Source organism: Echinicola salinicaeni, from assembly GCF_014280965.1.
Taxonomy (GTDB): domain Bacteria; phylum Bacteroidota; class Bacteroidia; order Cytophagales; family Cyclobacteriaceae; genus Echinicola; species Echinicola salinicaeni.
In genome coordinates, this window is record NZ_JACODZ010000001.1 from 403,701 (window position 1) to 519,043 (window position 115,343).

91 protein-coding genes (1 of these 91 only partly in view) are annotated in these 115,343 nt (G+C 40.2%); 42 read left to right on the forward strand and 49 right to left on the reverse strand.

What is annotated here, in order from left to right:
* Positions 1-1,448, forward strand: partial view of a ribulokinase gene (locus tag H7U17_RS01625; RefSeq protein ID WP_186754102.1) — the 3' portion only. Its footprint begins 238 nt before the window's first position; only the last 1,448 of its 1,686 coding nucleotides appear in the window; its start codon lies beyond the left edge, outside the window; the stop codon is at positions 1,446-1,448.
* 32 nt (positions 1,449-1,480) lie between these two features.
* Here the strand turns inward: H7U17_RS01625 and H7U17_RS01630 are convergent, their stop codons facing one another.
* The 4 genes from H7U17_RS01630 to H7U17_RS01645 all read right to left on the reverse strand — a co-directional run bounded on the left by H7U17_RS01630 (position 1,481) and on the right by H7U17_RS01645 (position 5,960).
* On the reverse strand, positions 1,481-2,389 hold the full coding sequence (locus H7U17_RS01630; RefSeq protein ID WP_186754104.1) for a mechanosensitive ion channel family protein: 909 nt from the start codon (positions 2,387-2,389) through the stop codon (positions 1,481-1,483).
* A 185-nt stretch (positions 2,390-2,574) separates the two neighbouring features.
* Positions 2,575-3,822, reverse strand: a complete 1,248-nt coding sequence (locus tag H7U17_RS01635; RefSeq protein WP_186754105.1) for a DEAD/DEAH box helicase — start codon at positions 3,820-3,822, stop codon at positions 2,575-2,577.
* Positions 3,823-4,117: 295 nt separating this feature from the next.
* Complete coding sequence (locus H7U17_RS01640; RefSeq protein WP_186754107.1) at positions 4,118-4,864, reverse strand: VIT1/CCC1 transporter family protein; 747 nt, start codon at positions 4,862-4,864, stop codon at positions 4,118-4,120.
* A gap of 73 nt (positions 4,865-4,937) precedes the next feature.
* A complete protein-coding gene (locus tag H7U17_RS01645) occupies positions 4,938-5,960 on the reverse strand; it encodes a LacI family DNA-binding transcriptional regulator (RefSeq protein WP_186754109.1) in 1,023 nt (340 codons plus the stop codon).
* Between the two features lie 151 nt (positions 5,961-6,111).
* Between H7U17_RS01645 and H7U17_RS01650 the strand changes: the two genes are divergently transcribed.
* The 4 genes from H7U17_RS01650 (at position 6,112) to H7U17_RS01665 (ending at position 10,688) form a co-directional block, all read left to right on the forward strand.
* Complete coding sequence (locus H7U17_RS01650; RefSeq protein WP_186754111.1) at positions 6,112-7,146, forward strand: aldo/keto reductase; 1,035 nt, start codon at positions 6,112-6,114, stop codon at positions 7,144-7,146.
* Positions 7,147-7,182: 36 nt separating this feature from the next.
* Positions 7,183-8,478: an L-fucose:H+ symporter permease gene (fucP, locus tag H7U17_RS01655; protein ID WP_186754113.1), complete on the forward strand. Its 1,296-nt coding sequence runs from the start codon at positions 7,183-7,185 to the stop codon at positions 8,476-8,478.
* A gap of 71 nt (positions 8,479-8,549) precedes the next feature.
* Complete coding sequence (locus H7U17_RS01660) at positions 8,550-9,560, forward strand: zinc-binding alcohol dehydrogenase family protein (RefSeq protein ID WP_186754115.1); 1,011 nt, start codon at positions 8,550-8,552, stop codon at positions 9,558-9,560.
* A gap of 96 nt (positions 9,561-9,656) precedes the next feature.
* Entirely contained in the window at positions 9,657-10,688 is a 1,032-nt protein-coding gene (locus H7U17_RS01665; RefSeq protein WP_230981228.1) for a sialidase family protein, read from the forward strand.
* 110 nt (positions 10,689-10,798) lie between these two features.
* Here H7U17_RS01665 and H7U17_RS01670 read toward each other — a convergent pair whose 3' ends face one another.
* From H7U17_RS01670 to H7U17_RS01680, 3 genes are all read right to left on the reverse strand, one after another.
* Positions 10,799-11,200 carry a lipocalin-like domain-containing protein gene (locus H7U17_RS01670; RefSeq protein ID WP_186754117.1) on the reverse strand — a complete coding sequence of 134 codons (402 nt, stop codon included), beginning with the start codon at positions 11,198-11,200 and terminating at the stop codon, positions 10,799-10,801.
* An 87-nt stretch (positions 11,201-11,287) separates the two neighbouring features.
* Positions 11,288-11,881, reverse strand: a complete 594-nt coding sequence (locus H7U17_RS01675; protein WP_186754119.1) for a response regulator transcription factor — start codon at positions 11,879-11,881, stop codon at positions 11,288-11,290.
* Between the two features lie 12 nt (positions 11,882-11,893).
* Entirely contained in the window at positions 11,894-15,049 is a 3,156-nt protein-coding gene (locus H7U17_RS01680; protein WP_186754120.1) for a ligand-binding sensor domain-containing protein, read from the reverse strand.
* Between the two features lie 237 nt (positions 15,050-15,286).
* Here H7U17_RS01680 and H7U17_RS01685 point away from each other — a divergent pair, with 237 nt between their 5' ends.
* The 3 genes from H7U17_RS01685 to H7U17_RS01695 all read left to right on the forward strand — a co-directional run bounded on the left by H7U17_RS01685 (position 15,287) and on the right by H7U17_RS01695 (position 17,932).
* Positions 15,287-15,991: an L-ribulose-5-phosphate 4-epimerase gene (locus H7U17_RS01685; protein WP_186754122.1), complete on the forward strand. Its 705-nt coding sequence runs from the start codon at positions 15,287-15,289 to the stop codon at positions 15,989-15,991.
* Between the two features lie 22 nt (positions 15,992-16,013).
* Positions 16,014-17,174: an aldose epimerase family protein gene (locus H7U17_RS01690; RefSeq protein ID WP_186754124.1), complete on the forward strand. Its 1,161-nt coding sequence runs from the start codon at positions 16,014-16,016 to the stop codon at positions 17,172-17,174.
* A 299-nt stretch (positions 17,175-17,473) separates the two neighbouring features.
* Positions 17,474-17,932 (forward strand): NUDIX domain-containing protein, encoded by a 459-nt coding sequence (locus tag H7U17_RS01695; protein WP_230981229.1) that lies wholly within the window; start codon positions 17,474-17,476, stop codon positions 17,930-17,932.
* Positions 17,933-18,010: 78 nt separating this feature from the next.
* Here H7U17_RS01695 and H7U17_RS01700 read toward each other — a convergent pair whose 3' ends face one another.
* A complete protein-coding gene (locus H7U17_RS01700) occupies positions 18,011-18,991 on the reverse strand; it encodes a glycoside hydrolase family 43 protein (protein WP_186754131.1) in 981 nt (326 codons plus the stop codon).
* A 378-nt stretch (positions 18,992-19,369) separates the two neighbouring features.
* Between H7U17_RS01700 and H7U17_RS01705 the strand changes: the two genes are divergently transcribed.
* Positions 19,370-20,404, forward strand: coding sequence for an adenylate/guanylate cyclase domain-containing protein (locus H7U17_RS01705; RefSeq protein ID WP_186754133.1), 1,035 nt, complete (start codon positions 19,370-19,372; stop codon positions 20,402-20,404).
* A 404-nt stretch (positions 20,405-20,808) separates the two neighbouring features.
* Here H7U17_RS01705 and H7U17_RS01710 read toward each other — a convergent pair whose 3' ends face one another.
* From H7U17_RS01710 to H7U17_RS01765, 12 genes are all read right to left on the reverse strand, one after another.
* Positions 20,809-21,864, reverse strand: coding sequence for an NHL repeat-containing protein (locus H7U17_RS01710; protein ID WP_186754135.1), 1,056 nt, complete (start codon positions 21,862-21,864; stop codon positions 20,809-20,811).
* A gap of 178 nt (positions 21,865-22,042) precedes the next feature.
* Positions 22,043-23,557: a c-type cytochrome domain-containing protein gene (locus H7U17_RS01715; protein WP_186754137.1), complete on the reverse strand. Its 1,515-nt coding sequence runs from the start codon at positions 23,555-23,557 to the stop codon at positions 22,043-22,045.
* A gap of 69 nt (positions 23,558-23,626) precedes the next feature.
* A complete protein-coding gene (locus tag H7U17_RS01720; protein WP_186754139.1) occupies positions 23,627-25,120 on the reverse strand; it encodes a DUF1501 domain-containing protein in 1,494 nt (497 codons plus the stop codon).
* A 28-nt stretch (positions 25,121-25,148) separates the two neighbouring features.
* On the reverse strand, positions 25,149-27,449 hold the full coding sequence (locus H7U17_RS01725) for a PSD1 and planctomycete cytochrome C domain-containing protein (protein WP_186754141.1): 2,301 nt from the start codon (positions 27,447-27,449) through the stop codon (positions 25,149-25,151).
* Positions 27,450-27,484: 35 nt separating this feature from the next.
* Positions 27,485-28,519 (reverse strand): NHL repeat-containing protein, encoded by a 1,035-nt coding sequence (locus H7U17_RS01730; protein WP_186754143.1) that lies wholly within the window; start codon positions 28,517-28,519, stop codon positions 27,485-27,487.
* 112 nt (positions 28,520-28,631) lie between these two features.
* Positions 28,632-31,577, reverse strand: a complete 2,946-nt coding sequence (locus H7U17_RS01735) for a two-component regulator propeller domain-containing protein (protein ID WP_186754145.1) — start codon at positions 31,575-31,577, stop codon at positions 28,632-28,634.
* Positions 31,578-31,811: 234 nt separating this feature from the next.
* Positions 31,812-33,299 carry a DUF1501 domain-containing protein gene (locus tag H7U17_RS01740; protein WP_186754147.1) on the reverse strand — a complete coding sequence of 496 codons (1,488 nt, stop codon included), beginning with the start codon at positions 33,297-33,299 and terminating at the stop codon, positions 31,812-31,814.
* Between the two features lie 25 nt (positions 33,300-33,324).
* Positions 33,325-35,658: a PSD1 and planctomycete cytochrome C domain-containing protein gene (locus H7U17_RS01745; protein ID WP_230981230.1), complete on the reverse strand. Its 2,334-nt coding sequence runs from the start codon at positions 35,656-35,658 to the stop codon at positions 33,325-33,327.
* A gap of 19 nt (positions 35,659-35,677) precedes the next feature.
* Positions 35,678-36,733 carry an NHL repeat-containing protein gene (locus H7U17_RS01750; protein ID WP_186754148.1) on the reverse strand — a complete coding sequence of 352 codons (1,056 nt, stop codon included), beginning with the start codon at positions 36,731-36,733 and terminating at the stop codon, positions 35,678-35,680.
* Positions 36,734-36,926: 193 nt separating this feature from the next.
* Positions 36,927-38,768 (reverse strand): RagB/SusD family nutrient uptake outer membrane protein, encoded by a 1,842-nt coding sequence (locus H7U17_RS01755; RefSeq protein ID WP_186754151.1) that lies wholly within the window; start codon positions 38,766-38,768, stop codon positions 36,927-36,929.
* 28 nt (positions 38,769-38,796) lie between these two features.
* Positions 38,797-41,862, reverse strand: coding sequence for a SusC/RagA family TonB-linked outer membrane protein (locus H7U17_RS01760; protein WP_230981231.1), 3,066 nt, complete (start codon positions 41,860-41,862; stop codon positions 38,797-38,799).
* A gap of 388 nt (positions 41,863-42,250) precedes the next feature.
* Entirely contained in the window at positions 42,251-43,186 is a 936-nt protein-coding gene (locus H7U17_RS01765; RefSeq protein ID WP_186754153.1) for a glycoside hydrolase family 43 protein, read from the reverse strand.
* Positions 43,187-43,395: 209 nt separating this feature from the next.
* Here H7U17_RS01765 and H7U17_RS01770 point away from each other — a divergent pair, with 209 nt between their 5' ends.
* From H7U17_RS01770 to H7U17_RS01785, 4 genes are all read left to right on the forward strand, one after another.
* Positions 43,396-44,493, forward strand: a complete 1,098-nt coding sequence (locus H7U17_RS01770; RefSeq protein ID WP_186754155.1) for a glycoside hydrolase family 43 protein — start codon at positions 43,396-43,398, stop codon at positions 44,491-44,493.
* Between the two features lie 7 nt (positions 44,494-44,500).
* The gene (locus H7U17_RS01775) at positions 44,501-45,541 is read left to right on the forward strand and encodes a glycoside hydrolase family 43 protein (protein WP_186754157.1); all 1,041 of its coding nucleotides are present in this window, start codon (positions 44,501-44,503) and stop codon (positions 45,539-45,541) included.
* 530 nt (positions 45,542-46,071) lie between these two features.
* On the forward strand, positions 46,072-47,052 hold the full coding sequence (locus H7U17_RS01780; protein WP_186754159.1) for a glycoside hydrolase family 43 protein: 981 nt from the start codon (positions 46,072-46,074) through the stop codon (positions 47,050-47,052).
* A gap of 55 nt (positions 47,053-47,107) precedes the next feature.
* On the forward strand, positions 47,108-48,115 hold the full coding sequence (locus tag H7U17_RS01785; RefSeq protein ID WP_222439106.1) for a glycoside hydrolase family 43 protein: 1,008 nt from the start codon (positions 47,108-47,110) through the stop codon (positions 48,113-48,115).
* Positions 48,116-48,129: 14 nt separating this feature from the next.
* Here H7U17_RS01785 and H7U17_RS01790 read toward each other — a convergent pair whose 3' ends face one another.
* On the reverse strand, positions 48,130-49,281 hold the full coding sequence (locus tag H7U17_RS01790; RefSeq protein WP_186754161.1) for a helix-turn-helix domain-containing protein: 1,152 nt from the start codon (positions 49,279-49,281) through the stop codon (positions 48,130-48,132).
* Between the two features lie 254 nt (positions 49,282-49,535).
* Between H7U17_RS01790 and H7U17_RS01795 the strand changes: the two genes are divergently transcribed.
* The 9 genes from H7U17_RS01795 (at position 49,536) to H7U17_RS01835 (ending at position 65,698) form a co-directional block, all read left to right on the forward strand.
* Positions 49,536-52,505, forward strand: coding sequence for a SusC/RagA family TonB-linked outer membrane protein (locus H7U17_RS01795; protein ID WP_186754163.1), 2,970 nt, complete (start codon positions 49,536-49,538; stop codon positions 52,503-52,505).
* A gap of 23 nt (positions 52,506-52,528) precedes the next feature.
* Positions 52,529-54,202, forward strand: coding sequence for a RagB/SusD family nutrient uptake outer membrane protein (locus H7U17_RS01800; RefSeq protein WP_186754165.1), 1,674 nt, complete (start codon positions 52,529-52,531; stop codon positions 54,200-54,202).
* 167 nt (positions 54,203-54,369) lie between these two features.
* Complete coding sequence (locus tag H7U17_RS01805) at positions 54,370-55,188, forward strand: 3-keto-disaccharide hydrolase (protein WP_186754167.1); 819 nt, start codon at positions 54,370-54,372, stop codon at positions 55,186-55,188.
* A gap of 4 nt (positions 55,189-55,192) precedes the next feature.
* A complete protein-coding gene (locus tag H7U17_RS01810) occupies positions 55,193-56,089 on the forward strand; it encodes a glycoside hydrolase family 16 protein (protein WP_186754169.1) in 897 nt (298 codons plus the stop codon).
* 72 nt (positions 56,090-56,161) lie between these two features.
* Positions 56,162-57,400 (forward strand): DUF2264 domain-containing protein, encoded by a 1,239-nt coding sequence (locus H7U17_RS01815; RefSeq protein WP_222439108.1) that lies wholly within the window; start codon positions 56,162-56,164, stop codon positions 57,398-57,400.
* 80 nt (positions 57,401-57,480) lie between these two features.
* Entirely contained in the window at positions 57,481-58,794 is a 1,314-nt protein-coding gene (locus H7U17_RS01820) for a BNR repeat-containing protein (protein ID WP_186754171.1), read from the forward strand.
* 29 nt (positions 58,795-58,823) lie between these two features.
* Entirely contained in the window at positions 58,824-60,041 is a 1,218-nt protein-coding gene (locus H7U17_RS01825; protein ID WP_186754173.1) for a glycoside hydrolase family 88 protein, read from the forward strand.
* Between the two features lie 142 nt (positions 60,042-60,183).
* Entirely contained in the window at positions 60,184-62,331 is a 2,148-nt protein-coding gene (locus tag H7U17_RS01830; protein WP_186754175.1) for a family 43 glycosylhydrolase, read from the forward strand.
* Between the two features lie 247 nt (positions 62,332-62,578).
* The gene (locus H7U17_RS01835; protein WP_186754177.1) at positions 62,579-65,698 is read left to right on the forward strand and encodes a glycoside hydrolase family 2 TIM barrel-domain containing protein; all 3,120 of its coding nucleotides are present in this window, start codon (positions 62,579-62,581) and stop codon (positions 65,696-65,698) included.
* Positions 65,699-65,830: 132 nt separating this feature from the next.
* Here the strand turns inward: H7U17_RS01835 and H7U17_RS01840 are convergent, their stop codons facing one another.
* On the reverse strand, positions 65,831-65,998 hold the full coding sequence (locus H7U17_RS01840; RefSeq protein ID WP_394353712.1) for a DUF779 domain-containing protein: 168 nt from the start codon (positions 65,996-65,998) through the stop codon (positions 65,831-65,833).
* Positions 65,999-66,387: 389 nt separating this feature from the next.
* Between H7U17_RS01840 and H7U17_RS01845 the strand changes: the two genes are divergently transcribed.
* The 8 genes from H7U17_RS01845 to H7U17_RS01880 all read left to right on the forward strand — a co-directional run bounded on the left by H7U17_RS01845 (position 66,388) and on the right by H7U17_RS01880 (position 75,001).
* Complete coding sequence (locus H7U17_RS01845) at positions 66,388-66,714, forward strand: LytTR family DNA-binding domain-containing protein (protein ID WP_186754179.1); 327 nt, start codon at positions 66,388-66,390, stop codon at positions 66,712-66,714.
* A gap of 128 nt (positions 66,715-66,842) precedes the next feature.
* Positions 66,843-69,668: an RICIN domain-containing protein gene (locus H7U17_RS20755; protein ID WP_186754181.1), complete on the forward strand. Its 2,826-nt coding sequence runs from the start codon at positions 66,843-66,845 to the stop codon at positions 69,666-69,668.
* Positions 69,669-69,772: 104 nt separating this feature from the next.
* Positions 69,773-70,768: a hypothetical protein gene (locus tag H7U17_RS01855; protein ID WP_186754183.1), complete on the forward strand. Its 996-nt coding sequence runs from the start codon at positions 69,773-69,775 to the stop codon at positions 70,766-70,768.
* A 3-nt stretch (positions 70,769-70,771) separates the two neighbouring features.
* Positions 70,772-71,374: a hypothetical protein gene (locus H7U17_RS01860; RefSeq protein ID WP_186754185.1), complete on the forward strand. Its 603-nt coding sequence runs from the start codon at positions 70,772-70,774 to the stop codon at positions 71,372-71,374.
* A 166-nt stretch (positions 71,375-71,540) separates the two neighbouring features.
* Positions 71,541-72,098, forward strand: a complete 558-nt coding sequence (locus H7U17_RS01865) for a hypothetical protein (RefSeq protein WP_186754187.1) — start codon at positions 71,541-71,543, stop codon at positions 72,096-72,098.
* A gap of 51 nt (positions 72,099-72,149) precedes the next feature.
* Positions 72,150-73,739 carry an O-antigen ligase family protein gene (locus H7U17_RS01870; protein WP_186754189.1) on the forward strand — a complete coding sequence of 530 codons (1,590 nt, stop codon included), beginning with the start codon at positions 72,150-72,152 and terminating at the stop codon, positions 73,737-73,739.
* A gap of 43 nt (positions 73,740-73,782) precedes the next feature.
* Complete coding sequence (locus H7U17_RS01875) at positions 73,783-73,962, forward strand: hypothetical protein (RefSeq protein WP_186754191.1); 180 nt, start codon at positions 73,783-73,785, stop codon at positions 73,960-73,962.
* 421 nt (positions 73,963-74,383) lie between these two features.
* On the forward strand, positions 74,384-75,001 hold the full coding sequence (locus H7U17_RS01880) for a hypothetical protein (protein ID WP_186754193.1): 618 nt from the start codon (positions 74,384-74,386) through the stop codon (positions 74,999-75,001).
* A gap of 502 nt (positions 75,002-75,503) precedes the next feature.
* Here the strand turns inward: H7U17_RS01880 and H7U17_RS01885 are convergent.
* Positions 75,504-75,881 carry a DUF779 domain-containing protein gene (locus H7U17_RS01885; protein WP_186754195.1) on the reverse strand — a complete coding sequence of 126 codons (378 nt, stop codon included), beginning with the start codon at positions 75,879-75,881 and terminating at the stop codon, positions 75,504-75,506.
* Positions 75,882-75,951: 70 nt separating this feature from the next.
* Complete coding sequence (locus H7U17_RS01890) at positions 75,952-77,481, reverse strand: aldehyde dehydrogenase family protein (RefSeq protein WP_186754197.1); 1,530 nt, start codon at positions 77,479-77,481, stop codon at positions 75,952-75,954.
* Between the two features lie 160 nt (positions 77,482-77,641).
* Here H7U17_RS01890 and H7U17_RS01895 point away from each other — a divergent pair, with 160 nt between their 5' ends.
* Positions 77,642-78,580, forward strand: a complete 939-nt coding sequence (locus tag H7U17_RS01895; RefSeq protein ID WP_186754199.1) for a helix-turn-helix domain-containing protein — start codon at positions 77,642-77,644, stop codon at positions 78,578-78,580.
* Positions 78,581-78,725: 145 nt separating this feature from the next.
* On the opposite strand, the gene H7U17_RS01900 is transcribed toward H7U17_RS01895, so the two are convergent.
* Both H7U17_RS01900 and H7U17_RS01905 read right to left on the reverse strand, forming a co-directional pair.
* Positions 78,726-79,322, reverse strand: a complete 597-nt coding sequence (locus tag H7U17_RS01900) for a mobile mystery protein B (RefSeq protein ID WP_186754201.1) — start codon at positions 79,320-79,322, stop codon at positions 78,726-78,728.
* Entirely contained in the window at positions 79,313-79,774 is a 462-nt protein-coding gene (locus tag H7U17_RS01905) for a mobile mystery protein A (protein ID WP_186754203.1), read from the reverse strand. Before H7U17_RS01905 ends, H7U17_RS01900 begins: the two co-directional genes overlap by 10 nt.
* A gap of 338 nt (positions 79,775-80,112) precedes the next feature.
* Between H7U17_RS01905 and H7U17_RS01910 the strand changes: the two genes are divergently transcribed.
* Positions 80,113-81,984, forward strand: coding sequence for a hypothetical protein (locus H7U17_RS01910; RefSeq protein WP_186754205.1), 1,872 nt, complete (start codon positions 80,113-80,115; stop codon positions 81,982-81,984).
* 54 nt (positions 81,985-82,038) lie between these two features.
* Here H7U17_RS01910 and H7U17_RS01915 read toward each other — a convergent pair whose 3' ends face one another.
* The 10 genes from H7U17_RS01915 to H7U17_RS01960 form a co-directional block, all read right to left on the reverse strand.
* Complete coding sequence (locus H7U17_RS01915; RefSeq protein ID WP_186754207.1) at positions 82,039-82,467, reverse strand: MBOAT family O-acyltransferase; 429 nt, start codon at positions 82,465-82,467, stop codon at positions 82,039-82,041.
* Positions 82,468-82,551: 84 nt separating this feature from the next.
* Positions 82,552-82,719, reverse strand: coding sequence for a hypothetical protein (locus H7U17_RS01920; RefSeq protein WP_186754939.1), 168 nt, complete (start codon positions 82,717-82,719; stop codon positions 82,552-82,554).
* A gap of 21 nt (positions 82,720-82,740) precedes the next feature.
* Entirely contained in the window at positions 82,741-83,718 is a 978-nt protein-coding gene (locus H7U17_RS01925; RefSeq protein ID WP_186754209.1) for an NAD(P)-dependent alcohol dehydrogenase, read from the reverse strand.
* Between the two features lie 189 nt (positions 83,719-83,907).
* Positions 83,908-84,558 carry a hypothetical protein gene (locus tag H7U17_RS01930; protein WP_186754211.1) on the reverse strand — a complete coding sequence of 217 codons (651 nt, stop codon included), beginning with the start codon at positions 84,556-84,558 and terminating at the stop codon, positions 83,908-83,910.
* Positions 84,559-84,679: 121 nt separating this feature from the next.
* Positions 84,680-86,518: a helix-turn-helix domain-containing protein gene (locus H7U17_RS01935; RefSeq protein WP_230981232.1), complete on the reverse strand. Its 1,839-nt coding sequence runs from the start codon at positions 86,516-86,518 to the stop codon at positions 84,680-84,682.
* A gap of 153 nt (positions 86,519-86,671) precedes the next feature.
* Positions 86,672-87,304, reverse strand: coding sequence for an energy transducer TonB (locus H7U17_RS01940; RefSeq protein WP_186754214.1), 633 nt, complete (start codon positions 87,302-87,304; stop codon positions 86,672-86,674).
* Between the two features lie 397 nt (positions 87,305-87,701).
* Entirely contained in the window at positions 87,702-88,142 is a 441-nt protein-coding gene (locus tag H7U17_RS01945; protein WP_186754216.1) for a hypothetical protein, read from the reverse strand.
* A 147-nt stretch (positions 88,143-88,289) separates the two neighbouring features.
* A complete protein-coding gene (locus H7U17_RS01950; protein ID WP_186754218.1) occupies positions 88,290-89,192 on the reverse strand; it encodes a hypothetical protein in 903 nt (300 codons plus the stop codon).
* 178 nt (positions 89,193-89,370) lie between these two features.
* Positions 89,371-91,239, reverse strand: coding sequence for an MGH1-like glycoside hydrolase domain-containing protein (locus tag H7U17_RS01955; RefSeq protein WP_186754220.1), 1,869 nt, complete (start codon positions 91,237-91,239; stop codon positions 89,371-89,373).
* A 104-nt stretch (positions 91,240-91,343) separates the two neighbouring features.
* Positions 91,344-92,417 (reverse strand): Gfo/Idh/MocA family protein, encoded by a 1,074-nt coding sequence (locus H7U17_RS01960; protein ID WP_186754905.1) that lies wholly within the window; start codon positions 92,415-92,417, stop codon positions 91,344-91,346.
* Between the two features lie 982 nt (positions 92,418-93,399).
* Here H7U17_RS01960 and gndA point away from each other — a divergent pair.
* Both gndA and H7U17_RS01970 read left to right on the forward strand, forming a co-directional pair.
* Complete coding sequence (gene gndA / locus H7U17_RS01965) at positions 93,400-95,292, forward strand: NADP-dependent phosphogluconate dehydrogenase (RefSeq protein WP_186754222.1); 1,893 nt, start codon at positions 93,400-93,402, stop codon at positions 95,290-95,292.
* 72 nt (positions 95,293-95,364) lie between these two features.
* On the forward strand, positions 95,365-96,915 hold the full coding sequence (locus tag H7U17_RS01970) for a Ppx/GppA phosphatase family protein (RefSeq protein WP_186754224.1): 1,551 nt from the start codon (positions 95,365-95,367) through the stop codon (positions 96,913-96,915).
* Here H7U17_RS01970 and H7U17_RS01975 read toward each other — a convergent pair.
* On the reverse strand, positions 96,887-97,543 hold the full coding sequence (locus H7U17_RS01975; RefSeq protein ID WP_186754225.1) for a metallophosphoesterase family protein: 657 nt from the start codon (positions 97,541-97,543) through the stop codon (positions 96,887-96,889). The genes H7U17_RS01970 and H7U17_RS01975 overlap by 29 nt on opposite strands.
* Before the next feature lie 100 nt (positions 97,544-97,643).
* Complete coding sequence (locus H7U17_RS01980) at positions 97,644-97,985, reverse strand: YciI family protein (RefSeq protein WP_186754227.1); 342 nt, start codon at positions 97,983-97,985, stop codon at positions 97,644-97,646.
* Positions 97,986-98,437: 452 nt separating this feature from the next.
* Between H7U17_RS01980 and H7U17_RS01985 the strand changes: the two genes are divergently transcribed.
* A complete protein-coding gene (locus tag H7U17_RS01985; RefSeq protein WP_186754229.1) occupies positions 98,438-99,268 on the forward strand; it encodes a universal stress protein in 831 nt (276 codons plus the stop codon).
* 6 nt (positions 99,269-99,274) lie between these two features.
* Positions 99,275-99,490, forward strand: a complete 216-nt coding sequence (locus H7U17_RS01990) for a hypothetical protein (protein ID WP_186754231.1) — start codon at positions 99,275-99,277, stop codon at positions 99,488-99,490.
* Positions 99,491-99,908: 418 nt separating this feature from the next.
* Here H7U17_RS01990 and trxA read toward each other — a convergent pair whose 3' ends face one another.
* The gene (gene trxA, locus H7U17_RS01995; protein WP_186754233.1) at positions 99,909-100,214 is read right to left on the reverse strand and encodes a thioredoxin; all 306 of its coding nucleotides are present in this window, start codon (positions 100,212-100,214) and stop codon (positions 99,909-99,911) included.
* Between the two features lie 70 nt (positions 100,215-100,284).
* Positions 100,285-100,623: a rhodanese-like domain-containing protein gene (locus H7U17_RS02000; RefSeq protein ID WP_186754235.1), complete on the reverse strand. Its 339-nt coding sequence runs from the start codon at positions 100,621-100,623 to the stop codon at positions 100,285-100,287.
* Positions 100,624-100,910: 287 nt separating this feature from the next.
* Here H7U17_RS02000 and H7U17_RS02005 point away from each other — a divergent pair, with 287 nt between their 5' ends.
* From H7U17_RS02005 to H7U17_RS02020, 4 genes are all read left to right on the forward strand, one after another.
* Entirely contained in the window at positions 100,911-101,468 is a 558-nt protein-coding gene (locus H7U17_RS02005) for a TetR/AcrR family transcriptional regulator (RefSeq protein ID WP_186754237.1), read from the forward strand.
* The gene (gene fabF / locus H7U17_RS02010; RefSeq protein WP_222439109.1) at positions 101,465-102,712 is read left to right on the forward strand and encodes a beta-ketoacyl-ACP synthase II; all 1,248 of its coding nucleotides are present in this window, start codon (positions 101,465-101,467) and stop codon (positions 102,710-102,712) included. Before H7U17_RS02005 ends, fabF begins: the two co-directional genes overlap by 4 nt.
* A 165-nt stretch (positions 102,713-102,877) precedes the next feature.
* A complete protein-coding gene (locus H7U17_RS02015; protein WP_186754239.1) occupies positions 102,878-104,215 on the forward strand; it encodes an insecticidal delta-endotoxin Cry8Ea1 family protein in 1,338 nt (445 codons plus the stop codon).
* A gap of 328 nt (positions 104,216-104,543) precedes the next feature.
* The gene (locus tag H7U17_RS02020) at positions 104,544-105,368 is read left to right on the forward strand and encodes an alpha/beta hydrolase (protein WP_186754241.1); all 825 of its coding nucleotides are present in this window, start codon (positions 104,544-104,546) and stop codon (positions 105,366-105,368) included.
* Positions 105,369-105,383: 15 nt separating this feature from the next.
* Here the strand turns inward: H7U17_RS02020 and H7U17_RS02025 are convergent, their stop codons facing one another.
* The 9 genes from H7U17_RS02025 to H7U17_RS02065 all read right to left on the reverse strand — a co-directional run bounded on the left by H7U17_RS02025 (position 105,384) and on the right by H7U17_RS02065 (position 113,829).
* On the reverse strand, positions 105,384-106,469 hold the full coding sequence (locus tag H7U17_RS02025) for a serine hydrolase domain-containing protein (RefSeq protein ID WP_186754243.1): 1,086 nt from the start codon (positions 106,467-106,469) through the stop codon (positions 105,384-105,386).
* A 1,318-nt stretch (positions 106,470-107,787) separates the two neighbouring features.
* Entirely contained in the window at positions 107,788-108,333 is a 546-nt protein-coding gene (locus tag H7U17_RS02030) for a YfiT family bacillithiol transferase (RefSeq protein ID WP_186754245.1), read from the reverse strand.
* 156 nt (positions 108,334-108,489) lie between these two features.
* Positions 108,490-109,509, reverse strand: coding sequence for a type II toxin-antitoxin system HipA family toxin (locus H7U17_RS02035; RefSeq protein ID WP_186754247.1), 1,020 nt, complete (start codon positions 109,507-109,509; stop codon positions 108,490-108,492).
* On the reverse strand, positions 109,506-109,835 hold the full coding sequence (locus tag H7U17_RS02040; RefSeq protein ID WP_186754249.1) for a HipA N-terminal domain-containing protein: 330 nt from the start codon (positions 109,833-109,835) through the stop codon (positions 109,506-109,508). The genes H7U17_RS02035 and H7U17_RS02040 overlap by 4 nt, the downstream gene beginning before the upstream one ends.
* On the reverse strand, positions 109,832-110,047 hold the full coding sequence (locus H7U17_RS02045; protein WP_222439110.1) for a helix-turn-helix domain-containing protein: 216 nt from the start codon (positions 110,045-110,047) through the stop codon (positions 109,832-109,834). Before H7U17_RS02045 ends, H7U17_RS02040 begins: the two co-directional genes overlap by 4 nt.
* 193 nt (positions 110,048-110,240) lie before the next feature.
* Positions 110,241-110,891 carry a hypothetical protein gene (locus tag H7U17_RS02050; RefSeq protein ID WP_186754251.1) on the reverse strand — a complete coding sequence of 217 codons (651 nt, stop codon included), beginning with the start codon at positions 110,889-110,891 and terminating at the stop codon, positions 110,241-110,243.
* Between the two features lie 742 nt (positions 110,892-111,633).
* Positions 111,634-112,101 (reverse strand): hypothetical protein, encoded by a 468-nt coding sequence (locus tag H7U17_RS02055; protein WP_186754253.1) that lies wholly within the window; start codon positions 112,099-112,101, stop codon positions 111,634-111,636.
* A gap of 279 nt (positions 112,102-112,380) precedes the next feature.
* Positions 112,381-112,722 (reverse strand): hypothetical protein, encoded by a 342-nt coding sequence (locus H7U17_RS02060; RefSeq protein ID WP_186754255.1) that lies wholly within the window; start codon positions 112,720-112,722, stop codon positions 112,381-112,383.
* A 690-nt stretch (positions 112,723-113,412) separates the two neighbouring features.
* Entirely contained in the window at positions 113,413-113,829 is a 417-nt protein-coding gene (locus H7U17_RS02065; RefSeq protein ID WP_186754257.1) for a helix-turn-helix transcriptional regulator, read from the reverse strand.
* Positions 113,830-114,370: 541 nt separating this feature from the next.
* Here H7U17_RS02065 and H7U17_RS02070 point away from each other — a divergent pair.
* On the forward strand, positions 114,371-114,757 hold the full coding sequence (locus H7U17_RS02070) for a helix-turn-helix domain-containing protein (protein WP_186754259.1): 387 nt from the start codon (positions 114,371-114,373) through the stop codon (positions 114,755-114,757).
* Between the two features lie 16 nt (positions 114,758-114,773).
* On the forward strand, positions 114,774-115,079 hold the full coding sequence (locus H7U17_RS02075) for a hypothetical protein (RefSeq protein ID WP_186754261.1): 306 nt from the start codon (positions 114,774-114,776) through the stop codon (positions 115,077-115,079).
* Positions 115,080-115,343 lie beyond the last annotated feature (264 nt).

Genomic DNA, 115,343 nt, shown 5'->3' on the forward strand with positions numbered 1-115,343 from the left:
AGATTAAGGGGATTTGTGTCGATACCACCGGTTCATCGCCGATGGCAGTTGACCAGAAAGGAAAGCCATTGGCTTTGTCAGCAGAATTTGCAGAAAACCCCAATGCAATGATGGTACTTTGGAAGGACCATACCGCTATCAAAGAAGCAGATGAGATCAATGAATTGGCCAGGACTTGGGGCGGTGAGGACTATACTAAGTATGAAGGTGGAATTTACTCATCAGAATGGTTTTGGGCGAAAATATTGCATGTGATCCGTGAAGATGAAGCTGTTTCAGAGGCAGCTTATTCCTGGATGGAACATTGTGATGTAATTACCGCCGAATTGATAGGGGCGGAAGATCCTCTTTCTTTCAAAAGAAGCAGATGTGCCGCTGGTCATAAAGCCCTTTGGCATGAAAGCTGGGATGGCTTACCCCCCAAAGAATTTTTGGGCAAATTAGATCCGCGTTTGGCAGATTTAAGGGATCGCTTATATACAGCCACCTTTACCTCGGACTTGCCTGCAGGTAATTTAAGTGCAGCATGGGCAGAGAAATTAGGGCTGAACCCTGAAACAGTAGTGGCAGTAGGTACCTTTGATGCACATGCAGGTGCCGTAGGCGGTGAGGTTACTGAGAATACATTGGTAAAAGTGATGGGGACCTCTACCTGTGATATTATGGTGGCTTCTTATGATGCCATTGGCGATAATTTAGTGAAAGGAATCTGTGGACAGGTAGATGGTTCAGTTGTTCCGGGAACTGTTGGTTTGGAGGCAGGACAGTCAGGTTTTGGAGATGTATTGGCATGGTTCAAGAACTTAATTACCAAACCTACCATAGAATTGATCCAAGCCAGTAAAACCATCAAGGAAGAGGAGAAAGAAGCCTTGATCGATGAGATTGAAAGTCAATTATTGATAAAACTTTCTGAGGAGGCTTTACAAATTCCATTGTCAGCAACTGCTCCCGTCGCCCTTGACTGGGTGAATGGCCGGAGGACACCTGATGCTAACCAAGGGCTCAAAGGAGCTTTGATGGGGCTTAGCATGGGCACAGATGCAGCGAGAGTATTTAAGGCTTTGGTAGAATCCATTTGTTTTGGTTCTAAAAAGATAGTGGATCGCTTCAGAGAAGAAGGTGTTCAAATCGATACGGTAATCGGTATGGGTGGAGTGGCCAAAAAGTCCCAATTGGTCATGCAGACCATGGCGGATGTCTTGAATATGCCTATCAAAATTGCTACTTCTGACCAAGCGCCTGCACTGGGTGCAGCCATGTATGCATCAGTAGCTGCTGGAATACATCCAAATACAGAAGCAGCTATTGCCTCGATGTCAAATGGTTTTGATGCTGTTTATGAGCCGATACCTGAAAATGTAAAAGTGTACGAAAAATTATATAGGGAATATACTGAGTTTGGTTCCTTTGTTGAAGGTGAAAAATCAATTGCTTTTGCCGATTAATAAACATAAAAGTCCATCAATTTGATGGACTTTTATGTTTTTCCATTTTTCTCTTTTAGTATTTTGACCGGCAACTCTTTTTGGCTGCCATATAATTTGACTTCAATAATGTCGCTAGGTAAAGCAAAACCTTTGCCTTCTAATGCCTGCTTGACCTGTTTGATGATTTCTCCTTTTACCATTACGGCCTCTTTTCTAAATTCAAAGGTGTTTACCCAAAAAAAGACTTTGAGGTTTACTGTGCTGGTGGCCAATGTGTCTTCAGCAACATAGTTTTCATGGATCCCATCTTGGACTATGGAGGGATGCTTATTAACGGTTTCCATGATGATTTTCTTGGCCTGATCCAGATCATCTTCATAAGCTAGCCCTACCACAAAATCCCATCTGAAGAAACCATCTTCAGTATAGTTGATGACTGGCTTTTTCAATACATCACTATTCGGGATATATACATCTCTCCCGTCAAAGGTCTTAAGTTTGGTATACCTGAACTCCAGGGATTTGATCTTACCAAAATGCTCTCCAATTTCCACAGTATCATTTACATTGAATGGACGGTTAAAGGCTAAAATTATTCCGCTGATAAAATTTTCACCTATATCCTTAAAAGCAAATCCGATAATGATAGCAGAGGCGCCCAATGAGGTCAATAAAAAGGTGGTGACAGTCCCCAGACCTGCAATATTCATCGCCCAAATGATCGCGAGTACGAATAAGCCTATCTTTACGGCATTCCCCAGAAATTTACTCATAAGGGGATCACTGGATCTTCTGGAAATTTTTTGCTGGGTTAATGAACCAAGTTTCTTTGCGATTAGATAACCAAGGATGATAATGACCAGCCCCAGGATGATCCCTGGTATATTTTCCAGAAAGTTGTTCCAGGAATCCTGTAGGGATTGTAAGATGGTTGAAATATCTCCTTCTCCTTGTTTCATAGGTTATTGCTAGCTCAACCTAATGTAATGTTTTTTTTAGAAAAATGAGATTGGATTTGGGTGGAATTGATTGATAACCTATGTTTAATGTACTCCACACAAATTAAAAGAGCCCGCCCAATTGAGTTTTGTATCATTGGTCAGGCTCTTTTATGTTTTCAAAGAAGAAAAAGAATCATACAGGCTTATCTTCTTCCCCCACCTCCATTCTTTTTGCGGTTAGCGAAGAATTCTTGTTTGCGCCTTTGCTTTTCTTTGTTGAATTCTTTCTTCTGCTGAGCAGTCATGGGCTTTTCTGTTTGTGGGAATGGGTGGTTGTTTACCACATTGATCTTCTTGTTGGCCAGTTTCTCTATATCCTTTACGTAAGCATTTTCCTCTGGCTCACAAAGCGAAAGTGCAATTCCTGCTTCTCCGGCTCTTCCAGATCTGCCAATACGGTGTATATAAGTTTCAGCTGCTTCTGGAATATCAAAGTTGATTACATATTTTAATTTGTCTATATCAATACCTCTTGCTGCGATATCGGTAGCTACTAGGACCCTTATCTTACCGCCTTTGAAGTCCTTAAGAACCTTTTGTCTTTGGTTTTGTGCCTTGTCCCCATGAATGGCAGCAGCATGGATATGCTTCTTTTTGAGATCCCTTACAATTCTATCTGCTCCATGTTTGGTCCTGGAGAACAATAGTACTTGATCAATCTTTTCATCCTCCAAAATACTAAGCAGCAAGGCTTTTTTGCTGCTTTTATTGGTGTAATAGACATACTGTTGGATGGTCTCTGCAGTGGAAGAAACTGGCGTAACTTCTACCTTTTGAGGGTGGTGCAGTATTTGCTTAGAAAGGTTAAGGATATTTTCCGGCATGGTTGCCGAGAAAAAGAGGGACTGTCTTTTGGTAGGTAGGATCTTCAGTAATTTCTTGATATCATTGATAAAGCCCATGTCTAGCATCCTGTCTGCCTCATCCAGCACAAAGAGGTCGACTGATTTCAGGCTGATATGTCCCTGGTCAATTAAATCCAGCAGTCTTCCAGGAGTGGCCACCAGTATATGTACACCTTTTTTAAGTTTTTCAACTTGTTGTCCCTGTTTGACACCACCGAAAATTACCGAATGCTTGATCTTAGTGTGTTTGGCATATTGATCGATATTCTCGCCGATTTGAATGGCCAGCTCCCTAGTAGGGGTAACGATCAATGACCTGATCTTTGGCCAAGGATCATTGGCGTAAGGAGCTTGATGGATGTGCTGAATGATAGGGATGGCAAAAGCTGCTGTTTTACCTGTGCCTGTTTGTGCGCAGCCTAGCACATCATTACCCTGAAGTATTAGTGGAATTGCCTGCTCCTGTATGGAGGTAGGCTCAATATATTTTTTTTCCTTTAAGGCTTTAAGTATAGGAGGAATGATCCTCAAATCGTCAAATTTCATATTTCGTGTCATAAGGAACACCTTATGGATGATCCAATTGATAATTAATTATTTGTGGAGCTTACTTGCATAGATGCTTTTCAAATCAGCAAAATCCCCAGAATTCGGGAGGTGAATGTTTCTGCAGGAAAAAAGAATAATTTGATATTGGAAGTTCTCAACAGGCAAAGGTATCAAAAAAAGAGCAGATTAAATGATACCTCATTCTAATAAACAGTGGATTAAGTATTTTGAGCTTTATTGATTGGTTAAACAATACACCCAATTATAGCCCAATGGATTACAGGGTAATGATTTACCTGGAAAGTAATTGTTCCAAAATATCTCCTACATAATATGCGACGATGGCGGCCACTGCACCTAGGAAGAGGGTTTCTAAGGCTCCTTTCCACATTTTGGTTTCATTGACATAGGTTTTAAGAATGCCTATGAGGATAAAACCAGCGCCTGTGAGAATGGAGGTGATAAGGAAAATATCTTGGTTTATGGGGTCGAAATAATCCCATACATATACCATCAGAGGAATTAAACCGACTGAAATAAATGATATATAGGTAAAGAAGCCTATAAAAAAGGGAGACTTTTTATCTTTGATCATTTCCAACTCCTCTTTCATCATGACATCCACCCAGCGGTCTCGGTCGCTGGTAATGGTGTCGACCACTCGTTCCAGAAGTTCCCCTTCAAAACCTTTGTCTTTGTAAATGGTCCGAATCTCTTCCCTTTCATCTTCTGGCATATATTTTATTTCCCAGTATTCCCTATTCCTATGTTTATGATAATTGGCTCGTTCGGACTTTGAAGATAAATAGGCTCCTATGGACATTGAGAAACCATCTGCCAATAGGTTGGCAAAGCCTAAAATGATGATGATGGCACTATCTAGTCCAGCTCCGACAGAACCGGCCACCACAGCAAATGTGGTCACGCATCCATCAATGCCTCCATATACAAATTCTGCTAAATATTTTTCAAAGTGGGAAGGGGCTGCATTTTCCTGTTTTAGGTGTCCTTTTGAGAAATTGCCTTCTTCTATAGCCATAATTTAAAATTGGAAGAATAAAACGTTTCTTCTCAATATAATAAAATTGTGGAGAAGGTTTAGTCAGAAATCCTCAAGAAACTGCTCGTTGAGAAGATTCCCGGATATGTAATTCAGTATTGAGAATGATTTTTTTCTGAATGGAGCGACCTTCCTCTATTTGTTCCAATATTAATTTTGCAGCATTTCTACCAATCTCGTGGGTCGGATGGGCTACAGAGGTTAGATTGGGTTCTACTACAGTGGCATGAAATTCATCAGAAAAACCTGCCAACATAATATCTTCTGGAATGGATAAACCCCTGCTTTTGATTTCTTTCATGGTAGCAAATATGACAGTATCATTTACCCCTAGGATGGCATCTGGTGGAGAAGGTAGATTGAGCAGTTTTTGCGTGGCCTTTGTGGCGTTGACAGGGGAAAGATCCGTTCGAATCAAATATTTTGGATCATATTCCAAACCTACTTGGTTCAGGCCTTTTAAATAGCCTTCTGTTCTTTCCTGCACTATATTCAAGTGTTTGGGGCCAGTAATATGAGCAATTCTTTGCGCTCCGTTTTTATAAAAATGGGTAGTAATATCCTCGGCCATGGATACATTGTCCACGACTACCGTCGAGACCTTTTTCTCCAGACATACCCTGTCAAAAAAGACGAGAGGAACATCATGTTCAAGCACCTTTTCAAAATGTTTGGTGCTTTTGCTGTTCTGCGCCAAACAAACAATAAGCCCATCAATTCTTAGATTGAGTAGGTTGTTGACTGACTCAATTTCCTTTTCCATGGATTCTTTGGAGGAGGAAATAACAATATAATACCCCGCTTGCTGTAGTTCTTCTTCAATACCTGAGATAATAGAAGAGAAAAAGTAAGTCACCAGATCTGGAACAATAACTCCGATTACACGAGTTTGTTGTCGCAGTAATCCCATTGCCAGGGGGTTGGGGATATAATTCCACTTTTGGGCCAGGGTCTTGATTCTTTTTGTCAAAGTTTTGTCTATATCAGGATGGTCCTTCAAAGCCCTCGAAACGGTGGAAATTGAGACATTGAGTTCTTTGGCTATGTCTTTAAGGGTGATCCTCTTTTTCTTCATAATTCAAATAAATTGAAAAAATATTTTACCTGCAAAGCTTTGCACAAACCTTTGCAGGTAAAAGCGATGGATTGATGGGACTATGAAGGCTTTTTTTGAACAAATAATTATTTATATTTCGCGTCAGTTTTCCCAGGATAACATATTAAAGATGACATTAAAACCCTTAGGTAATACCGGTATTCAAGTACCATCCATCGTTTTTGGAACCAGCGCATTGGGCAATTTATTTACAGCCCTTGATCCAAAAGTGAAAGAAGAATTAGTTAAAGAAAGTATAAAATACACCCAACCCCAGACATTTTTTGATTCGGCTGGAAAATACGGTGCTGGACTTGCTCTGGAATCATTAGGCAATGCCTTAAATGCCCTTAATATTCCAAAAGATGAGGTTGTAGTCAGCAATAAATTGGGCTGGGTAAGGAGTCCGCTTCTAGGTCCAGAACCTACTTTTGAAAAAGGGGTTTGGAGAGATCTCAAACACGATGCAGTCCAAAAAATCAGTTATGATGGTATCCTCGAATGTTTCGAGGAAGGAAACGAATTGCTTCAGGGATACTCGACTCAGTTAGCTTCTGTCCATGACCCTGACGAATATTTAGCGAATGCCAAAAATGAAGCTGAAGAAGCAGCTTTATTCGAAGATATTCTAGAAGCGTATAGAGCGCTGGAGGATTTGAAGAAAAAAGGCCTTGTTAAAGGAATAGGCGTTGGAGCGAAAGACTGGAAAGTGATCCCTCGGATTTATGAACATATCAAATTAGATTGGGTCATGTTTGCCAACAGTATGACCATCATTTCCCATCCAAAGGATCTGATGGCATTTATGCAGCAATTGGCAGATGATGGTGTTGGAATCTTGAATTCAGCAGTTTTTCAATCAGGATTTTTGGTAGGTGGAGACTATTATGATTATAAGTTGATCAGGCCTGACACTCCTGAAAACAAGCAAAAGTTTGAATGGAGGGACAAGTTCTTTGCTGCATGCAAAGACTTTGGTGTTACACCTGCTCATGCATGTGTCCAATTTGGGCTTTCAGCACCAGGTGTGACGAGTGTGGCACTTAGTACTACTGAACCTGATAAAGTTAAAAGAAATGTAGATTCCACTGTCAATAAGTTGCCGGATGAGTTTTGGGCAGAACTAAAAAATAGAGGATTATTGCATGAATATAGTCCAGTTTAAGTATTATTATAAATTATCAATTTACCCTCATATAAGATGAATAACCAAACTAAATCAAGGCTGGTGTCCAAAGAGACATTATTGCCTTTTATTTTACTGACCAGTCTTTTTCTACTTTGGGGCTTGGCCAACAATATGACAGATACTTTGTTGGCGGCTTTTAAGAAAATCCTCAGCATGACTGATACCCAGACTTCCTGGATTCAGATGGCCTTTTACGGGGCGTATTTCTGTTTGGCCTTACCAGCAGCTATTTATATAAAGAAATACACTTATAAATCAGGTGTATTATTGGGTTTGGGACTTTTTGCTGTTGGGGGGTTATTGTTTTACCCAGCAAGTATTTTGATGTCCTATGGTTTTTTCCTTTTTGCCCTTTATGTGTTGGCTGGTGGACTTTCTATCTTGGAAACTTCGGCCAACCCTTATATCATGGTCATGGGGCCAGAAGAATCAGCTACTAGAAGGTTGAATTTAGCACAGTCATTTAATCCCGTTGGATCTATTATTGGGGTAGTGCTAAGTAAGGTGTTCATTTTGTCACAGCTCAATGTAGCAGAGGCAGAAGACCGAGGGAAAATGACTGCTGCAGAGCTTCAGCAAGTTCAGCAGGCTGAATTGGATGCTGTCATGGGAACTTATGTAGGGGTTGCTTTATTCTTGGTTGTGGTGTGGATGTTGATAAAATTCACCAAAATGCCTAAAGCATCAGAGGATGTTCAGCATGATTCTTTATCCAATGGTTTTAAGCGGCTTTTCGCCAACAAGAACTATACTTTTGGGGTACTGACCATGTTCTTTTATATCGGTGCACAAATAGGTGTTTGGTCATTTACCATTCGCTATATCATGATTGAGCTTCAGCTAAATGAGAGCGATGCTTCTGATTATTATTTAGCAGGCTTGGTGCTATTTACAGCCAGTAGATTCTTGTTTACAGCCTTGATGAAGTTTATCCGTCCGAGTATGTTGATAGCCATTTCGGCAGCAATAGCTATAGGGCTAACATTCGTGGTGATCTTTGGTGGTGGAATGGTAGGAGCCATCGCATTGGTGGGTATTTCAGGATGTATGTCCTTGATGTTCCCTACTATTTATGGATTGGCAGCAGAAGGGCTTGGAGAGGATACCAAACTTGGTGGATCTGGATTGATCATGGCAATCTTGGGTGGAGCAGTTTTCCCAGTGATTCAAGGTTTTGTTTCAGATAGCTTTGAGAGCATACATATTTCATTCTTTGTACCTGCGTTCTGCTATCTTTTGGTGGTGATTTATGGTATTTATCATTACAGACATAAGAAGGAAATTCCGGCTATGGCCCAACATGCCTAATATGGACTTTAATTTTTGAACTTAGCTCAGTTGGCTTTTAATAAGTTACCTGAGAAAAATCAAGGTGGAAAATGAAAACATTGACTTGTAATAAACCAGGGGAATTTGAGTATGGGGAAACTCAAGAACCCCAGCTTGAATCTGGCAAGGCCATCATCAAGGTCAAGAGGATCGGGATCTGTGGTACTGACCTGCATGCTTATGAAGGTACCCAGCCCTATTTTAATTATCCTAGGGTACTTGGTCATGAACTTTCTGGTGAATTGGTGGCAGTAGATGGGGCTGAAGGTTTTTCCGAGGGAGATTTGGTAAGTATTATACCTTATTTCAGTTGTGGTGAATGTGTGGCTTGCAAGGCGGGGAAGCCAAATTGCTGTGCGACCATCAGTGTCTTTGGTGTCCATGAAGATGGAGGGATGAAGGAATTTATCATGGTCCCTAGTTCTTCTTTGATCAAAAAAGAGGGGTTGAGTCTGGAGGAACTGGCTTTGGCCGAACCACTGGCCATTGGTGCCCATGGGGTGCGAAGGGCAGGGGTTATTCCCGGAGAGTTTGTCATTGTGATGGGGGCAGGTCCCATTGGACTTGGCGTGATGGAGTTTGCCAGGATTGCTGGTGGTAAAGTCATCGCAATGGATATCAATGAGGATCGACTGGCATTTTGCCGTGAAGTCTTGGGAATTGAATATACCGTGAATGCGAAAGGAAACTATCAAGCTGAAATAGAGCAAATCACCTCCGGTGGATTTGCCGAATCAGTCATCGATGCGACAGGAAGTGCCGTGGCTATCCATAATGGATTTGAACTGATGGCCCATGGAGGAAGGTATGTTTTGGTGGGCTTGCAAAAAGGTGAAATAGCCTTTAGCCATCCTGATTTTCATAAGCGAGAGTCCACACTGATGAGCAGTAGAAATGCTACGCGTGAGGATTTTGATAATGTGCTGGAAGCACTAAAGGATAAAAAAGTCAAAGCAGCCTCTTATATTACTCATGAGGTAGGGTTTGACCATGTCAAGGAAAATTTTGCTTCTTGGCTTGATCCTGCCAATAAGGTAATCAAAGCAATGGTGAAATTATAAAAGAAAGTGGGCTTAATAGTCCACTTTTTTGTTTTGTGGGTATTTAGATACAGACTGTTTGATTAAATTGTCAATTAAAGAATTATGCTGAAGAGGATGAAAAAAAGAATGACGCTGGTGCTTTTGGTTTTATTGACCTATGGCTTCAGCTTTGGGCAAGTAGATGTAAAAATAATCGAAGAAGGTTTTATATATGATGAGGCGCCTTTTGAAGAGTGCCATGCTACTACCTTGGTGGAGTTGGAGAATGGAAATATCATGGCAGCATGGTTTGGTGGAGAATATGAGCGCCATCCCAATGTAGCTATCTGGACTGCTGAAAAATCCGGTAAGACCTGGTCTGATCCGAAAAAGGTCGCTGATGGATATGTGGATGAAAACCTCAGTTATCCTACTTGGAATCCAGTGCTGTTTGAAATGCCCAATGATGAGCTGGTGCTTTTTTATAAAGAAGGTCCTTCTCCGCAAGAATGGTGGGGAATGTATAAAGTCAGTATTGATGATGGTAATACTTGGTCAAAGGCCATTAAATTACCAGATGGTATTTTAGGTCCCATAAAGAACAAACCCATTGCATTAAGTGATGGGACTGTTTTGGCTCCATCTAGTGTGGAGGATGATAAGGGGTGGAGGGCGCATATAGAGATTTCCAAAGACCAAGGAAAGACTTGGCAAAAAGTGAATATAGACCATGAGGGAGATTTTGATGTTATCCAGCCTAGTATTTTAGAATATGAAGACGGCAGGCTTCAGGTACTTTGTCGTAGTAAGCAAAATACGGTTGCCACAGCTTGGTCTGAAGACAATGGTCAAAGTTGGTCTAAGCTGGAGAGGACTGAACTGCTCAATCCAAACAGTGGTACTGACGCGGTGACTTTGGCGAACGGAAAACAATTACTTGTTTATAACCCCACGACAAAAGGAAAAGATTGGTCTGACGGAAGGAATAAACTGAATCTAGCCATTTCCGATGATGGACTCAATTGGAAGGATATACTGGTTTTGGAAGATGAAAATGAAGGGGAATTCAGTTACCCAGCCATTATTCAATCCGAGGATGGCAAGATCCATATTTCCTATACCTGGAAGAGAAAAAAGGTTAAATATTTAGAGCTAGAATTGAATTAAGGAAGTTGTTAACCACAGATAAATTAATATTGAATGGCTTGCTTTTTAAGCCTATTTTTATTTTATCTGTGGTTATTATTTGTTTCAGTTATATACTTTTAAGCTTTAATTTACTGTTTTGAGTAACGAGAACCACATCCCTCTATGCAGGGGTAGTAAATGGATAGGGTTTTTCCAGAAATTTCAAACTTGTATTTATTTGTTGGTTCATCGCAAGCAGAAGTCATAAAAGTAGAGTCAGCCATTGAATAGGTGCCTGAGCTTGGTGTTTCAGTGGTGACATAATTTGAGCACATAATACCATTGGAGGTGAATGTGCCATCAGCATGAAATGTAACCATTTTTTCTCCGTCAATTTCTTCAAATGTACCACTTCCATCTCCAGGGTCATTATAAATTTCGGAGAGCTTCCATGTACCTACAATAGAGGTTTCAGCATTCATATCCCTATCATCGTCGTTGCAGGAAGATATTAAGCCAATAAAAACAAATGCTACAAATAATTTTTTCATAATTTAAATTGTTTTAAAAGTTGTAATTTAAAAAGTCTTTATTGCCTTTACGTCCGTAGGGAGAGAAATGCTACAGTTTTAACTGTTTTATTTGCTGTAAAGTAATTTAATCACTTCAGATGTGTTGTTACAGCCTGTTTTGGCTAAAATATTATTCCTGTGTTTCGCAGCGGTAGTAGGACTAATAAAAAGTTGATCGGCGATTTCTGCACTTGTTTTCCCTTCTGCAATCAATAAAATGATTTCTCTTTCGCGTTGAGTCAACTGTTGAAATACTTCATTTTCCTCTAGGTTTCTATTGGTTTTGTTAAAATTGGCAAAGGCCAAATCGATGGCGATCTGCACACTTCTTTCATTATAAGGCTTGGTCAAAAATGAGCTCGGAGAAGTTGCTATAGCTCTGTTTACGGTTATGGGGTCAGAAAAGGCAGATATATAGATGACTGGAACTTCTTTGTATTTTTGGATGCATTGGACGGTTTCGATCCCATCCATAGTACCGTTAATATTGATATCGCATAGGAGTAAGTCCACCCTGTTCTTTTTGAATAATTCCAAGGCTTGCTCTGCTGAGTTGGCTATACCTGCATTTTCATATCCCATATCCTCCAAGAGATAAGCAAGGTCCTTGGCTATCAATATCTCATCTTCGATGATCATTACTTTTTTAATACGATCCATTTATCTTGTGCTTTAAAATACGATGCTAATTTTTGTATTCCTATCCTCAGAAATATCCAGTTTTCCGTTCAGTTGCTCCACCAAAGACCGGATCATGCTCAAGCCAAAAGATGTAGATTCCAGAATCAAGGATTCTGTGAGCCCTTGTCCATTGTCTGAAAATGAAAAATGCATCAAACCGTTTTTCTTAGTCAGGTTTAAGTTAATAATAATCTTATCCTCTTGGACATGTTTAAATGAGTTGGTGATCAGCTCGTTCAGAATAAGCCCCAGAGGAATGGCCTTGTCAAGCTCCAAAGAAAAGTCATCAGCTTTGAAATTATATTCAAAGGATTTATAATTGCTTTTAAAGGCTGTTTCAATTTGATCGAATAAGTCTTTTATGTAATTTTTACAATTGACCGTAGAATCGATTTCGTTCACATATAGCTTTTGGTGCAAAAGAGAAAGTGCCTGCATCCGCATACGTCCGTCTGTAAGTGCTTCTTTGGCGTTGAGGTCTTTTACACTTCTGCTTTGAAGGTTTAAGATACTGGAGACGAGTTGTAAATTGTTTTTTACTCGGTGGTTGAGCTCTCGTAAGAGGTTTTCAATTTTTTGGTTTTTTTGCTGTAAAATGAGGTGCTGTGCTTCTATTTTGTCTTTTTGAAGTTGTATTTCAGAGGTTCTTTCGCTCACCATGTTTTGAAGTCTTTCCCTTTTATTATTTAGACTCAAAAACTGATAGAGGACTATGCCCAAAAATGAAAGTGTAAATAAAGTCTTGAACCACCATGTCCGGTGCCAAGGAGGAAGGATGGTGACCGCTAGAGATGCCTTCTGGGTTGACCACTTGCCATCATTATTGCAGGCCATTACTTGGAAGGTATAGTTTCCGGGGGGCAAATTGGTATAGGTGGTAGATCGGTTATCAGTGACAGGCCTCCAGTCTTTATCATAGCCTAATAATCGGTATTGAAACTTGTTTTTATGACCATTAATATGGTTAATAGCAGTAAAATGAAATGAAATTACCGATTGTTCATGCGTGAAGGTCACAGATTTGGTATGAGTAGCGGCCTGTTTTAAGATTTTGCTGGAATCTCCAGGGCTTATGGGGTTATTAAACAGATCTATGCTTGTTATTAATACCTCTGGCTCAAGTTTGTTTTCTGGGATCTGCTGGGGATCGAAATATTCAAGACCAGTAGAATTGCCAAAGAAAATCCGGCCTTTGTCATCTTTGTAGGCAGCGCGAAAGATAAAATAGTTATCCATGATGCCATCCTGGCCATTGTAATTTCTTAAATCTCCATCTGGACTCTTTTGGGAAATTCCTTCTGCCGTAGCTATCCATAGATTTCCTTTATTATCCTCAATAGTTGAACTGATCACATTGGAAGGCAGGCCATCCACGGTGTAATAATTGGTGAATGAGCTATCGTTTGTATTGAACTTGCTGAGGCCAAGTTCTGTGCTTATCCATAAATTTCCTAAATGGTCTTCGGAAATATGGTTGATTTTATTATTGCTCAGGCTATTGAAATCTCCCTCTACATGTTGGAATTTTTTAAAGGTTTGACTTTCCTCATCTAGGAGGTTAAGACCTCCTTGGCTCCCGACCCATATATTATTTTTGCTGTCTTCGAATATATAGGAAATAAATTCATCATGATTTCCCTGATTGACGAGCTGATCATTGATCGGAAAGGGATCAGCCTGCTGTGTTTCTTCATTCCAGATAAATAAGCCTTTTTCTGAATTGCCAATCCATATCCTGTTTTTGCTGTCACATAAAATGGGCAAATTGAATTCTGGAAGGAACTTTCCCTTAGGTGTCTTATGTGTTAGCGGGCTCAGCTTTTTTGTTTGGTGATTCCAGACATAAATAAAATTACTCCAAGTACTTATCCAGTAGATATGATCTGAAATTCTAGTGATCATGGCCATTCTGTTCACACTATTGGGGTCACCATTTGCTATTTTATAATTTTCTGTTTTGCCGGTTTCAAAGTTTTTGACAAAAAGACCTGAATAAGTGGTGAAAATATATTCATCCTTATTATGTTGGATCATGCTCGATACCCTGGAATAATATTTGTCCGAAGCGTTTGTTACCAGTTTTAAGGAATTGAATTTGTTGTAATGGGGATGGTATTGGAATAGTCCTTCATTATATACGGCCACCCAGAGACTTCCATCCCGGCCAGGACTGACTTTGTAAATATTGTCTCCTTTCAGCTTGTTTGGTTTTGACTTATCAGACCAGATGCGTTGGATTTGATTTGATTTTAGGTCCATTACGTTCAAACCATCAAGAGTGCCCACAAATAGTTTGTTTGGATGATAAGGATGTTTATTGATGGAGAAGATGACATCATGACTTAGGCTATTGGGGTTTTGATTGGACTTGAAGTGGGTGAAGGTTTTGGTTTTTATATCCATCTTATCCAAACCTGCTCCAGTGCCCAGCCAAAGTGTTCCTTTTGGGTACTCTAGAATATCATAGAGGTAAAAATGACTTAAGCTGTTTTCGTCATTTTCATGATGCTTAATAGCGGTATACTTTTTTGTTTCCAAGTCTAGTATATTCAATCCATTGCCAGTAGCGATGAAGAGACTTTTATGGTCTTGGGATAGTTTTATCTGTCGGATAGTCTTGCTCAATAAACCATCTTCCATATCATATCTGGTAAATTTACCGCTTTTGAGGTCAAACATGGAGAGCCCATTGTCAGTGCCTAGCCAGATATTCCCATTGGGGTCTTCAGCTATTCCCCTGACCCTGTTATCACTGATGGAAAGAGAATCATCTTTGTCATAGGAGAAGCTGGTGAAATTATCGGTATTTGGATTGTACCTGCTGAGGCCTCCTCCATAGGTTCCTGCCCAGATATTATTTTGGCTGTCCTCAAATATCACCCAAACAAAATCATAGGCCAATGAGCTGCTATCGGCTACATCATGCTGATAGGATTTGAAGGAATTGCCGTCAAATTTCCAAAGCCCATTTTCTCCTGCTACCCAGAGATAGCCACTTTGACTATGCAGTATATCATAGGGAAAAGGTTGGTTGATCCCATCAGTTAAATCATAAGCCCTGAAATTTTCGAAAAGCCCCTTCGAAAAGACTGGATCTACACTTGATGAAAGCATTAAAAAGATACAAAAAGATAATATTCTAAGCATACGTAAAAATTGTCATTGCCCTTGGTTTAAGCAATACCTAATTTAATGTATTTATGTGCTAATAAATAAAAAATGGTAAATTTCATTGGTAGTGGTTGATCATCTTAATTCTTACCAAAGTCTCTAAGCAGATCTTTGAATTAATAAGTGTAATAAATACAAATAATATTTTTAAATTGTGCTGGTAAAATTATATTCCACAAAACGATAAAACTAAAAGATAAAACCAATTGACCAATGAGTAAATATTTAGAGTTAAAAAGAGAGTGTTACGAGGCCAATATGCAACTGCCCAAGTTGGATTTGGTAGTTTATACCTTTGGCAATGTAAGTGCTGTGGATAGAAATGAAGGAGTCTTTGCCATTAAGCCAAGCGGAGTGGCCTATGAGAAGTTGAAGCCTGCGGATATCGTTATTATGGATTTTGATAGTAAAGTAGTAGAGGGGGAAATGCGTCCTTCTTCAGATACCAAGACGCATGCATATTTATATAAGGAATGGAGTGATATAGGAGGAATCGTCCATACGCATTCCTTATATGGGGTTTCTTGGGCACAAGCGCAAATGGATATTCCAATTTTTGGAACTACCCATGCAGATCATCTTACCAAAGATATTCCCTGCGCTCCACCTATGGCCGATGAATTGATACAGGGGAATTATGAATATATGACTGGTAAGCAGATTTTGGATTGTTTTCATGATAAAGGCCTGGATTATCAGGAAGTTGAGATGGTTTTGATAGGTAGCCATGGTCCCTTCACTTGGGGAAAAACTGCGGAAAAAGCAGTTTACAATAGCAAAGTGTTGGAGGAAGTTGCAAAAATGGCTTATCTTACGCTCCAAATTAACCCTAATGCACCTCGCCTTAAGGATGCTTTGATCAAAAAACACTATGATCGTAAGCATGGTAAAGATGCCTATTATGGGCAAGGTTGCTAATTTATAACCAAAAATAAACTCTATGAACCTATTGAAATCTAATCTTTTAGGACTGTCTGTTATGGCTTTAGCCTTATCTTTTTATGCCTGTTCTCCCAAATCATCTGAAAAATCTGAAGCTACTGAAGAAGTCCAAGAACAGGACAATGGCTTGGATGTAACCGTAGCCAATGCTACCGTGGATGGCAAGGAAGCCCAAATCTACACCCTTAAAAATGCCAATGGCATTGAAGTGGATATTTCCAATTATGGCGGGGTAATCCCAAGGATGGTCGTTCCTGATAGGGACGGAAACTTGGAGAATATCGTTTTACATTATGAAGACCTGGAAGGCTACAGTACGAGTACCAATTATTTCGGTTCAACAGTAGGCCGTTATGCCAACAGGATTGCTAAAGGTAAATTTTCTTTGGATGGAGAAGAATATACATTAGCTACCAATGATGACACAAATCACCTGCACGGAGGTGACAAAGGATTCAATAAAGTCTTTTGGAACGCTAAAATTGAGGAAAGCGATGATGTTGCTGGCCTGACCTTGACTTATGTAAGTCCTGATGGTGAAGAAGGCTATCCTGGGGAACTGACTACCAATGTGACCTTTGAACTGAACAATGACAATGAGTTTCATATTTCATTTGAAGCCGCTACGAGTAAAGCAACAGTGGTAAACCTTACCCACCACGGATATTTTAACCTTAGTGGTTTGAAGGAAACTATCTTAGACCATGAATTGACTATTATGGCGGACCACTATACTCCAGTGGATGCTACTTTGATTCCAACAGGAGAAGTATTGTCTGTGGAGGGGACACCTTTTGATTTTACCAGCCCACATAAAATTGGAGAAAGAATCGCCGAAGTGGAAGGTGGATACGATCATAATTATGTGGTGAAAACTGAGCATGATGGTAAAATGGCCAAAATGGTGGAGTTATATCATGAAGGTACCGGTCGTGTGCTTGAAGTTTATGCTGATTCTCCTGCCATACAGTTTTATAGTGGTAACTTTCTTGATGGTACTATTACCGTGGATGGTGTGACTTATGATCAGTATTATGGTTTGTGTCTTGAGCCACAAACTTTCCCTAATTCACCAAATGAAGAAAGTTTTCCTTCTGCTAGGTTAAACCCAGGAGAGACTTATAGCCATAATATCAAATATCACTTTGGCGTAAAGTAATCCATTCTATATAGATTTTATCAAAAACCACAGTTTGACAAATCATCTTGCTGTGGTTTTTTTTTATATCCCCCAGTTTAGGGCTAATCTATATAAGGTTTAGCGCTGAGTTTGCGGAGAGCGCAGAGGTAAGAGGTTGATTATTTCCCTAATCCTTCTTGGTCGGAAAAACATAGGGATCTATTTATGGCTTTCCGACTTTGAAGCATAATTCCTAGTTTTGTCCTAAATGAATTCCCGTAAATTCATGAAAAGTATTATTTAATCCGTGAAATAAAGGATGATCAGAAAATTTAAAGATGATGAAGTCCATATATCCAGAGCCTACTGTAGGCGCGATTATTTTTAATCCCAAGAATGAAATTTTATTGTGCAAATCAGCCAAATGGAACAATCAATTTGTGATCCCCGGAGGTCATATTGAGAAAGGGGAAAAAATGGAGACGGCCTTAAAACGTGAAGTCCTGGAAGAAACAGGCCTGGAAGTTTATGATTTAGAACTGGTAAGTATCCAGGAAAGTGTCAATTCGGATAAATTCGAAGAGGAGCGCCATTTTATATTTATAGACTTTTGCTGCAGGACAGATAGTGAAAAGGTGGTGCTGAATGATGAGGCGGATGAGTATGCCTGGGTAAGGCCAGAGGATATTTTAACTTATGACCTGGGAGGCTTTTGCAGACAATTTTTCGAGGAATGGCTTAAGAAGGAGGGTTCAATGTATAAGAAAGGTGTGTATTATGGTTATGTGGAAAAATAAGGCTGTCTTGAAAGTAATTATTGTTCCATTAGTTTTGCCAATGGCATAACAAATATTTTTCAAGACAACTTTATTTCTTTATTCTGCAGGATCTATACCTTCTGAGGTCATGATGACCCGCTTCATGGTGCCGTCAGGATTATAATAGAGGTAATCCACGCATACCGATCTTCTAAAGCTGCCGCCATCAGTTGGGATGCTCCCGTTATGGTAGATGAAATAGTCTTTTCCTTTGTATTCTATGATGGCTTGGTGATTGGTATTGCTGTTACCTGCCACCTCATTAAGGATGCCTTTGTATTCCCAAGGACCATTGATGCTTTTGCTCATGGCATAGGCAGTTTTTTCGGGGAACTGATAGGCATAGGAAAGGTAATAGTTATCGCCTTTTTTGTGCACCCAAGGGGCTTCGGTAAAATTGGGCAATGGAATTTGCATGATTTCACTGTCCAGTTCGAGCATATTATCCTTCAACTTCGCATAATAACAAATGGTATTGCCCCAGAACAGATGGGCAGATCCATCATCATCGATAAACACCGTCGGGTCGATATCATCCCAGCTGATTTTGGTATCTGTGGTCATATCGTTGGTGATCAAGGCATGTCCAAGAGCATCCTTCCATGGACCTACAGGACTGTCTGAAACAGCTATTCCAATGGCTTTTCCATGGATATCCTTATGGGAAACGGTTACGTACCAATAGAATTTTCCATCCTTTTCAATGACTTCTGCGGCCCAAGCATCATCTGATGCCCAGTCAAAAGTTTCCTTTACATTAACAGCAGCCCTTTCTTCCCAGTTGACCATATCCGTGGAAGAATAAATCAACCACTCATGCATTTCATAGAAGTTTTTTCTTGGTGGTGCCTGGTCATGACCCACATAAAGAAATACCGTGTCCTCATGTACGATGGCTGCTGGGTCGGCGGTATATTTTTCTGTAATTACCGGATTGCCAGGAGCTTCAGGGATGATAGTTCCATTGCTGCCTTGTGCAAAGCTGGAAACAGTAATGCCCGCTAGCAAGCTGGTGAACAGAAAATTTTTGATTTTCATATCGGAGGTTATTTTAGGTTCTACTGTTTGAATTGTATTATATCCTATCAAAAATAGCATAGCTTTCTCTGATAAAAAATAATAAGTGTTAAAAATACAATAAAAAATATTTGGCTATTGTTTTTTCCCTTTTAACCATCACCAAATCATGTCGCCTTGCAAACGAGGGCCAGTCTAGGCAAAGCCGCATTTGCAGAGAGGCTTGCTTAATTCCAAGCATTTAAAATGCGCCATACGAATTCACGGATTCCTAAACATTCTCAATTAACTCACCCTTATGCCCAACGCAGCTGTTTTTACTATTAACTAATTTCCTTAGTTTTAATAGAAGGAAAAACTAGTTCTTTTAATCTAATCAGTTAAGCAGCAAACCTCCCCATGAAACTCCAAAACAGGCAAAAGTGGCAGATCATTCGACAATATATGATAGGATGGTGCTTGGCATTGGCATTTTTTAGTGTGGTCAGGGGAGAAGGAACACGGGAATTGGGTTCGGTGCAGTTTGAGCTTTGGAAATCCATCTTGGTGTCTTTATTTGGCGGAGCGATATTTGGGGCGATCTCTGGATATGCCCAAATTTTGACAGAGGAGCATGGGTATAGAAAAATGTCCCTTAGGGGCTTGTGGGTGCTAAGGCTTATCTATGTGGTGCTGTTTTTGATCACCATGGTATCCTTGGCTTATCTGATTTTTGGAGAGGACATCACTTATCTTGAATTTGCCTTTGAGCCGGGAAGTTTTGCGATCTATTTGTATCTCGTCTCGGTGGATATTTTTATGTTTAGCCTTAGACAGGTCAAGCTCTATTTTGGTGGCAATAACCTTTGGCAACTATTTAGTGGAAGATTTTATACCCCACGTGAGGAGGAACGCATTTTTATGTTTTTGGACCTGCAGTCGTCCACTGCCCATGCCGAAAGACTGGGGCATATCCAATACAGTAAATTGATTCAGGACTGTTTCAATGATTTGGGAATCGTAGCGGAAAATGAAGCAGAAATATACCAATATGTTGGCGATGAAGCCATCCTGACCTGGCAGCTGAAAGCGGGATTGAAAAGCCAAAACTGCCTGAGGGCCTTTTTTAATTTTAAGCAGCAGTTGCTGAAAAGAAAGGGCTATTATGCCCAAAATTATAATTGCCTGCCCCATTTCAAAGGAGGGATCCATGAGGGAATAGTTACGGTGACCGAGGTGGGCAAATACAAAAAAGAAATCGCCTACCATGGTGATGCCATAAACACTGCTGCTAGGATTCAAGGCCAATGCAATGCCCTGCAACAGGAATTCCTAATATCCGAGTCTTTAAAGGTAATGTTTGAAGATAGTAGCTTTGGTTTTGAGCAATTGGGAAGTATTGCACTTAAAGGAAAAGAGGAGGCTATTGAGCTTTATGGTGTGAAAGTTGGCTAAGTAGGCTTGTTTCATAAGGCCCTGCCATTGAGAGAAGTCAATTTTTTTCTCAAGTATAAGGGGGCTGAATGGGGTAAGCTCTTTGTCATTCCGACAATAGGAGGAATCTCTTAAGGAATTCGTTACTGGAAGAGATCCCTCGATACCTCGGGATGACAATAAATCGCGTCAGTGGTAGCAAAGACGAAGCAATATCATCATTCGAAGACAGGATCGCTATGTTGTTCCTCATACCGATGATGGAGTTAATTATGATGAGATAACCTCGTTTTATGCGACTTGTCTGATCATTACATAATTACTTCCCCATCACAAAAAAAACAATTTCCCCCTTTCAGATAAAAAGCCAGCAAAACTAGCTGGCTTTTTGGAATGCTCTTTATACTTTATCTGAAAGTCCAATATTAAACTCTCTCCATTAAAATAGGATAGGTTTTTTCAGAAGCCCACTGAGGAACAAATATATTTTCATCCTGGTCAATGCAGACATCATGAGGATTCATAAAGGTGCTGCCGGCATTTTCATTGGCCTGCAACTTCCCGTCTACATAAACTGGTGCATTTCCGCCCGGAGCAGAAACCACTTTGTTTTTCTTGTCCAATACCAATACAAAGCCATCATAAGCTGACCAAGTATTGGAAACAATCACAGAGAAATATAGGTTTTTCCCCTTGATCACTGGGCGGCAAATCCAGCAGTTTGGCGTTTGGATGGTTTCCAAGTGCTCCCCATCCAAGCTGAAACGCTTAAATTCCTGCGCAGCCCTGGAAGTCACCAAAAGCTCAGGCTTACCTTTTTTCCTGGTGTCCAAGCATACACCATGTGCTTGTTTTAGTTGCTCATCACCATCACCGTTACCTCCGAAATGGCGGATATATTCACCCTTGGCAGAGTACTGGATCACGAAACTTTTGCCGTATCCATCGGCCACATAGATATCACCATTTGGACCAATGGCTGTTTCCGTTGGCTTGTACTGCTCAGCACTTTCGTACATTCCAGTTTCCTTTGGATAATCCAAAGTCAAAAGGATCTTACCATCCAAAGTGGTTTTATACACTTGGTGTCTGTCATGGTCAGTGATATAAAGGAACTCCTCATCACCTTCATCATGCAAGGTCAAGCCATGTGCACCTGGAAAATCATGGCCCCAGGTTTTTAGGATCTTTCCTGACCTGTCATAGAACATGACATTGTTTTTGGTTTCATTGGTCAAAAGGATCAATCTGCCTTTTTTGTCCTGAACCATTTCATGACAGTCCTTAACAGGATATTTGGCCGGGTCTTGGTTGCCCCAGTCTTTCTTTACTTTATATTTAAAATCACCATGTCCGATGATTTCATCTTCTGGGTTAATGCCCTTTCCAAAATTGATATTGGGTAGAAGAAAGGTAGAAGTGACTAGCGCTGAGCCATACTTTACAAACTTTCTTCGGTCGAATTGGGTGTCTTTTTTCATTTTTAAGAATAATTGCTAGGGAGCTATTCGCTACCCAAATATTGAAACTCTTATTATTTTTATCTCTAAAGCTTGAGGAACAAATCCTCCTTGCCTAAATAGCTTAGTCCAGTTAAAGATATTAAATGTTTGAACAAATTGCTTTGTTTTGTTTAAACATTTAATTCGTAATGCCCAATTATTTGGCCGCAATAGCCGTACTGTCTTCTAAAGTGGCCTTTGTTTCAAAGTTCTTGGGTAGTCCTGCGGCAATGATCAATATTTCTGGAATAGCTTTTTGCAAATTTTCCCTGCCAATTTCGCTGACTTGGGTTTCCCACAAATATATTTTTCTAAGCCTCTTTAATCCTTTTAACTGTTCAATGCTTTTGTCACTCACCTTAGTATTATAGAGGTTGAGGTATTCCAGCCATTCCGCTTTTGCAAGGCTTTTTATATCGGCATCGGTAATGGATGTTTTTTCCAAGTGAAGCTTGGTAAGATGCTTAAAGTCCTTTAAGAAATTGAAGTTTAGCCCCTCTTGAAGTTCTGCCTTGCCTAAATTGAGCCAGGCAATTTGATCAGCAACTTTTCCAAGAGCTTTGATTTTTTCATTATCCAAGGCTACACCAGAAACCAAGTAACTCACTTGGATAAATGGACTTTGGGCAGCAATAGGGGATACCGAGAAGCCCAAGTCCTGCAATTTTTCTATTTCCTTCTCAGATGGAGGGTTGATTTCCATGGCATAAACTGGGCTCAGGTTGGATTTCTTTGGGTTGACCAATTCGTCCAATATTTCCTTGATATCCGAAGTAACTTCCACTTCAGCTACTTTTTTATCGAAAGAGGCTTCATTGGTGATCCACCATTCCAAAAGCGCAATTTCGTCTTTGCTAAGCGGTTTTTTGCCTTCTGGAGGCATGACATCCTCATGGTCTTTGGATAACTTTACCCTTTTGATCAACTCACTATGGGCAGGTTGGCCAGGTACTAGGGATGGTCCATTTTCTCCTCCTTTTAGATAACCTTCTTTAATGTCCAGCCTAAGGTCTCCCTTGGTTTTTTCTGCATTATGGCAGCTTTCACAATTATTGTCCATGATGGGCTTGATCAAGTCATCAAAGACAATGGCTTCTTCCAAATTGGTGATTTGCGCTGATTTTTTTACTGGTTTGGGTGGCATTCCAGCCATGGCTCGTAGCCCATTAGGCATATAACGAACCAAATATTCCGAACCGTGGGTAAGGTTGCCACCAAGGTGACCGGTAAAGGTCAAGCAGATTACACTGGCAGAAAGGAAAGTGAAATAGGCCGTGTCGACTTGTTTCAGCTTAAGCACCAATGCAATAATGGCAAAGGCCAAAGTGGAAAGGCCGAGCCAAAGGTGCCAATCCAAAGTACTGCCTTGGTATTCACCACTTAGGGATAATAGATAGCCAAATACGGCGGCTCCTACCGAAGTCAATATGCCCAGAAATAAAACAAAGGATACACTTTGCTCCAAATGGCGGAACCTGGGAATTTTAGCCATCAGTTCCATTAGAAATGCCAAGAGAATAAAGCCAATGGGTAAATGGACAATCAAAGGGTGAAACCGCCCAATGAACAGCCAAAGGTCTGAAGGCTCCTCAGCAGCATCCATTCCTTGAGCGAATAATAATGGGATGCTGATAATTTGTAAAAGCAATAAAATATAAAATTTCTTTCTCATATTAATCTGGGCATATTGTTAATGGCCTGGTAAAGATAAAGTTTATGATGAATAATAGGTGACACCTGCTTAGACAATGATTTTTTCAATTATTTCACCATGTACATCAGTCAACCTAAAGTCCCTTCCTTGGAAGTGATAGGTGAGCTTTTCGTGGTTCAAGCCTAATTGATGCAAGATCGTCGCCTGTAGATCGTGGACATGGACACGGTCTTTGATACCATAGTAACCGATCTCATCAGTTTCGCCGTAGGTCATGCCGGGCTTGATTCCTCCGCCTGCCATCCAGGTAGTGAAGGCTTCCAAATGGTGGTCTCTACCCACGAACTTCATTTCTTTCCCCCCCCTGTTTTCTCTCATTGGGGTTCTGCCGAACTCACCGCCCCAAACTACCAAAGTATCATCTAATAAGCCTCTTTGTTTAAGGTCTTTAAGCAAGGCAGCAATAGGTTGGTCCACCTCTTTACATCTGTCTTTGAATCCATGGTTCAGTGCCTCTGCCTTACCTGCTCCGTGGGCATCCCATCCCCAATGATAAAGCTGTATAAATCGTACACCTTTTTCGGCAAGCCTTCTGGCCAAAAGGCAGTTGTTGGCAAAAGAGGATTGGCCTGGTTCGGTACCATACATTTTATGGATATATTCTGGCTCATCCTTGATGTCCATGGTCTCCGGTACAGAAGTCTGCATTTTGAAGGCCATTTCATACTGGGAAATTCTCGTCATGATTTCAGGATCCCCAATTTCTTCAAACTGCCTTTTGTTTAGGTCGTTAATGGCATTGATGGATTGCTCCCTCAGGGCCTTGCTCATCCCTTTAGGGTCGGAAAGGTAAAGCACCGGATCACCTTTTGACCGGCATTGGACCCCTTGGTAAACCGTAGGTAGGAAGCCGCTTCCCCAGATACTTTTACCGGCACTGGGAGTTTTTCCACCTGATACTAATACCATAAATCCTGGAAGGTTTTGGTTTTCAGAACCAAGGCCATAAGTTACCCATGAACCCATACTTGGTTTGCCTAATCTAGCACTGCCAGTTTGGAGCAGCAATTGGGCCGGAGCATGGTTAAACTCATCTGTATGCATGGCCTTTAGGAAAGTCATATCATCCGCACAATCAGACAGGTAAGGTAATCTGTCCGACATCCAGGCGCCTGATTGACCATATTGTTTGAAGTTGAATTGAGGACCGAGCATCTTTGGAGTTCCCTTGATAAAGGCAAACCTTTTACCTTCCAAAAGTGAAGGAGGGCAGTCAAGTCCATCCAGTTTTTGAAGATCAGGTTTGTAATCAAAGAGCTCCAATTGGGATGGCGCACCAGCCATGTGCAGGTATATCACCCGCTTGGCTTTAGGTACAAAATGGGAAGGGAGTGCTGCCATAGGATTGGCACTGTCCCGGAGTGCACCTAAATTCTCCGAGCTGCTACTACAGCTGGTAAGGGAGCTGCCCATTAAGGAGCCAAGGGCAATGCCACCCATTCCTGAAATACATTTTCTTAAAAATTGCCTACGGGTATTAAGTTCAGCCTGTCGGTATTGTTCTTCCTCAAATATGTTCATCTTATTTTTCTTTTAAGAGGCCTTCGCTTTAGTTTCTTGTGATAAAGTTGTCCAGGTTCATTATGGCATTGGCCACCACAGTGAGTGCGTTTAACGCTGGATCAGTCACTTTTTTGTCCATGTTTTCCAAACCTTCCCCAGTTTCATCAAAATGTGATTTGGCTTTGCTATATAAATCCATCAAAATCTCCATGTCCTTATCTGTAGGAGATTGGAAAAGTGCCGATTCATAGCCCTTGATAATTTGTTCTTTGGGATCACTTCCTGCAGCTTTCATCTTTTTGGCCATCGTCTGGGCTGCTTCTACATAGACTGCATCATTGAGAGTTACCAATGCTTGAAGTGGTGTATTGGTATCAATTCTTCTGTTGACGCAGAATTCCCTACTTGGGCCGTCAAAGGCAATCATTGAAGGGTAGGGGCTTGTTCTCCTTAGATAGGTGTAAACGGCTCTTCTGTGCTGGTCTTCCCCTTCGCTAATGTTCCAAGCACTGCCATTATATACGGCTTGCCATATGCCTTCCGGTTGATAAGGCATTACAGAAGGACCGTACATCTTATCACTCAAAAGCCCACTTACTGCTAGTGCTTGGTCTCTCACTTGCTCAGCAGACAGTCTTACTCTCGGTGCTCTGGATAGATAGTCATTGGCGGCATCTATCTGCAGGGCTTTTGGACTTACCTCAGAGGATTGTCTATAGGTGGCCGACATGACTATTCTTTTGATCAATGCTTTCATATGCCATTGGTCCTTCTCCATCCATTCTATGGCCAACCAATCTAAGAGCTCCGGATGGGTAGGAGCGGCACCTTGCGAACCAAAGTCCTCTTGTGTTTCCACTATTCCCTTGCCAAATAACTGGCCCCAAATTCTATTGACGGTAACCCTGGCTGTCAGTGGGTTTTCTCCATTTACCAACCACCGGGCCATGGCCAATCGATTAGCTTTGTTATCATTGCCCAATTTAGGCATAGAGCCTGGAACTCCTGGACTTACTTCATCTCCATGTGTGGTCCAATTCCCTCTTTCAAAGACGAAGGTCTTCCTGCTTTCCTCTTCCGGAAGTTCCTTCATAATTGGGAGGGTATATTGCTTTATTTGCTTTAGTTCAGCTTCTTTTTCCTTTATTTCTGAAGCAAAGCGGTAGGAGGTCTTTTCTGATTTGACCGAGTCTATCCAACTTAATAACTGCTCCCTTTTTTTGCCATCCATTTCAGTATAAACGGGAATTACCGGTTGCTCAACAGGATAGGTGTCCTTATCAGCAGTATTATTAAAGAAAGCATAGAACTTATAATACTCTTCATGCTTGATTGGGTCATAAGGGTGGCTGTGGCATTGCACACAGGCCATGGTAATACCTTGCCAAACTTCCCAAGTGGTATTTGTCCTATCCAAAACGGCGGCCACCCGGAATTCCTCATCATCCGTTCCACCCTCGTCATTGGTCATGGTATTTCTATGGAAACCTGTGGCGATCAACTGATCCTTGCTTGGGTCTGGTAATAAATCCCCAGCCAATTGCTCAATGGTAAACTGGTCAAATGGCATGTCTTGGTTAAATGCCTTGATCACCCAGTCCCGGTACTTCCACATATCGCGGTGACGGTCGGCTTCATAGCCTTTGGAATCAGCATATCTAGCTAAGTCCAGCCACATGCTGGTCCATTTTTCGCCGTATTTTGGAGAGGCCAAAAGTTCATCTACAATCCTTTCATAGTTTTCCAAAGACGGGTCAGATTCCAGACTTTGGATCATCTCAGGGCTAGGTGGTAATCCAATGATGTCCAAGCTTAGCCTGCGGGCCAAAATATTGGCATCTGCTTGAGGGGATGGGGAAAGACCTTTTTCCTCCATTTTTTCAAGTACAAAATGGTCAATTGGATTTTTTTCCCAAGCTTCCATGTCCACTTCTGGAACTTCTGGCTTTTCTGGTGCAACAAAAGACCAGTGGTCTTCCCATTCAGCCCCCTGATTGATCCATCTTTTCAAAATGTCCACCTCTTCCTTGCTGAGGGCAGGACCTTCAGGCGGCATCCTTTGCTCTGGATCCTGATCTAATATTCTCTTGATCATCTCACTTCCATCTGCATCTCCAGGGATGATTGCGGGGTGCCCCGACTTGGTGGCCGCCAAGGCTTCTTCTTCAAATAATAAACTGAATTCGCCGGATTGCTTTACCCCACCGTGGCAAGTGATACATTTGCTGTTGATAATGGGGCGGACCTCGGCGTTAAAGTCAATTTTTTCCTCCTGTGGATTACAGGATGCTATGCCCAGTAAGCCAGCATACAATAATCCTAAAAGTCCTAGTAAATATCTATTCATAACATTTTAAGTAAAATGCTTTTGTAATTATTAAATTAAACCCTTTCTAATTTGATAGGATAGGTTTTTCCTGAAAACCATTGTGGAACATAGATATTCTCATCCTGATCAATGCATACATCATGTGGGTTCATAAAGGTGACCTCATCATAGACGATTTCCTGAAGTTGGCCATCCTGGTATTTAGGGGCGGATCCACCTGGTGCTGAAACAATTTTGTTATTTTCATCCAACACTATCACCAATCCATCATATGCCCACCAGCTTTTGGTGCCAATGACTGGGAAGTACAGGTTTTTTCCCTTGATGACAGGCCTACATATCCAGCAGCCTGGCGTGGCAATGGTTTCTAAATGCTTGCCATCCAAAGAAAACCTTTTGAATTCCTGGGCACTTCTGGATGTTACCAAGAGTTCCGGTGATCCCACTTTCCTGGTATCTAGGCAAACCCCATGAGCCTGCTGTAATTGTGCTTCTTCTTTACCTTGTCCTCCAAAATGCCGGATATATTCCCCTTTTGAAGAGTATTGAATGACAAAGCTTTTTCCATATCCATCGGCCACATAAATATCTCCATTTGGTCCAATGGCTGTTTCCGTAGGCTTATATTGTTCAGGTTTTTCATAGACACCTGTTTCCTTAGGCCAATCTAGGGTCATTAGGATTTTTCCATCTAAAGTGGTTTTGAAAACCTGGTGACGGTCGTGATCAGTAATATAGAGAAATTCATCTCCGCCCTCTTCGTGCAAGGTTAGGCCATGGGCACCCGGAAATTCATGCCCCCAGCTCTTGATGATTTTTCCCGAACGGTCATAAAAGAGTAAGTTGTTTTTGGTTTCATTGGTCAATAGAATCAATCGGCCAGCTTTGTCCTGGACCATCTCATGACAGTCCTTCACTGGGATTTTTCCAGGATCTTGTGTACCCCAATCTTTGTGTACTTTATATTGAAAATCACCATGCCCGATAATGGGTTTTCTGGGAATAGTGGTTTTACCAAAATTAATATTGGGAACTAAGGCTGCACTGGTAGCAAGTGTTCCAAATTTTGCAAAGTCTCTTCTGTTCATTTAATGAAGGGGTTCATTATTGATTTTTCCTAAACACAAATATGTCTAAATATCATTGTTCCCCCTTTTCTCACCGTCCCAAATCAATTGTTTATTTGTACCAAATGGGTTTTTACTGTATTTCTGGTGATGATTTTAATGTTTTCTGGTTTTTAGTTTTGTGAAAATTTAAAAAGTCAGAAGGGGTTTTTCCATACCTGGATTGGAAAGATTTACTGAAGTGTGAGGCGGATTTAAAACCAGATAATTGATGTACTTCGGCTATAGAAAGCTCTCCTTTTGAAAGTAGTTGGTGGGCACGGTTAAGTTTTATTTCTTTGATAAATGAGGATACCGTTTCTCCCTCATGTCCCTTGAATTTCCGATATAATTGGGTACGACTGGTACCAAGTTCCTTACACAACATATTTACATCAAAGTCCTCGTTTTGAAGGTTGGAAAGAACGATTGTTCTAACCTTTTCAAAGAAGTCTTCAGGCTCTCCTGTACCAGTTGTTTCTAGCTTTGATTCTTCATCAGCAGTATCAGGATTAGGCTTCAATGGGGAGGCTGTGTGGTGAACCTTTACTTTGTTTTTCTTCCATATATAGAATACAACTCCAGCTCCCACCAAGACCAAAGGGATAATTCCCAAGAGGTATCCCAGATTGAATCCCTTATTTGGAACTTCTATATTGATGGATTTTCCTTTTTGGTTCCAAAGTCCGTCATTATTGCTGCCTTTGACCCTGAAAGTATAATTCCCCGGAGGAAGGTCTACGTAACTTGCTGAACCATCATTGGTATAGGTCCAATCTTTATCATAACCTTCCAATATATAAGCAAATTGGTTCTTTTCAGGCTTGACATAATTCAGGCTAGCAAAGGAAATACTGAAATTATTTTTGCTTTGAGGAAGTGCGATTCCATCGATTTCATTGATTTCCTTCTCCAATAAGCCTTTCGTCCCTTGAGGTATTTTTTTACTGTCAATGTATAAGTTGGTAAAGACGATTGGTGGAATATTTGGATTTGACTGAAGACTATCCGGATGGAAAATGCTAAGCCCTCCCAAACTGCCCAGTAATACTTGTCCGTTTTGATATTGGGCAACGGCTCCTTTTGAGAAGATATTTCCAGAAAGACCATCAGAGGAAGTGTAAGTATTGAGAATTGTCAAGGAGTCTTTTTGAATTTCGCAGTGGTACAAGTTTTTATCTGCAGTTAACCATAATTCATCATTGCTAAAAAAAAGATTGCTGATGGGGTGTTTTGTTAGGATTTGGGAATTGATTTTATAATACTCACCCTTGCTTAGTTTCCAGATCCCACTTTCTTTTGTGTTTAGCCAGATAGCTCCTTGGTCGTCTTCACTCATGCTGATAACAGGGCCCTTTAGCTTTTTATCTTCAGATTTTGGAAATGGATAGAATACCTCTTTTTTGTTATTGATTTGATAAATGCCCCGATTACTTGCCGCTAAAATCTGTCCCTCTTGTTTTTCTATTAAGCTGGAAAATAGGTCTTGATCTTCATTTAAACTTATTATCTTTTCAGGAGCAGCACTTAGTTTTTTTAGTTTAAGCAGTTGGTTTTCGGTAGTGAACCAAACCTGGTTTTTACCATCCACTATAACTGAAGATATATTTTTGTTTTGTTCTGGCAGGGATAAGTTGATAGAGGTAAATACCTGCTTTTGGACGTCATAAAGGACCAGGCCATTCAATTGGGTATTTAGCAGGAGTTGATTGGCTGAATTAATTTGGGAAATGGAAAGGATAGTGTTGTCCATAAGCGCCCCCTTTTCATTGCTTTTTAGAAAATGGGTAAACGCTTCCTTCTCTGGATCAAATTCATTCAGTCCTCCTCCATTGGTGCCTATCCAAATTCTGCCATTATCATCTGTAAGTACAGTGGTGATATGATCTATGCTGAGGCTTTTTTCGTTCTGGGAATGCTGTCTGAAAGTGGTGAAATTGCTTGGGTAATTATCATAAACATTAACTCCCCCATTGCTGGTAGCAATTAATATTTGATTGTCTTTGGTAATGAAGTCCGTAAGGACACTGGCGGTGTTCCCTTTAAGGTTGATTTGTCCCTTAGTGTTATAGCGAACGAAGGTGTCTGTTTTGCGATTATAAATGCTCATTCCACCTTGCATGCCACCAATCACCAAGTTTCTGTCCATATTTTCAGTGATGGAATAAATTGAATTGGTAGCTAGGCTTCCATTATGTGCACCTTGGGTGTAGTGTTTAAAGGTTTTGGTGTTTTTATCAAATCTGTTTAAGCCATTTTTGATGGTACCTATCCATATATTCTTATAGCTATCCTCAAATAATGAAATAATGGTATTCCCACTTAAACTTTTGGGGTCATTTGGAATATGCTTGAAGTTGGTGAAAGTTCCTTCTCTAGGCTCGAAAAGGCTCACCCCAGAGTAGTTGGTGCCTATCCAAAGTCTTCCTTTGGAATCCTCAATGATCTGATTTACACTATTTCCGCTTAGACTATTAGGATTATCTTCCTTATGGTAATAATTTTTGAACTGATCCAATTCAGCATTATACTTGGAAAGTCCATTATTACTGCCAATCCATAGATTCCCTTTGCTATCCAAAAATAATACCTTGATATTTTTGCCTGGAATTGAATGGGGGTTAGTGGGGGCAGGCATGTATCTTTTAAAAGTGTGTGTGTCACGGTCAAATCTATTCAGGCCATATTTGGTGCCCACCCAAAGTTGGTTTTGCTTGTCCTCCAGAATGGTGTTTATCTGATTGCTTGAAATACTGTTTGTATGAGTATCCTCATGAACGAAAGGAACATATTCCTGGCCGTCAAAACGGTTAAGTCCATTTGCTGTGCCAAACCATAGGAAACCATAATGGTCCTGATAAATGGAAGTAACTTCTACATCACTGAGGCCTTCAAGAGGGAGTTGATAGAGGTTAAGAGGTTTTTGGGCGAATGAATGATGGGATAATAATGAAGATAGAAAAAGCCAATACCAAAGCCTCAGAAAGCCCAAAGTCTTTTGGTAAAGGGGATTGCTGGGTATTTGCTTATTTAACTTCATTTATCTTAATAGAGGAACTCGCGAATCTTTGTTGTCAATTTTTTCTAGTGCTATTACGGTCAGTTTAATAAGCAATTTAGTAAATATTAATTATTTGTAAGAATTAAGGTCTTCAGTCTAGTGAAAAATTGGTTGATTTCTTTTGAATGCTTATTTAAAAGATAACCCCTTGCTTTGATTCGTTTCATTAATGAGTCAAACAAGTGGTTGGAGATTTTAGCTTATTTTATGATGCTAAGCGATGATTTTTTCTACAATATTTCCGTGAACATCGGTCAATCTAAAATCCCTGCCCTGGAATTGATAGGTGAGTTTTTCATGATCCATGCCCAATAAATGTAGAATGGTGGCTTGGAGGTCATGGACATGAACACGATCCTTAATTCCATAATAACCAATCTCATCCGTTTCGCCTATGGAATAGCCAGATTTGACACCGCCACCGGCCATCCACATGGTGAAGGCTTCCAAATGGTGATCCCTACCTAGGAATTTCATTTCTTTCCCACCACGGTTTTCACGCATTGGTGTTCGGCCAAATTCACCGCCCCAAACAACTAGTGTATCATCCAGCAGCCCTCTTTGCTTCAGGTCATTCAATAGGGCAGAAATTGGTTTGTCTACTTCTTGGCATCGTTCATTGAATCCATGGTTAAGGGCTTCCTTATAGTTGGACCCATGCGAATCCCAGCCATAGTGGTATAGCTGTATAAAACGGACACCTTTTTCTGCCAGTCTTCTGGCTAAAAGACAGTTATTGGCAAAAGAGGACTTGCCTGGCTCAGTTCCATACATTTCATGGATGTATTCAGGCTCATCTGAAATATCCATGGTCTCGGGAACTGACATTTGCATTTTGAAGGCCATTTCATATTGGGAGATTCTGGTCATGATCTCGGGATCGCCTACTTCTTGGAATTGCTTTTTATTGATGTCATTGATGATATTAATGGTTTTTTCCCTTAGATCTCTGCTGACCCCTTTGGGATCGGAAAGGTAAAGCACCGGGTCTCCTTTGGATCGACATTGTACCCCTTGGTACACGGTAGGTAGAAAGCCACTTCCCCAAATACTCTTTCCTGCACTAGGAGTAGTACCACCAGAAACAAAGACCACAAAACCTGGCAGATTTTGGTTTTCAGATCCCAATCCATAAGTTACCCAAGAGCCTATACTTGGTTTGCCTAATCGAGCACTGCCTGTGTGCATTAGGAGCTGTGCAGGAGCATGGTTGAACTCATCAGTGTGCATGGCTTTCAGGAAACAGACATCGTCTACATTAGTGGCAAAATGGGGCATCCTATCAGTAACCCAGGCACCTGATTGTCCATGTTGCTTAAAATCAAATTGAGGCCCCAACATCTGAGGTGTTCCTTCTATAAAAGCAAATCGCTTTCCTTCCAAAAGTGAAGGCGGACAGTCCAGTCCATTGAGCTTTTGAAGTTCTGGTTTATAATCAAATAATTCCAATTGAGAAGGAGCGCCAGCCATATGTAGATAAATTACCCTTTTAGCTTTAGGGATAAAGTGAGAGGGGAGGGCTTTCATTGGATTGTTGAGATCTACCCCCGTTGCAAGGTCACTTCTTCCACAGCTGCTTAGGCTGCCTCCCAAAAAGGACCCTAAAGTAAGGGCGCCCATACCAGAGAGACACTTCTTTAAAAAATGCCTTCTGGTATTGAGTTCTGCATTTTTTATTATGGCTTCTTCAAACAGGTTCATGACTGGGTATTTTAGTTTCTTTTAATTAATCTTTTGTTATAAAACCGTCGAGGTTTAAAATAGCATTGGCCGTCATGGTCAAGGCATTTAGTTCTGTATCCATTTGTTTGGTTCCCAGGTTTTCTAAGCCCTCACCACTTTCCTTAAAGTGCTGGTAGGCGGTTTGGTATAAGTCCTTCAAGGATGCCAGTACCTTTTGATCCGGTTGATGGAACAAGGCCATTTCATAACCTTTACTAAGTTGCTCTTCAATCACATCTCCTTCAGATCTCATTCTCTTGGCCAAGGCCTGTGCTGCTTCCACATAAACAGGATCATTCATGGTAACCAAGGCTTGCAAAGGGGTATTGGTTCTGATTCTTCTGTTGACACAGAATTCACGGCTCGGACTGTCAAAGCTCACCATAGAAGGGTAGGGACTTGTACGTCTCCAATAGGTGTATATTCCTCTTCTATGTTGGTCCTCACCTTTGCTAAGAATCCATTTCTCAGGATTATTGATGACCTGCCAAACACCATCCGGCTGTGGAGGCATTACGGAAGGTCCAAACATCTTTTTGCTAAGCAATCCACTTACAGCAAGTGCTTGGTCTCTTACCTGTTCGGCTGTCAACCTCACCCTTGGTCCCCTGCTCAGCCAATAATTTGCTGCGTCTTTTTCAAGGGCTTCTTTACTGACTTCTGAGGATTGACGGTAGGTAGCGGACATGACCATCATTTTTAACAATGGTTTAAACTGCCAGTTCTGTTCATGCATCCAGTTGGTGGCCATCCAGTCCAGTAGTTCTGGGTGGGTAGGGGCAAATCCTTGGGAACCAAAATCTTCTTGGGTTTCCACTATGCCTTTTCCAAAAAGCTGGGCCCAGACCCTGTTTACAGTAACTCTGGCTGTCAAAGGATTTTCTTTGCTGACGAGCCATTTTGCCAGTCCCAACCTGTTTTTTTCGAAGGATTCAGGAAAATCAGGCATGGATCCGGGTACTCCAGGCTGGACTTCCTTACCATGTTCCATCCAATTACCTCTTTCAAACACAAAGGTTTTACGCCTTTCTTCTTCAGGTAATTCACTCATTACCGGTAGCGGATCTGGTTTTATTTTTTTAAGTTTAGTTTCTTTTTCTTCAATCTGGTGGGCAAACTGGTATTTGGTCTGTGGAGCCAGGGTATTTACAGAATCTATCCATTTAAGAATAGATTGTCGTTCTTGCTCTTCTATTTTGGTATAAACGGGCAATGTTGGACTATCTGTCCAGGTATCAGCATCCTTTGTATTATTGAAGAATGCGTAAAACTCATAAAACTCCTCATGCTTGATGGGATCATAAGGATGACTGTGACATTGCACACAAGCAAAAGTAATTCCTTGCCAAACTTCCCAAGTTGTATTCACCCTGTCCAGTACCGCTGCTACCCTGAATTCTTCGTCATCGGTACCGCTTTCATCATTTGTCATGGTGTTTCTGTGAAAGCCAGTAGCAATTAATTGTTCCTTACTTGGATCTGGAAGGAGGTCCCCGGCAATTTGTTCAATGGTAAACTGATCAAAGGGCATATTCTGGTTGAATGCATCTATCACCCAATCCCTGAATTTCCACATGGGACGGTGTCTGTCTTTTTGGTAGCCTTTGGTGTCTGCGTAGCGCGCAAGGTCCATCCACATGGCAGCCCATCTTTCACCGTACTGGGGTGAGGCCAATAGCTCATCTACTATTTTTTCATAGTTGTCCAAATCGGGATTGTCCTTTAAGCGTTGGACAAGTTCCTCTGTAGGAGGCAAGCCAGTCAAGTCCAAACTTAATCTTCGGGCAAGGGAAGCTGGACTTGCTTGGGGTGATGGAGAAAGTCCCTTTTCCTCCATCTTTTCTAATACAAAGGCATCAATTGGATTTTTGGCCCAATCGCTTTCACTGACCTCAGGTAATTCTGGTTGCTGTGGAGGGATGAAGGACCAATGATCTTCCCATTTAGCACCTTGATTGATCCATTTCTTTAAAACTTCAACTTCTTCCTTACTTAGCGGGGGACCTTCAGGTGGCATTCGAACCTCAGGGTCTTCATGAAGGATTCTCTTGATCATCTCGCTTTCCTCTGCATGACCGGGAATGATAGCTGGTTCGCCAGATTTAGTGGCTGAAAGTGCTTCTGACTCAAATAGTAAGCTGAATTCTCCAGACTGTTTTACCCCTCCATGGCAGGAAATACATTTATTATTGATGATTGGTCTGATTTCAGCATTGAAGTCCACTTTTTCCTTCTCTTTGTGATTACAAGAAAAGCTAAAGGCGAAAATGGTCATCGCTCCCGTCAGGCTAAGAGGAATAATATTCTTTAAAGACTTTATTTTGGCCACGGTATTCATGGGGTTCTATTAATTGAAATTATACTCTTTCAAGTTGTACTGGAAAGGTTTGTTCTGAATTCCACTGGGGAACATATATATTTTCATCATTGTCCACACAGACATCATGAGGGTTCATAAAAGTATGGCCATCATATACTATGGTTTGTAGTTTTCCATCTATATACTCTGGCGAAGTACCTCCCGGTGCAGACACCACTTTATTGTTTTTGTCCAGTATTACGGTGAGGCCATCATACTCTTTACGACTTACGGTTCTAAGCACCGAAAAATAGAGATTGTCTCCCTTGATGACCGGTCTGTTGATCCAACAACCCGTTACAGGTACAGTTTCAAGGTGGTTTCCTTCCAAGTCAAATCTTTTGAATTCATGGGCCAATCTAGAAGTGACGATCAGCTCAGGTTGGCTTGGTTTTCTGGTGTCCAAACATATACCATGGGCTTGTTGTAAGTTAGCATCATGCTCACCCTTGCCTCCAAAATGTCTTATTAATTCCCCTTTTGGTGAGTATTGGATAATATAGCTTTTTCCATATCCGTCTGCTACATAAATATCCCCAGTAGGACCGATGGCTACTTCAGTAGGTCGGTATTGTTCAGGTTTTTGGTAAACCCCAGTTTCTTTGGGATAATCTATGGTCAATAGAATTTTACCATCTAAGGTAGTTTTGAAAATCTGATGCCTGTCATGGTCGGTGATGTATAGGAATTCCTCTCCACCTTCATCATGAAGGGTCAGGCCATGAGCACCAGGGAATTCATTGCCCCAAGTTTTTAATACCTTTCCAGAGCGGTCATAAAAAATAATATTGTTTTTGGTTTCATTGGTCAAAAGGATTAATCTACCTTTTTTGTCCTGAACCATTTCATGGCAGTCTTTGACAGGCGTGATGGACTGATTTTGCCTACTCCAGTCTTTTTTTACTCGGTATTTATGGTCTCTATGACCTATGATTTCCAGAGAAGGATCAATGGATTTTCCAAAGTTGATGTTTGGGAAAAACAAGCCAGAGGCCATTAATAAGGAGCTGGATTTTAGAAAATTCCTTCTGTTGCTGTTATAATCTTTTGACATATTTTTTTGCGCTGAATATTCTTTTAGGTCTTTAGCCCTCAATTTAAATTTTATATCCTGAAATGGCAATTAGACTATTAGAGATTCTATTTAATTGATCTGACCGACTACCATCTTTATTTAAACGGTAAAACCTCTATTGACTGAATATTTCAATTCAGTCAATAGAGGGCTTGTCTTAAAAAGTATTTTATTATTCAGTAGGCTCTTCTATAGTGGTCAAAACAGGTACGTTGTTTTCAAAACCTGCGTATCCCTTGTTTTGATTGATTTGGCCTTGGGTATTTGAGTTAATGGCATTCGCTGGAATTGGCCAAAGCACATGATAAGGACTCATGGTATAGGTGTCACCATGTTTGGTAAAAACACCTTTATTGTAGTAGTCAGTTTTTTCCATGATCCTATCATAGAAGAAATTATTCTCAGAGAAACTTTCTTCATTATAGCTTTTGCCATTATAAGCGGTCTTTCCAGTTTTTGCAAATAGATAGGACATCCTGGTAAGCTCGGTTTTTCGAGGTTCCTCATAGTATAGTTCCCGCGCTCTTTCATCCAAAATGGTACCAATATTAATATCTGCAGCAGTGTAAGGGTCGCATTTTGCTCTTGTTCTTACCGCATTAACATCAGCTGCAGCTTTTGCTAAATCATCTTTCCAATAATAAGCCTCTGCACGTAACAAATAGGTTTCAGCTAATCTGAAGATGTACCAGTCACTGTGACCACCTTGTGGTTGTGTTCTTTGCGGATCTGGGATATACAACTTGTAATGTGGCCAAGAGAACCAGCTACGAATGGTGTCTGAAACAAGAACTATATTATCTGCATTTCTGAATTCGAGGTTTTGTCCGTAGTAATTGTCACTGCCGTTAATTCCAGGATTATTATATACCAAATCTTCCATATCCATCCAGTTTCCGGGAGCATGACGAAGATCCTTGTCATCATCCCAAATCATGCTTTGGTGATACCAGGTTCCTCTTAATCGACCAATCCCTCTTCCAAATTCGGTAACTTGGTCTATGGCAATATTATTCTTGTCAGAAGTTCCCTTATTACCATTTGGGGTATTGATATTGTTTCCCCAGAAAGGAACTCCTTGTCTCATACTTGTCATACCACCTGAATTACCATCGGTATCGATTCTATCCATCACCATAAGAATAGCTTCTCTATTTTCGTTTAGAGACTTATTCTCTGGCCTATGTAAATCCCATATGATATTTTTGCTATCATCATTACCTGTAGCACCAAATCTTTCGGTCATCAAAGCATGATTACCACCATCGATTAGCCTTGAGGCAGAAGCAATGGCGTCATCAAATTCTCCAAGGGCTAGATTTACCTTAGTTAATAGGTGTTGAACAGCACCCTTTGGCACTCTACCACGGTCCATTTCTGCGGGAACCCACTCTTCTGCCCATTCCAGGTCTTCTTTCATCTTCCTAAGGATGACTTCTCTATCGGTGCTGTAAAAGTCCAGTTTAGGCTGGGTGATTTCCTCTAGGATCAAAGGAACATCACCAAACTGCTGTGTGAGTCTGTAATATCTCATTGCCCTATGGAAGTAGGCAGTTCCCAAAATATGGTTTCTTTCTGCCTCAGATTCATAGTCGGTGGGGTCATCTATCCTGGAAACCACAACATTGGCATATTTGATGCCTTTGAATCCCTCATACCAATACCAGCCAATTCTATTGGTGTTGGTGCTATTGAGGTTAGCGTCAGGTGTGATCAAAAGGTTTAAATCTTGCGCTGGCCCAGATTTATCAGTAGTCCCTTCTACGGCCACTTCAGAGAAAATATGCTCAGTAAGGATGGGAGGTCCATCTCCGGTGACTTCGTGCCTCAGGTTCCTTTCACAGGCTACCATTGCTCCCCAAAGTCCACTTGCCTCGTTATAGGTGTTTTCAGGTGCGTAAAAAGATAAAGGTTTGGGCTCAAGCCAGTCTTCACTACAGCTACTGCTTATCAAAATTCCTGCAGTAGCCAAAGCCAAGGTTTTATATATTGATTTTTGAATACTTAATTTCATCGGTTATTTCTTTTTGGATCAATATTCATTACAAGGTTAGGTCAAGACCAAGAGTTACATATCTTGGGGTTGGTCCGCTGTTTTCTGGATCAAACCAGTTCCATTGCGGTGCATAGTGTCCCACGTTTCTCACATTGAAATAGAACCTTAGGTTCTCTATCTTCGCCTTTTCAAGCATTTTCTTTGGAAGGGTGTAGGCTACAGAAATATTTTCGAATCTGATAAATGATTTTTTTCTGTAAAGCGAAAAGCTAGCACTTCCATCACTTGAGTAAAGCCTTGCCCATTCATTATTAGGATTCTCCTCGGTATAGTATGGCGTAATGAATGAATTGGTTCTGTCCAAGAAACCTTGTCTGTTTTTCAATTGGTTGAAAGAACCATCATGTCCCCAATAAGAATAAAGCATAAAGGAAACATCGAAATTTTTGTAAATTTTGAATTCATTTCTCAAGCTCCATCTGAACCTTGGTTGCGTATAACCTAGGAACTGCTTGTCTTCAATGGTGTACAATCCATCGTTATTAACATCAATTAGCCTGAAATCGCCAGGATATTTTCCATATTCTGCGGCCTCATCCTTGTCTTCTGCTTGATAAACCCCGTCAGCCTTAGTGTCCCAAATTCTATCTATGGCCTCCCCAATGAACCATCGATTTTCAATGTCGTCAAGTTCTTTTCCTTCTTCATCGGTATCTCCGTATAGACTGACGATTTCATTTCTGTTAAGTTGAAAGTTCATTCCAGTTCTCCATGAGAAATTCGGTCTTTGAATATTAGTTGAGTTCAAGGAAAGTTCAAAACCTTTATTGTCAACTTGGCCAAGGTTATCATAAACGAAATTAAAGCCCAGGATATCTGGTAAGCTTCTTTCCACCAGTAGGTCTTTGGTGGACATCTTATAGGTTTCAATTGTACCATCCAATACCCCCTGGAATAAAGAGAAGTCCAATCCAATATTAAAAGAATTGGTCCTTTCCCATCTTAGGTTTTCATTGGCCATGGTGTTCACATACAGTTGGTTTACCAAATAGAGCTCTCCACTAGGCCTTTGGTAAAAATATTTACCAGTATTAAGATCAGAAAGGGCTGCATATCTACCAATATCCCTATTACCATTACTACCCCAGGAAACCCTAAGTTTTCCAAAGTCTAACCAGTCAAAATCAACAAATGATTCATCAGAGAATAACCAAGCACCAGCGAAAGAGTAGAAGGTTGCCCTTGGATTGCTTTGTCCAAAAGCAGAATAACCGTCTCTTCGTACTGAAATGGTAGTCGAATATTTATCATTAAAGGTGTAGAGTAACCTGCCCATCAAGGCATCACCGGTAGAGTACTGGTCATTACTTGAAATGATTGGGTTGATCCCTGATCCAATATTGTGATAACCAAGTCTATCATGTGGTTGGAATCCTACATTGCTCATATTGTTGTTCCAACTCTGGAACTTTTCCGCATTGGCCAGTAAGGTCACATTGAAATCATGGATATTATTGAAGTTTTTCTTCCAAGTCAAGATATTGTCGACCTGCCAATAGTAGGTCCTGCTGTTTTGCCTGGAAGCAGCGCCACCTTTTTGGGACCATTCAAAATGAGATGCAGATTCATGATTGAACCTCTCGTAAAAGGTAAATCTAGGTGTGAAGTTTGTCCTGAAGTTAAAACCAAAAGGAAGGTCTACCGAAGCAAAAATTGTGGAGTTTAATGTGAATTCTTTTTGCTGCCTGTCGATATAAGAACGATTGTATTGTGGGTGGTTACCTCCGCTCACTTCGTCGTTTGGTCTGAATTTTAAAGTGCCATCTTCATTGAACTCAGAACCCCAGGGTGATAGTCGCTGCAAGTTATTCCAATCCACGGTGACATTGCCTTCGTCCCTGTTTGCAAACTGGGTATTCATTCCTACCGTTAGGAACTTATTGATTTTACCTTGGATATTGAATCTACTACGAATAGTCTCGAATTCATCGCCAATAATGATACCCTCATTGTTCAGATAACCAAGGGACCAATAGTATTGAACATCATCCGTTTTTCCTGATAAACTGACAGTATGGTCCTGTCTCAGGCCATTCTGGAAAATCCTGTCATACCAATCTACAGACTTACCAGCCTTGTAATTTTTGATCTCCTCAGGTTGCATATTCAATCGCTGCAGCCAAACCGTAACAGGATCTCCATCGGAACCATCATATGCTAACCAAGTATCCAAGGAAATATCTGAAGGAAGTGTTCTTGGGTCGGAAAACTCATAAGGTTCATATCCACCAGCATTGATGCTTTTGAATACGTCTTCTCTCCATGAAATAAATTCATTAGGGCCATAAACATCTTCCATAGCAGCTACAGAGGCAACTCCTACATTTGAATTAATGGAAATACGTGGCCTTCCTTTTTTTCCTTTTTTGGTGTTGATCATGATTACACCATTGGCAGCCTTGGCTCCAAAAACTGCTGCGGAGCTGGCGTCTTTAAGTACCTCTATGGTTTCAATATCGTTGGGGTTGATATCAGAAAGTTGTCCATAATAGATGGCTCCATCTAACACCAATAATGGGCTTGTACCAGCGTTAAGTGAAGTCCTTCCCCTAACTTCCAAGCTACCTCCTCCTTTGGCAGAAGTGCTCATGCCGACATTCAGTCCGGCAACATTTCCACGAAGTACATCCTGAATGGAATTGGGATTTTCATTTTCCAGTTTTGAGGCTGTTACAGAAGAAACTGCCCCTGTTATGTCTCTTTTAGTGGCCGTACCATAGCCAATTACTACGACCTCTTCTAAATCAGAAATGTCTGAAACTAGGGAGACATTAATAGTAGATTGATTAGCGATGGAGATCTCTTGAGTTTCATAACCGATAAAGGAAAAAACAAGTATTCCTTCTTTAGGTACATCAATGGCATAGTTTCCATCGATGTCGGCTGAAGTACCGATAGTACTTCCTTTTAAAAGTACGGTTGCTCCAGGGATAGGGTCCCCATTTTCTTCACTTATTTGGCCAGTTATCCTTACGGATTGGGCCCAGGCATTCCATTGGAATGCTAACAGGAGTATAAAAACGCCTGTTGTCATTAGTAATTTTTTAATCATGATTATGTGGGTTATTGTTGAATTGTTAATGATCTAATCGAACTAATTAGATAAGTAGTGTTGAGGTTTTGATTAATGCGATTTTATACATATAAAAGATTAGTTTATGTGTTTTTATAGAAAATTAATTGCGTTTAAATGTTAAAGTCAAAAATATAATATTTCAAATCAAGTAAAGTATATTAAAAACTTACGGAATCGATTTCGTAAACTACATTGAAACTATGTGTAACTATTTTATTAGTAATTGAGAGGTCTAAAAAATGAATGGTTGTTTAAACGAAAGTATTTTTTCATTAAATGAAAGGAACTGCCAATAAAAAAAGTCTTCACTGATCAAAAAGTGAAGACTTTCTTTATTGGATATATTTATGCGGATATTTGGCGCCTAAAATGATGATTTTAGTTTTTCAAATTCCTCTATGCTAATGGTAAAGGCTGTTCCATGTCTCGTTCCCTCAGGAAAGTTTATTTGATCAGAGATGTCTTCCCAATTTTCAAAGTCAGCACTGGCAACAGCGCCCATTTTATGATTGGTGTATTTGTCAAAATATACGATGCAACGGCCATCTACCATCAATGGTGTAGGCCCCTCTGCCCAGTAGTTTCCGGTAATTGGCTTTCCGGCAACAGGATACCCCTTATAAAGCTTTTTACTCTTTGTGATTCGAATGTTTTTGGCAGGAGGTGTTCTGGTTTCATCTTTTACAAACATGATATATTCTTCATCATATTTGATGATCGTGCCGTCAATGACATTGAACCCTGGTTCATAGAAAAGTTTTGTTTTTGAAAATTTCTTGAAATCCTTGGTGGTGGTATAGTACATTCTATGATTATAGGCATTTTCCAAACTGTCTTGTGTATCTGGATATAGTCCAGCGACCGTTGTAGACCAAAAAATCATGTATTGGTCTTTTTTCTCGTCATAAATTATTTCAGGAGCCCAAGTATTCCGTGCTCCTTCTTCATGTTCCATTACTGGTATAAATTGTTGTTCTGACCAATGCGCCAAGTCTTTAGAGGAAGCATAGCCCAATCCTTTCTCATTCCAACTTACTGTCCAAACCATATGGAACTTGCCGTCACCGCCACGGATGATACATGGGTCCCTCATTAACTTGTCTCCACCGGCTGTCGGAGTGAGAAGGCTTTTATTGTCATTCAGGGCTTTCCAATTTAATCCATCCTCACTGTAGGCCAAATGGAGGCCGTCTTCCCCATTGCCCATAAAGTAAGAAAAGAGGTAGATGTCATCTGATTGGGCGATGACTTGAATTATGTTTAAAAAGAATGCTGTTAGTATTATGGGAATTTTTTTCATGTTTACTGTTAATAATTGCTGGACTAAAATACCTAGCATCAATAGATAAAACAAAGAAACACTTAATTAAAGTGTTTAAATGACATTTATTTAAAAGGAAAGCCTTATATTGCTTGGACGTTTTAGAAGTTTCGTGATGATATTAGAACAATCCATATTAGATTATTGAATATCATTATTACGAAAGAAAACCCAGTAAAAAAATAACCATGAAAAAAATCTTCTATAAAGGAAGAGTCATTTCCGCTTTTGGACTTGGACTTATTTTTTTGATGATGGCTTGCGAAAGTGCCAATAATAGAGGAACTGCAATTCATTCTGGTGTTCAGGAATCACCTGATTTTAAGGCCTACCTAATGGTCTATTTCAAAGATGATGATCACAGTTTACACATGGCTTTGAGTCAGGATGGTTATAGTTTTACTGATATCAATGAGGGCAAGGCAGTGATCGCAGGAGATAGTATTGCTGAGCAAAAAGGGATCAGAGATCCTCATATATTCCGTGGTCCTGATGGAACCTTTTATTTGGCTATGACTGACTTGCACATTTTTGCAAAAAGGGATGGTCTTCGCGAAACAGATTGGCAGCGCCCAGGAGAACAATATGGTTGGGGAAACAATAGGGGCTTTGTATTGATGAAATCAAAGGACCTGATCAACTGGTCAAAAGCCAATGTTTTACTCCATGAGCAATTTGAAGGATATGATACGATTGGCTGCGCATGGGCACCGGAAACCACTTTTGATGAAGGAGAGGGTAAGCTGATGCTTTATTATACCATGCGTTGGAAGAACGGCTTGAATAAAATGTACTATTCCTATGTCAGTGATGATTTTGACCAGTTGCTATCCGAGCCTAAATTGATCTTTGAATATCCAAAGGATGTCAATTATATCGATGCAGATATCACAAAGGTAGGGGATCAGTATCATATGTTTTATACGCCCCATGATGGCATGCCAGGAATCAAGCAAGCTGTTTCTAGAAAAATCAATGAAAGTTATCAGTACGATTCAGCTTGGTATGATACCGAGTCTGAAGCTAGTGAGGCTCCCAATGTTTGGAAAAGAATAGGGGAAGATAAGTGGGTACTGATGTATGATATTTATGGGATACAGCCGCATAATTTTGGCTTTCGGGAAACAAGTGATTTTAAGCATTTTGAAGATCTCGGACATTTTAACGAGGGCGTGATGAAGGCTACCAATTTTTCTTCCCCCAAGCATGGTGCTGTGGTACATTTGACAGCTGGGGAAGCCCAAGAGCTTGCGAATAAATGGGGCTTGGACATGAGTTTTAACTGAATGGGTTATGATATTAAGAAGAGATGTGAAAAATATATGGGCAATATGGCTATTGGGAATTTCAAGTTTATTGTTTTCCTGTTCGAGCTCAGTTGAAAAATATGATGGGTACCTATTTGCCTATTTTGAAGGCACTGGTGAGCGAGAGAAACAAGAGCAATTGCGCTTTGCTGTCAGTGAAGATGCTGTTGACTGGAAGGCATTAAACAATAATGAACCCATCTTATCTTCCGCCGAAATATCCCAAACTGGAGGGATACGTGATCCACATATTTTGCGGGGCGAAACAGGAGAGGACTTTTATATGGTCGCAACAGATATGCATACTAAGAAAAATGGTTGGGACCATAACCCCGGTGTGGTGCTGCTGAAATCAACAGATCTGATAGAATGGGACCATGCATGGATAGACCTAGAGGCCAGCTATCCTCAGGAATTTAAAGATGTAAAATGGGTATGGGCACCTCAGGTTATTTATGATAAGGAGAAGGGAAAGTACCTAGTGTATTTTACTGTAAGGTTTTACTATGATGATAGGCTAGATTTTTACAGAGCCTATGCCAATGCTGATTTCACTGGGTTTGAAGCTGCTCCTGATCTAATGTTCAAAACTAAATATGGGGCGATAGATGGCGATATTATAGAAAAGGATGGTGTCTATCATTTGTTCTATAAGGCGCATACGAGAAATAAAGAAGGTGAGGAATTTGAAAACGGAATTCAACAGGCTACCAGTAAATCTTTGGAAGGGCCTTGGAAGGAAGACTTTAAATATTTGGATATATATGCGGGTAAGCCTACGGTAGTAGAGGGATCTTCTGTGTTTAAGCTAAATGGAAAGGAAGAATATTTCCTGATGTATGACCTTTATGCGGATCATCGTTATGAGTTCCAGCGAAGTACTGACCTTGTCCACTTTACAGATACTACAGGAACATTTACCAAAGATTTCAATCCCCGTCACGGGAGTGTAATCAGTATCACCCAGGAAGAAGCTAAAAGACTGGAAGAAAAATGGGGAGGGGTGCCGGAAGGATTGTTGGAGTAGGGAGTATAAAGTAAAGAGTCTTGAGTCTCTAGATACTAGATTTCGTCTACGAAAACGGTTTTTTGCTGATGCCAAATCAGGGCTTTGTTGTGCTAAATGTTGTGTCTTTGAACCGTTGAATTGGAGTTTCTGATTCCGTTAATTGTATGAAGTCCAGGTCTTAATAGACCTGTTTAACGTTTGAAAAATAATGCACAAATCGGGATGAAGACATTTGAAAAGGCACCGAGGTTGTACCGAGGGCTGAGCCCCGGTACAGGATAAGCTTGAGCTGAAAGCTCAAGCACAGGCTCAATTTTCGGGATGCCGGGAGATAGCCCTCCCCATAACTAAGTTGGAGGGAAGTAGAAATAAACAAATATGTATATCCGCAATTGCACCAGTAGCTTTTAAATAGCATGATAATCTTTCAAAAAGCATACGAAAGCCCCTAGAAATGAGATCTTATTCCGTGCAAATCTGTGGAATCCGTGAGAAACAAGTTTACTGGTGTGATAACAGATAATCATATAAACAAACTAATTAAAACAATGAAACAAGCTATTATTAGCCGATTTACTACCCTAATACTATTACTACTGTTTTGCAGTACACTACAGGCGCAAAGCCAGTATTCGCTTTTTCGCTTTACGGCCAAAGGCAATCCTATTATCACTCATAAATTTACTGCTGATCCAGCGGCGATAGTAGAAGGAGATACTTTATGGCTCTACACTGGCCATGATTTTGAAGGTGGTCAAAAAGGCTATAAGATGAAAGATTGGCTTGTTTTTTCCACCACAGATATGCAGAACTGGACCGAGCACCCAGTGCCTTTAAAGATTGAAGATTTTGCTTGGGCAAAAAGTGGCGATGCTTATGCAGGGCATGTGCAAGAAAGAAAGGGTAAATATTATTGGTATATCAGCACCAATTGGACAGGGATTGGTGTGGCAGTGTCAGATAATCCAAAAGGGCCTTTTAAGGATGCCCTTGGTAAGCCGCTTTTGACCAATAAAGATTGCTTTGCTTCTGATCATTCTTGGGCCTGTATAGATCCAGCCACCTTTATTGATGATGATGGGCAGCCTTGGATTTTCTGGGGAAATGGGGAGTGTTATTATGCCAAATTAAAAGATAATATGATCGAAATAGAGGGTGAAATTAAGCAAATCAAATTTGACGACTTTGAGTTTACTGAAGCCCCATGGGTGCACAAGAAAAATGGAATTTATTATTTGACCTATGCTTCGGGATTTCCTGAAAAAATAGCCTACGCCACTTCAGCTAGTATTGAAGGTCCATGGGAATACCAGGGGATCTTAAATGAAATCGCAGGCAACAGTAATACCAATCACCAGAGCATAGTGGAATTTAAAGGCAATGATTATTTCATCTATCATAATGGAGGCTTACAAAATGGAGGAAGTAGCTACAGTCGGTCGGTATGTATCGATAGGCTTGAGTATAATTTTGATGGTACACTTAAGAAAGTGCAAATGACCACTGATGGGGTAGGTTTGGTAAGATGAAAAAGTGGGTGGAATAGCTGGGTTTTCAATTGTTTTATTGGTATTTGAAAATAACATGAACACGCAAAAAAGATATTGGATTGTTTTAGTAATGAGTTTGGTGCTACTAAGTGGATGGGTGCCCAAGGTAAATGGACAAAGACAAATTCGACATGATATATCTTTGGATGCTATCCGTTTGAGTGATCCCGCAATTTTGGCCGATTCCAGTAGTCGTATGTATTATATGACTGGTACAGGGGGAAGGCTATGGAAGAGTAAGGACCTGAAAAAATGGAGCGGTCCTTTTAATGTTGTAGATATTGATAGTAGTTCATGGATGGGAAAGCGGCCAGCCATTTGGGCAGCAGAATTACATCAGTATAAGGGAAAGTATTATTATTTTGCCACCTTCACCAATAATGATGTTATTATAGATACCGTAGCGGGAACTGAGGTGCCTAGAAGGGCAAGTTATGTGTTAAGGAGCGATCGTCCAGATGGCCCATATAGCGCTTTTGGTGATGAGGATTATTTGCCAGCCGATTGGGCAACATTGGATGGAACTTTTTGGGAGGACGAGGACCACAAACCTTATATGGTATTTTGTCATGAATGGTTACAGACAGGCGATGGTACGATGGAAAAGATTCAACTGAAAGAAGACCTAAGTGGAAGTATTGGAGAAAGCAAATTATTGTTTCTCGCCAGTGATTCTCCATGGAGCAAAGGCCATAAAGATGGAAAAGTAGGGCCCAATGTGGTAACTGATGGTCCTTATTTGTTCAGAACAGCAACAGACCGCTTGGGCATGATCTGGACCAGCTGGGTGTTCGATGAGTATACCCAAGGGGTTGCCTATTCTAAAAGTGGGACTTTGGATGGCCCATGGATACAAGAAGCAAAAACAATTACTCCACCTAATTTTGGACACGGTATGCTGTTTCAGACGTTTGAGGGAAAGTGGCTGATGGCAGCACATAGCCATAGGGAGGAAAATGGAAGGTATATTCGGATTCCTCACCTATTTGAAGTGGATTTGAGTGGGGATGAATTGGAAATAATTGGGCCATATACTCCATAATATTGATGTGATGATCACTCGTCTGTCATCACATCCCATAATAAAAGTTCCAGCTCCATGCTGGTTCGTTCTTTCCCTTTTACCAGAAAGATAGCGGTGAAATATTTCGAATTATTTAGCAGTTTTCCAAAATTGGATTGGAGCCATTTAATATCTGTAAACTTCTCCGTTGTAGCTTTTACACCAATATCATGGTCTGAAAAGAAAACAAATTGTTCGGTGTCATTGGGGCCTTTATATCGGGAAACTACGGCATGTTCGTAGACCTGTCCATCTTCTACACTTAAATTGATCAAGGTATCAATTCCTCGATCGGGATCTTTGAAATCAAGCATCCCTCTATTAATTGAAATATTGGGATTGACATCATTGAAAAAGTCAATAAAAGGGTTGCCGTTTTTTATGGGGCCGATATAAATAGAGTTGGACTCTGTAATATCCTTAATGGAAGTTTGAGAGCTGAACAGAATATTAAAATCCTTATTTTTCCGATGAAATAACCTGGAGATATGCATAGTACCAGTTGCCGCCATGCCTGTGACATAGGGATAATTGGCTGGCGTGATATCTTCTTTTTTATCCGGGTTGTTTTCTAGAAAACGATAATAGTCTTCCAGATTATTGATATTGTAATCACGGTTCCATCCAATTTCTCCAGTGGCAGTTTCTCCCATAATGCCAAAAAAATCGCCAATAAACAAGGTGGTCTCTTTTTGGCTGTCAAAATAGTCTTGCCATAAGAACGTATGTTCTTTTCGATTAATTAACCAAAAGGTTACTGAAAGGATCAGCACCAAAGTTGCAGCACCAAGAACAAGTTTGGTCTTATTAATTGATTTTTTATCCTCTTTGTTTTTAATGTAGTCAACCTGATATTGGCCCTTTTTTATTTGTACTTTCCAAGAATCACTGGCTCCTTCTGTGTGGTAGTACTTGTCTAATTTTTTCCGAAGGTGATAAATATTTACACGTATATGTGCAGCGCTTTTTTCATCCTCATAGGATTTGCCATATAGCTCCATACCTATGGTGGTTTCTTTTAGGTCTTTGCCTTCGTATGTAGCTTCAGCCAAGAACTTGAGAAGAACACTACTGGAAGGAGCCCTCTTGAAGGTTTTTGAGTTTATTATTTTCTCAATAATGTGACGTTTTTCTTTGATATCCATATTAATTCTATAAATGGGGCTCAATCCCTAAATTGAAATAAAATCCCCTTTTAAGTGTCCTGAGGCTATTTTGTAACGGTTAAGACTACCGTTAAATTAGTGTTAAATTTACATTTTTTATTTCAAATTACCATATTTCCGTCATCAAACAGCGCTTAAGTATTAAGTCTTCAGTTCTGGTATAATATTGAGACTAACAACTTGATAGTTTCCGACTGAAGTTTGGTAATAATTAACAATTAACCTAAATATCTATGAAGCACATTTTATTGAAAATGGCAGGGGCTTTTTTGATGCTCTGCCTAGCAATTAGTTTTTCATTTGCTCAGTCAAGTGAAAGAACAATCACCGGAGTCGTCATTGACGAAGCAAGTCAAGAGCCTATCCCAGGAGCAACAGTTTTAGAAAAAGGAACTTCTAACGGTACAGCTACGGATATCGATGGGAATTTTAAGCTGGAGCTCAGCTCCCAAAATCCCATTTTAAATGTTTCTTTTATTGGCTATACTAGTAAAGAAGTAGAAGTAGGAAATGCTTCTGAGCTGACAATTTCACTAGCCGAGGATATCAGCCAACTGGAAGAAGTTGTGGTGGTCGGTTATGGTACGCAGAAGCGGTCTGATATTACAGGATCTGTAGCTTCTGTACCGAAAGACCGATTGAGTAATTTACCAGTAACGGATCTTACCCAAGCCATCCAGGGAACGACGGCCGGACTTAATGTAAGTCAAGGATCTTCCGTTCCGGGAAGCACTGGAGGTCTTCAAATTAGAGGTGTGAACTCCATCAATGCCAATACCAGTCCTTTTATCGTTGTGGACGGTGCGCCCTTTTTTGGTTCTATCAATGATTTGAATGCCAATGATATCCAATCAATCGAGATTTTAAAGGATGCATCCGCTGTGGCCATTTATGGTACTAGGGGGGCTAATGGTGTCATCTTGGTAACCACCAAAAGAGGGGATCAATCAGATGGCGCACCTAAGATCAATTATAGTGGTTATGTTGGTTTTGAGAGCATGTCAAATGTATTGGAGCCGATGGGACCTGATGCTTATGTACAGAAATATGCCGATTATTTAACAGCTAATAATCAACCTCAAACTGCTGTTCTTCCCAATGCATCTGAGGTCGAGAATTATGAAGCCGGTATCACTACTGATTGGTTGGATGAGGCTACCCAGCCTGGTAGAATTTCCGAACATAATTTGAGTATTTCTGGAGGTACGGAAAAAATCCAATATTATGTATCTGGCAGCCATTTGAAACAAAAAGGTGTAGTTAAAGGCTACCAGTTTGCACGTACCAATTTTAGAACAAATATAGATGCAGAAATTACCGATTGGCTGAAGGTAGGTACTTCTTCCTTTTTCACTGATAATAATTATGGTGGTGGAAGGGTTAATTGGTTAGAAGCTGCTGCAATGAGTCCTTATTCAGTTCCTTATGATGAGAATGGTGAATATATTATTTTCCCAATGAGTCCAGAGGAATTGTTTAAGAACCCTCTTTTGGGCTTGACTACCGATCGCGTAGATAGAAGAAGGACCCTTTCTGGTTCAGGTTATGCCGATATTACACCAGGTTTTATAGAAGGTTTGAAGTATCGTTTCAATGCTACTTATGTGTATAATTTTGATCGCTTTGCAGGCTACACAGGTAGACAGTTTAATGACCGAAATGGTACTGCCAATATTTCCAATACCGAAAGAGCCAACTGGGTGATCGAAAATATCCTGACCTATGCAAAGGATATTGATAAGCACCACTTTGATATCACTGCATTGTACAGTGCCCAGAGCGTGGATTATTTTAATAGCAGTGCGCAGTCAAGAGGCTTTATTAACGATGCCCTATCTTATAATGGTATGGAAGCAGGTACTACCCAAGCAACATGGTCCAATGCCAATAACTACACCTTGCTTTCCCAAATGGGAAGACTGAATTATGCTTATGATAGTAAGTATTTGGTAACAGTAACCGCCAGAAGAGATGGGTATTCGGCCTTTGGTTCAAATACCAGTAAATATGGTCTTTTCCCTTCCATGGCTTTGGGCTGGAATATCCACTATGAGGAATTCTTGAAAAATCAAACTGGATTGGGTGAGTTGAAGTTGAGGTTTTCTTATGGTCAATCAGGTAACCAGGCCATTTCTCCAAACCAGACCGTGTCTACTGCCAATACAGTACTACAGCCCTTTGGTGGAGCAGCTCAAGTTGGCGTATTGTATAATTCATTAGGAAATGCCGACTTAACTTGGGAAACCACCACTTCTGCGAACTTGGCATTGGACTTTGGTTTTGTGCAAAACAGAATTCGTGGTACAGTAGAAGTATATAAAACCAAAACAGAGGATATTCTACTTAGAAGAAACCTACCTACGATTACTGGTTATAATAATGTATGGGCCAATCTTGGTGAAATGCAGAACAAGGGTTTTGAGTTAACTTTGAATACGGTTAATATCGAAAAATCAGACTTCAGCTGGGAAACTTCTTTGAACTTCTCTACTTATAAAAATGAGATCTTGGATCTGTATGGAGATGGTAGAGATGATATCGGAAACCGATGGTTTATCGGCCAGCCTTTACGTGTGATATTTGATTATGAAAAAGTTGGTATTTGGCAGGAAGGGGAAGATGCTTCTTCTGTAGATCCAGTAGCAAAACCAGGTGACCTTAAATTTGTGGATCAAAATGGAGATGGACAGATTACTGCTGAAGACAGGGTGGTCATTGGACAGCGTGACCCTAAGTGGATTGGTGGTTTGACCAATACTTTCCGTTACAAAAACTGGAACTTGAGTATTTTCCTTCAAACTTCTCAGGGTGGCTTGAAAAGCAATAGAGACCTGACCTATGCAGATGAGGCTTGGAGAAGAAACCTACCGGCAGAGTATGGCTATTGGACCCCTGAAAATCCGAGCAACTACTGGCCATCTCTTGCTGCATTTAACCGATACAGAGGTTATCAGTTTGCAGAGGATTATAGTTATGTTCGAATCAAGGATGTCAGATTGAGTTATGTGGTTCCACAGACATTTTTGGAACGATATAACATAGGCGGTTTGACCATTTATGCAGCGGGTAGAAACCTACATACTTTCACCAATTGGTTCGGTTGGGATCCGGAAAACAACCAGGTTTCCCGTGGATCTAATGGTTGGGAAAACAACTACCCATTGGTTAAAACATTTTCCTTTGGTCTTAATCTAACCCTTTAATAACCCGAACAATGAATATTCCAATGAAAAAAAATATAAAACTATTCTTCAGTGGCCTGTGCTTGATGGGCGCTTTGTCTGGATGTAGCGAAGGCTTCTTAGATGAAGAAGTACTGGACAGTTATGCACCTGAAGTATTAAAAGATAGGCTTGGATTTGAAGCAGCAGTAATTGGTTTACATTACCAATATGGTACGATGTTTACGACTACTGATGATCAGACCATCCGTGGTGTGTGGCAGCTGGGAACTGACATTGCCTACGCGGCAGCTGGGAGATCCAATGGTGATGCACGTCCGCATTTTGATTATGAAATACTTAATTCTACCGATAATGCCGCCCGTAAGATATGGGGATCTTATTATCGGTTGATCAATAATGCCAATATACTGATCCAGAGTACTTCGGGAGGGCAAGTGGCTGGTGTTACAGATGAGGAAATGGCAGTGTTTAGGGCGGAAGCTAAGTTTTTCCGTGCCCTAGCTTATAATAATTTGGTGACGCACTTTGGTGATGTTCCATTATTGACTGACCCCTTGTCAGCACCAAAAACGGATTTTGTGCGTACTCCTGTAAGCGAGGTGGACAATGTTATTGTAGAAGACTTACTTGAAGCAGTAGCAGCTCTTCCTCAAATTGGCGATGCACCTGCTGATGGACGTGCCAATCAAGAAATGGCCAGACAGTTGTTAGCGGAAGTATATCTTAGAAAAGGTGAAGATTCAAAAGCAGAGGCGCAGTGTACAGCAATTATCGACGGTGGTAGATTGAGTTTGGTGAGAGACAGGTATGGTGTAAAGGCCAATGATCCTGGAGATGCCTTTTCAGATATGTTCATTTTTGGTAACCAACGTAGGAGCCAAGGGAATACAGAAGGTATCTGGGTATTGGAAGCAGAAAATCCAGCAGATGTAACTGGAGGAAGCTCTGGTGCGCCGCAACAACGTAGGATTTGGGTATCGTCTTACCATGATCTTCCAGGCATGCATCCTTCTGACTCTACAGGCGGAAGAGGTATTGCCAGAATGAGGCTGAATAATTGGGTCATCTATGATTTGTATGATGATAACGATATGCGTAATTCAAAATACAATTTGAAAAGGACCTTGTATTTTAATCACCCTGACACTAAATATGATGCGATAAGAGGACAAGAAGTACCTTATGGGGAAGATGCTGAATTTACCCTTGAAGATGGTTCTACAGTTAAAATATTTCAAGCAGATACCATTTACAAATATGTTCCATATACCCTAAAATGGGGACAGTATGATCCGCGTGATAATTTTGGCTGGGGAATGTGGAAGGACTTTATCTTGATGAGACTTGGGGAGACCTATTTGCTTAGAGCAGAAGCAAGGATGAAACAAGGTAATTTATCTGGTGCTGCGGCTGATATTAATGTTCTGCGTGAACGTGCACATGCTGACATGGTAAGTGCTAATGATATCGATTTGGATTTTATTCTAGATGAAAGAGCAAGGGAATTATTAGCTGAAGAAAACAGGAGAAAGACTCTTGTGCGAACAGGAACTTTGGTAGAGCGTGCAAAGCGCCTAAATGGTGAGGAACCATTGGCTGGAGGGGCACTGGAAACTACCAACGGTTTGAATGAAAATCATCTTTTGATGCCTATTCCACAAACTGAGATAGATCTAAATAAAGATGCTGATCTTGGTCAAAATACGGGATATTGATGTTATAAAAAAACGGCTACCTAGGGATAATAAAAATGAGCGTCCCTAGGTAGCCAATTTTTCTCGGCACAAGGATTATGTTATTAGTGTAATATATAAATCTAGATTAAACATTTAATTGTATTTTCGAGCTGATGTGAAATTTATTACACTTGAATATTATAAATATGTTTAAACTAAGACATGCTACATTCCTTGCTTTAATACTTTGTGTAAGTTGTAGTACTGGCAGCTCGAAAAGCAGCGAAAAACAAGAAGCCCAAAAAGAATGGCAAACACTCTTTAATGGTAAAGACCTAGAGGGCTGGATCCCTAAAATTCACCACCATGAATCAGGAGAAAATTACAGGGAAACATTTAGGGTGCAGGATGGGGCTATTTTAGTAAAATATGATGGTTATGATGAAGGTTTTGACGAGCGGTATGGTCACCTTTTTTACAAAGAACCATTTTCCTCTTTCCACTTAAAATGGAAATACCGTTTTACAGATGAATGGCTGGAGGATGCTCCTAGCTATACCTATAGAAACAGTGGTGTAATGTTCCATTCCCAGTCTCCCGAAAGTCAATTGAAAGAGCAGGATTGGCCTATCTCTGTAGAATATCAAATGTTGGCAGAAGCCAAGGAAGGAGTGCCTAGGCCCACAGGAAATATGTGTTCTCCAGGTACCGAGGTTTATTTTGAAGGAGAAATGGATCCACGACATTGTATCAATTCCACCTCCCAGACCTACCAATGGGATGAATGGGTGCAAGCGGATTTGATAGTCTATGAGGATTCCTTGGTCATCCATATGGTTAACGGAGATACCGTTTTACAATACACAAAACCACAAATTGGTGGTGGAGTGGCCAATCGCTTTGATCCTGAATTAAAGGTGGATGGGAAGATGTTGACAGAAGGTTATATCGGTTTGCAGTCAGAAGGACAAGGTGTAATGTTCAAGGATATTCAAATTATGGATTTGTCCAAAAAAGATAATTAGGAATATGATTAATAGGAATCGCTTAGCCCAGTTACTGTGTTGCCCATTGATCATAAGTTTAGGAGCATGTTCAAATGGTGAGAGCAAAGGAAATACACAGGCTGATATTTCGGAATACCCCGGTTATGAATTGGTCTGGCAGGAGGAGTTTGATGAGGATGGGAAGCCCAATGAGGCTTATTGGTCTTATGAAAAGGGATTGGTAAGAAACCATGAATTACAGTATTATCAAGAAGAAAATGCCAATGTGAGCAATGGCTTTTTGGTTATTGAAGGAAAAAGAGAGGAGATCAAGAATGAGCGTTATGAGGCAGGTAGTGATGATTGGAGGAAGAACCAGGAATACGCCCATTACAGCTCAGCAAGTATTAATACGCGTGGGAAAAAAGAATTCAAATATGGCCTGATAGAGGTTCGGGCGAAGATTGATACTGCCTTGGGAATGTGGCCAGCAATTTGGACCTTGGGGATTTCCAAAAGGTGGCCCGCCAATGGTGAAGTGGATATCATGGAGTACTACCGTGTCAATGGTCAGGCAACTATTTTGGCCAACGCGGCTTGGAAGAAAACAGGAGGAGCATATGCATCCGAATGGGATGAGCAAAAAATACCCTTTTCAAAGTTCTTGGAGAAGGATCCTGAATGGCCAAATAAATTTCATGTTTGGAAAATGGACTGGAGCGAGGATCATATCAAGTTATACCTTGATGATGAACTATTAAATGAAATAGACTTAAAAAATACCCTCAACCCTGATGGCTTTAACCCATTTCATCAGCCTCATTATATCCTGCTTAACCTGGCAATAGGAGGGAATGGAGGTGATCCATCCTACACTGGTTTTCCGAAGGAATATTGGGTAGACTATGTCAGGGTTTATCAAAAACCAAACAGGTATTAGGCCTTTCGACCTTAGTCTTTTAAAATGAAGCGTATATTTGAAGGAATTTAATTCCATAAAAAATAAAAAATAATGAAGTACAATTATTGCACAATCAAGTCACTGGCCTTTTTTCTATTGCTTGGAATGTTTTCTACTGTTGTTATGGCAAATCCCAAAGCATCAGAAGGGGAGAAATCCAGGGAATACTATATCGAGGTTTTGACCAAGATTGCAGATCCTGTTTTGGTTAATTTGAGTGAGAATAAATTGAAAGCCAAAATGCCTGTGGAAGTGACGCCAGATGCTTATGGAGGAAGGGACAAAGTGACTTATTTGGAGGCTTTTGGTCGTCTGTTGTCAGGAATGGCTCCTTGGCTGGAACTAGGACCGGATGATACAGAGGAAGGAAAGTTGAGGGAAAAATATATTCAGTTAGCTCTAAAATCTATTCATAACGCCACTGATCCAGATTCACCTGATTTCATGAATTTTAATAAAGGAAGTCAGCCAGTGGTGGATGCGGCATTTTTTGCCCAGGGACTCTTGAGGGCGCCTGAGCAGCTTTGGGAACGTTTGAGTCCAGAAACCCAACAAAATGTAATTGCTGCCCTTAAATCATCTAGGGAAATCAATCCGTTTTATAATAATTGGTTGTTGTTCTCTGCCACTGTTGAAGCGGCTTTGCTGAAATTTGATGGGGAGGCTGACGAGATGAGAATGTCATATGCCATTAATAAACACAAAGAATGGTATGTGGGAGATGGTGTGTATGGAGATGGTGCTGATTTCCATTTTGATTATTATAACAGTTTTGTAATCCAGCCAATGCTACTTGATATTACCAAGGTATTGCAAGAGAAGAAGCATGGTATGGGGAGGAATATGGACCTATTTCTAAAGCGTGCTCAGCGATATGCTGCTATTCAAGAACGCTTAATATCTCCAGAAGGAACCTATCCAGTAGTGGGAAGGTCTATGGCCTACCGTTTTGGTGCATTCCAAAGTTTGTCCCAGATCGCCCTTTGGCAAGAACTTCCTGAAAAGGTAAAGCCATCACAAGTAAGGGCAGCTTTTCATGCAATTATTGCCAGGCATATGGAAGCCAAGGATATGTTTGATAAAGATGGCTGGTTGACTTTAGGATTTTATGGACATCAGCCAGAGGTGGCCGAGCCCTATATTTCAACAGGAAGTTTGTACCTGTGCTCTGAGGTCTTTTTAGTATTGGGATTAGATAAGGATACGCCATTTTGGACTGATCCAAATGAGCCTTGGACCCAAAAGCGCATTTGGAGCGGGGGAGATGCGACCCGAGATCATGCATTATAATAGAGTTTAAAGCTCAAGATTTGGACCTGGGTAGATGGTATTCAGGTCCAAACTTCATAAAATAGGAAAGTAAAGAATTGATGAGAATAACTAAATGTATTTTTGCCTTAGGGCTTATGATGGGGCTTTTGTCAGCCTGCTCAGGTACCAAGCCTTTAGGCTCAAAGATAGTCCAAACTGAAGTAGGTGAGGGCTGGGCCAATAATTCCATCAATGCAGTTATTTTTCGTCGAAATTCTATCACGACTTATAAACAAGCCCAGTTTATTGCTTATTACGATCCCGACAGTCACTTAGTGCTGGGCAAGAGAAACTTGGGCAGCGATGAATGGGAAATTAATAAGACAGCCTATACCGGCAATACTGCAGATGCTCATAATACCATCAGCATTGCAGTGGATGGGGAAGGTTTTCTCCATGTAAGCTGGGACCATCATAATAACCCCTTGCGCTATGCCAGAAGCAAGTATCCTTTGAGTCTGGAATTAGGGGAAATGGAATCAATGACTGGAGAATCTGAAAAAGATGTAACCTATCCCGAATTTCATAATCTGCCAAACGGAGACCTATTATTTTTTTATCGTTCAGGAGAATCAGGTAGGGGTAACCTGGTGATGAACCGATATGATGTAAAGTCCAAAAAGTGGAGACAGCTCCACGATAATTTGATTGATGGGGAGGATGCTAGAAATGCATATTGGCAAGCTTGTGTGGATACCAATGGCACCATTCACCTGTCTTGGGTCTGGAGAGAAACATGGGATGTGTCCACCAATCATGATTTGGCCTATGCTAAATCTGAAGACGGAGGGATGACCTGGCTGAAGTCAAACGGTGAACCATATGACTTGCCCATCAACTTGGAAAAGGCAGAGTATGCCTGGAAAATCCCACAAAATAGAAGCTTGATCAATCAAACTGCGATATATGCTGATGAAAATAGCTCACCATTTATTGCTTCCTATTGGAATGAAAATGGGAAAACACAGTATCAGATAATTTTTAAACAAGGACAGGATTGGGAAAGAATCAGTCCTGACTTTAGGACTTCTACCTTTCAGTTGGGAGGGGGAGGAACTAAGCGTATTCCTATTTCCCGACCTCAGGTTTTGGTGGATAATAACGGAAGTGACAGCCGTCTTTACTTGCTTTTTAGAGATGAGGAAAGAGGAAATAAAGTGTCTATGGCTTTGACAGAATCATTGGAAGATATCAAATGGGAAATTGTGGATTTGACCAAGGACAGTGTTGGACAATGGGAGCCTTCCTATGATATTGAATTGTGGAAAGAAAAGCAGCAACTTCATCTTTTTGTCCAGAAAGTAGAACAAAAGGATGGTGAAGGTTTGGCGGAAGGAATTACCAGTCCTGTGAAATTATTGGAAGTAAAGTGATAAGAATTAATCAAACTAAGATAACCAAAATGAAGAAGGGTTTTTATGGTCTAATGCTATCAGCGGGAATGCTGTTGGGAGCCTGTGAACAAAGTAATAATGGTAATGAGAAGGAAATAACTTCCTTATCGGATAAGGAAGTATTGAATGCTCAAATCAGTAAAAGCTTAAGCAGGGCAAATGAGCAATATAAACACATGATGGAGTTGCTTCCAGAAGGAAAGTTTCCGAAAACTTACCATGCTAAGACGGACAAATTTGAAGGGAGTGGATCAGGTTGGTGGTGCAGTGGATTTTATCCTGGGACCCTTTTGTACTTAGATGAATACGAAAAAGATGAAGTACTGAAAAATGAGGCCATTAGATCCTTGGGCTTATTGGAAAAAGAGCAATTCAATACCAGTACCCATGATCTTGGATTTATGATGTATTGTAGCTTTGGAAATGCTTATAGATTGGACCCTAAGCCAATATATAAGGAGATTATGATCCAAAGTGCCCAATCCCTTGCCAGCAGGTTCAGTGAAAAGGTGGGTGCTATCAAAAGCTGGGATTCCAGAGAAGGAGACTTTTTGGTGATTATTGATAATATGATGAACCTTGAGTTACTGTTTTGGGCTACTGAAGCTACAGGGGATTCTACTTATTACGATATCGCAGTAAAACATGCGGAAACTACTATCAAAAATCATTTTAGAGAGGATTATAGCTCTTATCACGTGATCAATTATGATCCCGAGACTGGAGAGGTAAACAGAAAACGAACCGCTCAAGGATATGCGGATGAATCAGCTTGGGCAAGAGGTCAAGCATGGGGATTGTATGGTTATACCGTGATGTACAGGGCCACTAAAGAACAAAAATACCTGGATCAGGCCAAGGCAATAGCCAGGTTTATATTGGACCACCCTAATATGCCAGAGGATAAAGTTCCGTATTGGGATTTTGATGCCCCAAAGATTCCAAATGAATTGAGGGATTCTTCTGCTGGAGCAATTATGGCGGCTTCTTTATTGGAACTGTCGGATTATGTAGATGGAGAATTGGCCGAAAAATATAATGACAATGCCCAACAAATGCTGAGGACATTGACCACTGATGAGTATATAGCAGCTAAAGGAACCAATGGCGGCTTCTTATTGAAACATGGCGTGGGACATATCCCTGAAAATACAGAGATCGATGTACCATTGACCTATGGAGATTATTATTTGGTAGAGGCCATGCTGAGGTATCTCAATAAATAATCCTACTTTAATCAGTTAGACTGAAAAATATAGCATAATATAAATGGACAAGGATTCTTTAGCCTTGGGATATATTTTTGCATATATTTAAGTGTTGAAAATACAGTTAAATACTTCGGCGTCAATTAACGTTTTCTATAGCATGAAAAACCTATTTAACCTATCTGGCTTGCTAGCGATGGTGTCACTAATACTCATAAGCTGCAAACCCCAAAGTCAAGCCCCCGAGGCCTATCTTTTTGCGTATTTTACCGGCAATGGACCGGGAGAGGAATCCGTGCATTATGCCATTAGTAAAGATGGATTCAATTATAGGGCGCTAAACAATAACCAGCCTGTAATCAGTGCAGATAGTATCAGCCTCAGGGGAGGAGTTAGAGATCCTCATATCCTTAGGGGCGAGGATGGAATGTTTTATATGGTTTTGACAGACCTGTACGTTCCTGAAGATGGATGGACCAATCAGGGTATGGTATTCTTAAAGTCCAAGGATTTGGTGAATTGGACGCATAGCACAGTTCATATTCCTGATGTGTTTCCAGAAGAGTTTGGGGATGTAAAGCGGGTATGGGCTCCTCAAACTATTTATGACCCAACCGCTGGTAAATACATGGTTTATTTTTCTATGCTACAGGAAGGAGGGGCTGACATCATCTATTATGCCTATGCCAACAAAGACTTTACTGGATTGGAATCAGTACCAAAACAATTGTTTTTTCATCCAGAAGAAAAGTCTTGTATTGATGGAGACATCATCCATCATAATGGCAAATACCATTTGTTCTTTAAGACTGAAGGTCATGGGAATGGTATTAAGAAAGCTGTTTCCGATCAATTGACAGAAGGCTATGTGATGCAAGATCAATACCTGCAGCAAACCAATGAAGCTGTGGAAGGTTCTGGGATTTTTAAGCTGAATGGTAGCGAAAAGTATATCCTGATGTACGATGTCTATATGAAAGGGGCCTATCAATTTACCGAAAGCACCGACTTGGAGAACTTCAGTATTATTGATGATCAGGTGAGCATGAATTTCCATCCTAGGCATGGAACTGTTTTACCCATCACACAGGAAGAAGTGACGCGTTTGGTAGACGCTTTTGGTATTGATGAACAAAATTGGATTCTCAGTACCAATGATGAGCAAATCTTTGGAAACAATGTCATGCTTGATCAGGACAATGGAGGTATTTATTTGCCGGTCAAGTATGATGTGGACCTGGAAAAGGTAAATCCAGAGTTTGTGCTTTTTGCTGGTTTTCAGATCAGCCCTGAAGGCCCTCAGGATTTTAGCAATGGACCAGTGGATTATACTTTGACACTTCCTGATGGTACTGAGAAAGCATTTCAAGTAACTGCAAGAAAAGACCATAATCCTGTACTAAAGGGATATTATGCTGATCCTGAGATTATCTACTCTGAGAAAACCGGTAAATTCCATCTTTATCCCACCAGTGATGGATTTACAGGTTGGTCGGGTACATATTTTAAATCATTTTCCTCTGAAGATCTAGTGAACTGGAAGGATGATGGGGTGATTTTGGATTTGAAAAAAGATGTGGATTGGACTAGCCGAAATGCCTGGGCACCCTGTGCCATTGAAAAGAAGATTAATGGAGAATATAAATTTTTCTATTATTTCACTGCTGGCCAAAAGGTGGGCGTAGCGGTTGCTGATGATCCTGCGGGACCATTTGTAGATTCCGGCAAGGCACTGGTTGATTTTAGGCCTGAGGGTGTTCGTGGTGGCCAAGAAATAGATCCAGATGTATTTACTGATCCTCAAACTGGCAAGGATTATCTTTATTGGGGAAATGGCTATTTGGCTGCAGTACCCTTAAATGATGATATGGTCAGCTTTGATAAAAATAAATTGAAGCTTTTGACCCCTGAAGATGGTACCTTTAGAGAAGGCACGGAAGTGTTTTTTAGAGAGGGGAAGTATTATTTTCTTTGGTCAGAAAATGACACCCGAGATGAGGATTATCGGGTAAGGTATGCTTTTGCTGATTCTCCGATGGGACCGCTGACCATTCCTGAAAATAATTTGGTCATTGCCAAGGCACCTGAAAAAAGGATTTATGGAACAGGTCATAATTCTGTCATCCAAATACCAGGAAAGGACGAATGGTATATTGTTTACCACCGTTTCACGCGGCCACATGGTATTGATATGGGAAGGGCAGCTGGATATCATCGAGAGGTTTGTATTGATCCATTGACTTTTGATGAAGCGGGCAATATCATAAAAGTAAGCCCGACAGTGGAGGGAATCAACGGAATTCAATAATAGGATTATAATAAAAAGATAGTGGTCAAATGTTTTGCGATCAATGATAATTCGGATTTTTCAAACTATTTGGAAAGTCCGTTTTTTTCTTGGTTTAATCTGATAATCTTAAGCTTGTACAGCCATATGTCTTTAAAATAACTGCTTATATTTGGTTGTCGCTCAATATTAAAGGATACCTTAAAAAATTGAAGTCAAAGTAGAAACCTTATATCCAACAAATAAAAAATTAACGAAACCTATAAATATGCTATTCAAAAAACTTTTGATGACTGGAAGTATGGTGGCCTTATTGTCAGGCATCCTCAATGCCCAGTCAGAACAGAATGAATGGGAGAATCCAGGTGTTCTGGACCGCAACAAAGAAGCCGCCAGGGCTTTTTTTATTACTTACCCAACCGAGGAAAAGGCAGTTGAGGGAAATAAGGAAACCAATGAGACCTATAAAAGCTTGGATGGTCTTTGGAAATTTTCCTTGGTGAAGCGCCCCCAAGATCGCCCAACAGACTTTTATGAGCTTGATTTCAATGATCAGCACTGGGATCAGATCAAGGTGCCTTCCAATTGGGAATTGGAAGGATATGATATTCCTATCTATACCAATGTAACCTATCCTTTTCCTGCAAATCCACCCTATGTGGACAACGAATATAACCCTGTAGGAACTTACAGACGCAGCTTTACCATTCCTACGAACTGGGATGGAAAAGAGGTGATCCTGAACTTCGGATCTATATCTGGTTATGCCAAGGTCTATCTGAATGGGAAGGAAGTGGGCATGACCAAAGCGGCCAAAACCCCAGCTGAGTTCATCATTACCGATTATCTCCAAGCGGGTGAAAATACCTTGGCGGTACAGGTATTCAGGTGGCATGATGGCAGCTATTTGGAGGATCAGGATTTCTGGAGATTGAGTGGGATAGAGCGAACCGTGTTCCTTCAAGCAGTTCCTAAGTTGACCATCTGGGATTATTTTGTAAAAAGTGGCCTAGATGAAAGATATAGACATGGCAAATTAGATGCTACGGTTAACCTGAGGGTATTTGGGGACAGTGATATCCCTGCGGCTAAACTCGAGTTTGAGCTGATGGATGATAATGGTAAGGTAGTTTTCCAAGACGAAAAATCAATTAATGATTTTGCACAGGAAGTAAATTTTTCCAGTACGATTAGGAATGTAAAGCAATGGAGTGCAGAGCATCCTAACTTATACAGGTATATGATTAAGTTGACAGATAGTCAAGGGAAAACCCTAGCCGCTATTAGCCAAAAAACAGGTTTCCGTACGGTAGAAATCAAGGATGCCCAATTGATGGTCAATGGCAAATCAGTCTTGGTCAAAGGAGTCAACAGGCATGAGCATCACGAGACCAAAGGTCATGTTCCTGATCGTGAAATCATGCTGAAAGATATTCAGCTGATGAAGCAGAATAACTTTAATGCTGTGCGAATGAGCCACTATCCACATGCTTCCGAATGGTATGCCTTATGTGATGAATATGGGCTATATGTAGTGGATGAAGCGAATATCGAAACCCATGGAATGGGGGCTGAGTGGCAAGGATGGTTCAATAAGGAGCGACACCCTGCATATAGAGAAGAGTGGGCTCCAGCGCATATGGACAGGATCCATAGATTAGTGGAAAGAGACAAAAACCACCCTTCTGTGATCATTTGGTCCATGGGGAATGAGTGTGGTAACGGACCGGTATTTTATGAAGCCTATAATTGGATGAAAGAGCGTGACGAATCGAGGCTGGTTCAGTTTGAGCAAGCAGGTGAAAATGAAAACACGGATATCGTAGCGCCAATGTATCCAAGCATCAACAATATGAAGCGTTATGCAGAGGCTACGGATAAAACGAGGCCCTATATCATGTGTGAATATGCCCATGCTATGGGGAACAGTACCGGTAATTTTCAGGAGTACTGGGATATCATCATGGACAGCAAGCAGATGCAGGGTGGATTTATCTGGGATTGGGTAGATCAGGGGATACTGACAGAAGATGATAACGGCAACGAATTCTGGGCATATGGTGGTGATTTGGGTGGCTATTTCTTGGTGAACCAGGAAAACTTCTGTGCCAATGGCTTGGTGACTGCAGATAGAAGACCACATCCAGGCTTGAATGAAGTGAAGAAAGTTTATCAGAATATCCTTTTTGAAAGGACTGAAGATGGACAGATTGAAATCGAGAATTTATTTGATTTTACCAATTTGGAGGAATATGCCTTCAAATGGGAATGGCTGGAAAATGGTGAAGTGGTAGAAACAGGTGAATTTGAGGTGGAGTTGGCCCCTCATGGCAAAAAGACGATTCAATTGGATTTGCCTGAGTTGGGTGAAGTAGAAACTTTCTTGAATGTATATGCATATACCAAAAAATCCAGTCCTTTGATTCCAAGTGGACATGAAGTCGCTAGAGAGCAATTTGCCTTTAATGAAGATTTCTATTTTGATCATATTGCATCACCTTCCGGAGACCTTAAATGGGAAAAAGATGGAGAAATCTTGAAATTCTCTACCAGCAAAGTGCTGGGGGAATTTGACCTTAAAAGAGGTAGGTTCAGAAAATATACCTTGAAGGATGGTGAACCTTGGTTGATCAGGGATTTTCCAAGTCCTTATTTTTGGAGAGCTCCCACAGATAATGACTTTGGTAACCATATGCCATCCAGATTAGGTGTTTGGCGATCTGCCCATATAGGTCAAAAAGTGAAAGAGGTAAATATTGGGGAGGAGCGTGCTGCAGGACTGCCTATTTTGGTAAAATATGAATTGACCAATATTGCTGCGCCTTATAACGTGGAATACCTTATCCAAAAAGATGGATCAGTAAAGGTAACAGCTGCTTTGGATTTAGAAGGTAGGGAATTGCCAGAATTGCCAAGATATGGTATGCGCATGCAATTGCCGGGTAGAAATGACAACTTCTCCTATTATGGCCGTGGCCCATGGGAAAATTATAGTGACAGAAAGCATTCCTCTTTTGTGGGACATTATGAAGATAAAGTGGCCAACCAGTTCCATTGGGAGTATATCAGACCACAGGAATCAGGAAATAAAACCGATGTGAGATGGTTGGAATTAAGGAATGATCAAGGTCAGGGTGTGCAGATCCAGGGTTTACAGCCATTGAGCGTAAGTGCTTTGGATGTGAAGACGGAGGATTTGGATCCAGGCTTGAATAAAAAACAACAACATCCTACAGATATCAAAACGCACAATTCAGTTTTCTTACATATCGACTGGAAACAACGTGGATTAGGCGGAGACAATAGCTGGGGACAATATCCTCATAGAGAATACCTCTTGACTGATAAGCAATTTGAATACAGTTATGTGATTAGGTTGGTGGATTAGTTCCTAGAGTATTGAGTCTCTAGTCTTGAGTATGGAGATATGAGATCTCAGTTGTAGTTCAGGTAAAAAATAAAAAGCAAAAAAGCCAAGTTTGAATCATCTATTGATTTGGGCTTGGCTTTTTTCAGTAATCTATAATTCACCACTTTTAACTGGTTCCAGATCGGCTAGCTCTTCTTCGGTTAGCATTCTGCTGCGGATCATAAATCTTTTGCCATAGGGGATTTCCAGTGAGAAGCTTGCCCCTCGGCCATCGGTGACATCCAAGGTCAGATGGGTATGTTTCCAGTGTCTTAATATATCATGTGAAGTTTTTTAGTAATGGGATAGAAAGGATGCTAAGATTGGGGCTTTTTGGCTTTTATTGAATATGCTAGGGGAAGTAAATGGGGGGGAGGAAAATAATCAATTTTTATGATGGAAGTTTTTGTTTTCAAGTCTCTATACATGTAAAGGGAAGGTATATTATTGAGTCGATAGGGATTTGAAAATTTACTAACAGATTTAATGTGATTTTCAATTACCAGATCAGCATGTTGATTTGGTAATGATGATGGTAAATGAGCGATAAATACTGTGGGTTTATTTGCTCCAATTCCAACTTTTGGGTTGGATAAATTTTAAATTAAAGATCGAGTTTTTTGACTGATGTTTAAAATAGTATATGGTTTTTTGATTCACATTTTTAAATGACAAAAGAAGGAATAATCATACTGAAGAATGAATCTGAAATGCTTAGAGTTGCCGAGGAGGAATTACTGTGCCTTGAAGTGGAAGGCAATCTAGTGACCTGCAGGATGGAAGCAGAACAGGTGTTTCAATGTACCATGGCCTTAAGCTCCGTAGAGGAGAAATTGTCGGAGGATTTTATGCGGATCAATAGAAGCTGTATTGTCAATGCCAATAAAATCCGAAAGTATAACCGGGTGAATAAATGCGTGGTTTTGTCCGATCAGAGCGAATACAAAGTGTCAGCACGTAAGATCAAAGAAATCACCAGTTTTTTTGGTTGTTGACGCTTATCTGGAAAATCGGCACGTTCATCACGTATATTAATGACACTTACGTAACATGTGGTACAGTACTTTTTTTTTATGGTGGGGTATAATACGTTTGTAGGAAGTTTTAATAGAATATTATAACAGTGATTTTTTATAGAGCAGTATTTTTATTGGTTTTATCTTTTTTATGGTATGCCTGCCATAAGCCGGTAGATATAGAGAAGATCGCCCCCCATCAAGTCGTTGAGGTTTTGGAAAAGGCGGGAGACAATAGAGGAGAGTTGGAAAGTGTAATGATTCATTATGCCCAGCATCCTGAAGATTCCCTAAAGCTTCAAGCGGCATTCTTTCTGATTGGGAATATGGGCGGCTATTATTCCAGAACGGTAGAGGGTACAGACCATTTGGCCAGTCTTTATCGGGAGTTGGGCAATATACCGGGTCCGCAGAGAAAGGAGCTGTACCGTCACTACCTGGATTCCCTTCAAATTAATTTTGATGCGGAGAGGGCTTATGATACCCATCATATTTCCTCGGATTATTTGATCAACCATATCGATCAGGTCTTTGCTACTTGGGAAAAGACCCCTTGGAAGGATAATTATAGCTTTGAAACCTTTTGTGAGTATGTGCTACCCTATCGGATGTCAGATGAAAAATTGACCGATTGGCGATCCCACTTTGAAGCTGAAATTCAGCCCCAACTTGATTTGATCAATTTTGATGAAGGCCAATTTTATGAAGCGGAGGATTTTGTTGTTTTCAATGAAGGAGTGGATACTTTGGGGAATTTCAGGGCTTCTGGAGGAAAGGTGGTCTGCTTGACTGGCAAAGGTCAAATTGTTTTAAAGGATATTCCTCTTTGCCAAGTCGGCGATAATGTGCTGGCCATTCAATATTTCAACGGAGGAAAAACCGTAAAAGGAAATATACAAGTAAATGGTCAGGAGAAAACAGCCTTCACGCTAAAAACAACAGGTGCCTGGTCCAATCCTGGTTTGGATAAGGTGAGGGTACCGGTTTACCTTCAGGAGGAGAAAAACGAAATAAGGATTGAATTGGAGGAAGAGGAGGTATGGATAGATTTTATGGAGCTTTACCCTGCCGTTTCATTTGATAATATCTTAAGCGGAAACCCCAAGTCCGGTGGGATATACCAATTGACCAACAAGGCAACGGGACAGGCCATGACTTTTGGAGAGGATGACCAGTTCTTAAAGGTAAGTGGACCAACTGACAGGGAGGAACAAAAATTCCAGCTTTCCTACACAGACTATGGATTTTATAAAGTAATCCCTCATGCCGGTAATAGCCATCCTGAAGTGTTGGACCTTTATAAGTTTTCCAAGGATAATGGTGGGCGGATAGGTCACTACAGGGACTGGGGCGGTGCCAATCAGCAATGGGCTTTTGTTCCCGTAGACAGCGGGTATTTCCAAATCATTAGCCGCTACAGTGGAAAAAGCTTGGAGCTGAGCCAAGAGGATTCCTTAGCTGGCCATGTGGTACAAAATGTTTTTGAGGGGAAGCCCCATCAATTATGGCACCTAAAACTGGATAGTGTGGGAGAAGACCGTTTGGCCCATCATCAAATAGGCACCGTGATGGATTACTCTTACCGGACTTTTCGAGAAACGATGGGCTTTGAGTGGTATTTGTTAGATGGATATTTACCAAGTGTAGGTGCTTTGGATCTATTTGATGCGAAGTTTGGTAACTGCAGGGAAGAGGTTCAATATTTGACTTACCTGTCCAGAGGATTGGGCATTCCCATGGCCAGGGATTTTGTGCCCCAGTGGCCCTTCCGTTCCCAAGGACACGAATGGAATGCCTTACTGGACAGCGCCGGGAAGACGGTCAAATACCATTTTAGAAACCTTCCCGGAGCGCATATTTATTATTGGGATCATCCCATGGCCAAGGTCTTTCGACAGACTTTTTCCTCCAATCCTGAAAGTCTTGCCCGGATCAATGGGGGACAGGAAAGTATTCCGGAGCTTTTTGAAGATTCCCATTTTATAGATGTTACCCATGAGTATAAAGAAACAACGGATATCAAGCTGCCACTGAAGTATCATGCTGATTCCAAAAGGAGGTTTGCCTACCTGTCTGTCTTTAATAACAAGGACTGGGTACCCATATACTGGGGGGAAACCACCAGGGACAGTGTGGTTTTTAAGAATATGGGCAAGGGGATCACTTATATGCCTGTGTATTATTCCGAAAATGGAAATCTTGAAGTTTTTGATGATGCCTTTTTGATGACCAGGGAGGGAGCGGTGCGGTATCTCCAGCCTGACAGTACCCGGCTGCAGCAAATGCGGTTATACCGGAAACACTATTACCATTATGCCGGAGGCTTTCACAACAATAAAATGAACGGGGGAAGGTTCCAGGGTGCTAATAAAGCAGATTTTTCCGATGTGGTAACCCTTTATACTTTTCATGGAATTACCAATGGCGGATATTACAATATAAAGTTGGATATAAAAGAACCCTTCAAATATTTAAGGTATATCGGCCCGGATAACCGACACTGTACCTTAAATGAATTGGTGTTCTATGATGAAAAAGGAAAGGAACTGAGCGGGGAAATCATTGGCACCCCAGGCAGCCTCAATGACAATGGGAATACCGTGCACAAAGTATTTGACAGAAATGTGTTGACTTATTTCGAAGCACCTGAGCCTTCCAGGGCTTGGGTGGGGCTTGAACTGGAGGAACCTGTAATAGTCGATAGCATCCGCTTTATGTCCAGGACCGATGGGAATATCATAGAGCCTGGGGATACATACGAACTGGTCTATTGGGACAAAGAATGGATATCAGCCGGAAGGCAGGTGGCGGAAGCGGACACACTGGTCTTTGAGGATGTGCCTTCTGGCGCCTTGTACCTTTTGCATAACCATACCAAGGGAAGGGAAGAAAGGATATTTACGTATGAGCAGGGGAAGCAGGTTTGGTGGTAGGGGGTAGGAAATAATATCAATGCCTTGCTATTCGAATTTATCGAAAACAAAAAGCCATGTTTTTGCAATGATTTTAATCAATTTATAAACTAAACTAAAAAGAAATGAAAAAACTTTTGAATTTTAGAATTATTAATCTTGTGATATTCGCAATTTTATTTTATTCCTGTATTGCGGAAGATAGTGTTTCTCCAATGGAATATCATTTGAAATCCTCATCCAGTTACGAATCTTCGGCTGAAGAAATTGGTTGGGAGTACAAGTTGGAATATATACAAAATAATAAGATCGATATATTGGAATCCAGTGGGATAAAACTGGTTGATTATTATGTTAATGGAAAAGTAAAATCTTTAAATGATATTGAAATAGTTAAGTCTAACATTCTTGATGATAAAAGCTTTATTCCACTTTTTGACAAAAGTATGGAAAAGGTTAAACCAATATCAATAGAGGATGCGAAAAAAATGGAAACTTCTGCACAAAGGTACACTGAAGATAGGTTAATATCATTTTTGGATAGTACAGTTTCCATTGGTGTAGATATAGTGAAAATTTTATGGAATTATAATGGATCAGAGTTTTATAGTACATGCATAGTGTCTGATGAACAGGGATTGATATATGATAATATAATTACAAACATTTTTATATTAAGTGCTTCTCAAAGTAATGTGCCCCATTCACATAAGCGATTAAAATCAGCGAGTGTTGAAACACAAAATGGACCAATAAGCTTTTCTAGAACAAAAGGTGGAACAGCATATTGGTTATGGGGATCAGAAAGAGGTTTTGCAGAAGTTTATTACAGCGTAAGTGGGATGGCAGTTAATGGTGTTAAATCAATCGATAGTTATTACCAATATGCGAATGACTATATGAGTATCGGAAAATCAGATTCAAAAGTAACTGTTCTTTCTGCACAAACTGGTACAAATGGACATTATAATGTTACGTGGGGTTGGTATATTGCTACACCAGCTTTTTCAATAGAATTGGTATTTACTGGATCTAGTTGGACTGTAGAGATAGGTACTTCATTAGGTACAGAAGCGCATGGGTCAGGAAGTGAGTATGTTTCACCAAATCAATTGAATTAAGATATGAAAAAGGTTTTGTTATTACTTAGTTGGATTGTAATTGTTGTACCGGTTTATTCACAAACCAATTCAGCATGGGCATCTAAAAGCATTTATGAAGTAGGTGATCCTATTTCTACTTGTGAATCGAATTTCGAAAATTTACTTCATAATTGGAATAAAGAGAATATTACCAATGCCGGGGATTTCCATATAATCGGTTATACTTTTGTTGAAGAATTAAACAACCAAGAGTTGATCAATAACTATATTAATTCACTCACAGGTAATGATGCTTTATTTTCCCGAGTTAGTTCCCACATGTCAGGAAGCGGTGATTCCTTATTAGAAGAGCAAAATTTTGATTTCTTCAGATTTAGGGAACTAGTAAATGCTGAAGGAATGAGCAAAGAAGAAGCAGAAAAAATGATGATGGCATTTGAGAAGGAGAGAGCAACACTTAAAAAAGCGGCGGATAAAATTTTGAATAAAGGGGACAAGGTGTATGCCGTGTTCTTTAGAAATAACGAATCGGTATATACTAATTATGTTATTTGCGATGGTGTAAATAATCTTGTCATTTGGGATAATCTCTTCCAGAATATCAAAGTTAAGGACCCAATGTAAAGAATATTTCAGTCCAAATGAATTGAATTATTAGTGATTTATAGGCTCAAAATATAAAATTAATGAAAATAAAATATTATTAGTTTTTTTTCTGATTGTAAGTGCAATAACATATGGACAAGATCAAAATTGGGATAAGGTCAGCATATATGGATACGGTGTCCCCTTGACCGGTTGCGAATCGAATTTTGAAAACCTGTTTGACAATTGGCCTAAGTGGGTGACCAATCATCAAGAGACAGAGTTGGTTTCTTATCACTATGTGGAGATATTAAATGACAGTCATCAGATAGACCGCTATGCGAAGAAAATGAATGGTTGGGAATCATTAATAAGTAGAAAAAGTGGGAAACATGGGGAAAGGGGTAATTCAGATACCACCATATATACAATGAAACTGTATTTTCATGCTGAGCCTTGGGAGGATGTTATTAAGGAAATGCCATTGGATTCCCTCCAAAAAATATCGTATAAGTCGGAAGTGGAAAATAGGTCCAAGATCATGAGAGATGTGTTTAAAGACAAAGTTCATATTGGGGATAAGGTATTTCTTGTCAAATTGGAAATAGAGGATAAGAAATATGATCATTATGTCATTTGCAGTTCTGTGGAAAATAAGGTTGTTTATGATAACTTATTTTTCGGCATAGAAGAGAAAAAAGATGCGCTGGATAGAATGTGTCGGCGCAGTGATATGCGAATCTTTAAGGAAAGATTATTCTAAGATCTATAACCATATAGGCTGGAGTTTATTCTTTCAAGTAGTTAGGAGAAAATGAAATATGGGGTGACTTTATTATATCTCGGAAGTGTATTTCTCACTTCAGAGAAACTTGTAAATAAGGAACAGGATCCGAAATTCTATTTTACCGGTATTGGCGCAGCCGCTTTATTCGTATTGGTTGGACTACTGGGAATGCGGAAAAGTGATATTGACAATGCGGTAAAAGCCGGGCTTTTTATAAAACTTATTTTTGGGGTTGGACTTGTTCAAGCCATTTTTGGAGGCTTACAGTACTTGGATATATTTCAATCCAATAATACAGCGTTCCCTATAACCGGAAGCTTTGATAACCCTGCTGGTTATGCGGCAGTCTTGGCTTTGAGCCTTCCATTCGGCTTGTATTTGTATGATATTTCAAAAGGGAATGAAAGGAATCTGATAGTTATAAGTCTTGTGTTTCTGTGTGTTTCGATAGTTTTAGCTGAATCCAGAACTGGGATGCTGGCCATGTTGGCCTCTTTTCTGGTATTTGTGGGTATTACAAAAGGGAGAGCATTGAAATTAACGGGTAAGAAAAAAGTGCTTATTCTTTCTGTTGTTGCTTTTATTTTGATTTCTTTTTGTCTACTTCTCTATTGGACAAAGAAAGATTCTGCTGATGGCAGGCTGCTTATCTGGAAAGTATCACTGGAAATGATCAGGGACCTCCCTTTGTTAGGCTTTGGCCTTGATGGGTTTAAAGCCAATTATATGGATTATCAGGCAAAATTTTTTGAGTCCAACCCGGAATCGGAATATAGTATTCTTGCGGATAATGTAATGCACTCTTTTAATGAGTTCTTGTTGCTTACGGTAAAATTTGGCCTACTGGGATTACTTTTCGTTTTGTTTAGTATAGGTTATCTGATTTTTAAAATAGCAAAATCTAGGTCTCTTTTTAGGTCTTTAACCTTAAGTGGATTAACTGGATTTTTTGTCCTTGCATCCTTTTCCTACCCCCTTGATTATGCCGCATGTTGGTTGTTGTTGGCTGTATTCTTGGCAATGGGTTTGCCGGGTTATGAGATAAAAATTAAACGCAAACAACGTTCCTTATTAAGGTTGACTATGGTTTTAGTTGGCTGTTGGAGCATGGTTCACTTTTATCATCAAGCCAAAGCTGAAATACAGTGGAAAGAAATAGCGGTCAGTTCCTTGCAAGGGAAAACTGAAGAAATGATGATGGAATATCGGAAGCTATATCCCAAACTGAAAAACAATCCTTACTTCTTGTATAATTATGCTGCGGAACTGAATGTGTTGCATCGGTATGAGGATAGTAATCTAGTTTTGGAAGAATGTAAAAAGAAATTGAATGATTTTGATGTCCAGTTGCTATTGGCAGATAATTATTCCGAATTGGATGCTATAGAAAAAGCAGAACAGCATTTTGAAAAGGCTTCCAGAATGATTCCCAATAGATTTTATCCCTTGTACAGATTGGTGAAGATTTATGAACGTAACGGAAATATAAAGCAAGCCACCTTACTAGCTGAAGGTTTATTGGAGAAAGAAGTGAAAGTGGAATCATCTATAATAGATGCGATAAAAAGAGAGATGAGGGAATTTGTTGAGAAAAACAGTGTTTCAGCCGCTTTATGATTTGGAAGTGAAATATGGGTTAAGGATTATAATGATTAAACCTATGAATTTGACAGCAAAGGTTCAATTGCTTCTTTTAATCGGCTTACTGGCCTTGGGACTGTATGCCGCTTTCCATGATTATGGCTTTATCGCCTTATTGTCAGGGATATTTTGTGGGAAGCTATCGACGTTTTGGTGGAAATCGCTAAAAGAGAAAAGAATAAATGAAGAGGCCTTGTAAGTTAAATAAATATGATTTGTTCGTATCCGCGGCATTGCATGCAGGCTCCAAGAATCAGTATTTCAAACGGAAACCCATAAAATGGCCCTTGGAGCATCTGTATTTGGGGCAATTGCGGAAGGCGTTAAGAAAATGAGTTAGCTTGCGAAGTGGACGAGCAAGATCCACTCATTTTTAGCCTGAAGCAATTGGTACAAAATCAAATTGGGTAAACCAAATAAAATCGTTAACGAAAATGGCCCAATTTGAAAGATGCTCCACAGGCCTAGATTTTTTGTTACTTTTTCATCAATGGAAAAAGTAAATAAAAGAAGAATTAAAGAAAAAATGTCTACTTAAAAGCAAGTGGTCATTCATAGAAAATATATGTTAAAATGAATAGAATTGATTAATGATATAATTTAAACCTAATAAAATAACTATGAAAACGACTAAAATTTTAACCCTAGTAGCCCTGTTTCACCTGGTGATTTTGTCCAATGGATGGGCTGCCGATGTTCCGCAGAATCAGCAAAAAGATCCTGAGGTAACCACCCTCTATCAATATGGAGCACCGTTGACTTCCAGTGAGGTGAATTTTGAGAACCTGTTTAGGAATTTTTCCCGTTTTGTCGAAAATTCGAAGGAGTTCGATCTTCTTTCTTATGAGCGGGTGGGTACGGTCAACAATAAGCGACAAGCTAAGAAATATGTCCAAAAGAATTTTGGCCCTGAGGCGGCCAAATGGGGATATACGAGTGGAATGGGAAGTACGTCTGATAAAGGATATGAATACCATGTTAAATTGACTATTGATACTTTTACCAATAGGGACAAGCCAGACATAGATGAATTTATTTCCACCATGAGCCATGAATATATCCAGAAAGGGGATGAGGTCTACAAGATCAAATTTGTATATGGCCCAAAAACCTATTACCACTATGTATTTGTGAACCCAAAGAGCCACAAGGTGCTATTGAAGGGGAATATGTTTGGGATGGATATTCCCATGGAGTTGGTGAAGCAGCATGAGGAGCGGCAGAAGCAAAAAGAATAATAGGGTAATGTTAAGTATGATTTGTCGATGCATTTAGTAACCATCTTCTTGTTTAATTGGTTACCTGTTTGCCGGAAGGCAAGGTTTGCTTAACTGATAGATTTCAAATAGCTAAACGTAATTTTTCCGTGAAGCAATTAAACAAACGACCTTGTCACAGCGGGGCAGCTGTCTAGACAGTTGAGCCCACTCTGTCCAATATAGTGGGGCAAAGGAAACAACATGCTTTATACGACTGTTTAAGGTTAACTCAATAATAGTATTTATGAAGAAAATATCAATAAATGGTACATGGGACTTGCCTTGTTTTTGGGAGGCTTTGCCATCATCGGCTTTGATGTTATCACTTGGAAAGAATCGTTTTATTTCCTGATTTTATCAGCTATTTTTTTCCTGCATAGTATGAAGTCATTACTGCCCAAAAAGCGTTACCAAACCAGTGAGCTGGTATTGACGGTGATATTTCTTTTGATAGTAGCTTTTATGCTTTATGATTGTGTCGTTACATTTCCCCACTTTTAACTGGTTCCAAGTCGTCAAGCTCCTCCTCAGTGAGCATCCTGCTACGGATCATAAATCTTTTTCCATAGGGGATTTCCAATGAGAAACTCGCCCCTCGGCCATCGGTGACATCCAAGGTCAGGTGGGTGTGCTTCCAGTATTCAAACTGGTCCTTGGACATGAAAAAATCACATCCATGCACATTGCCCAACCAGACATCAGAGGCTCCTGTTTTGAATTCTCCCTTGGCATAGCACATGGGGCTGGAACCATCACAACAGCCACCACTTTGATGGAACATCAAGGGACCATGGTCAGTTTTTAGTTGGTCAATTAATACTTTTGCTGCATCGCTAATACCTAGTCTTTGATAAGCCATAATTGCTTGTTTTGATGAAAAGAAAAGGGAGCTGCATCGACTCAGCTCCCTTATTACCCAAACAATACTCCTAGAAGAATCCTAGTTTATTTTTATCATAAGAGATCAGCATATTCTTGTTCTGGCGATAATGGTTAAGCATCATCAGGTGAGTTTCCCTACCAAATCCCGATTTTTTATAGCCTCCAAATGGTGCATGTGCCGGATAGGCATGATAGCAGTTGACCCAAACCCTACCGGCCTTGATTGCTCTGGGAACCTGATAGGCTTCATGGGCATTTCTGGTCCATACACCAGCTCCCAAGCCATACAGGGTGTCATTGGAGATCTCTATGGCTTCCTCTACATCCTTAAAAGTGGTAACCGAACTTACCGGTCCGAATATTTCTTCTTGGAATACCCGCATTTTATTATGGCCCTTCAATAGGGTAGGTTGGATATAATAGCCGTTTTCCAATCCGCTGTTCAAGCTGGCAGCCTTGCCTCCCGTAAGAACTTCCGCACCTTCTTGGTTTCCTATATCAATATAGCTGAGGATCTTTTCAAATTGGTCTTGGGAAGCTTGGGCACCCATCATGGTGTTTTTGTCCAAAGGATGGCCCATTTGAATAGCCTCGACTCTAGCGACTACCTTCTCCATAAAGGCATCGTAAATTTTTTCATGGACGAGAATACGGCTAGGGCAGGTGCAGACTTCCCCTTGGTTGAGGGCAAACATCACGGCGCCTTCTATACATTTGTCCAAAAATTCATCATCTTCATCCATCACGGATGGGAAGAAGACATTGGGGGATTTGCCGCCCAACTCCATGGTGACCGGATTGAGGTTCTCGGAGGCATATTGCATGATCAATCTACCTGTGGTAGTTTCACCGGTAAAGGCTACTTTTGCCACCCTTGGTGATTGCGCCAATGGTTTACCGGCTTCTGGGCCAAAACCATTGACGATATTCACCACACCTTCAGGGATCAAGTCGCCGATCAATTCCATGAGGACCATAATGGAGGCCGGGGTTTGCTCGGCAGGTTTAACGACAGTGCAGCAGCCTGCTGCCATGGCCGGAGCAATTTTCCAAGTGGCCATCAATAGGGGAAAATTCCATGGAATGATCTGGCCTACGACTCCCAAGGGTTCTTTTACATTCATTGATACCGTGAAGGCGTCCAATTCCGCCACAGAACCTTCTTCCGCCCTGATCACACCTGCAAAGTACCTAAAATGATCGACCACCAACGCTAAGTCAGCATTGATGGTCTCTCTCACTGGTTTACCATTATCAATGGTTTCTACGGCTGCTAGATATTCCAGTTTATTTTCTATTCTATCAGCAATCTTGAGCATGACATTGCTCCTTTCTGTTGCTGAGGAAGTGCTCCATTTTGGAAAAGCTTTATGGGCTGCATCCAAGGCCAATTCAATATCGGCAGCCTTGCTCCTTGCCACTTTGGTGAATGCTTTCCCATCTACGGGGCTGATGACTTCAAAATATTCTCCTCCCACCGGGGCCACAAATTTGCCGCCGATGAAATTGTCATAGTGGGGTTTAAATTCTGGTCGCGCCAACTGAGTAGCTGGCCTTTCTTGTGTGATAGTCGTCATATCATTTTGGGTTTTTGTACAGCAGCTAATTTGTGAAAGAATCAATGAAAAGTTTTTCAGGATAGTTTCATTGATTAGCACAATAATCTCATTTTGCGTAAAGCTTTGGATGATCGTCCCTTTTTGACTAATTTATTGGAGAATAATTGAAGAGTTTAAAATGCTGGATGCCATTAATTTAAAGGAGAAATACAAAATCTTTAGCACGCCAAAATCTGAAGTGGAGCATAGGACTGCCCATCAGGCAGACCATGCCGTGTTGAATGTGTATGAAACCAGCAGGTTGGCCCATAGTTTTGATCTCCAGTTTGATAATCCTGTTATCGTAAGTATGATTCAGGGCAAGAAAATCATGCACCTGAAATCACAGGATGGTTTTGAATTTTTGCCTGGACAATCCATCGTAATGCCTGCTTCTGAACTGATGTATATTGATTTTCCTGAGGCGACCCATAATGATCCCACCCAATGCTTGGCCTTGGAGATCAGTGAGGGATTTGTGCAGGAAACCATGGCTTGGCTGAATGAACACTTCCCAAAAGTGGATGAGGAAAAGTGGAGCTGGAGTAAGGATAATTTTTTGCTGATGAACAATCAACTGGTTCAGGAAAATCTCAATAGCCTGATCAGGGTGATGGTGGACAATGGCTTTGGAAAGCAAATGAAGGCCTCTAATACCACGCGTGAGTTGATCGCCAGTTTGATGCAAACGCAGGCCAGGCATTATCTTCTTCAAAATGTCGATAAGCTCAGTACCAGAAACCGCTTGGCCCATGTGGTCCGCTTTATCCGCCAAAATCTACAGCAAAACTTGGATATAAATGGATTGGCCAGTCAGGCTTGTCTATCTCGCGCTCAGTTTTTCAGGGCCTTTCAAAGGGAATTGGGAGAAACCCCTGTAAGGTTTGTCAATAGGGAGAGGCTGGAGCTGGCCAAGAAGCAAATCCTATGGAAGGGCAGCAATATCACAGAGGCCTGTTTTGAAAGTGGCTTTAGCAGTGTGAATTATTTTTCCAGGGTCTTCAAGCAATTTGAAGGCTTGTCCCCTACAGAATGGAAGGAAAGGGAGTTGGTAGGAAAAAGGCTTAGAGAAGAATAAAACCCGTGTTATAAGGTAGCCCTTCTTCTTCAGTCGTCCGTTTCATTGATTTTCTAATTGTCGTTTTACGTTTTTCAATGCTGACTTTGTGCAATATGTCTGGTACGGGATGAAAGCTTCCCTTTCTTTGGACAGGTTGTTGTCTTTAGTTTTTTGCAAATTTTATTAAAGGTTCAATTTTTCCATTATCAGCTTTTTTTAATGCGTCAATATACTCTTTCCTTATTTCGTTCGCTTTGACCATATTTGATTGATGCCACGAGAATATTTCTTTATCAAATATTGATTCGATAATTATGTCCGCCATCATTCTCGAATGCCTTCCATTTCCATTTGGGAAACAATGAATAGATACTATTCGGTGTTTAAATCTAATAGCAATCTCTTCAGGTGAATAGGTTTTATTTTCAATCCAATACTTTGTGTCGTCAAGTAGATTCTTTAATTCAATTCCGATTTGTATCCACGGAACTCCAATGTTTTTTTCGGTTTGCCTAAATTTACCTGCCCATTTCCATACTTCACCATACATGCGTTTGTGCAAGTTCTTAATAAACTTTTCGGTTAGAATATTTTCAGGCTTTAATTTTGTATGAATAGTCCATTCAACAGCTTTCTCGATATTCAATTGCTCAAACTCATCCAGTTCTCCTTGAGTAGTAATAGACTTTATTTTAAGACCTTCTTTTTCTTCTTCGTCTAAGGGTGTTTGACCGTTTTTATATTCGAATTCTAATCCCATAATGACTTTCTCATCTCTCGTTTTATTTCATCAGCAAGCTCTTTAATGATTTCGGCTATCTTTTCATCTGCTATTCCTTGGTCTTCTAATTTCATATTTTGATTGGTCCGTAACACTATCTTTTGGGCCAGTTTTTCTGCTTTCATTTGTATTAAATCATTGATGGTTCCATTTGTTGGGACCAGTGCATATACCAACTTCAAGTCCATTGCATTTGCTACATCTTTCAGAGAATTGAGCGTTATTGTTCCATTAGCTTCACTTTCCTCAATTCTCTTTACACCTTGTCTCGTTATATTTAATTTGGTCCCAAGTTGGGCCAGAGTCATATTGAGTGTGGTCCGAATTGTATTTATCCATCCACGTTCTGGGACCAATACCTTTCTGGATTCAGAGAATGGTTGTAGTTTTTGGTCCAGTTGCTCAATTAAAAGTTTTCGTTTATTTCTCATTATTTGTAAATTTATATGTTTACATAATGAATTAAATGTAAATATATTAGTTTAAAAATATATAAAAAAGTAAATATAAAAATTGACAAAACATACTAAAAGTAAATAAATGAGTTTACTTTTAGTATGTTTTTGAAATTAAAGCCAACTTAATTATATAGTTAACTAAACTAACCATTCTCAATACAGAGGAATAAAGTGAACTTGTTTTTCATTAAAGCCATTGTAAATGAGTGTCTTATTGAAATTATTTAACTGCGTTACAGTCAGTTTATTTAACTTTTAGAGATTAGCCCCGGATTTATTATCTTTAATGGTAATCCTCCTCAACTTTTTTTATGGTACGCTGGCTGATCTGTATGGTGCTTTTGATATTTTCATTGCCCAGCAATGCTTGGGTCTATCCTGAGCATAGGCAAATCGCTGTACTGGCGATCCAGCAATTAAGTCCTGAGCACCGAAGGGTCCTTGAGGCCATATGGACACAGATTCGGATAGGCCATGAAAACAGGCTATCTGTTTCCATCGTAGACCCTAGACATGGTTTGGATTCGGAAACCCTCGATCTTGCATCCTGGCCAGCTATTGCCGGAGACCATAGTTGTTCCCCAGAGCAAATGGTAAATATTATTCTTGACAGTGATTGGATTTTGGAGGTGGACCATATTGCTGCAAGATTAAGCAAGGATCTTGCAAAGGCCAAACGAGCGGATCAGACCTTAAATGCGATCCGAAATTCCGATATAAGACTACAACGCGCGGATATGGAATATGCCACACGTGCAGGATCCAATAATGTTCACTTTCTTCTGGCAAGGACCGAGGTAGATAAGACTGTGGAAGATTATTTCAGGGAATGTCTTAAAGAAGGAGCTCCGCTAAATGCCTTAGGTTCTTATGCCTATTACCATACCAAAGCCTTGGAAAGAGTTGTTCAGTCAAAGGCGACAAACCTCTCACAGGAACAACGCTCAGCGATCCTATTGGCAGCCTTGGCCAATGAGGCCTTTGCACTCCACTTTATACAGGATGTTTATGCTGCAGGACATGTAGCCGGTACTTGGGGGAATGCCGCCCAACGTAAAGGCACCCACGATCACTATAATGAGGCCGGGCTGGAGGTGGAGACCTGGGATAATGAGCGCTTTGTGCTTACCGGGGATGCTTATATGCGTCCTGTGGATGCTTCGGTCGCAGCAAAAGCCGTTCAAAGAAGTTTAGAGCAGTTTTGTACAGTAATGCTGCAGGAAACAAGTGAAGTAGCTTTGCCTTCAGATGCCCAAGAAATTATACCGGACACTTTTGATGTTTGCTCAAATAATGAAATGCCCAATATGGCCTTTGATATGGGATTACTGAACGAGGTGTTAATGAGCACGCCCATGCCTGGGCTTTCTGAAGGCTTGGGACAACTGGCTCGTTTTCGTACCGAGTTGGGTCCCTTTATCGGAGCATCATCATCCTTGGAGACCGCAGGTTTGAGAGGGGGATTCAGTCCATATCAGCATGAAAAGGCCTTGATTGGTAGTATTGAAGCTAACCTGATTTTTGGGCTTGGACTGGATGGTGTGATGAACAAGGCTGGGGATGGGCTGGCTTTTATCCAATTGGGTTGGCGGCAGGATTCACCGACTACCAGCCAGTTTGTGGATCCAAGTTTAACCTATCAGGGTAGCTCGGTAACCGCTACGATCCCTGGCAGATCGGCCTATAACCTAAGGCTACGCATGCCTTTTTGGCTTATTCCCGGTGATCTGATCCTTGCAGCCCCCTTTCTTTCCTGGATGGCTCCCCAGACCTTTCAGGGGATGGCCGTTACGGCGGGCAATGGAGGTCTGATTCCCTGGCAATCGGGAATATCGACCCCTATCGGTCGCTTCCAGTTCGTATTGGGGCGGGAAGTGGGGCTATCCTTTTACGGAATACGTAGAATTCGGGAATCTCTTGTTATCCCTGACAGAGATTTCAGTCAGGCCTTTTTGGTCGGCTATAGGTCTACCAAATGGGACTTCCCATTTCTAGAGTACCAACCCACCAGAACTTTCTCCAATACCCAAAGTGCCACCTTAAAGCTTCAATTCTCAATGGGCGTGGACATACCCCATAGGGAAAAGACCATTGCTCCCGAATCAGCTAGTCGTGTAGAGCTCAGTGAGATCTGGTATTTAGGCATGAGGCTGGTGTTTCATTGGAGGCATTATCTTAATTGATGGGGTAATCCGGTCCAGTATATTTCAGCAGCTATTTAATGTTGGTTTTTTCAATTATAACCTTATTTGATAAGCAATATACAAGCAGCTTGAAATGATTAATATATTGATCGCAGCGCGTGCTATCCATGGGGATTTTGAATAATCAATTTTCGCATAGTCACCTAAAACCACACAAAGGCCCATTAATAAAAACCAAGGAGTTAGTAGCAGGGTAAACTCCCTCTTTATGATCATTATTACCAAGTCATGTAAAAATCCAGAGACTGCAAAGGTGAAGATCAGAGAGAAGGCAGCGGGCAAAAATTGCTTAATGGGCTGGAAAATATACTTTCCCAAAAAGTAACTCCAAATAGGGTTCCAGTATTTCCAAAACGTAGAAAACTTTCCTGCTCCCAAAGAGCGATGCAGCATATTTCGAAGTGAATTATCTGCCCCCATTGGTACCCCATTTCTTTTCTTTATATAGTCAGATAAGTTCATACTAAGCCGTTTTAATATGCTGTGTGGAATTGATTGCAATAAGTGAATATAAATAAGGTCTAACAATTTGTGTTCCTAGTGACTTCAGGTTTTTTCCTTTTTGTTTTGAAGGGTATATCCAATAGCGGCTCCGATAGCAACTCCAATAGACACACCAATGGCGATATTGTCCATTGCCAGACCTATTGCCGCGCCAATTCCTGTTCCGATAATGATTCCTGTGCCTATATAATTCATTTCTTTCTTTTTCATGGTTTATGATTATGGTTTGGCCTATATAAGTGGCATTAATACCACATTGCCCTTCTTATGCCCTTTATCTATATATTGATGCGCATCAGCTAGCTGTTCTAATGGGTAGGTTCTGTCGATAACCAACCTGAGTTTTCCCGACTCAATGATCTCAATCAGAAACTTAAGTAGGCGCTTGATCTTTTTTTGGGGAAGGGCACCAGTTGCCGAGAACTTCGCCTTCTTTTTGCCAAAAACAGCAGTAAACATCATATCACTCAATAAGGGCATACCCAGTACAGGAGATGCATATACACCATGCTCAGTCAAAGCATTTCGACACTCTGCAAATGAACGCTTGCCTACAGTATCGTAAATAATATCATAAGTATTGGCATTCGTAGTGAAATCCTCCTTGCTATAATCAATCACATGATCAGCCCCCAATTCTTTTACCAAGTCGATGTTTTTGCTGCTGCATACTCCGGTAACCTCCGCTCCAAAGTATTTGGCAATTTGGACAGCTGCTGTTCCCAGTGATCCTGAAGCCCCATTGATCAATACTTTCTGGCCTGATTTGATATTGCCCAGGACACAGAGGAAATTGAGCGAAGTGATACCGCCATCACAGAGGCAAGCAGCTTCTTCATAACCAAGGTTTTTGGGTATATGGGCGACAATTCCATCTTCGGGTACAGTAACAAATTCTGCATAAGTCCCCATGCTAGCGATGTTCTCACCAAAAACCTTATCGCCCACTTTGAATTGAGTGACTTCTGAGCCCACGGATTCAACAATACCTGCGAAACCTGTTCCCCAGATGGGTTTTTTCGGCTTGGTAAGTCCGATCATCAAGCGACCAATATAGGGTTTCCCAGTTCGCATCATGGTATCAGCTTTGGTCACTGAAGAGGCATGGATTTTAATCAATAGCTCATTAGGTTTTGCTGTTAGCTTGGCTACCTTACCTATTTTGAAAATTTCTGGAGATCCGTAGCCTGTTGTGATAATAGCTCTCATAATTGATGTGTTTTTTTCAAGATGATGATGCTAAGTTGCCACTTTGGTTTTGCATCAGGGTTCGGATGCTCAAGTGTGTGTTCGGAATTATAAATCGGAACTAAAAAAGTATTTAAATTATGTTATGCTTCTTTAACTTCAATAGCCTGACAAGCCAAGAATTGTGAATCCTGACTTGTCAGACTAAGTTTAAAAATTCCACCCTAAGTAAATCTGTGGCTCAAAAAGAAAGTAGTTTCTCCATTTATCGTCCAACTGCTTAAATCCATCAGGGGCATTGTTATCAGAGGTCCAGAGCATACAATTAACCTGTGGTTCTATGAAAAAATGCTTTTTCTTACCAAATGCGATATGGTAGCCCAAATGATACGAAGTATAAACTTTAAAACCATTTCCAATTTTTTCACCGTCTAGATCCGTATAGGTTTGAAATTGCGGTAGAACCTCAACAGTTGCAAATAATCCTTTCCATAGCATACGTTGGTACGTTATACCTATTCCTGTTGCTCGCACATGACCTGGATAATATTCACTTTCTGTCTCTATCTTATCTAAAAGACCATCCCACCATGTGATTCCCATTGGTTGAAACAATCTCCAGGAGGCAAGCTTCACTCCTAGGATGTTCTTATTATCTAGGTTGCGTTTTATATGAAGCTCTAAGTGTTGTGTACTAGTATGGTCATTCCAGGAATCTCCGATAAGTCCTTCAGGAACAAAATAAGGTATACTTACCCGCCACTTATGTGCTACTTCAGTTTCATTACTCTCCGAAGAGTTAGTTTGAGCAATAGCACTAAGCGTGCAAGAAAATAATAGAATTGCAAATATGTTTTTCATAATAATTATGTTTTAAGATTACGAGAGCAAAGGTGGAGGTTCAAGGGACTAAAAATGTTCGTAATCTCAAGTGGATGTTTGTAATTACATATCCGAACCAAAAAAGGAAAAATCCATGGCTTTACTTCTTCAAAAATTGCTTTGGGGTAAGACCGGTTTCCTTCTTAAAATAAGTGTTGAAAACGGTTTTGGAGTTGAAACCGCAGTCGTAGGCAATGGCCATAATGGTAAGATGGGCATTTTCAGGATTGAGGGCCAGTTGCTTGAATTCTTCTACTCGGTAGTGATTGACAAACTCGTTGAAGTTCTTTCCAAAGCCATTGTTCAGCAGCCATGAAAGTTGGTTGGCATGTATGCCGATTTGAGCGGATAGTGATCGCAAGGAAAGGTCCGGTTGTAAATGTGGTCTTTCTGTATTGAAGACTTGTATCAACCTTGCTTTGTAAGCTGCTGCCGTTTCCTCATCCAACAATGCACTCTTTTTGCCCGCTTCATTATTTATATCAAAGAGGTCTTGCGGAAAGAGTTGATGATGAAATTCGGTATAACGAGGGTCCTTCTTTATAGGGCTTACAAGCGGATCAGCATATCGAAGCAATAAGAGCGGAGAACCCTTTTTTATAGCAGCTTCCACCCAGGCAAATGCCTCCTCATTTCTATTCATTGCCCCAGCCAGTAAGAAGAGATAGGAGTCAGCGGTAAAACCATCATCTCCATTGGCCAGTGTTATCAAGGTTTCCTCAGTTCTTTTCGCATTGGCATTATCTTCCATCAGCGCATAGCCTATTGCCTGGCTGCCTGCTTTTTCACCAGGAACTACTATTTCTGGAGGCAGCGCATCAAAGTAATTGACAGCCTCTTCATATCGACCCAATTTCAATAGACAGAGCGTTTTTACAGCATGAACCGGAATATTCATGGGGTTGACTTCTAGGCAAGCGTCCAATTGTTTTAAGGACTTGGTGTAGTTTTCTGTCATATACTCGACATAGCCACTGAAGAATTGCGTTTCCTGTGAAAGTGGATCAATGCTCAATGCATTATCCAAATGGGCTCGGGCTTTGGACTTCTTTCCCGCCAGGGTGTAGAGAAATGCCATAAATTGCTGGGATTCTACATGGTTTGGGTTCAGGCTCACCGCCTTGCTTGCATGTTCAAATGCTTCACGGTAGTTACAATGGATGAAGAAAGCCAGGTTGGCCAGTTGGTAGTAGGCTTCCGGTAAATTCTCGTTTATCTCCAATGCTTTCTTTGTCAGTTCCGCACATTTGCCCCATCCCTCTTCGAATGGAATGGAAGCAACGGTGGCCAAAAAACTGTGGGCATCTGCCAAACCGATCAGCGCCTCAGCATGGTTAGGGTCAATTTCCAGGGCCTGCTGGTAAAATATAATTGACTGTCTTACATCTTCTGGGTTCCATTTATTGAAGGTCTGCCGACCTTTGAGATAGAGTTGGTATGCTTCTACACTTTTGGTCTTTATATCAACCAGGTGTTCCTGGATTTCAAAGTGTCCAAAATGCTCACGTAATCGCTCGGCAATGAGCAAGCTGATCTCGTCCTGCACTTCAAAGATATTATCGAGTTTTCTGTCCCAGGTTTCTGACCAAAAGTGGAAATCCTCAGCTGCATCTATCAACTGCGCTGTGATGCGCATGGAATTTCCAGCCAGCCGAACACTGCCTTCAAGCAAAGTGGAAACGCCCAATTGCTTGCCTATTTCGGGTATCCTAATGTTTTTTCCCTTGAAATGAAATGTGGAAGTTCGGGAAGTGACCTTAAGTCCATCTATCTTGGCCAAGGCATTTATGATCTCCTCCGTAATACCATCACTAAAATACTCGTTCTCCTCACTCGCACTCATGTTTACGAAAGGAAGCACTGCAATAGTTTTGTCAGATAAATGGGGAGTAGGATTCATTTTATGCTTGCCTGATGATCGTCTTTTATTTTGAAACAAACAAAGCCAAATTAGTAATAAGGTTTGATGATTGAAATGTGTTATCAACCGACTGGATAATAAGAGCTGTATGAATCGAGAGGTTCACGTACGGTTCTGTGAGAGGTTTAGGGGTGGAAATCCCCTTTACCTACTCGACTGTGGTGTCGTTTTTTATTTTAGTTCAATATTAATTGGATATGTATATCGCTGTTTAATTGGTTTTCCATAAAGGTAAGCAGGTTTCCAATTTGGCATTTCTTCGAAAATTTGGACAACTTTACTATCTACTTTTTCACTAATTCCTCTCATTATTTTTATGTCCGATATTTCTCCATCTTCCATAATCGCGAACTGAATAAATATTTTCGTTTGAATTCTATCACCCAAATCTTCACCTTCAATTTTTAATCTATCATTGATAAATTTTAACATCGCAATCGTGCCCCCTGGAAATTCAGGCTCAATTCTCCAATTATCTGTGTTTTCTAAACTGTCTGCTTTTGCGGTTGCTTTTTTCAAAAAGTCAACTCCATATTTTTTCTTCAGTAAATCCGTCAAAGTCGAATCATAGCAATTGTAGTAGTTCAAAGAGTCTTGGTCGATAAATCTCCATTGCACATTGTATTCTTCTCGAAGAACAAATAGATACGTGTTTTCAGTCGGAAGAAATTCTAAAGAATGGAAAAAGTAATTACCCTCTTTGTAATCCTTCTTAGCCTTTACTTCCGCTTTCTTGCATTCGGACTGTCCAAAAGCAGTTAATCCGGCAAAAATTAATACTATGATAGATATATTTCGTTTCATTTTAAATGCACCACAACGGTAACGTATAAGAATAGTAGCGGATTTTCACACACTAACTTTTCAGTTAAACACAGACCTTTTTTATTTTTACTTACTTTCGTTTTAGCGATTAAACCGCTATTATTTTTAGTTCCCATGATATAACCTGTTCGTTTTAGATTAAGAACCAAAACCTATCAATCATGGAAACGGAAACTTCACCTAAGATATTCATTGGAATTGATGTTCACAAGCAACAGTGGAGGGTAAGCATTTTTTCTGAAGATACGTACCATCGTACTATCAGTCAGTTATAATGGATTGGCTTTGTCCATTCATGACTCTTCATAAACGGGGAATTGCAAATTCCATGGATAGGAAGGTGTAGTCACAGACTACACCTAGTGGGGGGCCTTTTTTATGTCCTATTTGTTAATTTTTTAATATATGAGTTCAATGTCATTAGAGGCATGAGATAGCAAAATACAAAACTTGCCATCAATAGAAGTAAAGCAACTTTTAATATTGCCGATTCATATCCTTTTTCAATAAGGCCATATGTCGCCATGGCAAATACTATAAAGAAAGCTATCAAGTGTTCTATCAAGTAAATTTTTATAGATACTTTCACTTTATTGTCTGTTTTATCCAAGTCAATATGACCTTTATTGAATTCTTTAAAGCTTGTCTTTGCGCTGAACTCAGGTCCACTGACTATTCTAATTTTGTTGCCTATTATCTCAATTTCATTTCCCGATTTAATTAGGTCTTTGGATAAACCATTTATTATGTCTTCATATTTGATTGAATTCTCAAGGTTTATCTTTGCTTTTTTCTTTATTGAAATAGGATATGGCATTTGTCTTTGAGCACTTAATTATTAGATTACTTTCTTGTTCACCTCAAAATTTCACAAAACGGTCTTGCTATGCGCAGTGTGGGATTTCAAGGTACTTCACTATCCATTTACCGATTAGTTGATTTAATGTATTTGCTTCCATTGGTTTTATGGTGTATACCAAATTACTCTCTGCTTATTTTGTTCGTTTAGTAGGCTTAAGTGAGGTTTTGGGGTGCTTCCATCGAAAATCAACTTGGATGAAAATAGCAATTTCTCCTTATTCCAGAATGCTACCCAATGAGGTGTTAAAGGCTCGGTTTGTTGAAGAATGGTTTGACGTTTTCCACCGGCATTGATTAAGTCAAAAGACCTTCTGCCCCAATAAGAAATCAGTAGCTCTCCATTAGCATAATCTGCGTCAAATACTTGATTTCGATTCATTGGTGCATTTTCCACCTTGTGGTCAATTAGTTCATCCCATTTTTTGAGGATGGTTCCGTTTTGTTGTACCAAATAGCAAAAGTTATCGCCCAATAAAAGGATTTTGTTACGCTCAACTGCTCGAATTCTTTTTATGGGATGTTCAAATTCGAAATACTTTGTTGGTTGTTCTCCTTTTTTCAAGCTATATACTTTAGGGTATTTTCCAAATACCATTTGATTATCAGAAAGCATAAAAAATCCACCTTCCCCAATCCTGTAATCGTCTTTAAACCAATTCCATATAACCATTGGTTCTTTACCGTTGGTAGATTTTAAAACCCTTACTTGAAATTCGTCTGAAGCTTGCAAATACTTCCTTTCTATAAGGTAGATTTTATTTTGCTTATTATAAAGCATATAGTCGCTTGCTGCATACTTGGACTGAATAAATACTTTTGGTTGAGAACCTTTTGTCCAGATCATTACGCAGGCATAATGGTTTCGGTCATTTATTGGGTTGATATACGACCATAGCACGTTCTCACCCATAGTAACCATATTTCCTGTTGGGTGTGCAAATGCAAAGGAAGAGAGGAAAAACAGAACTGTTCCTAATATGGTGCTCCTGATATTTAGGGTTTTCATTTTTTCAAACCTGCTTATATAGTTAACTAAATTAACTATATATTCTCAATATACAGGAATAAAGTGCGGCTCACTAAGAATGGCACAGCGTTCTGAAGGCTTTTATGGTGCTTTGTTCTCTTTTAAGGCCCAACTAAATTATGATTTTAACAATAGAAGATAGCCCACTTAAATCAGATTAATTGCCTTTTCCTACTTCATCTAGGCTAATTATAACCTTTTCACTTAATGAATTGCTTTTTGATACCAATCGATGGTCAACCCAAATACAGAGTTTACTTTGGTCACCTTCAATATCAGGACTCCAGTCCTTTTTCCAAATAATATCAATATCGTGGCCGTGATACCTGATATTGCCCAAATAAAAGTAATCCCATTTGTCATTTGGTAGAAGTGTTTGCAGAGAAAATTCATCTTTGTGCGTGGCTTTAAAGCCTAGTAAATCTGCAATCAACATATCAGGGAAAGTGGAATGGAAATAATCTTTGACTCCTCCAAATTGTTCCCCATTGCTGGGGATGTACCATTCCCCTATATTTCGCTCCTCTCCATGCATATCAACCAGTTTTTTTATTAAGTCATAGAGAAGTTCTTTGTCGGATTCGGTGATTTCCTTTTTGTAGTTTTTCAGGTAGTTGGCATAAGCTTTATTTACCACGGAATTTTGAAAAGGCCAGCCTCTTCCGTTCCAGGCATAGGCTTCTTCATTGTACAATGGATGCTGCATTTCGGCAGTGGTCATTCCCTTTTCATTGTAAAATCCATTTTGGGAAGAGAGCATTTCCCAAGCAACGTCATATTTTTTATCATCTTTGGGAACCATATTAAAATACCAAGGTGTATAGCCTACAGACTCTCTTACCCTTGATAGTTTGTCCTTGACCCCATAAGCATTATCGGCAGCTGTATACGAATAGAAAAACTGTCCCTTTTCATCCCAAAGTACTGATAGCGCTTTTTGCTGCAATGAGTCTGCTCTATTTAGGTAGGTTTCGCTTTTTAAACGATCTGATTGTTGACCGGATTCATCGGCTTTTAAACCATAAAGATTACTCAAAGAGCGTAGGTTTGCATAATAATAGCTGTTGATGGATGGGCGAACTAAGTATAGCAAAGGGTAGCCATGGGCAAAAGCTTTGGGATTAGCTTTTGTGTGTTCAGCACCTTGGAGGTTTCCAATGGTGTTCCATCCCAGATAATATTTCTTCCAATCTTGTTCCGTGTAAATAGCATAGGGACCATCACTTTCTATAAGGGGCATGGTTGCTGAAATAGTAAACTCCATACCATCATACAGATCAAGAACCTTATATAGGCCATTTGTTTTTGCACCTTCTTTGTGGACCATGAATTTTTCATCCCATACTTGTTGGTGTTTTTCCAAATAAGGAAGCAAAGCATCACGCCAAGCATTATCAGGATGAACTTTTAGAAATGCTTCTGTACCATCTATCATCCAACTAGAAAAATGATGGCTTTCTGGTCGTTTAATGTAGCTATGAAAATTAGGTCCTTCACGTTGGTCATGTTTTGAAGCGTATCCCTTCATATAAAAGTCGATATAGGATTCCATATATTGTGGATCTCTTAACCAACGCAGGTCATAAAATTGATGTCCAGCCGGACAAGATATCGCTCCGCTAACACTGCCATGGGCCGGCCATCCAAAGAATTCTGTGAAGACCCAATAGTCCTTGTTTTCCTCAGGGTCTTTCCATGAACGTAGGTGTTTAGAAATCATCCACCAACGGTAATTGTAGACTTCAGTAAATTCTTTATCAGAAGATATAAATAAGGGGATATTGTCCTGCAGAAACGTACTGTTGTTGCTGCTATTATAAGGACCGTCAGATTCAGGCCTGTCTTTGTATGCGTTAAACTCCACTATATCATTCAATAATGAATCTTTAGCTTCACGCTTTAGGCGATTTAGTTCGGCTGTATAATCCGGTTCTGCTTGATTACAGCTAATGATGGTGCAAATTATAAGTAACAGCGATAGCACAGGGTAATATTGGGTTCTAGCTTTTGAAAAATGAAATATCATAATTAATATCTTCGTGTAAATAATATGCAATCTGTGTGTAAACCAAAGGAATGTCTATGACAGGGACTTTTAGGCAAGTACTTTTTAATGCTAATTAGGTCATATTATAATTCCACCATCTTGCCCGTCTTTACGGATTCATCACAGGCAAAGGCTACCTTTAGGCTATTGACGGCATCCTCCAGATGGGAGGCCAGGTCTATATCCTCTTGGATGGCCTTGAGGAAGTAGGCCTGCTCACGGTCGCAAAGTTCCTGGTGGCCGGGTTCATCTTTCATTTCTACCCATTCGTCCTTTTTTACAAATTCATTATTGGCATCAATGGTAGCATGGTGGATGCGGATGGATTCGGTTTTGGTATGGTCATCCACGGAATCAGATTTGCCTGCCCCACTGGCTTCCTTGGCCACGATAGAGGCCGATCCCTTAGGCCCAAAAACATCTTTCACAAAAAAGGCCGTTTCGCTGACCATAGGCCCCCAGCCAGCTTCATACCAGCCTACCGAGCCATTTTCAAAGGTGATCTGTAATTGTCCGTAATTATAATTGTCCTCAGGGATATCATCGGTCAGCCTAGCGCCAATGGCCGATACCCTAACAGGTTTGGAGCCGGTCATCTGGCACATCACATCTATATAATGCACGCCGCAGTCCACGATGGGGCTAAGGCTTTTCATCAGGTTTCTATGCACATCCCACATGCGGCCATGGCTTTGCTGATTGAGGTTCATACGCATCACCAGAGGCTGTCCCAATCCTTGGGCGATCTCCGTAAACTTCATCCAGGAAGGATGATGCCTAAGGATATAACCTACGACCACTTTTTTATTGGCTTCTTTGGCTGCTTCCACTATCCTCTCAGAACCGGCAACAGTATCTGCCAAGGGCTTTTCTATAAAAATATGGCAGCCTGCTTCCAGGGCCTTTAAAGCATATTCCTCATGGGTGTCAGGATAAGTGGCAATACATACTGCATCTGGTTTTGTAATGCTCAAAGCCTCAAAATAGTCGGAGAATAAAGGGTAGTCTGTACCCATTTTCTCATTGAGTTCCTGATTACTGTTACCTCTGGCTACCAGGCCACAAATCTCGAATCCGTCCAGTTGGTGATACGCTTGGGCATGGGAGGCGCCCATATTGCCACAGCCTACCACCAAAATTCTTAAAGGATGATGCATCATTATAAATCGTTTTATTCTTTGTTTCTAAAATTTCAAATATAGTAAATCCGGGAGATTTAGTTGAATAATATGGTTTTCACCCAAGCTGGTAATTCTGCTTTAGATAAAACCCCAGTGCTAGTTTTGTGCTTTTATAAATCTTATTGGTTGGAAATAATATTCTGATTTCACCTATGAGGGTCATTTTTTCTAATGTTTAAGTTTGTCTTATTTGGGCACCTCTTCATTTCTTTTATTCATAATGAATAGTTTTTTAATGGCTTTCATGAATGCTTCGCATTTATCTTAGATGAAAAGAAACGAAGCAAAGAAAAATCAAGACACAGCTAAAGCTTCTACCCTCAAGGCCACCGCTGGCCTCCGCCTCGGCGGATCAACCTCCCCGCAATTATTCTTTTGAGCAACCAGTTTTTAAATAGCCCAAGGGGTTAATAAACTCTCATAGTAGATCCGCCTTGCAGGTATTGGGCGTTAAGAAATTAAAGAAGTGGGTAAGCAAAAAGGCAGGCCTGCCTGTCTGCCGACAAAGGTAGATTTGACGAAATGATGCACTTTAAAGTGAATGGGAGCTTAAAAAGAGGAGTTGGCCTGCATGAGGGATGGCTTTATTTTAGCCCAATAGATGCACAGCGACGGGGTTTCCTGCCTGCCGGCAGGCAGGTTGGGTTACTTTTTTGACCTGAAGCAAAAAAGTAACAAAGGAAGGATTGATCCATAATAGGAGGATTAATCTAACAAAAAAATCAGTACCCATTAATAAGTCATAAAGAACCAAAGTATCAAAAGCATTTTGCTAGACTGATTTTAGGACTAGTGCTTACTTCATTTTTCTATAAGGTTTTAACACTTAATGGCGCTATTTATTGAGGAGTCATAAAGTTTTTTGCTTGTATTTTGTCAAATATGTAATAGCTGAAATCTTCATCTGAAAACTATTTCTTTCTTATTATTTTTCTCGAATATTTATATAAATTAAAGCATGATAATTTTGTTAATGGGGGTTTCCGGAAGCGGAAAGACTACAATTGGAAAAATGCTAAGTGAATCGCTAAAGCTTCCCTTTTATGATGCTGATGACTTTCACCCTGATGAGAATATTCAAAAGATGCGAGCTGGAATTCCGCTCAATGATCTGGACAGGAAACCTTGGTTGGAGACACTTTCTGTAAAGTTGTCAGACTGGGAAAAAGGAGGTGGGGCGATTCTGGCCTGCTCCGCCCTAAAGGAAACTTACAGAAGCATTTTGGTACAATATGGCACCTTGGTAGATTGGTTTTTTCTAAAGGGCCAAGCCAGCTTAATCGAGGAGCGAATGGAAAGCCGTCAAGGTCATTATATGCCTACTGGCTTGCTTGAGTCCCAACTGGAAACCTTGGAAATTCCCCGCTATGCCCAATCAGTTGACATTACACAAACACCTGAAAAAATAGTAAAAGACATTATGAGCAAATTAGAGAATAAGAAGGCGGTATCCTCCTTTGGTATTATTGGTATGGGAGTAATGGGCAGCAGCCTTGCCCTCAACCTGGCAGAGCAAAAAGTAAAAATCTCTGTATACAACCGGACCTTGGAAGGAGTGGAGGAGGATGTAGCCAAGAAATTTGTAGATGCCCATCCAGAGGTTTCGGGAATTCTTCCTTTTGATAAGTTGGATGAATTTGTTGAATCCCTGGCCCAGCCCAGAAAGATAATGATGATGATCCCCGCTGGACAGATCATTGATCAGCAGATAGCTCGTTTATTGCGAGTGGTGGACAAAGGGGATGTCATTATTGATGGCGGAAATTCCTTTTTTGAGGACAGCAATAAAAGGGTGAGTTATTTGGCCAGCCAAGGGATACATTATGTTCCCATGGGGATTTCTGGAGGTCAAGAAGGGGCACGAAAAGGTCCTGCACTTATGCCTGGGGGATCAAAAGAGGGCTTTGAATTGATAGCGCCATTTTTAACTAAGATTGCCGCAAAAGATAAGGATGGAAAACCCTGTATGCATTATGTGGGGCCTGATGGAGCAGGGCATTTTGTGAAAATGGTCCATAATAGCATTGAATATGGAGAAATGCAGGCCTTGGCGGAGCTTTATGCTTTGATGAGATATGGTTTGGAGATGGAGCCGGAAGAAATTATCAAAAACTGGAAGGCTTGGAGCAAATCGGGTTCTGGCAGTTATTTGCTGGACATCAGCATGGATATATTGGCCTATAAAGAGGATGGTGAATTACTTTTGGATAAGATCCTTGACCAAGCTGAACAAAAAGGAACAGGTGGCTGGTCAGTGGGCACGGCTTCCAAATATGGTGTGCCCTATGCGCCATTGACTGCAGCTGTAACTACCAGGGTGATCTCCTCCCTCAAGGAAAAAAGAATGGTCCTTGCCCAGAGGTTTCCCCGGGAGTATACCGCTATTGACAAGGAAAAAACCCTCAGTGCCCTGAAAGGAGCTTATGATATGACCAGGTTGATTACCCATGAAATTGGTTTTAGCTTGATTAAGAAAGTAGGGGAAAAGGAAAAATGGGATTTTGACTTCAGTGAAATTGCACGTAACTGGACCCAAGGTTGTATCATTAGGTCTACCCTGATGGAAGAATTAGTGGAGGTATTCAAGAAAACGGATAGTTTATTGATGGCTTCAGAGCTAGAAAAGTCCTTTAAGAAAGGAAGTAAAGATCTGGCCGAGGTAATTGGAGCGGCACTAAATGCTGGAATAGCCATGCCGGTGATGTCGGCTTCCATCAATTATTTCTTTGCCTTGACCACAGCCAATTCATCGGCCAATTTGATTCAGGCCCAAAGGGATTATTTTGGTGCCCATAAATACCGAAAGGTAGGGGAGTCGGAAGACTTACTTTATCATACCGAGTGGAAATAAAATCCCTGGTCGGCAACTATTTTCCTTGCCTTTCAAATTGATTTAAGAATTTAAAAATAACCCAAAAGGAGTATGAATTTAGCTGCGATAGATATTGGGACCAATTCCATTCATTTGGTCATTGCAGAGGTGACTGCCCGGCAGAATATCAAGGTGTTAATTGATGAGAAGGAAATGGTCAAGTTGGGCGTTGGGGTATTTGCTACCAACCAGCTTTCCCAGGATGCCTTTGACCGTGGGCTGGAGGTAATCAAAAGGTATGTACAACTGGCAGATCAGTTTGGGGTGGACGAGATCATCACCGCTGCTACCAGTGCTACCAGAGAGGCCAAAAATGGAGGGGCCTTTCTGGATAAATTATCCAAGGAAACCGGAATAGTACCAAGGGTGATTTCTGGCAAGGAAGAGGCAAGGCTGATCTTTTTGGCCGTACGCCGTGCCATTGCATTTGGGGAAGAAAAGGTATTGGTATTGGATATTGGTGGAGGCAGCACCGAGGCCACAGTGGGAAATCAAGAGGATATATTCTTTAAGAAAAGCATCAAGCTCGGTGTACTCCGATTATTGGATATGGCCGGAGGAAAGGATACCTTGAATATAGAGGATATAAGGGATTTGGAAGCCCATATTCAACTGGCTGCGGAGGAGATTATGAAGGAGGTAGTGGCTGAGGGATTTACCAAGGTGATTGGTACTTCCGGTACGATCAGGACCTTAGGTGAGGCGGCTCATTTGGCTTCCAAAGGTAGCCCTATCAGCACAGTCAATGCGGAGGTGGTCAGCACCAAGGAATTGGAAAAGCTATCCAAGAAGTTATTGAAAATGGGACCTGAGAAAAGGGAGAAAGTCCCTGGGATCAGCAGTAACCGGGTGGACGCAATACATCTGGGAAGTTTGCTATTGGTTCGCTTGCTTCAAATGGCCAAGGCGGAATCAATTACGCTTTGTGATGCTTCACTTAGGGAGGGTTTGATTTTGGATTATCTGGACAGTAATGTGGGTAGAAAAAAGAACTTACTCTATCCAGAGGGGGATTTGCGGCACAGGAGTGTTTCCCATTTGGCCCTGCGTTACAAAAGTGATGTAGAACAAAAGAAGCATGTAGCCCATTTGGCATTGCAGTTATTTGACCAGCTTCAGGAACAACATGGATTGGATAAATCCCACCGTGAAATCCTTGAGTTTGCCTGTATGATTTTTGAAGTGGGGCATTTTATCGGTTATCCAAAGTATCATAAACATTCCCAATATATCATTGCCCATTCCCGATTGCGGGGATTTACCAATGAAGAGATTTTATTATTGGGCTTATTGGCTAGGTACCATCGAAAAAAAGGCCCTAAGAAAAAGCAGAAAAAGTTTAAAAGATTGCCCAAAGGTCAAAAACGCATGATCCGATTTTTGTCGGGAATAATGCGCATCGCCATAGGATTGGACAAAACCAAAAACCAGTGGGTAGAAAAAGTGTTGTGTGAAATTCAGGAGGAAACGCTTAAGATTTCATTACATGGAGAAGAAAATCCAGATTTGGAAATATGGGAATCCATGCGGCACAGAAATGTCCTTGAAAAGGCCATGAAGAAAAATGTAGTAATTACAGCAGATAGTCCTGTGCCAATGTAGGGATATTGAATTCTTCTAGAAACTGCCCTTTCTCATTAAGTTTTATTCCAGTAAGACAAAAGCCTCGGTAAGCCCCCGTGTCAATATTCCAGGAGTTTGATGCCCCGGTATACCTGGCTTTTCCCTCTTGGAGCGGGGTATGGCCTATGACTTGGGTTTTGCCCATGTTTTTTAAAGGGCTTCTATTCCATAGTATTCCCTCTTTATGGTGGACATCAAGTGGATTGGGCGTATCGGAAAAACCTGCATGTGAGGCAAGGATATGCTCATTCTCCCAAATTAAAGGGCGGTCTTTTATCCAGGCCAAAGTTGCTTCCAAATCCTTTTTTCGCTCATTAAATTGCTTTAATGTTTGGCTGCCCCCATTGTACATCCAGCTGTTGCCAGAGGGCTTATTATCCAAATAATCAATCATCATTTGTTCGTGATTACCACGAAGGGACATGATTCTTTTGGGATACTCGACTTCTAATTGTTGGATCAAATCAATGACTTCAGGAGAATAATTTCCCCGGTCAATAAGGTCGCCCACTTGAACAAGCATTTCTTTTTCTGGCAGCCAGTTTTCTAGCATCTTCAAAAAGGTATGGTAGCAACCGTGGATATCGCCAATAAAAAATAATCGCATAATTAGAAAGGGCTTGGAATAAGATGATAAGGCCAGAATTTGATTTCTGGCCAGGTTTAATCAATAAAGGAAATTTTTCTTACAAAGCAATACCTCAGATTTAGCTTCCTGGTAGGGGCATGGCTTCATGAACATCTATGCTACATGCTGCATTCCAGCCCAGATGCGGATGACCTTTCAGCAGTGCTTTGGCTTCTTCCATATTTTCAGCCTGCAAGATAGAATAACCGGCGACATTCTTATTACTGTTGGAGCTGCTGCCATCTGGACTTAGCGCTTGTCCATTTGTCAGTGGGGCGCCCAAATCGACCAGCTTTTCACCACAGTTTTTTGCCCAGGTCATCCAAGCCTCCATTCCTTTGGCCTGCTCTTCAGGACTTGATTGTGCGGTTTGTTCCATTGCGTCAATAGGGGCATGGTAAAGTACAATAAAGTTTTTCATAAGTATTAGGGTTTATAGTTTGCTGTAATACAATTTCTGATTATCCGCAATGATGCCAGTAACCTTAAATCCTTTGCTTAAGTGGTCGGGAGTTTGAAGACTGAAGACCGAAGGAGTTGATATTTAAATTAAAACGAACATTTCGATTCGCTTTTAACTTTTACTGGTGCAATTGCGGATATACATAATACAATTTAAGCATTTCTCATTAGAGCTGGGAATAGGAGTTTAATTTGGAGTAGTTTATTCTGATCAATTTTAATCGTGATGGATATCATCTCATTGGTAGAGCAAACTCATTTTTTTTCTTCTGGCCCAATGGTAACTTAAAATAAGTTGAAGGCCGAAGTTTATCAAAAAAGGAAAGGCTTGGGCTTTAATGGGGGCCTGTAGGGGCTTTTTAAAGAAAGTGGATGGAAGGTGGATAAATTGAATTCAAAAAAAGCTAAACGATGAAAAAGATATTGATTCCAACGGATTTTTCTGGCTGTGCTCGGGCAGCAGAGAGGATAGGTCTAGAAATTGCCAAAAAGGCCAATGCAGAGATTCACTTTATGCATATCATGGCAACTGGGGTGGACTGGGTGAAGCTCCCTCTGGAGAAAGAGGATCTTTATCCGGAAATCAGAGCTCAGATAGCCCACGCAAAAAGTGATTTGAATGCCCTACAGGCGAAAGCGGAAAAGTTAGGCTTGCAAGCAGATACTTTGCTATTGTTCGATAAGGGGAGGTCTGAAATAGATCGGCAAATAGCAGAAAACAAATATGATTTTATCGTAATGGGATCCCATGGAACTTCAGGTATCAAAGATCTTTTGGGCAGCAATACTCAGAAAGTGGTCCGCCATTCGAAATCTCCTGTTTTGGTAGTAAAAGAGAACTTAAAGAAGTTGGCTGTGGATAATCTGATCTTTGCTTCCAGTTTTGAAGAGGATGTCCGCGCACCTTTTCAGAAGATAGTTGAATTTACCAAGCTGATGAAAGCGAAAATCCATTTGTTATTTGTAAATACCCCTTTTGGTTTCAAGGAGACCGATGTGGCAATGGCCTGTATGGAATCTTTTTTGCAGGAATGTCCCGGAGTAAATTGCACCTTAAATATTTATGATGCGTTTAATGAAGAAAGAGGGATTCAAAAGTTTGCGGAATCCATGTCCACTGATGTAATTGCCTTGGCCACACATGGCAAATCAGGTTTTATGAAGATGATTTCGCCTAGCATAACCGAGAATTTGGTGAATCATGCAGATATACCCATTTTAAGTGTCAATTTAAACAGCTGAGATTTTATGAAACGCCTACAGCAGCTTACCAAAGAAATCAATGATATTACCTTAAAGATAGAGCAGGAGTATCCAGAACTTTATCAATATCTGGATGAAAATCCCATAACTATCTCCTCGGAGATTAACTCCAAAATGGATACCAAAAACTTCTCTGATTACCTCAACAGTTTAAAGCAACTTTTAAAGCACCATATGGAGGAGCATCCACAAAAGAAATGAATGGGAGGGTTTGTAGGAAATTGATCATCTAAAAATATAAAGAGGCTGTCTCAAAAGTTCCCGTCATTGCTTCATCTACGTGCAATGGGAGTATATCGAGATCACTTCGCTTTGCTACCATTGACAGTGATGTGAATCAAAGTCACTCGCCGCGGCGAGAGGATCTCTTTTCCTAATTGTTACTGGAAGAGATGCTTTCCCGAAAGTAATCGGGACAGGCTCTATCGTCAGTATGACATCGATTTTAAGCTCACGTCATTCAACTCCTTTACATTTGAGAAAATGTTGACCTCGTGATGACGGATTTGTTTATTTTAAGACAGCCTCTTGTATTATATGCTTACGAAAGAAATTCTATCGCAGTAATATATGGGTGTTTAATACAACTTTGTTAACAGTAATCTGTTTCTACTGGACTTTAAACGTGTTGTTGGATAATTTGCTGAAGTTGTGGCCCTGGCACCACTCCTGACTGTCTCCATAGCATTTTGCCATTTTTGAAAAGCAAGAGTGTAGGAACACCTCGCACTTGGAACTTTTGTGCTGCTGCAGGGTTTTTATCTACATCAACCTTGATGATCTTTACCATACTTCCAAAATGCTTTGCTGTGTCTTCGAGAATGGGATGCAGGGCTTTACAAGGTCCACACCAAGTGGCGTAAAAATCCACTAATACAGGTTGGTCTCCAGCAATCAGGGTGTCAAAGGATTTTTTTTCAGCCATAAGTTATAAGGTTTAAAGCAATAACATGCATTATGCCGTACTACTTTTATTTGTCTCAAATTTAATTTTTTTATTCCACTTCATAAGGCCAACTTCCAATGCCTCCGGTCAGGTTATAGACTTTTTTAAAGCCTTGCTTATCCATCACACTGGCAGCACTGCCACTTCTGTTTCCGCTGCGACAATAGAGGTAATACTCCTTGTCTTTGGGGAGGTGTTTGATTTGCTCCATAAAGTCGGCAGACATCAAGTTGATATTACGTGCCCCTTTGATTTTTCCTGACCTAAATTCCCCAGAGGACCTTACATCAATGATGACAGCATCTTTATGCTGCATGCCTTCCTTAAAAGCTTCAGCTTTAAGGTCGGTATAGTTTTTTTCTTGTTTTTTAAAGATATCGAATAGCATATTTATTTCAATTTTTGATACAAAATTACCAAGTGTCCTATCGCTTTTCAGTAATTAATGTCACATAGGAAATAAATATGTTATGGTATCAGTTTTAAAACCAATTTTAGGGGGGATAGGTTTCTCCATTTCTATCTCAATAGTGCCGCTTTTTGATTAGGGTTTTATATATATGGTTTTATTAATTGCTTATAAGTATTGAATGTGAGGGAATTATGGTGTGGTTGTATACTAAAAATATTTCAGTTATTCTTGCCTACCTATTAGTAGGTAGTTATATTTGAGGCATGAATACCAAAGAAAAAATAGTTCAACTCGCAGATGCTTTTATCAGGACGAAAGGTTGTAATGCATTTAGCTTCGGAGATATTTCAAAAGCGCTTAATATCAAGAATGCTTCCATTCATTATCACTTTGCCACTAAGTCAGCTTTGATCATTGCGGTGATTCAAAAGCATAGAGATCTTCTTACCAAATTCAAAAAAAGAGTAGAAGATGAAGATCCCTTGGATAAAATCAAATTGTTTCTAAATACCTACTCAATGGCCAGGTCTGAAGGGAAGATAAGTATTCTTGGAGCCTTGGCTGGTGATTATTTTACATTTGACGAGCATACTCAACTTGAGTTAAAGGTCTTGACAGATAGCACCTTGTTGTGGTTGGTAGAAACTTTAAAAGCGGGCAAGGACCAAGGGGCTTTTTACTATACAACGGAGGACAAAACCAAGGCACAGATGGTGGTTACGAGTATTTTAGGAGCTGAGCAGCTTTCTAGAATTAGCTATGACCATGATTTCAAACAAGCCAAAGAAGGTATTATTAATGACCTAATAAATAGAAAATGATGAGAAGAGTAGTGATAACTGGAGTGGGGGCATTGACACCTATAGGAAATAATGTGAATGATTTCTGGCAATCATTAAAGGCAGGTGAAAGTGGAGCTGGGCCAATCACCAAATTTGATGTGACCAAGTTCAAGACCAAATTTGCCTGTGAGCTGAAGGATTTTGATCCATTAAATCATATAGATAAAGCAACAGCCAGAAGGAATGATGCATATGCACAATACGCATTGATTGCAGTGGAAGAGGCGGTGAAAAATGGAAATATTGATTTTGACCAGCTGGATAAAAACAGGATTGGGGTAATCTGGGGGTCAGGAAATGGAGGTATTGATACCTTTCAGCAGCAGGTGACCGAATACGTCCAAGGTGATGGGACACCGAGATTCAATCCTTTCTTTATTCCAAAAATGATTGTTGACATTGCTTCAGGAGTAATATCGATCAAATATGGATTAAGGGGCATTAATTTTACCACCGTGTCCGCCTGTGCGACCTCCAATACTGCCATTATAGATGCTTTTAATTATATCAAATGGAACAAAGCAGATATGATTATCACAGGCGGATCTGAGGCTGCTATCACGGAGTGCTCCATTGGTGGATTTAACGCAGCGAAAGCCTTGTCGACCAATAATGAGAATGCTAGGACAGCATCCAGGCCATTTGATGTGAGTAGGGATGGCTTCGTCATGGGAGAAGGAGCAGGGGCCATTATATTGGAAGACCTGGAAAGTGCCCAAAGACGAGGGGCCAATATACTTGCAGAAATCGTAGGGGGAGGAATGGCTGCAGATGCCTATCACTTGACAGGTACACACCCTGAAGGTGAAGGGGCTTATTTGGGAATGCTTGCAGCTCTTGATGACGCGGGGATAGGGCCAGAGGCTATCGACTACCTTAATACCCATGCAACTTCTACACCTCAAGGTGATCTAAGCGAGTTAAGGGCAGCAGAAAGAGTCTTTGGGAGAGAGAGTAAATTGAATATCAGTGCGACCAAGTCTATGACCGGCCATTTATTAGGAGCAGCCGGTGCGGTTGAGGCCATTGCCTGTATCAAAGCAGTGCAGGAAAATGTCATTCCGCCTACCATCAATGTGAAGGAAGTGGAGCCGGCCTATAAAGGGGTATTTGACCTGACCTTAGATGTCGCCCAGCAGAAACAAGTGGATTATGCAATGAGCAATACCTTTGGATTTGGAGGACATATCGCCACCACGATTTTTAAGAAATACGAAGATTAATTGTCTTGTCGAAGAAGATAGAGAGCTTGTATTCGAAGGAATACAGGCTCTTTTTATGAATTTATTTTAATTGGGGATTGAATAATCAGGTATTTTTACCCGTTTTTTATTGTTTGCTGGTGTGTATTTTTACCTCCTTATTGTCACTATAAAATTATTTAAGCTATGAATTTTTTATTTAAAAACATCTTAATCAACGAGAAGGAGCAATTCCTAAAAGAAAAGACGGCCTTAATATTTAAAAGAATCTATGAGGAGGCATCGGAGGAAGCCTTAGCAGAGTTTGTATCGAAACAAGTGGAGCATATCCTTCAGCATCCAGCTGCTAACAATATTCCGCTGGCATCAGAAGATGACTTTTATGCCATCAATAAGGTCCAAACCAAAATACTTGAGGCCTCTAAAAATTGTGCGCTTGATGAAGTTGAAAGGTATGTGCCCTTATTGGAGGATGAAAAAATAGAAAGTGATTTTTTTACTTTCCTTAAAGCCCCCTATTTAAATTTTAAGGCGAGCACAGGTGTTTTGGTAAGGAAAACCAATAAGGCAGAAATCATTTATTTCTTTGATGCCGTTATGATTGATAATGGAAATGTGGTTCATCTGAAACCAGCTTTGCCTGAGATGCCAAGTACCCAAATGTTAACGGGAGGCTCAGATTTTGCCAAAACACTGATCAAGAAATTATTTTCCAGTGCAGCTGGTGCCATTGGCGGTCAGATTGGTTCCATGATCCTGAGTTTTGTAATGCAGGAGATATTTGGAGCCAAAAGTGATTCTAAAAAGATGATTGATGAGGTCAAAAAGGTGGTTAGGGAAGAAATCCATACCAATGAGATTGAAAAAATCAATGCAGGAATAAGTGGGTTCATTGGTTTTATGATGGGAGAGTATCAAGATTTGAAAGATGCCTCAGATTTATCTTCCAAGGAGGATCGAAAAGTGCTGACCAATCGCATTACGGACTTTTTACCTGACTTTTACACCAAAGTGATAGCATTACTTATGTCTGAAAGTTATAAAAGGAAATCCTTGCAAACTTTTCAGACAGCAGCGGCCTTCCATTTGATAATACTTCAGGAACTGGCCTTGGTGGACCCGAAAAATTTTGATCCTAATGAGTCAAGCTACTCCGTTACTTTGCATTCCAAGGCCAAGGAATATCATACACATATTTCAGATACTTTTAATGCAGTCATCAGCGATAGAAAGGCAAAGATCAGGGTGTTTAGTAATCCATTTGTGGATTGTCAGGGTAATATGTGCGTAAGTAAGCCTGGTTGTAAATGGTGTGATGATGAAACGGGTTATGTGTCCGGAAGGTATTATAATACAAAAAATGGGGAGAGTTGTGGTACCAAGGCCAGAAGGGCTGCAAATTATCACACGGAGCAAGTTGTCAATCAGCTTACTGATTGGTTAGGAAATCCTAATGAAAATTCCCTTCCCTATTTGGAGAAGATGACCACTTATGTCTTTCCTGCAGTGGAAACAGTGAGTTAAGATTTATAGATTTAGTTGGATGGTAAGTAAAGCCCTGGGGTATGCCTGGGGCTTTTTTGTTGGAAAGGATTAATACTATTAAATTAATTTAGTTCTATATGATTATCTGATTTCATACCAGTAGCCTTGTTTTTCACGGATTTCCACTGATATATCTGGCGGTAGACAGGTTTAAATAATTATTTCTGTGAAATATATGTCATTTTTGAGTTAATGTTTTGAAGTGTAATACTTACTGGTGGAATAGTGGATATACAGATAGTTTTATTTAAGTTTAGAACCTTGTAATCATTTGATAAGCCAATAGTGTATCACTTTATAGACTCATATGAAATCTAAGATTTTTCTTTTCATCTTTTGTCTTGGGCTGCTGAACCAATCCTTTGCCATAAAGCCGGACCGTGAATATTTTATGACCCCAGATTCTATTAATTGGAATTATGAGCAGCTGAAAATTACAACTGAAGATGGCTATGAGCTAAACTCATGGATTTATGAGGCTAAGCCGGAAAATAATAAGGATACAGTGTTGGTCTTGGCATACCCTGATGCAGGAAACATGTCTTACTTTGTCTACTATGCAGGGACACTGGCAAATGCGGGTTACACAGTCATTACATTCGATTATAGAGGCTTTGGTAAAAGTGATGATTTCGAAATCCAGCCAGATTACCTTTACTATACGGAGTTTTCCAAAGACCTTGAGGCGGTGATAAACACTGCCAGGTTAAAGTTTAAGGGCAAAAAATTAGGGATTTGGGCCATGTCTATGGGGACCACAATTACCTCTCGTGCATATCCCAATATAAAGGACAAGGTAGATTTTATTATTGGGGAAGGCTATGTTACTGATACTATGGCGATAATAGATCGGTATAAGGCCAAGGAAAAGCTCTTGGTGCTTCCCGAGGAGTCTTTTGAGTATCGAAAAGCCATTGTATCAATAGATGTCCCCCTTTTGATTTTTACAGCTTCTAAGGATAGCATCACAACCCATCAAGACGCATTGGATCTTCAAGAAGTGCTTGGTGGCCATTGTAAAGTTATTCCCTATCCTGGAGAGCATTTATCTGGTTTTTCTCATGAATTAGATAACAAAGGATTTGGAGGTTGGTATGTGGAACAGATAAATAGCTTTGTGGCTGGAATTTAGCAATCAAAAAAACACCTATTGCTCCAATGTGGTCATCAGTTCATGGGATAGATCGCCAATATTACTGGTCAATTTCCCTAAAGCAGATATATTCGATAAGATGATAATTCCATTTTTAGTATTGGTATTAATGATCATCGAAGAAGTGTATCCACCTGTTCCTCCATTATGCCAGATCCACTCTTCACCAGATGCTACTTTTATCAGTCCCCAGGCCAGACCAATGGAATAGTTGTCTTCGATTTTGAAATGGGCCTGTCTGGTCAAATTTAGTTCCTTATTATTATTGTCAAATTGGGCGAGCGCAAATTTTGAAAGGTCCTCAACGGTGGATAAAATCCCTCCTGCTCCCATATGCACTGCCATATCCCAGTTGGGAACTTCTTGGCCATTATCATTGAGTCCCTTTACCAAAATATGCTGGACGGCATTGCGGTCGGTAGTTGAGTTGTCCATGTGATATTTAGAGAATATTCGATTTTGAAGTAAATCTTCATAGCTGCTGTTTTCGATCAGGCCTTCCAGGTAGCCTAAAAGGCCAAAGCCCAAATTGGAATAGGAAGACTTTTCTCCCTGAGCAGCATCCAGTATTAATTTTTCAGTGAGGTATATTTTCAGTTTATTTTTATCATAGTCTTTGTAAGGATTCTCCAAGTTCAATGTAGGAGAACTCAAGCTAATGGGCACTCTGGGCAATCCTGAAGTGTGTGTGGCTAACTGTTCGAATGTAATTTTGGTATTGTCTTTTAAGGAATAGTCCAGGTAATCATTGATATCGTCGTCCAGTTTTACCTTGTTTTCCAGAACTTGTTTGGCAAGCAGGGTAGCGGTGAAGACTTTAGTGATGGATCCTATTTCAAAAACTTTTTGGGCATTGTCGATGGGGGTAAGTGAATCATCCTCCTTTTTAACACCATAAAAATTCACTTCACCGTCTTTAATAATTGCTATAGATAGTTGTGCTTGATTTGGGAGTTTCTGGGCACATGTTGAAATTAGCTGAAGTTGTTCATCTGTAGGTAGGGATAATGGGTTCAGTTGCTGGCCAAAACCAGTATTAATGATTAGTAAAAAGGATAATGCAAATGCGTGTATTTTCATTTTTAAATAGATAAAAGTTGAACAGATCGAAAAGTAACTGGCTTATTTTCAGCTTCAAATTAATAAATATGATTATCCGTTTTCACACCAGTCACCTTATTTCTCACGGATTCCACAGATTTACACTGATTTAATTCTTCATTTCGGTTAGATATGGGCTATTTTTGAGAACATATTTTGGACGGTGAACCTTACTGGTGCAATTGCGGACATACAGATTAATAAAAAATAAAATATGTATCTGCAATGTAGCAGGTAACCTTGGGAAATAGCTTTTAAGGTATCAGTGCAAAGATGACAGCCTGAGCGGACCTGTCTAACTACCAGGTAAAGTCGAAGGTTAGACGTAGGACCTCAACTCCCTGTCCTCCGGAAGGTGGGCGCTCGGTCTGAGCCCTTATTACCCAATAAATTACAATATTGGCCTAAAGGTGAATTCCTTGGCAGGTAACCAATTTCAATACTACTTTTCCTTTATTGCTCTTTCTACATTTATTCAGGTAATGTTTTGTTCTTGATGACCTGAGCTTTAAGTCAGTGTCACTCGCTGTGGGGGGGCTTTAGCTATTTTTTTCTGGAAGAGATGCTTCCCCAGTAATGACCTTCGGGGATGTTTTGACTTAGGACATAGCCCTATTAAATCTTTGCGTATTCGACACCATATTTTATAAATGTCCTCATTGTAAGTGCAGGTTAGGATTAGGGAAATCAAAATATTCTTCGGAACACTCAGGGATCACCTCCGGATCACCTTCGGATCAAGCTCGGTTATATCCGAATGAAATCCGAATATAATTTGGAATTGTTCCTTGGTTGATCCAGAGGAAAGTAAAAGTATATATATGATTGATAGAAGGTAATTACCTAACTTGTAGGGGATTGTTATTAGCCAAGTATTACTTTTGAACCTTTTTGATGATGGTAAAAGCAGATGGAATACACAGCAAGATTAAGGGAAAAATAGGGGGGCGTTTTCTATGAAATAAACGGGGAAACCTATGCACGCCAGCATAACGAGCATTCCAAAATAGATGAACCATTCTCCCTTCAGCAACTTTATCAAAATAGATTTGGGATGGCCTAGTGATTCCTCCAACCCTTGAAATACCTATTGAATTTGGTTAACCTAAGAGTTGAAATCAATATAAATCATATTATAGTGTGAAAATTGATTGTAAGTCATTCCATGTTGGTGGCTAGGCTAGTATTTTTCATAGTATAATGTGAAAAACATGGTGTGTTTTGATAATTGTCGATTGATACATTCAATTAAGAAAGGGGTATTTCTACCTATCCGCACTGCTCATATAAATCAAATTTAAAGTGATTCTCCCAAAGCAATTTTAATATGGGCAAGGTGATGGTCTACATGCCATGCTGACATCGCTATGGCTTGTGCTTGATTGATGGTGAATTTCCGTACCGAATGATAGTATTGGATCTTCAATGTCGCATCATCTAATGACCTAAGAAGAAACACATATCTTTTATTTATTCCTTCAAACATCATCAATGAATCTTCAACAGGCGCTTTGGTTCCATCATCGGTTCCGGCCCAGCCATCCATATCAATAAGCGTCACTTCCTTGTAATTTGGCTCTGTCAATGCTTTTTTCATCCTCAAAAAATGAAGCAATTGGATATCCGCTACATGATGGATTAATTGCTGGATAGTCCAACTCCCTTCACGGTAAGTTTTGTTCAGGTCTTCAGGTTTCAGACTTTCGACTATTTTTCTGTACTTGGCGGGTGCAGATTCATTGATGATGATAAGTTTGTTCAATTCATCACTTGAATAAGATTCTTTTTTCTCAAAATGGCCAATAGGGAATTTTAATCGGTTTAAGTCACTTACATTTTCCATGCTTAAAATTAAAAAATACTGTCAGAATATCTTGGTCAATTAAAAGAAAATGGATCGGTTCTTTTTTAGAGTAATGATTAAAAATCAACTCGAGTTTATGGGGTACATTCCCAAGATGCGGGTTTAAGTAAGTGATTTGAAGAGAATGGTGAACTGTCAGGTTTTATGGTTAAATGAGTAGTTGAGGGAGTTTAATCGATTTTGATAGGTTTGTAAATAGATTTTTTTTGCTTCTTCACTCAGAAAACTTCTGGAAATTAAATCTTTAACCTCTTTGTGTTCAGTTTTGAAATCCCCTAAAATCTTCAGTGCCCTTGTCTCTAGAATTCCTAATCTTATTCCAAATTCAAGGAAATCATCGTACGCATAAAACCCATTGGCGTTATAGCTTTCGGTCTCATAATCGTTTTTGAAAAGCCCATCTTTTAAAGCGAGTTCTGGGTCTTTTACATGGAGTCGGGAATTTGTAAGGTCATAGGCAGGACTCAATTGGTAATCTCCTGCAGGGGTTTCCAAAAGGCTGAAGTTTTTCAGGTGGGCATCTCCATTGGAAAACAGGAAATTGAACAATACCAATTTATAGAAGTTTTCCATAGCTATGGGAGCAGCAGCGGCATATTGTTTAATGAGGTCTCCGATACCCTCATAGCTGTAATTGTATTTGAATTCATCACCATCGGTTTCCTTTGTTTTACCCGCTAGTGTGGCAAAATCCTCGATCCCTAATTTTCTTCCGTTTTTTAATACATCAAACCTTTTGGTGAGATAAGCGGGTTCTCCATTTTGAAAGAATATCAAGGCATTTTCGGCGGTTGTCAACCCATATACTTGCTTGGCTATCTGCATGGTCAGGTGCTCATTTGCGGGAACCTGGTCCACCCTTTCCAAATCCCTAGGGATTGGTTTAAGGATATAAGTGCCTTGTTCACCTACTTTGGTCAAGCGGATAACTCCTTTATCCCAAATTACAGATAATTTTTCTTGGACTCCGGAAATGGATATTCGTTTCCGGTTATCCATCATGGCTGCCATTTCCTGATCATTATTGGACTGGTGGCTCTGGTAAGGTAAAAAATGGCTTGTTTTTTTACCTTCAAACATATGCCTGATGCATCGGCTACTATAAGTCTCGTGATCGGGTGCTAGCGTGCCAGGGCAGTTTGTAATCTTAATCATGGTTCATTTATGGGGTGGACAGTGATGGGACCAACGGTTTCTTTGTCAGCGGTGCGCAATAAAAGTCCAAAGTAATCGGATTCATCAATCTGGTATTGACGGGCTTGGAGCTTTAAGTTTACACCTTCGGAAAGCATATTGAAAAAGAAAGGAAATAGGTGTTCTGATCGATAATCTTTTTGGCTTTTGGGCAAAGTAAGGCTAAGCGCAGGTTTTTGGGGATCATCAAACCAGGTCTGGTCATATGAAAAGGTGTACTTTTCAGGGCCTTCTTTGGCTAGCCAGCCTACCAATTCTCCGTTTCTTAATACCTTGGCCCTTTTCATCGATCAGTTACTTTTTTGACAGCTATTGAAATTTCCAGTCCCAGGATATTGGCAATTTTGTTCAAGACCCTTACCGAAGGGTTTGCCTCACCTCTTTCGATTTTGTAGAGGGTGTTGATGCTGATTTGGGCCATTTCCGCTAGATCTGGTTGGGTTATGTCCAACATTTTGCGACGCTCCCTAATGCTATTTCCTATCTCATTAATTGTCATTATAATGTGATTTTTGACAAAAATAGCAAAAAGTCAATTACAAATCAATATAAATCACATTATAGTGTGAAAATGGATGTGAGCCTTAATGATTTTAAGGGATAGGTTAGTTTTTTTCATAGTATAATATGAAAAAGCATTGTGCGTTTTGATAATTGTCGATTGATAATTTCAATTAAGAAAGGGGGTATTTCTACTTATCCTTACTTCTCACATAAATCAAATGGCAAGCATCCAAAACCAGATGAAATACCATATCATAAAAATAATGGTCGCTTTTGAGTTCATAAGAAGGCTTTAAGTCCCCTAATGTGCAAAGACTCCAATCGTTCAAAACAGACAACAGTTTTTTAGGTTTCGGATTGATAAAAAGCATCTTTAGGTTAAGGATTGGATCCAAGGAATCTTTTGGGTCAGTCGAATAAGGTAAATAGGGCAGGATATGGGAAAGCTTTCTGCTCTTTTTTAAAACTGCCTTGGGGACAAGATTGGATTTTGCGATGGTCTTCACCTTCAAGTGTGGGTGGTTTTCCTGTGAAATCAGAAAGGCCGCTTCAATCAGCTTGGCGAAATCCTGCTTAAAAGTAAATGCATGGCCTACAGACTCCCAATAAGTAACCAGTCCCCCATGGATTATTTTGATGGATAAGGCTCCCAAAGCTGCCCTGGCTTCAGGTAAGGCATATTTTTGGGTAAAAAAATGTGTAAAAAAGGCTGATAAATCTTCTTTTTCGGATTGGGACAGGAGTGAGGGGATGTAGATCTCCTCATCTGAGGCAAAGACTTGATCGGCAATAATGGTCCGACTATTATTGCCTGTATTGAAATTATTGATCACTAGCATAGCTTAAAAGTTTTGATGAAACATGGGGGGAAGTTCATCTATTTCAATATGCTAGAAAATTCGCCAGAAGAATATCTTATGACATGCCAGTGGGGTAGCGGTCATTTTTTTATTCGTATCCGCAATGGTGCACGGAACCATACAATTTAAGGTTATAGTTCTTTGTTCTTTTATTCAGGTATTGTTTTGTTCTTGATGGTCTTCATGAATGCTTCGCATTTCCATTGACGAAAAGAACCAAACCTCGCCTACCGTGAGGCAGGAATCTAGGCCATGGAGCCTCCCGCCACGGGCGGGCAAGATATTCAAATTGAGTGAATTCGTTTGGGGCAATAATCATTTTTTCTCAATTTGATTTTGTGCCATTTGCCGTAGGCTAAAAATGAGCGGATCTCGCTCGTTCACTTCGCGAGCTAACTCATTTTCTATACGCCTCCATCAACTGTCTCAAAACCGAATGCTCCAAAGGCCGAATAACGGGATTTCGATGGATATTTCGTGCTCCCCTAGCCGTAGAATAGACGTTGGCCTGGGTGTATGTCTGTGACTACACCCTAATATCCCTTTAAATTTGCAATTCAGTGATTTAAAGATATGGCTTTCGTAGTACCTTTGTTTTGAAAAAGCCAATTACAAATTGGTAGAGATAGAAGGGTGTAATTGCAAATTACACCCAGCCTGGGATTCCAAAGAAGAAAAGTAAGAAATGTAAAAAGGATTAGAAGAATAGGTTTAAACTAGTCTAATAAGTAAGGGAAGTCCAATCTACAATATAGACATAATAAGAACCATTGTATTCTTTAATCAAATGTAGTTTCAATACACGATGATCCAGTGGAGGGATTAATTTCCTTTTTTCGGTTTTCTCTATCTGTTCAGACCTTTTGTTTATTTCCAAACTTTCTATTTCATATAAATTTTTAACGTTGGTGAATTCAATCTCGTCGTATTCATCTTCACTGATTTCCATTCCTTGTGTTTTCGATGGGGCTAAACTGAAAAGGTCTTTCCCATTTTTAAAAACGGTTTTATTGTTTATTGTATCCTTTGTCCATCCATGATCAGGATTATAAAATAAATACAAATTTATTTTAGGATATGATTTACCACCTTTAACCAATTGATATGTATCAGGGACACTTGATTGAGCATGTACGTTATTAATTGCAATTGTCGTGAGCAGTATTAGCAGATTTAGTATTAATTTCATGATTGTAATATTTTATTGACATAAACTCTCCCCGCTGAAGGTGCTAGAAAATTCTTTAAGAGGATAATTTATTCTATTAAAAAGCATGTTGTGACTCCAATTCAAAGGAGGCTGGATTGTATTCTTGTAGAGATTCATAGATTACGTTTTTATTTTCAGTCATTTTTGTTTAAATATTTAGCTGAAAATTGTTTTGCCAAAAAGTATTAATTGCAATAAGTCGTTGCCCTAAGACTAAAAAATATTTAAGTTTCTCATACCTTTAAAAAAGATTTCAGATTAATTTTTAATTTCAATGTTAGTTAAAATAATGACCTGTCCAGCAATGTCTTCGTTATCTTGACTTTCCAAAAGATACCCATCAAAAATTACATTTAGTCCCTCCTGCTGAAATGATTCGTCTAGATTACATGGAAATAAGGTTGTCATTATTTGATGTTCAGAAACTAATTCCACATCATTTATTACATAAGAATCGTGAAAGGTTATAACTCCTGAAACTTGAGATATATTATCAATTACTTTCAAATTCTGATACTCGGCACAATCTTTATATACGTCTGGATTTTCTTCTTTACAAGAAAAAATAACCGATAAAATGAGGAATAAATACGGTTTCATGATAAAAATCGTTTATTAAATTCAAACAAATACCTACAAAATTTAAAAACATTGTCACAAAAAAGCAAAAATTAGATTTTTTTCTTTGTAATAAACTTTTAGCTGTTGAATATTATGGTTTTTCTATTTGAGACTGTCCTGGTTTTATCCATCACAAATTCTTATGCCTCTTAATTAGATTTTAAGAATTAAATGCTTAATAAAACAAACCTAGATCTTGATTGCAGCTAAAAAAGTTGTTAGCAAAATAAGAGCTGGAAGCGTGTGCTAGCCACAATAAAAACGGTATCATACTTCAGGGTTTAAATTGTTCATGATATTCCATTGAAAATAATTGATTAAGGGATGGCAACAGATAATCTTATAGTTCATTCAGTATTTCCTTGTAGCCTTGGGCAACACTTTCAGCAATATGTTTGGATTCGGAAGTATTATTGTAAACTTTATTCTTTATCTGTAAGGGCCTTTAAAATGGCATTTAGGGTATCGGCCTTTTCTTGATCATCCATTTCAATTAGGAAAGTTTCAGTAAAACTAATTTTATAGACTTGTATTTGTAATTCGATTATTTTGATTTACTATGCATTTACATTGATCTATATCTATATAAACCTCCTGATGAGCAAAGGTTAAAAACCAATTAATCAACCAGGTGAGAAGATAATCCAACTTCACTGGGCTGGACCCTATTTATTTGTTAATCAACTTCTCCAACCTAGCGATCATTTCATCTTTTTCTTTCAGCATTCGCTCATATAATGCCATTTTATCTTCGTGGAGCTGCTTTAACTCGGTAATAGGATTAAAATTGAAGGTGCTGTTAGGATTTCCAACGCACGCATTATCACCAAATGTGTTAGATATAATATTCACCGCCTGCTCCTCATCAAAGTTCTGGATGGCCTCGACCGGAATATGAAGGATTTCTGCAACCTGCTTTAGAATATTTTCCTCTATGCTTTCTTTTTGCTCTAGTAGGCTGATTTTCTTTTGGGACCAGTCTTCACCCAATTCGTGGGCCAAGGCATCCTGCTTGATGCCTAGCATTTCCCTAAAGCGTTTGATATTTCTTCCTTGATGGATATTTCGTGCAGCTGAATTTGTCATAAGTCTTGGCTATTAAAAAACTAAAAGACAAGTTAAGGAAATTGGAGGAATTTGGGAAATGGTTTTTATAAATGGTTGGAAAAGCTGTTTTCTTATGATTTATAGGATTTTCTGAAATTGATTTATTGGTATAATTTCACCCTAATAAGCTGTTCATACTTTGTTACTTTTTTGCTGCAGGTCAAAAAAGTAACCCAAAAACCCCGCCGCTATGCATCTATTGAGCTAAAATTAAAGCCAGCCCACATGCAGGCAAACTCCTCCTGATATATAGCCTACCACCATTTTGATCTCCATTGCGTCAAACATGCCTGCCTTTTTGCTTACCCTCTTCTTTAATTTCTTAACGCTCAATATATGCAAGGCGGATCATCTATCTATACATCTGAGTAATTCCCTTCAGATTTTAGCAAGGTGATTTTCTAATTCATTTAGAGCCAAAAAGGAATTAAGGAATAAGATATTCCTGTAGGAATAGTTTAGAAAAGGCAGTTTCAGGAAATTGATTTATAGTAATGATCCTTTCCTAAATAATGTAGATATGAGTGATCCAAGCCAATTTAAAGAAGCACTCCTTGATAATCAATCAATAGGACATAATATGATGACCTTTAGAAAACTGAGGAGTCTGAAGGCCATGGAGCTCGCTTTTCATTTAGGAATCAGCGAGGCGGCTTATACCAAATATGAACGTGGAGAAACTAAAATTACCGTAGAGTTGATAAAAAGGTATGCTGATTATGTGCAGGTTGATCCCATTTATATTTTGACCATTAGGCCAGGGCAACTGATTGAGTATTTTTATGAACTGGAAAAAAGGAAAGTTCAAATGGATGGCTGCCAGTTTGATGCCTTAATCGAAATACTCCGCCAACTCAAAGACAGCAATGATGCCTTAAAAAGCCTGATAAAGGAGGCTATTGTTTAAACTTAATCAAAGCATTATGATCAATATTCAAAAAGACGAGCTTATCATAGAATTGATCCGCCAAGACCTTAAGCATAATCAGTTGATTAAAGGTTTGGATAATATTGACCTGGATGCCGGCCTTCGCCATCATCTGGGTATTATGGATTTGGTTAAGCGGCTGATGGAAGTGCCAGCGCATTTGGAGAATGATTTTTTAGATACTTATATGGCCTTTATGGATAGATGCCTGGATTATCCTATTACTAGTTTGGGTGAAGAGTTGATAGAGTTGGCGGAGGAGTGTTATAAGGGGTTATGGCAATCCCTAAATAGGGTTTGAAAACTCCTTTTATTATATTTCAGTTCCCTATACAACCTCCTAGGAATAATATCATCATCATTTCTATCCTCTATTTATGATTTTACACTGAGGGTTTAGTTTTTATGAAAGTTTAAAGTCTGAAAAAGTGGGTTCCTAATAAGTTTCGCTATTGGGAAAAGATTTCCTTTTGCAGAGGAGGAGAGGACCGAGAGTTAAGAAACAGTCCGGTGGACTGTTTTAGCGAGGGGCCAGAATGTAGGGCTGCCCCGAAGACTCCAAACG

Excerpts from the sequence above, each read along its gene's own strand:
- H7U17_RS01630 (WP_186754104.1), bottom strand. The coding sequence starts at position 2,389 with ATGAAACAAGGAGAAGGAGATATTTCAACCATCTTACAATCCCTACAG.
- H7U17_RS01635 (WP_186754105.1), bottom strand. The coding sequence starts at position 3,822 with ATGAAATTTGACGATTTGAGGATCATTCCTCCTATACTTAAAGCCTTA.
- H7U17_RS01640 (WP_186754107.1), bottom strand. The coding sequence starts at position 4,864 with ATGGCTATAGAAGAAGGCAATTTCTCAAAAGGACACCTAAAACAGGAA.
- H7U17_RS01645 (WP_186754109.1), bottom strand. The coding sequence starts at position 5,960 with ATGAAGAAAAAGAGGATCACCCTTAAAGACATAGCCAAAGAACTCAAT.
- H7U17_RS01650 (WP_186754111.1), top strand. The coding sequence starts at position 6,112 with ATGACATTAAAACCCTTAGGTAATACCGGTATTCAAGTACCATCCATC.
- fucP (WP_186754113.1), top strand. The coding sequence starts at position 7,183 with ATGAATAACCAAACTAAATCAAGGCTGGTGTCCAAAGAGACATTATTG.
- H7U17_RS01660 (WP_186754115.1), top strand. The coding sequence starts at position 8,550 with ATGAAAACATTGACTTGTAATAAACCAGGGGAATTTGAGTATGGGGAA.
- H7U17_RS01665 (WP_230981228.1), top strand. The coding sequence starts at position 9,657 with ATGAAAAAAAGAATGACGCTGGTGCTTTTGGTTTTATTGACCTATGGC.
- H7U17_RS01670 (WP_186754117.1), bottom strand. The coding sequence starts at position 11,200 with ATGAAAAAATTATTTGTAGCATTTGTTTTTATTGGCTTAATATCTTCC.
- H7U17_RS01675 (WP_186754119.1), bottom strand. The coding sequence starts at position 11,881 with ATGGATCGTATTAAAAAAGTAATGATCATCGAAGATGAGATATTGATA.
- H7U17_RS01680 (WP_186754120.1), bottom strand. The coding sequence starts at position 15,049 with ATGCTTAGAATATTATCTTTTTGTATCTTTTTAATGCTTTCATCAAGT.
- H7U17_RS01685 (WP_186754122.1), top strand. The coding sequence starts at position 15,287 with ATGAGTAAATATTTAGAGTTAAAAAGAGAGTGTTACGAGGCCAATATG.
- H7U17_RS01690 (WP_186754124.1), top strand. The coding sequence starts at position 16,014 with ATGAACCTATTGAAATCTAATCTTTTAGGACTGTCTGTTATGGCTTTA.
- H7U17_RS01695 (WP_230981229.1), top strand. The coding sequence starts at position 17,474 with ATGATGAAGTCCATATATCCAGAGCCTACTGTAGGCGCGATTATTTTT.
- H7U17_RS01700 (WP_186754131.1), bottom strand. The coding sequence starts at position 18,991 with ATGAAAATCAAAAATTTTCTGTTCACCAGCTTGCTAGCGGGCATTACT.
- H7U17_RS01705 (WP_186754133.1), top strand. The coding sequence starts at position 19,370 with ATGAAACTCCAAAACAGGCAAAAGTGGCAGATCATTCGACAATATATG.
- H7U17_RS01710 (WP_186754135.1), bottom strand. The coding sequence starts at position 21,864 with ATGAAAAAAGACACCCAATTCGACCGAAGAAAGTTTGTAAAGTATGGC.
- H7U17_RS01715 (WP_186754137.1), bottom strand. The coding sequence starts at position 23,557 with ATGAGAAAGAAATTTTATATTTTATTGCTTTTACAAATTATCAGCATC.
- H7U17_RS01720 (WP_186754139.1), bottom strand. The coding sequence starts at position 25,120 with ATGAACATATTTGAGGAAGAACAATACCGACAGGCTGAACTTAATACC.
- H7U17_RS01725 (WP_186754141.1), bottom strand. The coding sequence starts at position 27,449 with ATGAATAGATATTTACTAGGACTTTTAGGATTATTGTATGCTGGCTTA.
- H7U17_RS01730 (WP_186754143.1), bottom strand. The coding sequence starts at position 28,519 with ATGAACAGAAGAGACTTTGCAAAATTTGGAACACTTGCTACCAGTGCA.
- H7U17_RS01735 (WP_186754145.1), bottom strand. The coding sequence starts at position 31,577 with ATGAAGTTAAATAAGCAAATACCCAGCAATCCCCTTTACCAAAAGACT.
- H7U17_RS01740 (WP_186754147.1), bottom strand. The coding sequence starts at position 33,299 with ATGAACCTGTTTGAAGAAGCCATAATAAAAAATGCAGAACTCAATACC.
- H7U17_RS01745 (WP_230981230.1), bottom strand. The coding sequence starts at position 35,658 with ATGAATACCGTGGCCAAAATAAAGTCTTTAAAGAATATTATTCCTCTT.
- H7U17_RS01750 (WP_186754148.1), bottom strand. The coding sequence starts at position 36,733 with ATGTCAAAAGATTATAACAGCAACAGAAGGAATTTTCTAAAATCCAGC.
- H7U17_RS01755 (WP_186754151.1), bottom strand. The coding sequence starts at position 38,768 with ATGAAATTAAGTATTCAAAAATCAATATATAAAACCTTGGCTTTGGCT.
- H7U17_RS01760 (WP_230981231.1), bottom strand. The coding sequence starts at position 41,862 with ATGATTAAAAAATTACTAATGACAACAGGCGTTTTTATACTCCTGTTA.
- H7U17_RS01765 (WP_186754153.1), bottom strand. The coding sequence starts at position 43,186 with ATGAAAAAAATTCCCATAATACTAACAGCATTCTTTTTAAACATAATT.
- H7U17_RS01770 (WP_186754155.1), top strand. The coding sequence starts at position 43,396 with ATGAAAAAAATCTTCTATAAAGGAAGAGTCATTTCCGCTTTTGGACTT.
- H7U17_RS01775 (WP_186754157.1), top strand. The coding sequence starts at position 44,501 with ATGATATTAAGAAGAGATGTGAAAAATATATGGGCAATATGGCTATTG.
- H7U17_RS01780 (WP_186754159.1), top strand. The coding sequence starts at position 46,072 with ATGAAACAAGCTATTATTAGCCGATTTACTACCCTAATACTATTACTA.
- H7U17_RS01785 (WP_222439106.1), top strand. The coding sequence starts at position 47,108 with ATGAACACGCAAAAAAGATATTGGATTGTTTTAGTAATGAGTTTGGTG.
- H7U17_RS01790 (WP_186754161.1), bottom strand. The coding sequence starts at position 49,281 with ATGGATATCAAAGAAAAACGTCACATTATTGAGAAAATAATAAACTCA.
- H7U17_RS01795 (WP_186754163.1), top strand. The coding sequence starts at position 49,536 with ATGAAGCACATTTTATTGAAAATGGCAGGGGCTTTTTTGATGCTCTGC.
- H7U17_RS01800 (WP_186754165.1), top strand. The coding sequence starts at position 52,529 with ATGAAAAAAAATATAAAACTATTCTTCAGTGGCCTGTGCTTGATGGGC.
- H7U17_RS01805 (WP_186754167.1), top strand. The coding sequence starts at position 54,370 with ATGTTTAAACTAAGACATGCTACATTCCTTGCTTTAATACTTTGTGTA.
- H7U17_RS01810 (WP_186754169.1), top strand. The coding sequence starts at position 55,193 with ATGATTAATAGGAATCGCTTAGCCCAGTTACTGTGTTGCCCATTGATC.
- H7U17_RS01815 (WP_222439108.1), top strand. The coding sequence starts at position 56,162 with ATGAAGTACAATTATTGCACAATCAAGTCACTGGCCTTTTTTCTATTG.
- H7U17_RS01820 (WP_186754171.1), top strand. The coding sequence starts at position 57,481 with ATGAGAATAACTAAATGTATTTTTGCCTTAGGGCTTATGATGGGGCTT.
- H7U17_RS01825 (WP_186754173.1), top strand. The coding sequence starts at position 58,824 with ATGAAGAAGGGTTTTTATGGTCTAATGCTATCAGCGGGAATGCTGTTG.
- H7U17_RS01830 (WP_186754175.1), top strand. The coding sequence starts at position 60,184 with ATGAAAAACCTATTTAACCTATCTGGCTTGCTAGCGATGGTGTCACTA.
- H7U17_RS01835 (WP_186754177.1), top strand. The coding sequence starts at position 62,579 with ATGCTATTCAAAAAACTTTTGATGACTGGAAGTATGGTGGCCTTATTG.
- H7U17_RS01845 (WP_186754179.1), top strand. The coding sequence starts at position 66,388 with ATGACAAAAGAAGGAATAATCATACTGAAGAATGAATCTGAAATGCTT.
- H7U17_RS01855 (WP_186754183.1), top strand. The coding sequence starts at position 69,773 with ATGAAAAAACTTTTGAATTTTAGAATTATTAATCTTGTGATATTCGCA.
- H7U17_RS01860 (WP_186754185.1), top strand. The coding sequence starts at position 70,772 with ATGAAAAAGGTTTTGTTATTACTTAGTTGGATTGTAATTGTTGTACCG.
- H7U17_RS01870 (WP_186754189.1), top strand. The coding sequence starts at position 72,150 with ATGAAATATGGGGTGACTTTATTATATCTCGGAAGTGTATTTCTCACT.
- H7U17_RS01875 (WP_186754191.1), top strand. The coding sequence starts at position 73,783 with ATGAATTTGACAGCAAAGGTTCAATTGCTTCTTTTAATCGGCTTACTG.
- H7U17_RS01880 (WP_186754193.1), top strand. The coding sequence starts at position 74,384 with ATGAAAACGACTAAAATTTTAACCCTAGTAGCCCTGTTTCACCTGGTG.
- H7U17_RS01885 (WP_186754195.1), bottom strand. The coding sequence starts at position 75,881 with ATGGCTTATCAAAGACTAGGTATTAGCGATGCAGCAAAAGTATTAATT.
- H7U17_RS01890 (WP_186754197.1), bottom strand. The coding sequence starts at position 77,481 with ATGACGACTATCACACAAGAAAGGCCAGCTACTCAGTTGGCGCGACCA.
- H7U17_RS01895 (WP_186754199.1), top strand. The coding sequence starts at position 77,642 with ATGCTGGATGCCATTAATTTAAAGGAGAAATACAAAATCTTTAGCACG.
- H7U17_RS01900 (WP_186754201.1), bottom strand. The coding sequence starts at position 79,322 with ATGGGATTAGAATTCGAATATAAAAACGGTCAAACACCCTTAGACGAA.
- H7U17_RS01905 (WP_186754203.1), bottom strand. The coding sequence starts at position 79,774 with ATGAGAAATAAACGAAAACTTTTAATTGAGCAACTGGACCAAAAACTA.
- H7U17_RS01910 (WP_186754205.1), top strand. The coding sequence starts at position 80,113 with ATGGTACGCTGGCTGATCTGTATGGTGCTTTTGATATTTTCATTGCCC.
- H7U17_RS01915 (WP_186754207.1), bottom strand. The coding sequence starts at position 82,467 with ATGAACTTATCTGACTATATAAAGAAAAGAAATGGGGTACCAATGGGG.
- H7U17_RS01920 (WP_186754939.1), bottom strand. The coding sequence starts at position 82,719 with ATGAAAAAGAAAGAAATGAATTATATAGGCACAGGAATCATTATCGGA.
- H7U17_RS01925 (WP_186754209.1), bottom strand. The coding sequence starts at position 83,718 with ATGAGAGCTATTATCACAACAGGCTACGGATCTCCAGAAATTTTCAAA.
- H7U17_RS01930 (WP_186754211.1), bottom strand. The coding sequence starts at position 84,558 with ATGAAAAACATATTTGCAATTCTATTATTTTCTTGCACGCTTAGTGCT.
- H7U17_RS01940 (WP_186754214.1), bottom strand. The coding sequence starts at position 87,304 with ATGAAACGAAATATATCTATCATAGTATTAATTTTTGCCGGATTAACT.
- H7U17_RS01945 (WP_186754216.1), bottom strand. The coding sequence starts at position 88,142 with ATGCCATATCCTATTTCAATAAAGAAAAAAGCAAAGATAAACCTTGAG.
- H7U17_RS01950 (WP_186754218.1), bottom strand. The coding sequence starts at position 89,192 with ATGAAAACCCTAAATATCAGGAGCACCATATTAGGAACAGTTCTGTTT.
- H7U17_RS01955 (WP_186754220.1), bottom strand. The coding sequence starts at position 91,239 with ATGATATTTCATTTTTCAAAAGCTAGAACCCAATATTACCCTGTGCTA.
- H7U17_RS01960 (WP_186754905.1), bottom strand. The coding sequence starts at position 92,417 with ATGCATCATCCTTTAAGAATTTTGGTGGTAGGCTGTGGCAATATGGGC.
- gndA (WP_186754222.1), top strand. The coding sequence starts at position 93,400 with ATGATAATTTTGTTAATGGGGGTTTCCGGAAGCGGAAAGACTACAATT.
- H7U17_RS01970 (WP_186754224.1), top strand. The coding sequence starts at position 95,365 with ATGAATTTAGCTGCGATAGATATTGGGACCAATTCCATTCATTTGGTC.
- H7U17_RS01975 (WP_186754225.1), bottom strand. The coding sequence starts at position 97,543 with ATGCGATTATTTTTTATTGGCGATATCCACGGTTGCTACCATACCTTT.
- H7U17_RS01980 (WP_186754227.1), bottom strand. The coding sequence starts at position 97,985 with ATGAAAAACTTTATTGTACTTTACCATGCCCCTATTGACGCAATGGAA.
- H7U17_RS01985 (WP_186754229.1), top strand. The coding sequence starts at position 98,438 with ATGAAAAAGATATTGATTCCAACGGATTTTTCTGGCTGTGCTCGGGCA.
- H7U17_RS01990 (WP_186754231.1), top strand. The coding sequence starts at position 99,275 with ATGAAACGCCTACAGCAGCTTACCAAAGAAATCAATGATATTACCTTA.
- trxA (WP_186754233.1), bottom strand. The coding sequence starts at position 100,214 with ATGGCTGAAAAAAAATCCTTTGACACCCTGATTGCTGGAGACCAACCT.
- H7U17_RS02000 (WP_186754235.1), bottom strand. The coding sequence starts at position 100,623 with ATGCTATTCGATATCTTTAAAAAACAAGAAAAAAACTATACCGACCTT.
- H7U17_RS02005 (WP_186754237.1), top strand. The coding sequence starts at position 100,911 with ATGAATACCAAAGAAAAAATAGTTCAACTCGCAGATGCTTTTATCAGG.
- fabF (WP_222439109.1), top strand. The coding sequence starts at position 101,465 with ATGATGAGAAGAGTAGTGATAACTGGAGTGGGGGCATTGACACCTATA.
- H7U17_RS02015 (WP_186754239.1), top strand. The coding sequence starts at position 102,878 with ATGAATTTTTTATTTAAAAACATCTTAATCAACGAGAAGGAGCAATTC.
- H7U17_RS02020 (WP_186754241.1), top strand. The coding sequence starts at position 104,544 with ATGAAATCTAAGATTTTTCTTTTCATCTTTTGTCTTGGGCTGCTGAAC.
- H7U17_RS02025 (WP_186754243.1), bottom strand. The coding sequence starts at position 106,469 with ATGAAAATACACGCATTTGCATTATCCTTTTTACTAATCATTAATACT.
- H7U17_RS02030 (WP_186754245.1), bottom strand. The coding sequence starts at position 108,333 with ATGGAAAATGTAAGTGACTTAAACCGATTAAAATTCCCTATTGGCCAT.
- H7U17_RS02035 (WP_186754247.1), bottom strand. The coding sequence starts at position 109,509 with ATGATTAAGATTACAAACTGCCCTGGCACGCTAGCACCCGATCACGAG.
- H7U17_RS02040 (WP_186754249.1), bottom strand. The coding sequence starts at position 109,835 with ATGAAAAGGGCCAAGGTATTAAGAAACGGAGAATTGGTAGGCTGGCTA.
- H7U17_RS02045 (WP_222439110.1), bottom strand. The coding sequence starts at position 110,047 with ATGACAATTAATGAGATAGGAAATAGCATTAGGGAGCGTCGCAAAATG.
- H7U17_RS02050 (WP_186754251.1), bottom strand. The coding sequence starts at position 110,891 with ATGCTAGTGATCAATAATTTCAATACAGGCAATAATAGTCGGACCATT.
- H7U17_RS02055 (WP_186754253.1), bottom strand. The coding sequence starts at position 112,101 with ATGAAATTAATACTAAATCTGCTAATACTGCTCACGACAATTGCAATT.
- H7U17_RS02060 (WP_186754255.1), bottom strand. The coding sequence starts at position 112,722 with ATGAAACCGTATTTATTCCTCATTTTATCGGTTATTTTTTCTTGTAAA.
- H7U17_RS02065 (WP_186754257.1), bottom strand. The coding sequence starts at position 113,829 with ATGACAAATTCAGCTGCACGAAATATCCATCAAGGAAGAAATATCAAA.
- H7U17_RS02070 (WP_186754259.1), top strand. The coding sequence starts at position 114,371 with ATGAGTGATCCAAGCCAATTTAAAGAAGCACTCCTTGATAATCAATCA.
- H7U17_RS02075 (WP_186754261.1), top strand. The coding sequence starts at position 114,774 with ATGATCAATATTCAAAAAGACGAGCTTATCATAGAATTGATCCGCCAA.